The following is a 114,991-nucleotide window of genomic DNA, read 5'->3' as shown; positions in this document are numbered from 1 at the left end:
TCCGTCGCCTGCACGACGAGCGAAGTCACCCGCGGAACGCCAGCGTCCAGAACCTCCCCGTCGAGAAACGTTCGGAACGTCCGCATGCTCGTGGGTGTTCCGGTAATCACCAGAATCTCCTCGGAGTCGTGCGAATTGAGTAACCGGCAGTACTGTTGAGTGAGCACGTCGCGCAACGCCCCGGTGGCGAACGGAACCGTGACGAGAGTCCCGTCAAACGAATGTGACTCAGACACCGGTATCGGCCCCTTGAGTTATTTCCCACCGGAAACTGTCAATCCGAATCGGGTGCATGGCCTGAGGGTTGCACACCAACAACACATAAATACCACTGTTCGAATCTATCCATTCTAGACCTGCCCGGAACACTAGCTCTCGGAGTTACAAGACCGTCGAGCCGTTTACTAACGAGTAGAACGTCACAAAGAATTTATCACTGGTGATCAAACCTTCCCTGACTTAGATGGTTTCCCTCACACGCCGCCGCCTCCTCCACGTAGCAACAGTGACTATCGGTGGACTGGCGGGTTGTAGCCAGTTCACCGGCGGTGAAGCCTCATCCACGCGCTCCGTCTCCAACGACGGAGTAACTATTCCCGAATCTGACACCGCGACCGACCCACCGATGGTTCGCCGCCGGGCCGCCGTGCCACCGATTCGACTCACCGACCTGGATAGTGAGCCTACCGAAACACCGCAATGGGAGTCTGCCCCCCGACTCAACCAGTACGAAGTCATCGATTCCCAGTCACGTGCTCGACGGCTTACTGTCGCTGACGGTGTAGGCGGCGATGAACTCTCGTCGTTCATCTCCGCGACGAACTTCGACAGCGAGACCCTGTACTTAGAGACCCAGCAGGTTAAAGAGTGCTTCCGATTACAGCTTTGTTACGTCTCGTGGCAATCGAAGAAAATCCAGACCGACTACACCCGGACGCTTCGACCGTACGACGAATCGTGTACCGCCGACGGTCACGTCTTCGAATCCCGCCTCGTCCGACTTCCCGTCGCACTCGACGCAAAGTCGATCAACTCCTACGGGTCGAGCATTGGCGGAAGCGGACGCTGTAACCGCAGTGGCTCCGCCCGCTCTGAGGGAGCAAGCGGAAGTAGCGATTCGACGACAACGCCTACCACTACTGCGGAGGGTGAGCAGTAATGCGCGGTAGCTCCTCGACGCGTCGTGGTTTTCTGGCGGTCGCCGGTGCGACACTAGCCGCAGGCTGTAGTGAGTTTAACCCACTCGATAGCAGTTCTAGCGAATCTGTCTACAGTCACGAGTTGCCGGATGTCACCGACGACGGTGAATCCGAACCGGTCGTCACCGAGGCGATTCCGGTCGCTATCGAGCAGTCCAAACTGGACGAAGCGACACAGCGCGTGAACGAGCTCCTGGAGACACTTCCAATGCCACTCGGGCCGGAGAGCATCCCGAATGGCTACATCAGACACCGACTTCTCGATGCCGCCAGCGAAGCAACGGCACACGTCGAGGACGCTTGGACGACTCAGACTCGTTTTGCTGCGTTTCAGTCGCTCCGTGAAGCGCGTGCCAGCGCTCGGTATGCCGCGGCCGGCTGGGGATTCGTCGAGCGTGGCGTAACACGGGCCGACTTGAAGGTGGAACATCAGCAGGCGCTCGACGAAGCCCGTACACTCCGGACAAATCACGAGTACCGTGGGACGGACCCGGTCCGTGCAGCGCTCGTCCACGCTCATATCGAGCGAAACCTCAACCACGTCCTTGACGCCCGGACACCATCTGGACGATCTGAACACGGTTCGTTGTTGGCCGTCGCCGAGTGGGGCGAACACGCAGAGCAGGCGACTGCCCTCACCGCTGACAGCCGCTATCTCTACGACCAATTCACGGCCTCGCTTCCGGCTGACGCCGGGACTATCCGCGAGACGCTCGCGACTGCAGCCGAGCGCCTCGCCCAAGACCTTCGGAACCGCCGCAAAGCCTTACCGCCGGAACCGACTGAGGACGACCACGACATCGCGTGGTGGCTTCAGTATCGGCTCCGCGACGATGCAGCGAGGAGTGTGGATGCGGTCGCTGACGCGATTGGTCCGGCTAGTGCGGTGTTAACCGCGACTGCAGGATTCACCGACTTTCTCGCGTATGAGCGCATTCGGGATCGAATCGAGAGCGGCGAGCAGTTCGGCGTTCAGAATGCGGCGGACGTTCGGACGGTGCGCTCGCAGGCCATCGAAGCGATTCGGACGGCACTTGAGGAGAGTCCACGACCGGAACTTATCCGACCGATTCTCGCAGATGCGGCGACTCGCGTCGCCTACGCCGACGAACGTCTCGCTCGTTACCAGGGAGAGGTTCGCCTCGCACAACTTGAGGACTCTGTTCGTGGATATATTACCGCGACTGTCCGCGCTCGGAGTACGTCGTCCGCGTGTCGTCGCGTCCTCGATGCACTCGAACGCTGAGGGCGAGGTTTTGACGTAGGAACTGGCGACTCTCCGGAACTTGTGGGTTAGGATCTCGGTTGTTGCTGTTTTTGAGAGAAGTCTCAGTATGTCGGCCAGTACTAGTGTATTGTCGAAAATCATTAACCAGATATCTTGTCATTGGCGATGTATCCTCTATGGTCGGATGCGTTTCTCTACAGCATTATCTCCGGCACTTCTAGAAATATACTGACTATTATTGGCCGAACAGAAGCTATATACTACCCTGACCAGCACCACGAAATACCGCCGAATCGCGGTCACTCGACCGCGGAACAATACGCTACGTCGCCGACTGAGTAGTCCTAACTCTGCCGATCTAGATATTGGTCCGCGGTTGGACAGCCGACACGGCTACATTCAGGTGAGAAGCCAACCCTATGAACGAACCAACCCCAGACCCGACAGGCGAAGTATCGGCCGAATCTCTAAGTGATGACTCCCACTCTGCGTCCCAACGGAGACACCGTTTCAAAGCAATCATCACCCGCACCTCTCCGCGAGTGACGACCCTTGCAATGGGACTTGCATTCTTTCTCGTCGCTGTCGGCCCTGCCACAGCACAGAGCCAAGTCGGTGATGTGTACTGCAATACTGGCGTCGCAACAGGTATCGATCTCGTGTTCAGCGCAGTTGCCGGACTTGGACTCCCAGCAACGGGCTACTACACCGGGAAGGCTGGCCTCTCGTACATGCGTGCGGGAGGCAATCCCGAGAAACAGAACGAGGCGAAAGAAAAACTCGTCATGTCCGGCATCGGCTTCGGTATCGTCGTGCTTGCCCTCGTTTCGCCCGAACTTATCGACAAGATTGGTAGTCAGATGGGCTTTGGCTTCTCGGACTGCGTAAAGCCATTCTAACCCACCTGAATCGATACTGAATCCCTGTAGTCCTCAAACGAATGTCTGTCCGCTACGCGATACCCGCCGTGCTTGCCCTGCTTCTCGTGAGCAGTAGCACCATCGGTATCGCAGGAACCGTGCAGACCGCACCATCAGCTAACTCCGACTCGGCAGTCCCTGACGATGGGCCCGACTACGGCGTGAACAACAGCACGTTCCATCGTCTTTGGTCGGAGGACACCGACAACGGGAATCTCTCCGCCGACGATTTCGGGGATGCAAACGTCGGTTCTCGGAGCGAGTTCACTCGACGGCTAGCCCAGTCGACAGACATCCCATTCACTCGCCCACCACAGGCAGTTGATGATTGGAACCGCGGTGACTTCGACGATTACACACCCGGCAATCAGCGTTCGTCAGTCCATCCGGAGGGAGCATCCCTCACGGATGGCGTGTACATCAAAGATGCCTACGTCAGCATCTTCGCTATCCAACCGTCGACAATCCTTCATCGGGAGAACGAGACGACACGGTATATTTCGCCGGACGGCGAGATTCGCGCAGTTAGCGATTACCGAGTCGCCGTTCCGCAAAGTGATCGAAACGGGTCAGAGCGTGACCGCTGGTCAATCGACCAAACCCAGATCGAGTCCATCAAGCTCACAGCAGACGGACAACCGCTCGGTACTGGTCGCGGCCACCAAGCGACGCTCCAATACACCGACCTCTCAGGGTCGCCGGAACTGACTGTCACGGCCACTATCTCGGTGCAACTCCGCCACGTTACACTCGATTGTCCGAGTTGGAACCAAACAGGTGACGGTTGTGGTGGCGGGTGGACGCACGACGTTGAAACCCTCGAAGCGTCGAAAACAGTGTCGACCTCTCAGAACGTCTCTGTCGCCCAACTCACTCAAGCTACGGGCAATCGTGTTCAGTTTGAAACCGACGAGAACCGAACCGGCGCGGTCGTCCATCCGAATACTGAGTGGGCGACGATTACGGTCAGCGACGATGTTCGCGCCCGGAGCAACTGGCGGTTCTACACGGCCGGACGCGCCGGATGGCAGACGATGGTCACGCGGACTGCAACCAACACGTCGCGTGCTGAATCCTCGGTGCGCCCCGTCCAGGTTCACGCATTCCCGAGCCAGCAGACACCGTCCGTTCCGACTGACCCAACCGACGATGGGAAACGCCCACTCGTCATCGAAGAAGCGTGGGGCACAGAACGGACAGGACCGTCGCTCTCGCCGAATATCGACCTCGAATCGGCCGACTCATACGTGAACGCAGACTCGGTCGCGCTGAGTTCCACGACCTTGGACGAGCGCGACTTCCGCGAGGTCACAGTCCACGGTATCGTTCGAGGCCAATCACGAACAGTCTCACTCGCCGAGCAACAGACCGTCCGCGAGACGAATCTTACCGTAACCGTCACCGAAGCCAATGCGACCCATGCAGTTGTTCAGGCGAGAGTGACGGAGAACTCGACCGGAGATGCCGTTACGACTGGCCGTGTCCACATCAGGAATCAGACGACCGCCCTGAATAGTAGTGGAATCGGGGTTGTGACCCTCTCGAATCCGGAGTCCGTCGTTCGCGGGAAGTACATCCCAACAGCGTGGTGGCAGGCCGAGAAACCGTATGCGGAATCGACTGATATTACAACGCTTCCTGCAGACTTTCCGGACGCTCAATCGCTCATCCAACTCGTCGTCGTGACGATACTCTGGTTCCTCCCTGTTGCTGTCCTGCTCTTCGGCTTCGACTACATGTCTGGCGGCGCATTGCTCGGACTCTCAAACAGAACATGACTAACGACACGAATACACCGAAACACGAGAGACGAATTGACCGTCGAGCACTCCTTAGCGGGGTTAGTGGTGCCCTCGTTGCACTTGCAGGATGTACCAATCAACCCTCTCCAGACGACACATCGAACAATAGCTCCAACCCAACGACCGAGTCACCTGCATCACAGTCTGCTGTATTCGCAGATGTCAAAGTCGATGGGGGACAACTCGTAACTGCGCTTGATAGCGATATATCTGCTGACTGGGTACGCCTCTTTGGACCAAATGGTGGCCTCTTTGCGGAGTCAAGAGTATCGCCGGATGCGAAGCAGACGTATCTCGACCTCGTTGGCGAGACTACTGAGAGCTATATCCCCGGAACACACCGACTTGTCGCTGCCAAGGACGATGAAATACTTGGAGAAGTGACTGTCGACCTTACTCCTCGTGTAGCACTTACCGACTTCCGATGGGCGAAAAAGCACCCCGAGATGGACTGGGACAAGTCTGCAAACAACTGGGAGGAACACGCTACGTTCCGACTGGAGAACACGGGAAACGGGCCAGCAATACTCAAACAGACTCGATGGCAAAACGCTCCGTTTGTCCTCCGGACAGATGAGAATGAGCAGATGTTCGACCATTCGATAGTTCTCCCACCCGAAGAGACGACTACCGTCTACTCGACACCACCAGTCTACGAAACTAGTGGAGGGCTAGTCGGGGCCTCTGCCATTGAATGCGAGACAATCGACACAAAAACACTCCAATTGACTACCGTCATTCAGCCGGGTTCCAATCCAACATACTCGGAGACAATTGAGTACGGGGGAGAGAAGGGTGCTTGTGAACTCAACATCCTCGATAGCGAGACGACTAATCAAACCCAGACGACGAACGGGAGCGATACCTGAATATGGGATGGCTAGAAAACGAGATTGAGAATGCCATCACGGACGTTCTCACCGACGTAAGGGAGGGACTGCTTGGACTCGCAGAGGATCTCTTCCAAGCCCTCCTGCAGCCGATAATCGGCGTTCCTGCTCCTGAATCCGATTCTCGGTACATCGTCGTGAATGCTCCGTCGAACGATCCTTGGAACTCGATTTACCAAGATTTCTACCTCCCGTATATCCTCCCATTAGCGATTATGCTGTTGCTCGTCGCGCTTGCCTTCATTGGGCTTCGTGCAGGTTCGATTAGCGAATATCGCCGCAAGCGACTCCTTCGACGGATTGGCATTGTATTTCTTGGGTCGTTCATTTGGTTTCCGCTCGTCTCGATTCCACTCCAGTTCGTGAACGCGGTTGGGATGACGCTCGCTCCAATTGAGCAGATGTCCTCCGGGTTTGGTCAGTTGACAAAAGCTGGACTTGGCGGTTTAATCGCTGTGTTAGTAATCGCCTTTGTCGAGAACATATTACTTCTCTTGGCCGCATTCGTTTACGGCCTCCGCTGGCTCGGGATAATCGTTCTGACGCCGCTAATGCCATTACTCGGTGTTCTGTGGGCGGTAGACGTGTGGCCCCTTAGCTCCATATCCAATACTGCTCGCCGAACCGCAAGCATCTATCCCGGTCTTATCATCGCTGGAGTTCCAGCAGCAGCTCTATTCCGCCTCGGCTGGCAGACCGATCCAGCTAGTGGGTTGAGTGCGTTGTTCGCGTTGATTCTCGGTCTTTCGCTTATCCCCGCAGCCTGCATTGCGAGTATTCTGACGGTCTATTGGAGTGCCCCAACACTCCAACGGATCGCTCATTCAGGCACACAGACGACTGCAAGAGGTGCGCCGAAAGCGAAGACTGCCGCGAAGAAGGGGACTAGCAAATCGGTTCGCGGTGCCCGCAACGTCCACCGTGGGTACGCTCAGAATGCACACGGTCCGGTTACGAAGGGTGGACAGACGCAACTCGGGAGCGGCGACTCGAACACCTACAAACTCGGCTCGTCCGCTCAGTCCGCGAAAGCACACGCTGGCCGCTATAACGACCTCCGAAAGTCGGAGTCTGGCCGGATGCGTGACCAAGCGAAAGCCGACGTAACACAAGCAACACAGACCGCGAAGGCGCGGTCGAAGCAGGCGTTCCGGAAGACGAAGCACAAGGTGTCACGGTGGTAATTTCTCATGAGTACCAAAACTGACGACTACGAGTATAGTGCACGACGAATCCATCAGTCGCTCGGCGGGACGACCGCGTTCTTCCGTGGCTACACCATCGGCGAACTCATGCTGTTTATCGGCGTGGCATTCATCACGCTCATCGGCGCAGCACTCGTCCCAGCCACCCTCACTATACCACTCCTCGGACTTGGTATCACCCTCAGTCTTCTCCTCGGGTTACTCCACAAGGTAAAGCCTTCCCACCTCTGGCTGACCGAATGGCTGGCCGCACGCCTTGGCTGGGCAGTCAAGAACAAAGAGTACACCCACGGCGAAGACAACAGCGACGTCCGCTACTTGACCCGCGTCGGTCAAGTCTTCCCGCACGCTATCGAGCGGTCGGACGGCGCGCTCGTCGGCGCGATGAAAGTCGAACCAGCGAACATGGCGCTTGAAGACGACGAGGCCTGGGCGAAAGCCGTTGAGTCCCTCTCCGAGTTCGTCAACGCGTCTCTCGACTTCCCCGTGAAGTTCTACATCACGAGCAGAGAGATCGACCAAGACGATGCCGTCCGCGAACACCAGCAGCGTCTCGGTGACGCCGACGTTCGTTCTCGGCCGGTCCTCAAACGACTGCTTGAGGAGTACATCACCACCAACACCAACCAGAACGGCGATATCGACTCCGAGAGCACGACCATCCGCGAGTACTACATCATCACGGCCGTCCGTGATGCCGACGTCGAACAACTCGACGAGACCGGCGATAGCGTCCTTGCCTACCTCGCTGATGTCCCTATTCTGGGACGTGTATTCGGCGGGGTCCAGTCTGACGGTCTCTCCGAGGCCGAACGCGACCGCCTGAAAGAAGACCAGTTGGAATCGCGTCTCGGCCAGATTCGTCGGGGTGGGTCGTCGCTCTACCGCTGTTCGGTGAGTCCGGTCGACGCCTACGACCTTGCTCGCGTGACGAAAGAATACTGGACGGGCCATACCGAGGAGTACGACGATATCGCTAACGCCATCGGGACGTTCCCGGTTGTCGCACACGGTCTCAGCGACAACGTGCCGTCGAATCCCTCACCGGACAGCGTCATCGATGCAATGGACGACCGCAAGGACATCGACGCTACCGAATCGGACACCGAGACGAACATTGCCTCTGACGACCGTCTCGATGATACCTCAACGATGCATCAGTCGGTCATCGCGCCGTCGGCTGTTGACTGGGAGACGACCTATGCGGTTCTCAACGACGAGACGTACGTCCGAACGTTCTGGATTGAGCAATTTCCCGAGAAGCCTGCCAATGGGATGTTTGAGCGTCTCCTGTTGGAGACGGACCTCCAGACAGACGTCAGTATTCACCTCGACCCGTTCGACACGCAATCGGCCGAGGACATGATGGCCGACTGGATTTCGGACTTGAAGGTCAACCAGTACGATGCGAACAGCCTCAAAGCCGAGGACTTACAGGAGGATATCGACCGCGGGAAGTTCATGCGCTCGCTCGTCCGCGCGAACAAAGCGTCGTTCTACCGGGGTGGCGTCTTCATCCGCTTGTCTGCTGAGAGCAAGCAGGAACTCGACAATCAGACGAAGCGCCTCCGCTCGATTGTCAAGGATGCGCCCGCGAATTGTACGCTCAAGGTGGCGAATCGCTGGCAGGAGAAGGGACTTGCGACGGTGTCGCCGCTCGGTGCGAACGAACTTGGATGCGACCGGATGTCCACAATGACCAATCAGGCCATCGGCGCGATGTTCCCGTTCTCCTCGAATTATCTGATGATGGACGAGGGCGTCGAGTACGGCTACCACGGCCACAACGGCTCTCCCGTCCAAATCAACCCGTGGGATCTCGAAACTGGCCACAGCGAACTCGTTGTTGGGATGCCCGGCGCTGGCAAAACGTTCGGCGACATCATGCGCCACCTGCGACTGATGAAGCGCCAGCAAGAGACGATGCTCGTGATGATCGATCCCGTTGGTGGGTTCAAGGGACTCGCCGACGCGCTCAACGCGAAGACGATTACGGTGGGTGGCGACACACGACTGAATCCGCTGGAGATTCGAGAGACGCCACAGGAGGTCCTCGAATCTGCCGACGGCATCTCGCCATTGTCTGCGAAGAAGGACGAGGTGTACGCCGTGCTTGAGAACTTCTTGACCGCTCGCGATATCGACCTCGGGACTGAAACGGGCGTCCTCTCGTACGTCATCGACGAGGCTTACCGGCAAGCCGGTGTCGTCGAGGGTGACGTTTCGACGCACACGCCCGAGAACTCGCCGACGATGACGGACGTCCACCGGATTCTCGCAGACATCGCGGCGAACCCCGACGAACACAACATCGCCACCTCTGAGTCTGCCCGCGAGCGCGCCGCTCAGTACGCCGACGAACTTGCGATTGCACTCCAACCATTCCAAGAGGGCGGAGCATACGAGAATCTCTCACACCGCTCAGAGGTCGACATTCTCGAAGGTGACAATAAAGTGGTCTACATCGACCTCGGCCAAATCGAGGGGACGGCGTCGGGTATCAACCGCCAGACGTTCCTGATGCAATTACTCCTCACGACGGTCTACCAGCAGGCGAAAAAGACCGACCAGAACGTCGAACTCGCTATCGACGAGGCTCACTACCTCTTCGAGGATCAGGCGAATCTCGATTTCCTCGAAACAGCGTTCCGCCATCAGCGCCACGCTGGCCTCCGGATGGTCTTACTGTCACAGACGATCCAAGAGTTCTACGAGGCTGAGCAAGCCGAGAAAATTCTCGGGATGTGTCCGATCAAGGTCTTCCATAAACTGCCGGAGTTGGACGATGAAATAGCTGAGAAGATCGGTTTGACTCGTGAGCAACGCAAGTACGTCCGGAATGCCGACGCTGGTAAGGACGACCTCGGGTACAGTCAGGCGCTCGTCCACGTCGAAGAACACGGTACATATCCGCTCCACATCGTTGCTGACGAGTTCGAAAAGCGCGTCATCGACTACGAACCCGACGACCGCGAGTTTATCCAGCAGGCGATCTCCGCCGACCCCGAGGAGTTCGTAGCGTTTGAGGAGTTCGTTGAGAATGAAGCCCGGCGGAACGCGCTCACCAATCGCTTCGGCGTCCGTGAGCAAGACGCGAGACGGATTCTCGAAGACGGATTTTCACAGCAAGAAGTTATCGACGCCGTTCTCACTGCATCACTCAATAATGGCGTAGCCGATTCGACTGCTCGTGCGGACGGGAGTGGGATACCGACAGAACAGGACCCAGCAGAGACCTCCACGGAGAACACTAACAATGTCTAAATTCACCCGCATCATCGGCGGTTCACCGCAGTACAGCGCGACCCAACTCCCCCTTGACGAAGCGTTCGTCCAGCAGGCCGAGGACACATCCGGTAGCCTGCTCCGTATTCGACCATTCAAAGAAAACGAGGACATCCTCGGCGCGACCGGTCTCCTCCGGTCAGTCCACGACATGACTACGAACTTCCGGGGGAAGAACACGAGCGACCACCACTCGTTCGAGCTGTGGTTTGACGAAGGCAAAATCAAGTTCTACGTGCACGCCGCGACCGAGGCAGCCGCCGACAAGTTCCGTCGTCGCGTCGGTAACAACTATGCCAACAGCGAGGTCTTTCGCGTCGAAGACGGCGTCACGTTTCCCGTGATTAAGTCCGACGAGTACATCGCTGGTGCCCGACTGGGGCTGAAGAAGATTCCCTACTATCCGATTCGCCACCACAACAGCGAGGAGTTCGAGACGGACCCCTATGGCGAGATTACGAGCGAGATGCTTTCGCTCGACGACAGCAAAGTCGTCGTGCAAGTCGTCTTCCGGCCAGCGAAGCAGTCGTGGACTGACGGCGACCGATTCAAACACAACAGCGTCGAGGAACTCGCCGAAGCCCATCGAAATGGGACCTCAGTTGGCTGGCTCAATCCACGAACTCGTCCAGCCAACGAGACGGACAAGCAGATCGCCAAAACTGTCGCACAACAGCGCGGCAAACAGGCATTCCATGCTAACATCCGAATTCTCGCTGTCTCTGCGGAGCAAAGTGAGGCTGAGGCGCGTGCCCGTGGGGTCGCGGGGATGTTCAAGAAACTCTACTGGGGCGTCACCGAGCAAAGCTTTGAGGATACGCCAATCTGGCATCGCAAAGAAGCAAAACGAGCGACCAATCTCCACCAGCATGTCGAGCAGATGGTTGGGCGTGACTGGAGTGACCAGCGGATGATTCTGACTATTGATGAACTCGCTGGTGTCGCCCATATCCCGAGTGGCGATATCGAGACGCCGAACATCGATTGGCGACACACCCAGCGTGGCGACCGGGTTCCCGCCGACGCAGGGCAACACGACCGCCAAGCAACGAGCGCCGAAGACGACGACCTCAGTTCCAACAGAGGAAATCATGGTGTTTGATCGAATCTTCGGCAGTGACGACTCCTCGGAGTCGTCCGACGCTACCTCTGAATCCGAGAAACCAGAAGCAGACGACACGGAGGCCGACTCAACACCCGACGCCCAATCGCTCCTCGGTGAACCGTACGACATCTCTGAGGAGGACACGACCTACGTCGGCGGGAAGGCCGTTAGTACTGCCACAGCCGAGGAGGGTCTCGTTGCAGGTCCGTACGTCCGGGAGATGATTGAGGCAAGTGCTGAGGGCGCGTTTGACCAGCTGTGGATTGGGTACGACGAGGACGTCCAGCGGGGGTTCCGTGAAGCACCGCTTCGCTTCGACTCGCTGTTCCGGCATATCTGGATTCAGGGCGTGACGGGCTACGGGAAATCCACCGAGATGAACAACATCTCGGTCCAGTTGGCGTACGCTGGCCACGGCTTCGTCTACTTCGACCCGAAAGGCCGCGACTCCCGTGAACTCCTGCGGAAACTCCCTGCTCATCGCCTTGACGATGTGATTTGGATTGAACCCGGCTCGTCCAAGCACGATAAGACGGTCGGGCTGAATTTCCTCGAAGTTCCCGAGTGCGAGACGCCGGAGGAATACGAGAACGAGATCGAGAGCCGGATCGAGAATCTGAAGGCGATTTTCGATACCGACGAGTACTGGGGTATCAACATGGAGTCGATCACCGAGTCGATGGGTCGAGCGATGATGCAGTCCGAGAAGCCATTCTCGGTGATTGATCTGTATTTCACGCTGTTGAACGCCGAGCGCCGCGAGGAATTCGCGGCGAACGTTGAGGACCCCTACGTGCGTGAATTCTGCATCGAAATCGCGAAGATGGAGGACGAGACGGTGCGACCAATCCTGAAGCGGATTAAATCGTGGGTCGAGAACTCGGTTATCCGGCGGATTATCGCCCACCGTGAGAGTACCATCGATTTCCGCAATATCATCGACAACGACCGCATCGTCATCGTTCGCACGCCTGTCGAGAACACGGACATTAAGAAGATGATCACGCTCGGGGTGATGCGGAATCTCTGGAGTGCGATTCAACGCCGCTCGTACGAACTTGACCGCGACCCATCCCCCTACTTTGTGCTTGTTGACGAGTTCGACGAGATCGCTAGCGACAACCTCGACATCGAGTCGATGCTCGCTCGCGCTCGCTCGATGCGTCTCTCCGTGACGCTGGCGTCCCAGTATCCATCGCAGTTCGAAGAAGAGACGCTCGAAGCAGTGCAGAATAACTGCGACAATCTCATCGCGTTCTCAGTGAACAGCGTGGACGACGCTCGTCTGTTGATGAAGCGGTTCCGTGATTACACGGCCGAGGACCTCATATCGACTGACCAGTACAAAGCATGGACGAAACTCCCTCTCAGCGGTGGTCGCTACTCCGAACCAGTTCTGCTCAATTCGTTCGCGCCATACCCACCGCTTCGGTCGCCAGAAGCGGTTGACGACATCATCGAGGAGAGCCTCGAACGCTATGGGACGGACCCGTTGACTGACGCCGAAATTATGCAGAACCTCATCTATAGCGACTCGAATGAAGCGGCGAATCCGACGCGGATACTGGACAAGACGATGGCGGAGGCGATTCGCGCAGTCCAGATTCGAGCGGGTGTCCGCACAGAAAACGGCTGGGTGGACGTCACCGTCGTGGACGACGAACTCGCGGTTCGCCTCGACAATCAGGACGCCGATATCGAATATGCGCCCGAGGACTTGCCCGACGTACGAGATGCCTCTGGACTAATGGAAGTCGAGTTGCAGGACGACGATATCGTAGTCCGCCTCACTGAGGACGGCGAGACAATGGTCGAACCGGAGACTGGATCCGTTCGATCTGCGGGCGGTGAAACTCACGATGCAGTCCTTGTCGATACTGAGGAAGCGCTTACTGAGCGCGGGTTTAGTGTCGAGGTTGTCGAACAGGACGGGAGTGAACAACCCGACGCCGTCGCAACCCATCCGGACCACGACGCCGTATTCAACATCGAAGCTGAGACCACAACACCGGATCGCCCCGTGAAGGTCTTGCAGAACCTCAAGCGCGCCCACGAAGCAGACCGGATTCCAATTTTTGTCGTTCGACCGGGTGACTCGGAGACGAAGTGGGCGTCACGGGTTGAGAACATTCTCTCACCGCCACTTCGTGAGCGCGCAGACGGTACCGAGCAGTTCTACAACTGCGACGAGGTCGTGACGTTCGGCGGTGGCGCGACAGCACATGGTGGCGTAACTGCAGTCCGACCACGCACCTCCGACACGAACCGGACAGTCTGGACTCGTGATGGTGACGAGCGCGTACTCTCTGACGGCGAGACGGAGTTTGCTCATATGTCCGACGAAGGGACACTCTCGAAAGACATGGTTCCGGCTTACTACAGTCATGACCGAGAAACCGGGCAGTACACCGTCCACAAACCCGGCGCAACACAGACATACGACTCGAAAGACGAGTTCGAGGCGGAGTGGACGCCAATCAAGCGACCATTCATCCCGAGTGACGAACTGCCGGAGGCGGAGATTCCCCGAGATAGCTACGTTGTTCTGATTCTGCCAGCAGACGGCAATCCAACGGTCTTCCAGCAAGGGGAGACGTATGCGCTCTCGGAGAATCCTGACGAACTATGGCCAGACACTTCAACTGAAGATTCGGAGCAGTCTGAGAACTCCGCTCAGAGTGAAGAAACCTCCTCCCCTGAGGACATTGATTCCCAACCACCTGCTGAGTCGGTGGAAATCGATCCGAGTGAGGACGGTGTTGAAGCGTTCACAGCAATGTATGTTCGGCAAGTGGACGAGGCCAGGGTTCCACAGGATGACCTGTTTCAAGCGTATTCTAATTGGACGGACCAGCACGATATCGATGGGACGAACAAGGGATGGTTCACTCGGAAGCTTCGAAACGTCATTGAATTCGATACTGATCGGTCGCGAGTGGACGGTGAGCGTGTGCAGTTCTACGTTGGAATCACGCTGACACAAGAGGCCGAGACACTACTCGGTCAATGAAATCAACCAAATACATGATACAACCAGCGGGTGGCTTAGCCACCTCCCTCATTCGACAGAAGCTAGCCGACGAAATACTGCAATACAAGCCTCAAAGCGAGCAGACTCGGCCTTTTACGCTCCCTGTCCATGCAGACTGGACGGCCAAGGATGTTGCATGGACACGACTGTCCACGAAAAATCGCATGACGGGGGCGCTGTCCATGCAAATACCCGGCCAAAGACCAACTAATATAGAACGGGTTGCACCCGTTGGACAGGGTAACCGTCAGCCTGCTCGTCGAGAACTGTTTTGTCATTATCGTGATAGTGGGTGTGTGATGTTCCAAGAGAATTATACAAGGAGGGATGAGTATGGATTCTGAGTCACTAGTTGAGGTATTGGTGCTTCCGGATGAGTTGTGTGAGCGCGAGCAGTGGGTGTGCTGGAAGGAGGAGCAACGGGATGGGAAGGCGACGAAGATTCCAGTAACCCCTGGGTCGGGTGGGTTCGCGTCCTCAACGGATTCGGAGACATGGACGGACTTCGAAACCGCGTTTGACTACGTTGAATCGGGGAATGCTGATGGCGTCGGGTTCGTTTTTACTGACGATGATCCGATTGTGGGAGTGGACCTCGACGACTGCCGGGATCCCGAAACGGGAGATGCCGACGATGCGGCACACGACATCATCGAGCGTCTCGACTCGTATACAGAGGTTTCACCATCCGGAACTGGCTACCACGTGCTGATTAAAGGCGACCTCCCTGAGGGCCGGAATCGGCGTGGGAGTTTCGAGTTGTACGATACGGCGCGGTTTTTCACCGTCACCGGCGACCGTGTCGAGGAGACACCGACGCGGGTTGCACGGCGGCAGGACGCGCTCACGGCCGTCCACCGTGAATACGTCCAAGACACCATCGACAGTTCGGAGGCCGAACCTGACCAGCGTGAGCGCGCTGACGAGGACTCTACGACTAATGGACCGAGTAAGGTTGACGTTGACCTCAAGGACGAGGAGTTACTGGAGAAGGCGATGAATGCGTCGAATGGCGCAAAGTTCGAGCGTCTCTGGAACGGGAATACGGGTGGGTACGATAGTCAGTCGGAAGCTGATATGGCACTCTGTAATCTACTGGCGTTCTGGACTGGTGGCGACCAAACGAGGATGGACGATCTATTTCGCCAGTCGGGATTACTTCGTGAGAAATGGGATGAAGTCCACTACGCCGACGGTTCAACATACGGGGAGAAGACGATTGAGCGAGCAGTACAGAATACCTCAGCGTTCTACGACCCAGAACCGAGAGAGGAACAGACTCGGGACTCGGCCTCGACTAGGGACTCCTCGGTAGATAGTAGCCGTGGCGAATTGGACCGTAGTCGGGCGTATCTTACTGAGAAGAATCGGCTGTTGGCCGACCGTGTCGAGGAGCTAGAGACGCTTCTCGAATGGAAGAACGAGCGCACCGACGAACTTGAAGCAGATGTTGAGCGGCTCACGACTGAACTTGCGGAACGTGAGCAAGCGACGGATCAGACTCACGAGGAGCGTGTTGGTAGTGGGAGCTCAGACGAGGAGGAGTCACAGTCGGAGTCTGTCTGGGGGCGGACGAAGCGGTTGTTCGGAAACGACCCTGACTCGTAGGTGTTCGTAGAGGGTCGTCAGTCTGGTAAGCCACGGACGCAGACTGCAAGCGGTTAGATGCGAGGTGGAATACGGAGTCTGTCGCCGACCTCGTACAGATATCCTTTCAATAACAGTTGTTCGACAAGCTCACGGGCGTCGGCACGGTTGATTCCTTGCTCACTGAGGTACGTGACGGCGTCTGCGTGTGAGATACGCTCCTCATCTGCCGTGGTCTCGATATACGTGTCGAGGTGGTCGAGCACAGCCTGCTCGCTTGTGCTCAGGGGCCTCCGTGAACTCGGCATCATTCGATATATCGGACGCCATCAAATAGACCAGTGGGGTCCGACCGAACCTTCGGTTTGGACTCGTTGCCTCGGTAGTTAGTAGAAAGATTGCGTCGTCGACTATCGACCAACGAATCGTCGGTAGAATGTTGTCTGAACCCCGTACGCTAGGTAACTAGCCACTCCGAGCGCCAAGACAAGCGGAATAAGAGGCCAAATGAACGACGAACTAAACCCGAATGGAGACACTCCGACTGCATTGAATGCAACCATCCCGAGAGTCAACAGTAGGCTGAACGCGAGAAGAGATACAATCAGGAGACCGACAAACTCTGCAGATCGATCCCCGCCACGTTCCGTGTCGGTTAGCATGTAGCCGGCAATTGCACCGAGACACACGGCCGTGACGATCCCCGGGCCACCACTAAGACTGTAGCTGGTCTGCGTCGCAGCGAGATATCCACCGTACGCGATGAAACCGATGAAGCCAACCAGCAGTCCAGCAAATGCCCCTTTGACTGCGCCTAGAAGTCGAGGTCGGTGACGGCGGTACCACGCGGTCTCGACTCGATAGGCAAGCAGGTACGACCCGACGAAAACGGAGATTGCTGTCAGGGTCGGAAGGACGAAATATGGCATCGAAAACAGCCAATCTCCAAGGAGCCACTGGAACGCCATTGTTGGGACGATGGCGAGCGCCCAACCAGCAAGAAGCGATCCGACGAAGATAACGCGGTTTCGATGTGCTGAGGCTGATGTTGAAGCTCGGTTGCTCGTCACCCAGCGGTATCCGCCGATGCCGCCGACGAGGAGACCCAGCGGAGCTGCGAATTGAATCGACGTTACCCAGTTTGGTGGCAAGAAGGCATCCGTCGTTGCACGGTAATAGTTTCGGAGGAGACGGCCGAGTGTATCAAGAACGAAAGTCTGGATTAAGCCCCATTGAAGGGCAGTGACGAGTGCCTGCTTTTGGGTGGAAGGAGCGTCTTGGGAGGGCATATCTGAGGGTTCTCCCCTGGTTGATTAGAAAGTGTTGATGGAGTACCTATAAATACTGAACAAGCCTTCGTTCGATACCATCGGATGAATGCGGAGAACTTTCTGACGCAACTCCACACGACGTGTGCTGACGCCATTACGGAGTATCGAACTCAATTCCCGGATCACCCACCATTGTCCGAGCATCTCCAGTACGACAGTGATAGCCCTCTTGCGAGTGAGACTGGTCTCCATCGGTGCTTTCGAGAACTCACCTATATCTACGACGATCTCTTTGCTGTGGACTCAACATCATATCGCGACCAGTGGCGCGACCATCTCGTCTATGATGTATCCCGGCAAGAGCATCTGCGGCTCATGAGTAGTGACCCACCGACGTCACTCATGTTGGGGTGGATTGGGGCGCGATATGCTGCTCGCACAGGCCACATCGGTATTAGTACCGGCCGACTCCCTGTGCCGAGAGCGTACTCCGTACTCGCCTCCGAACTCCTCCATGCCTACCAGCATTGCTTTGACTCCCCAACTTGGCACCATCCCTACCTCCAGGAAGGAATGGATCGAGCCGTCTCGGTTCGAGCGCTCACCCAACTCGCTCAAGAACTGGACGACGATGACAATGCAGTTGCCCATGCTGCAATGAGACAGCGAGCGAATGCACTCCTTGCAGGAGTGCTTGCGCATGGCACCCGCCACGGCGGCATTACGCCAGCAGCTATCCGTGACCTTGGCGTCACCACCGACGAACTTTCAGCCCTCCAAGCAACACTCCCATGGCGAGCACTTGGCCATGTTCAACCACGCTACCGATGGAAGGACACCGCATTCCTTCCCGACTACGACCTCTATGGCTCTCTCCTCCTCGTTAGTGAGACTATGGACGTCCCCGATACCTACAGCCGTGCATTCTGGGGTGACCACCCCTGGGACAAGCTTATCGGGGATATTCAATCCATCAAACCCCGCTGGTTGTGGCAGTACATTCACTCGACCTCAAACGAGTAGCCACTAGACTTCCATTGTTATGGCTCCTACTCCCCGAAGCGGCCTCTTGTTTAGCCTGCCGTCGTCTGAAACGCGTCGCGCTGGACGACGAGCGTCGTCCAGTATACGTCACCTTGGTACTGAACCAGATACGGGCCACTCAGATCACCCTCGCCGTCTTCGTCGAGTCTGTGAGCCTGTTCGTGGCCGCGAAACTGATTGGCGAGCGCCACAAGCGCATCAGACGGCGTCTCGTCGGGGCCGACAATGTACTGCCCCTCTGTAATCGCCGTCTCGACGATGTCCTGCTGGGCTTCCGGAAGCTCCCCGAGTGCGAACACTAACCGCTCACGCATTTGTCGGCCGTAATCGGCGGCCGTCGCCACCTGTTTGGCAGTGTACCGATAGGTGTTCAGGGTCGTGTCGTAGGCGTCGTCGACGATCCATTCGGCTTCGGTACCGTCGTCCCAGGTGATGTACGAGTACTCTGACTCCGGGACGAGGACAGATTGCTCGCGTTCGGCGTCCGTATAGAGGAATGTTGTCCCGATACCGACCGGATCACCATCCGCGAGCCCGTGAGCGGCAAACTCATTCTGGTCGACCTCGGGGAGATCAGCGAACTGAATGGCTTCCGACTCAGTTACTGAGTCTGTGACGATATCCACTTTCACGGAGTACCTCGTGGCAGGGGTTTCCTCGATTATGTCATAGGACAATTCGTAGACGCCCTCTTGGTAGGCGATATGTTGTTGTTCGGGGAGTGGTGGACGTGTCCCCTTGGTTGTCGCGCCGCCGTCAAGAATCGAATCAAACAGTTGGGCAGTCGCGTCGTCGCCTTCGGCAGGGCGGACTGTATAGAGTACCTTTGTCGGGAGTTCTGCGTCAGTAATCGTCGTTAGTTCAAGTCGCGCTGTGGAGGCTTCCGCGACGGCGTTGCTCCTACTGAATCCGCCGGAACTAGTGCAGCCAGCGACGATTGCGGGAAGAGACGTGGCGGCGGTCGCGAGGAGGGCGCGGCGGCGCATAGTCGTGATTCCTCGGAGATGCTGGAAAAACTTTGTGTCGGCCGCACCGAGAAGCGTGTAGCGCGCGTCAGCATGTCTGGGCGGGTTGGCGACGTACTGGACACGCAACTTCAAGAAGCATCTCGTCACGGTGTGGAGTGATCCAAACACTCTTTACTGTTTCGCTGTAAACTGTAATCAAGAAGCGCTATGTCACGTACCTCGAACCAGGCCGGTGGCGACGTTGTCCGGGACTTCCTCTTGGTCGCGGACCTCCTCGAAGAGCCACAGTTAGCCCAACTGTACGCGTATCTCGCTCATGAAGGCGAGGCCACTGTCCAGAACATGATGGACGACCTTGAACTCGCACAGGGCACCGCATACAGCTACGTTAATCGACTTGTCGACGCTGGCGTCATCGAAGTCACTCACGACGAGCAGCCCCAGCGGTACGCCGCCTGCGAAATCGACCTGACCGTGACGACAGCCGCTGGCGACCGCGAGTACACAATCACGCCGGCGCTGATCGACGCCGTCGGCCGCCGAGAGACGGACGCCGACATCGACACCTACATCGACCGCCACGGTGTCGCTGGGCTTGCGACGGCGCTCACCTATGCGGTTGCTAGAGAGCGGGGCGAGGTGACCCACCGGCTGATGGCCGAGGACCTCGACATCTCGCCGCTGGCCGCCGAGATCATCCTCCAGGCGCTCCGATCCGTCGTTCACGAGCACTACGATATCGAAGCGTCGGGAGCATCACTCGACGAGTTGGATATTGACGACGGCGACGCAGTTGACGATACGTGAGCACGCTCCATATCGCCGACACTGGCCTGTTCGTCGCGATGGGCCAGCCATCGAACAGTCGGTACCAGGCTGTCCGCCGGTTCGCCCGCCGCAACGACGTCACCTACGTCCTGCCCGAACGCGTGTACGAGGAGTTGACCGTCGACGACTCCGACGTCGAAACGCCGCCCGTCAACGCGGCAATCAAGGAAGAGTGGGCGACGGTTGCGCCGCCGCTCAAGTTCTCAGAGCCAATCGTCTCACGGGTGATGGATGGCGTCCAGCGGTACATCGCGAACGCCGACGACCGCCCAGCAGACGAGGTCGAGCGGGCTGATCCTGCCCTTGCCGCGTTGGCAGCCAAGCACCTCAGTAGTGGGGTAGCGACCGAGGTGTACATCTACACGACCGACACCCTCGCCGGCGAGGGGGCCGAGGCCGTGCTCGCGAGTGAGGGCTACGAGGACTCGGTAACGTTCGTGAACGGCTTCCGGTTCATTGAGGATCTTCGGACGGGCGACCGTTGACAGGCCAGCGTTCCTCGATACGAGGTTCATGATACTCGAAAGCCCCGACGAGACAGATTTAGATTACGAGCACCTCCATGGACATCAAGGAACAGTCGTTGAGATCATCTCAGACGATGCAGGAACTGTAACTGGTAATCAACGGGAGGGGCATCCTTTCCGAGTTGAAATCGCTAATAGTAACACCATTGACGTCCGCCGCCGGGATTTTCGGCCAGTTTGATTGGCCATCGTATGGAGACACCTCTGTAGTCCAAGGTCACTAAATACTAAGTTAACGTACTGAATACATCTCGGCATTACGATGCTCTCGCTTCCTCCGCTTGTCGATAATGCCAACAGGACAGTAGAAGACGCTTACAAGCGGATTATTCCCCAGATCGAGGAGGGCCGTATCGCAACTGGATACTTTTATCTCTCAGGATTCGACCTCTACCGGGAAGACCTTGAGAAACTGGCTGATCCCGACGATCTTGGCCACGCTCCGCTTCGGATCTTGATGGGTCGTCAGACGAATAGGGGAACTGCTGACGAAATCGGTGAGGGGCAGAATCTCAAAGAGGAACTCAAAAGAGAAGTGAGAGAAAGCATCTCGGAGCTGAATAACGCTCAGATCGGGCGACTAGACCGGCTACGAGACTTCATCGCCGAAGGCGAGGTGAGCGTCCGTGTGCGAAATCCTGAAAACGGTTACTTCCACGCAAAGGGTGCATCATTTCGAGCGCCACTCGAAGATAACGAAGATTGGGGACAAGACGAGGAGGAAGACACCCGCCCATGCGCTACCGTTGTTGGCTCCTCGAACTTCACCAAGAGCGGCCACCAGAACAATATCGAACTGAACCTCACGAGTCAGGATCGACACAAGGCCAAAGCGTTTGAGGAGTGGTACGACAACCAGTGGGCCAACGCTGAGGAGTTCAGTGAGGAGATTATCCGAATCATCGAGAACAGCGAGGAGTACCAGGACTGGAAGGAACAGCAGGAGGACGAGTCCGACAAGGAAACGTCATCCGAGAAGTTGGGGACTTATTTGGAACCGTTCGAGCTCTACAAGTTGCTCGCCTACGACGAACTGAGTGGGAACGTCAACATCCGTGACAGCCCACTGTACTACTTCCAGAAGCTCGGGTACGAGAGTGCAAAGGAAAAGCTCTCACAGTTCAACGGGTGCATCGTCTCCGACTCGGTCGGTCTGGGGAAATCATTTATTGGCGGTGAACTTCTCCACGACTACCGCCAACGTGGCGACCATTGTCTCCTCATAGTCCCGGCCAACCTGACTGATCAGTGGGAAGACCTACTCGAGAACGACACTGACGAAGACGGCAATCCATACTTCGGGTTAGAGGTGGACGGCACGCACCTTGACGTGATAAGTATCAGTAAGTTCCAAAATCTCTCCTACGACGAGGTCCAGGACCTCAAAGATGAGTTCGATGTCCTGCTTATCGACGAGGCTCACCGGTTTCGGAACTACGGGAAGTGGCGACCGAACCCGGGCCACGATGACGACTACAAGGGGACGCGACGACACGCGAATCTGAGGCAGCTCCGCGGAAAGACGATGATCATGCTGACCGCGACCCCGATCAATAACAGTGCCACCGACCTGAAAAACCTCATCAGCTTGTTCACCAGCCCGGAGGAACTTCGGAACAAGGCATCACTCGACTTCGATGCGTTCGACGAATACATCGAACTCTCGGAGACGCGAAAACGCATCGCGGCCGGGAAAGAGGAGGTTGGCGACGACGAACAGCAGGAAATTACTGAACAGCTCCAGCGACACTCCTCTGAGATATCGAATATCCTGAACGAAGTGATGGTTCTTCGGACGCGCAAGCACGTCAAAGACCAGATTCAGGACAGCGAAGACTTCGAGATGAGCTTCAAGCCGCCGAAACTCAACAAGCAACAGTACTCTCTGCCGGCGGCCTACCAGCCAGTATATCGGATGCTCCCCGACGTGATGGACGCCCTCCACCTTCCCCACATCACAGTCAAAAACCCGAAAGCGGGGAGCACGCTGAAAGCCCTCTACAAGCTGAACCTCCTCAAACGGCTTGAGTCATCAACGTACGCGTTCGTCCAGTCGATCGAGACGCTGCATCAGAGTGAACGCCAGCTTCTCGGCCTTCTTGGTGAACTCCCCGAAAACGAAAACATCGATATGCTCCGAACTGTTCAGAAGGGAGAGGACTCTGAACTCGGTGACTTTGTCGAAGGAGCGGACGCTGCTGAAGATCTCGAACAAACACTCGAAGAATTCGGTTTCGATACCACCGCTATTCAATCGGAAGAAGGAACTGATACCGAGGGAGATGAACTGGTAGACGCCACCATCGGCGAGGTGAAGACGTACATCAGGGAGGACCTCACCCTTCTCTCGTATTTCCTCTCGCAGTTCATCGGTGATGTCGCCCGTGATGCGGGTGATGTGAGCGATTATGCGGTCTCCACGCGCCAATGGCTCGCTGAACACGACGCTGGTGTCCTCCCAGATATTCCTGAAGAAGAGATGAATCCGATTCTCTACCCGAATAGTGATCTGAGCGAAGTCGACCCCGCCACACGCGACTTTTACGAGGCCGTCTTTTCACTCCGCGAGTTCCGCGACCCGAAGATCGACCGGCTTGCAGATGTCCTCACTGATCACGACCAGAAAGTGCTCATCTTCACTCAGTATCGGGCAACTGCAGACTACGTCTATCGAACCCTCTGTGACAACGCGGACTCACCACTCACCGAGGCGAATAGTGCCGTCGTCAAGGGTGGCGACGAGAATAAACAGGACATCATTCAACGCTTTGCCCCCGAGGCGTCAGGCTACCAGCAAACGCTTGCCGAGTCGGGGGATTCAGAGCTACAGTACGTAGTGGCCACTGACACGCTGAGTGAAGGGGTTAATCTTCAGGACGTTCATGTGGTGGTCAATTATGACCTGCCGTGGAACCCGATGAGGATTGTCCAGCGTGTCGGGCGAGTCGACCGGATTGGGAGTACCGCTGAGAAACACGTCCACAACTTCTACCCGGACGGCGACATTGAGGCGGCGATCAAGCTCCTGAAACGCCTGCAGGCAAAGATCAACGATATCGCGCTCATCGTCGGAAAGGAGAACAACATCCTCGATCCGAACGAAGACCAGATTCTCGAAAAGACAGGTGTAGACACGGAGAAGACAATCGGGGAATTACAGGTGGACGAGATCGAAGACTCCCTCCAAAAGTCCCGTGAAATTGACGACGTGAATGAACTCGACGACACGAGCAAGAATCCGCTCCTCCGCAATGCGGGGAGCAATGAACACGCTGCGTTCGAACGGTACCTTCTGAAGCGAGAACTAAACGAGGACTACGACCTGACCGCGGAAGACTTCGAGTACGCTGAGGACTTCTTCGATGACCCGCCCGAAGAACGGGAGTTCCTCTACACGAATGTAACTGACCACGATGCCGGTCCTCGTCCGGGCGTGTTCGCCCTTGCCCACCTCTGGTTCGACGATGATGACCACGAGTCCCCGCTTGGTCGCGTCCGTCGTGCTTTCTACTACAAGCCCTTCGCCGACGAGGTCAAAGAGCGGCCCGTGAGCACGCTCAACATCGACCCTTCAGTTGACGGCGAACCGATTACCGGAAATCCAGATACGGTGTTATCGAATCGCGGTGAAATTCAAGCAGTGCTTGACGAGCGTCTTGAGGTGATTCGAGAAGGCCAAGTTGAGGGTGCTTTCAAACAGGGAGAGGCCTTCTCGAAGGAACAGGAGACGATCCTCGATTTCATCAGTCACTACGTTCAGCCGAATCACGGTGATGAGCCGGCTCCTGTCGAAGAGTTCGAAACAATAGGAGAATGGGCTAACGGCATCGAAGAGCGGCTACAGGAGGTAAAGCTGGCGAACACAGATGAAGACCGAATTCTACGGGAGATCTTTCGCCAGAACGAGCAGTACGACTCCTTCCCAGAGTGGCCGACCGTGGAGTTCCTCAGTCAGCTTGAGGAGTTCTTAGAAGAGAACGTCGAAGCCTCTACTGAATATCAGACAAAACTGATGGGAGAGAGTGATGTACAAGCGAAGCTCGTATGCTGGGGGGTTGTCGGACAGTGATTCGGGAGCTACGGTAGGGGCCCCTTCTGATCCAGCAGATCATATTTCTCCAAGACCAGATCGAAGTACATCTCGTCCATCAGCTTCGGATTCTCAACGCGATGGAAGTCGTCGAGGACAAACTTCACGTCACGACGTTTCAGGCCATACGCGTGGAATGCGGCCGCGTCGATTTCAGCCTGTAATTCTCTGCGTTCTTGATCTTCTACCGCTGCCTCGATTCCGCCGAGTCGCTCACGCATTTCTTTGAATTCTTCTCCGTAACAGTTCAACCGGGCAGCTCGTTCAGCGATATAATAGAACCAGTCATCTCCGTCGGTGAGGCGTGGTAGCTGGGATTCCAATAGCTCGCGCTTGACGATGTGCGTCTCGACTTTGGTTCGCATCAGGAAATCGAACGCAATGCTGTTCAGGAGTCCCGTTGCCGCGAAGAGTTCTTGATCCGTAAATCGCCGGACGTAGGGTGACCGAAGTGGGGACTCTGTGAGGTGTTCCTCTTCAGGCTCAATAGCGAACGGCTTGAACGTGTTAATGGTGTGGAGACAGATGACGTCCTTCGGAAGTACCGTCGCTATGATCGTCCGCTCGTCCCGAGATCGAGAAACGTCTCGAATGCCGATTCGGTATTCAGTGCAATCGAGCAGGACATCTTCTTCCTCAAGTCCGTGACCACGGTGTTCTTCGAGTAGTTTATCTACGAATTGAACTTGAGACTTGCTCGTCTCTGAACCTCCAAAGGCGTCATAGATTGCCCGTTTGAGATTACCCCTGTTGAATTTCTTTTCTCGAACACGGTACTGAGCACTATTCGGTGGATCGTACATCTCACGACTCCAGTACTGCGGTCCATCTAACGCTTCTGTGTGGGTATTATCGTACTGGAACTGGTGGATATTTTTGCCGCCATAGACGGGATAGTCGGCCTCCTCCGGCGATGTCAGGAGCCTATCCTTATCAGTCGATTCAACGAACTCCTTAGTGAGCATATCAACTGTCCAAGCCTCCTCTAAATCTTCACCCAAGGAAGGCTGCTCAACTACCTTCTCCAAGACGCTTACTTCGATCTGCGAGGTGATGGATGGGAAGATTCCCCCTTCTGGAGAATAACTGACGAGTACATCGCGCGGAATGTTGACTGCCTCATCTTCGATCCTGTAGACTATATCCATGTCACGTTGGTTGAATATCCCCCGAAGAGCTGATGTCTTCCCCCCATATTCGAACGTCAGAATCGCGAACCGGTATCTATCGTCGATGGCCTCAAAGATACCCTTGTTCTCGAACCCGATGAGATTCTCCACGTCCGTATGGTCCAGCAGATGCATTCGGAGGTCTTTCCCCATTACTCCCCCGAAGATAGTACCGGGGAGGAGCAGACTCACCTTCACGCCGTCTCTGGAAAGTCTGAAGACCCGCTCAAGAAAAAGAGCCGAAAGTTCGTTCTTTGTCGGCATCGTTCGACCGCCCACCACCGGAGATTGGAGCTTATAGACATCTCCCTGCGTAAAGAAATCTGCCTGAGTTTCCATCGATTCCTTGTAGTCCTCCCATTCCCACGCAACTTTGGGGTTTGAGAGAAGGTCTTCCATCACACCATCCTTTTCCTCCGACGGATAGGTACGGAACTGCTCATCGTAGCGGATAAAGAAGTCGTCGCGATTCGCGTAGAGCATGTCCCACGGTGGGTTCCCGATGAACACGTCGAATCCGCCTTTCTCGAAGACGTCGGCGAACTCCAACGGCCAGTGGAAGGGAGACCACTCCCGGATTTCCTTGATCGTTATGTCGTCAAAGCCAGCGTCTTGGAATTCTCGCCGAAGAATTTCGTCAAATTTGTCCCGATGTTCCTCTATTCTGTCTTCTGCTTCTTTCCGCCATTCTTGTGCTTCAACACTGGTCTCCGCTTTCTTATGCTTCTTGATGGCCTCTTTCACGTCCTCAAAACGAGTTTTCACCTCCCAAGAATCGAGATCGCTGTCTCCGTCTTCGTTACTCTCAATGTCCGTATCGAGTTGACCGATTAGGCTGTTCCCCTGCCGTACGTTGAAATCGATATTGGGGAGCGGCTCCACCTCGCTCGGTTCGTCCTCGATATCAGCGACCATCGACAACCAGAGCCTGAGCTTGCAGATCTCAACAGCACCTTCGTCGATATCGACTCCGTACAAATTGTTGAGGATAGCCGTTCGCTTTGCGTAGAGTGCTGATGAGCCTTTTCCAGACTCGATTTCCTCTATCTCTTCTCGTGTTCTGGATTCTAGCTCCCAGCCTTGTCCCTCTGATTCGAGCCGCTGGAAATACTCAATGCATTGCATCAACTGAGTGGTTCGCTATTGGCTGTTTTCGACTTAATCTACGAATACTGGTAAAATACGAGCTGCTTCTTACACTCTATTCAACAAGTGGATTGACCAGTTCAGTCGAAAGTCACGCTCATATCCATCATTTTCATATGAGTAAAGCAACTTGCAGGTGGTATGACTCTCCAGCAGATTACTGCATCCGATATCGCGGGCTGGGACTCTTTACAGGATATCGCGAACTCCTTTGAAAAACGCGGGCTCAAACCACGCCCGAAACTAGGGGGCGATAACGAACTCGTAGTCCAGCTTGATGATGACGAATTCATCGTCATTGTCAATGCTGGTCCCGGTGAGACTGCCACGGACTTCAAACCGGAAAATCGCTCACGGCACACCAACCTCGTTGCCACCAACGATTTCGAGACTTTCACCTTCATTACGCGAGTCCGAAGCTGGGAGGGGCAGCAGCACGGTCGAATTAAGCATCAAAAGATTTCGTTCTCGAAGGAGCAGTTCACGCGGGACAGCGGAGAAAAGAACACTATTCTCCAGAAACTGAACTCGATCGAGTACGGCTCCTCCGCTGCGATATACGATACGCTCTACGACACACAACAGGTTGTCAAGGAGTTCTATGAACAGTTCGAAGAACTCCGGACAGATCTCATTCAAGAGGTCACGGGCATTCCCGACGATCGGGGTGATGCGAAGCAACGATATGTGCAGGTCATCCTTGACCGGATGATTTTCCTCTACTTCATCCAAGAAAAGCGCCTCCTTGATCGGAACCCGAACTACCTTCACGAACAGCCGAATGAAGTCGTTGACGAGGGTGGTGACCACTACGAAGAGTTCTACGAACCGCTCTTCTTCGAATACCTAGCAGAAGACAAGCAAAACCCTGACTTCGGTAGTCTTCCGTACCTGAACGGTGGCTTGTTCGCAAGGAATCCCGTCGAAGAAGAGTTCGAGGACGCGAAGTTAGGTGGCCCTGCTGAGGAAACGAACGAGCTCTTCGACGATATCCTCGACTTCCTCTCCGACTGGAATTGGAACGTTGACGAACGACTCGACATCGTTGATCCCAAGAACCTCTCCCCGGCGATCTTGGGCCACATCTTTGAGCAAACGGTCAATCAGAAGGAGATGGGGGCGTACTACACACCGGAAGAGATCACGGGGTTCATGGCCCGCCGGACGATCCATCCGTATCTGCTCGATCAGCTCAACGAGACTGTGGACGCAGACTACGACGAGATCGACAATGTGTTCGGATTCCCCGTGCCCGAAGCAGATACTAGCACAGAAGCTGTTGCCGATGGCGGAACCATAACTCAGCAAGTTCCAACGGAAAAGGTCCAGACCAGCCATGTGGAGACTCTCTACCACGATATTCTGAAGGAAGCGCACATTCTCGATCCTGCCGTAGGAAGTGGCGCCTTCCTGCTCGCCGCACAGGAGGTGCTGATGGACCTATACATGCAATGCATTGAGTATTTCCAGCAACTCGAATCAGAGGGACAAGGCTGGGAGCTGGAGAGTCGTAGTCGCGAGGAATTAGAAAGTATCGAGGGTAGGCATGGTGGGGAGTCGCTATACGCAAAACGCTCGATTATTCTGGATAACCTCTACGGGGTGGATATCGACGAGGGCGCTGTGGAGATCTGTAAACTTCGTTTGTGGCTCTCGATGGTTGCGGATATCGAAGACGAGCCAGGGGAGGTCGAACCGCTCCCGAATATTGATTTCAACATTCGGCAGGGGAACAGTCTTATTGGATTTACAGACCTCATCGAAACCGTCAACGAAGAGGGTGATACCTCACTCACAAATTATGGAATCGGTGAAGAAACACCGGTTAGTGAGTATTACGAGGACGTAATCCACGCTCAGCGGAAACACAAAAGGGCAAATTCCTCAAAAGAAGCAACCAACGCCCGTCGTCAGGCAGAGTCACTCATCACCAGCTACAGTCAGAATCTGGACAACAAGGTGCTAGATGAGTTCCACAGTGCCAGCGCTGAAATCACTCTGGATCAAGTTCAAGAATTCTATCCCTTTCATTGGATTCTCGAATTCGCGCTAGTCTACGACCAGGGAGGTTTTGATCTCATTATCGGGAATCCTCCTTGGGACCAGCTTCGAGCAAGTCGCGACGATTACTTCGTCAAGTTTGATGAGCAGTTCCGGTCCCGGATGCCTTCGAACAAGGACGAGATGCAGAAACAGCTGCTAGAAGACGAGGAGATTTCCGAGGGATGGGAGGAGTATCAAGAGCAGATAGAGAAGCAAATGCGGTACTTCACTGATGGATCGGAATACACTCTCCAGAAGCCGGTTATAGACGGCCGCAAGGATCCGAACGAAAACAACCTTGCTGCTCTCTTCTTTGAGAGACTATTTGACCTCGTGAGCAAACAAGGGTACGTAGCGCAAGTTCTCCCTGGAGTTATCTTCAGTGGGTCCTTCTCAAAGGATCTCAGATTAAAATTACTTGATGACGCAGAGATCAAGACGTTAGTGGGCTTCGAAAATCATGGAATCTTTGAGGAGATCGACAATCGATACCAATTCGCCATTCTCTCTTTCAAGAACAGTGGTAAAACGGACCAGATAGAGGGTGTATTTGATCAGCGTGATGTTTCTGTCCTCCGCCATTTTGATGAGATGGCAATTACTATTCCTCGAGAAGTGCTTTCGCAATATTCACTGAAAGCACGGATATTCCCTAATATCACTCATCCTGAGGAAGTGGGTATTTTGAAGAGTATTGTCTCACACCCACCGTTGGGAGAAGAGATTGAAGAGAAGTGGAACGTCACTCCCCACCGTGAACTGGATCGATCACGGGCGTCTGACCGTTTCGTCGAAGAGGAAAATGAAGGTGATTACCCTGTGTACGGTGGAGCAAACATTCACCAGTTCCAGCACGACAACACGTTCGATTCGAGTCTTGATTCCCCTTCACTATGGAGTGTCGATGAAGATCGGCCGGACCTGAGCGCTAAATACCGTGTTCGGGAACGGGCGTACAACGGTGGAACGCCGAAAAAGGACATATACGAAGCGTTTGGTGGACCAAAGACCAGCAAATCACAGAAGGGATTCGTCAACGATCTTCTTCAGGAACACCGTGGACAGGACCTTTGTATGGATGATCTCCTTCCAGACTTCACGGGATACCGAATTATCTACCGGGATATCGCCCGACCTACCGACGAACGGACAATGATTTCGACTGTGTTACCTAAAGGAATTGTTTGTGTTCACACACTCCAGACATTTTCGCCATATGAAGTCAATCCGGAGCAGGAAGACCTCTCAGAGTATCCCCTCCGTTCAATCTATGAACGTGCCTACGATGATGAGGAACTGTTCGTCATCACCGGTCTACTGAACAGCATTCCGTTCGATTACCTAATGCGGACGAAGGTCGATTCACACATTGTCCGGTTTAAACTGGAAGAATCGCAGGTCCCACGTCTCACAGAGGGCGACAACTGGTTCCACTATATTTCAGACCGGGCGGCCCGGCTCAACTGCTACGGTGAGGAGTTCGAGGAGATGCGGGAGCGGCTCGGCGGAATTGAACCCGCTAAAGAGGAATCAGAGCGTCGGCGACTTCAGGCCGAAATTGATGCAGCTTCTTTCCACGCCTACGGACTCGATAGGGGGGAAATGCAGTTCGTTCTTGATGACTTTCATCGGGTGTCGAATCCTCGAATTATGACGGAAGCCTACATCGAGAAGGTCGCTGAGAAATACACTCATCTTGGAGACGTAGGGCCAATGGAGTAACTTCTGAGTTAGCACTACGCCTGGTTCTTGAATGTTAGTCCATTCAAGCTTACTGATGAATGCTGTCCAGCGCTCGCCGGGTCATCGCTCCATCGACATTCAGATATTGACGTGCAGTCGTGATGTCCTCCCAACCGAACATTGCTCGAAGTGCAGGAAGGTCTAAGCCCCTTCCCGCATGGTACGACGCTGCTGTGGCACGCAGTCCGTGTAATGAGGTTGCGTCGTTGGACAGTTCTGGAGACAGTTCAAGGGCCGTTTCCAGACGTCGCTGTAAGGTCGAGAACGAGTATGGCCAACCGCCATGTTCGTCAAGTAGTAATTCGATCGCGATTCGGACTCGATACGAAAAATGGTACGGCACTGTTCGAGACGCGGCCTCTGTTTTCGGGAGCCAATAGCTATCCGCAAAACTTTGGAAGTCCTTCTTGGGATTGTGGTCCATTCGTTGTTTCACCGCTTGCCGACAGTAGCCACAGATACCGCCGTCACGTCCCTTTGTACAATCTTCTTGTTTGGGAATTTGAATCATCTGACGCTCTAGGTCAATCCACGATGTAGACAGGTGCGTCGTTTCTCCTGGCCGAAGTCCCAGGCGTCCCCCGAGGAGGATAGCGGCTCGTGTCTCAAGACGTCTTTGCGTATCTGATATCCGCCCAGCTCCTTCTAACAATAGTTCAAACTCGCGTTCGCTAAGAGCCCTTTCTCGTGTTGCTTCCATACCTGTCTCTGTCTGTCGATACAAAGATAATCCGTATCTTATCCGAGTGTCAAGAGTCATAAAACAACATACCTCTCCCTGAGTTCAAGCAGTTTCGGGCATACAAATACATGGGGATGAAATCCAGCAAATCGAACAGGGGCAGGTAACCCTCCTGAGCGAAGGAAAACTGACCACAGATGATTCTGGATTTGAGGCCGTGTGTGAAGCACTTGACGGGCGAGTCGAGGTGCATGGCCCAATAAAGAAGATCGTCGTCGTAAGCCTGGAGGACGAGCCCGACGTTGTCGAATGTAGTGGCATATTTCAATTCCTTCTGGACCTATGAGACTCTACAGGATCGACGAATCGAGCTCCTGCTGGATATTCTGACGACGCTTGGATTCGATTCGTTTGAGGACGAGTTCGGGATTGAATCCGATCAAGATGAAGTACGCCAAGAAATTCGAGAGAAGACTGACCAAAAGTTTGAGAAACGTCTGTCTGTCCGCTCTCTCTAATCTCTCTGAGAAGACACGGTTTTGGGAGCAATAGTAGAAGTTCTCATTCTTGAGTCCGCCAGGAGGTCAGCTATGTAAACGGGCGACAAGGCCGGTTGAGTGGGTGTCCTTCGTTACGGCCCGCCCCGCTCGCCGCTTACCGGCTTCCGGTGAGCAAGCTCACCGACGTCTCGTTCGCTTCGCTCACGAGACCGCCGCGTCGCTCGCGACCGACCATTCCGGGCATGCGGGCGCTCTCCACACCGCGAGCGCCCGGTCCGGGCTAAAGTGAATCTGGTCTCGACGCCAGCGGGTATCCGCCGGGGGTTGCGCGCCGTGGGTGCTCACCCCGCGACGCATACTCCGCTGGACGCTCGCGGCGGCCGAGACGGCGCGCGGCGCTGGATGCATCCTCTCCCAAAGTGCGCTCTCGCTCGCGCCCCAAGGGGGCGCGCGAAGGCGCGAGCGAGAGCGCAGATGAGTCTGTTGGTTGTGGGTGTCGAGGAAATCCGCGATGTAGGAGCATCGCGGTGTCGGGCGCGTGAGCGCCTTCGGAGCTACGCTAACTCCAATGTCTAGTAACAACGCAAGCGGCAAGGTCGTTTCGGTCGATGAACAGGCACTCAAACAGGCGGACGAGCAAGCAGTCGATGCGGATGGCTTCGAGGTGGTCGAGGAGACGCCCGAACTCAGAGCGACAGTCGAACAGGAGGTCCAAGCGAAGGTGGATGCCAACCACCCAGATGGAATCAAGGAGACGAACAACGAACGGATTCAGGGTGCGACCCTCGAACAGGAGGAGCGCATTCGAGCGCGGGAAGCAGAACTAGAGCGCATCAGTATCAGAGCTAAAGTCAGTCGGCAGGATGGTCGGGCAGAGCGAGCGCGAGACATCGCGGCGAAACGGAGCAAAGAGCGGCGTCGAGAGTTCCAGAAGCGGGCGGCAAGCGTGACCCCCATGGCAGACCCGGAGCGGCCGGACCCACGCGAGGAGCTATCCCAAGACGAGCTAGCAAGCGTGAACGAGCAGACACAGCGGTTGAGCGAGAAGTTGGATGGGTGGACGAGAGCGGCGATTAGTCGGCGATTGGCCGAGCGCGTGGTCGAAGGGGCAGGCATGATGAGTGCGGTCGTCGGCGTCCACGAAGAATTGCAGACGGCCCCGGGACACGTGATTCCAATCGGCAAGCTCGAAGACGTGAATCGCAAGGAGGTGAGCATCTCCGGGCGTGTCGACACATTGTGGGAGCCATCGCATCCAAGTATAGCGCAAGTCGGACTCATCGAAGACGAAAGCGGACGAACCCGAGTCACGGTCTGGAAAAACTCGCAAGCGCCGTGGATGGAGGAAGGCGAGCAAGTGTGCATCCGCGGGGCGGCCCGGAACTGGTACGAAGGACGTGTCTCCCTCGCCGTGACCGGGTGGACGACCATCCAGTTCCCTGAGCGCGGTCGTTGGTGGGAATAGCCCGAGTACGCCCCCCTTTTTTGCTGGTGTGGTGCGGTCACCGCCACCTCCCACCACCTCCACGGTCCGGGCCGCTCACGACCCACGGGCCGTTCGCGGCCGGGCTTTCGCCACAGCAGTCAGACTTGGTTCCCCACCACGACGTGTTTATTCTGCCCTCAATTGGTGAGGGCCTCTTCGAGAGACCGGTTCACGGAGTCCCTCGTGAGTATCATGGCAACGAGCGAGATTTACGAGACGGCGTTCGACGAGGACGTACAGAACGATACAACGAATCAATGCCCGGAGTGTGACGGACGGGTCGCCACGAACGTCGCAGAGACCGTCTGTGAGAAGTGTGGACTCGTTCTTGAGGACGAACGTATCGACCACGGGCCGGAGTGGCGGTCGTTCAGTGACGACGAGCAGAACCGAGAGCGTACAGGTGCGCCGCTGACGGCGACGCGCCACGACCGCGGCCTCTCGACGGAAATCGGGCGTGGGACCGACGCAAACGGAAATCAGCTCTCCGGGCGAAAGCGACGGCAACTCGGTCGACTCCGTCGGGAGCAGTCCCGCGGGCGATTCCAGTCGAAGGCCGAGCGCAACCTCGCACACGGCCTTGGGGAGGTCCGCCGAATCAGTAGTGGGCTCGACCTCACCGAGACGATTCGTGACCAAGCATGCCAACTCTTCCGGAGCGCCCAGAACGAAGACCTCCTTCGGGGCCACTCAATCGAAGCGATGGCGGCGGCAAGCGTCCACGGCGCATGTCGATGTAACGGCCTCTCGCGAACACTCGAGGAGATCACCGAGCCAGCGCGCGTTGAGCAGGCCCGAGTGAGGACTGCGTATCAGACGTTGAATACGGAACTCGGCCTTCCAGCCCAACCGGTGAGGCCGAGTGGATTCATTCCCCAGTTAGCCTCCGAGCTTGATATCCCTGAACAGATTCGGCATCGTGCCCGGCAGTTAGCAGACCAAGCAGAATCAGCAGGTGCCGTTTCAGGCGTTGATCCGACAGGATTCGCCGCCGCATGTATATACAAAGCGGGATGTGACGCAGGCCGCTTGATGGTCCAATCAGAAGTTGCATGGGCCGCGAATGTCTCGACGGTGACCATCCGCACTCATCGAGATACATTGGACGAACTCGCTGTATGAAGGCGCGTGTTCCCCTCATTCGTAGTTCTGGCTCTGTTGAAATACTTCTGGTGCCACAGTAGCTGACGTGAGTAGTTCGTAGTGCGTAGATACCGTTGTGAGTCTTACTAGATACGGTAGACATTCTCGGACTGTGCAAGATACAAGGCGAGAATGTGGTACGAACGGGGGTTAGTCTGAGGGAGAGTGAGTGGTAAGTACAAGCCGGGCACGTATCAACTAAAATTCTCAGATTGGCACACAGTCACCGCAGTAGACAGACTTAAGCCGAACGCGGAAATGTTGCTAATCATGCCTATTCGAAATACGGCATGTCCGTGTTGCGGTAAAGAAGCCATAGTAAATGTCCCCGATCAGGATACGGTAATTCAAAAGGTCAAGTGTGGAAATAGATCGGGACGCGATACGCAAGCAGCCTGTCAGAATTGTGATGAGCAATTTAGCGCATACTACGGATGACAATCTTAATTATTGTTTGATTTGATTCAACCTATATATAAGCACAGTTATTGGCTGGTTCTGGATTTATTCGGAGAAGGTAACGAAGTTCTTATGCTACATTCACTCTCTTCAGCACGCTGTTCCTGACAGTCTCTGATCAGATTGGCTCCCGACGTGAAACATCGTTCCTCTATATTGCGCACAGGCAATTTTATTCTATCAGGAGTAGAGAATTCAAAAAGGCTGTAGTTTTCAATAGGTGTTGACCCGGGGCTATCGCTTAAATACGAAGACGAGGCAGTACTCCATTACTTGATGACTCAGCGGGACTCAGACCACGAAGAACTTCGGCCACTCGGCGAAGCAACGCATATCCCCGACGACAAACTCTCCAATAGTAGTGACGAGGAGTTGAGCCAACAGCGACTAGATGCAGTCGCTACAAGATATCCAAACGAGACGACAGCAACGGAGAGCGAGTGTTCTTCCTGTGGAGCAACTATTCCTTCGAGTCGAACCAAATGTCGGTTCTGTCTGGTGAACCACCTCAATAGCTCTGACGTGGAACAGTCTACGTCAGACACTGAGTGGACACTGCTTCACGTTGTTCATTTCGTCGTGGAAGCATCGACGTTCGACAGCGCCGTCGCAAAAGGTACTGCAGCCGCGGGCCTCCTTGTGAAGACCGACAGAGACTCCGCGGTCAACGACTGCCAACCAATCTCCGAGTTCGACGAAAAGCCTGCATCACAACTTGCCAGCAAATGGCCTTCGCTTCCCGAAGCAGTACGGATTACGTCCAACTCAGGGAGACAGCTACTCAAGACTGCCCGTGAACTGACGGAGTGGCAGGACACAACGCAGTCACGTCACAACGGCGAACATGCGACGTTCCTCTACGACGAAAGCGGACGTGGCGTTCGCGACAAAAATCGTCTTATGGCGCTTCTTGAGGACGCAGACAACATGTGGCTAGTCCCCGCGATTGTACTCCAGCAATCTATCGAGGAGACCACAACTGACAGCCACCAACGCGAGCGACCAACTAGGAGGCACCTCGAGTGTCGTGAGTGCGACCGTGGTACGAGGCACCGATTCCTCAACTTCGAGACCGTTCCAGACGATGAGTGGAGTGGTCACCCGATGTGGGAGTGTCACGTCTGCGGAATGCCTCGATACGGGCCAGAATCCAAAGTGGGCAAGTAGGCGAGATGGTAATCTTAGCAGTAGTTAGTAGTACGGTTTCTTTGTTCAATTTGTAGTCCGTAACTGTCTCAGTAGTTTTGCTCAATACATGGTGAACCGTTAGTGTTGCGCAAATTATATTTTTGGGGGGCATATATTGCGGATATGTCCCTCACTAGCAGTCAAGTAGACGAGATTGAACACTGGACGGGGAGACTCTTGGCGATTGCTGGCGTCCTGATACTTATTGAAGCTGCCAGCGGTGCCATTAGTGAGAGTTTACGGGAGGTTCCGTTTGCATGGCTTCTCACGTCAATTCCGTTCGGAATCGGCTTTGTCTTACTCCCGCTTGTGCTGCTTAGGTCGTATCAGTACCTCTCGGACCGTACACCGACATCGGCTGTCGTCGGGGTTGCCCTCGTGGCGGCACTTCCGGTTGGGACCGTCGTCATAGTAGCGTGGGCTGTCGCGGCTGACGCCAGTGGTATCGTCCCCGACGTAACCGTCCTGCCGGTCAGAATCGATACTGTCTTCTTCACGCTCTTGGCCGTCTTCGCGGGTGGCATTGCGACGTTCGGACTCTCTTTGCTTCGGTACGACCGAACCCGACTGCTCGGTGGGGCGTTACTGATGTTTGGATCGGCCTGGAGCCTCCCGCTGGTCGTCGTGGGACTATCGGGAGTGTATCCAGGGTGGCTTTCGCCTCTTTTCGTCGCCTCAGTGGCAACAACAATGATAGCAATCGGCTACTGCTTCCCACTAGTCGAACCCGAGAGTCAATGAGAACAGACGTTGTGCTGTACTTATCCGCTAAATTTTGCACGCCGTTTGTGACAAATTCTATAGACAGATCAGTCGTTTTATACGTCGCTTCCCTAAATCGAGCGTCGATTGCATAGGCGATTCTGAGTAAAGAAATTATGCTACCCTCTACTGTTAACCAACGAACGAGCACGAATTTCAGCGTTTGTTGGTTAACTCCAGTCCAATCCACAACTCCTTCCTGATTGGACGATGGCCGCCTGTGTTTTTTCTGCGCCGGCGATGAGTGCCGGCGCACCAAGCAGTAGCGTAGAATAGAGTCGTGTGCGTCGGCAGACCGAAGTGAGAACCAATGCATATGGTCATTTACTCGCTGGTAGAGGCATCGACACGAGACGAAGCACTCGCAACTGGAAAGACGGTATTCGACCAACTTGTCGGGGCTAACCCACACGCAGATGTGGTGTTTGACTATTACGTGACGTTCGACGAGTCGGGCACGTCAGTCGCAGGTAAAGCCCGGTGGGGTGACCTGCCAGTAGTAGCTCCCGTCAAGTCCGACGATGGGCAAGAACTGTTGGAGCGTGGGTGGGAGGCGACAAAGAGCGAGTTTGAGCGAAATCTTGACCGCGTCCGGGATGCGCTTGAGGAACTGAGCGACGAGGAGATTATGCGTGACGACGGGCTCTCTCGGCATGCGTTCCACCAAGTCGGCGCGTACGAGGGGCCGACTATCTTCCTGTACGACGAACACGGGAGCGGCATTCGGCATCGAGACCACCTCGACCGTATCCTCGAGGAGAGCGAGAATCTCTGGATTGTCCCAGCAGACGTTCACTACTGAGCGCCCGAGCCAGCCAAGGAACATGACGGAGTGGACGGGATTTTAGGCTTAAATTGTATGAGTAAACTAGGAGTAATATATTTCCAGTACAGTAGATATATGTTCGAGCAGAGCGTAGATACGAGTATGTCCGACGACCCCACCCAAAACGACACCCAGAATCACGCGTCGATGACGCGTGGCGAACGAATCCGCGCGGCTGCGCGGACGCTCCAGACACCGCGTACTGCCTCGTGGATCGCCGACGAGACAGACGCGTCGGTGAAAACAGCCCAGAAATATCTCAACCAACTCGTCGAGGACAACGTGCTCCGGAAGATCGAGCAGGGCGACCAGACGCTCTACTGCGTCGACCAACTCATGGCGACCTACCGTGAAGTCGCTGCGCTTCAACGCGAACACGACCGCGAAGCACTCACGACCTCACTCGAATCGATGCGCACCAAAATCAGGGACTGGAAGACCACCTACGATGTCGAGACGCCGGGTGAACTCCGGGCGAGTATCGCCGACCTCGACAACTCCGAGGAGATCGAAGAACGACGGGAGGTTGCCAGCGAGTGGGAGCATCTCAAAGAGCGCATCCCGGTCGTCCGGGCAGCACTCAACGAATACGACTGGGCGAACGAGCGTGACGCCCTCCCTGCCTAATACAGATGGGGCTACCAGGAACGACAAGCAGTTCAGTGTACGAGGGGCTGAAGGACGTCCTGCAACGACACCCGGCCACCACGACGGTTGCCTACAAACCGGATAGCATCGTCAGGCAGTTTCTACAGGCAGAAATCGACCCCAGCCGTGTTGTACCACCAACGGGCCCGGAACCGCCAACACTCGACATCGAGTGGCGGTTCGTCGAGGAAGAACCGTACTATCGCATCCACTACGCTGATTCGAATACAGGGTTCAATTGTGGGTGGCATCGCGACCACGACCATCAGGATCTCGGGCCAGTCCACTTCCAGTACGAACACCCCGTTGCGGACGAACGTGACCACAAGCCTGCCGAATTCGAGAAGACACTTCCACCAGAGATCCTCTGGACAGCACTTGACCGACTGTTTGAGAAGAAAATCCCGACACTAGCCGATGAAGGCTGACACGAAATAGTTTCATCACCGGCGAAGTGACATTCGACGAGTCTGGCACACCAGTCGCTAGCAAAGCCTGCTGGGACGACCCTCCAATTGCAACAACGACGGAATACGATGACAGGTATATCCGGCACGCATCGAGAATAGCCTGCCCGTATCACGGAAAGCAACACGTTCTAAATTGTACCAGCAGACATTCATTACTGAGCGCCGGAGCTAGCCAAGGAATGTGACGGTGTGACCGCAGTGAGTTTTTCACCCCCCTAAGGGGTGCGGGGGAACTCGAAGTAGTCCCTCGAATTGAACCATGAGTGGAACAACTGACTCGAAATCACTCGAACAGACACGGCCAAACCCGAAACAGGATGTCGTCTACGTCGGCTACCGGCGGCGCGGACGTGCTATTGTAGAAAAACAGCCCGGTCAAGAACAGATGACACCAGAGCAGAGTCTGGAACTGGCGAATCACAGTCCCTCGGGCTTCAGCTGGGGATACAGTGGGAGTGGCCCGGCGCAACTTGCGCTTGCGCTCCTACTGGACTACACCGACGATGAAGACGTTGCGCTAGCCCACTACATTGGGTTCAAAACCCGGGTCGTGAGCCAGTTGGACTGCTCTCATCCTGAAGGGTACTGGCGACTCACCGGCACTGACATCGAAAACGCCCTCCGTGAACTGTCCGACGAAGCCGTCGCATCGTCCAACTAAACCCAAGTAATACAGCTACACCATGTCAGAACACAACTCGTCTTCTCGTGCAGCGACCAAATCGAAAGCAACCAATGACGAATCGTCACCGACAGAGCACATCGAGCGGAGCGACGTCGGTGTCTCGCTCACGGTGAAACTCAAGCGAGGGACTGGTACACGAGATGAAGACCAGATCAAGGCGAAGGTGAAGGCGAAAACGCTTGACGACGCCCGTGAAGATATGGACGTACTTCGAGCGTACATTCGTAATCTCGCCGAGGAGGCTCGCCAGATTCAACCGGCGGAATGAGATGAACGCAAACGGATTAAACGAGGGTTCGGGACTCGAATAGAGACGACATCCGGAGCAGTTTTTCAACCCCGAAAGGGTGCGGGGATAGCAGTCCCTGTCCGAGAAACATGGCAACACTCCAAGCAGCAACAACGTCGAACGGCGTCACCGTCACCGATGCACAGGCAGTTCGAGAACTCTGCGAATCATACTGTTTCGGAATGCTCGAATGGGAGGTCAACGACAACGACCGACTCTCAATCTGGGGCTACGACGCATTCGAGATCTATGGGCGTCGAGAAAACGGCCTGCCCGACTACGAAGCAGGGCAGCGGACCCACGAGTTCCTTCGAGCACTCGCAGCGTACGTCGAGGAGGGCGACGAACTCGATATTCAAACGGCCGGATTCACCAAATGTCGGTTCCCGGTACTTGCCGCTCGATACGTTGTCCGGCGTGGCGACGTCCTGCGAGCAGACCTTCGGGCTCTTGAGCCAGTTGAGAACTGAATGCTAGTACTAAACTCGTTTGCAGCGAATGTCGGAGGAGAGGTTTCGTGAGTGACCCAAACACTAATTCACGTTCGGCGTCAACGTTGTCAACAAGGATGTCGCATCAGGTCCGACTCAACGACGACCTCTACGAGCGCATCAAAGCAAACAAGCAGGAGGGAGAGTCGTTTAGCGACGCCATCGAGCGCCTTATCAACGACCGTTCGCTTCGTGACCTTCAGGACATCTTCGATGATGAGCAGGTAGACGAGATGCGGGACGCAATCGAAACAGCAGATGAAGAGGACGTAGCCGAGGTCCGTGAAATCGGCGAACGCTTCGAATGATCGTCGACACGATCTTCGTGCTGGACGTCATCGACGGTGTGGAGGAGGCCATCGAGAAAGAACGAGAACTCGAAGCCGCAGGTGTCCCCCTCGTCATTCCCGCGATGACCCTGCTCGAACTCTACATCGGCGTGGGGAAAGTCACAAACTCGGCACGGGAACGCCAGCAAGTCGAAGCGATTTTCGACATCTACCCGCTCGTGGAGATGTCACCGAGTATCTCCCGTCGTGCTGGTCGACTGCTCGGCGAGCAAATGAACACAGGCGATGGCGATGGACCGGGCATCGGGAAAGGTGATGCCGCAATTGCAGCGACAGCACTCGAACGCGACGAGCCGATTTTGACGGCCGACTCACATTTCGAAACGATCGACGGCGTCGAGGTCGAAACGTATCGATGACGGCGATTGGCTAGCGTTTTCCAAATGTAGTAGCATCCTGGCTGGGCAAACGAAAGTCTCCTCGGGAGCAGAGATGAGGAGACAAGCAGTATTCTCCGTTTTCCAAAGTGGACTCTAAGTAGTCGTGTTGATACAGCAGGGTTATTTTCTGCCCCCGAAGGGTGCGGGGCACTCGACTTCCCGGTGCCTCACGACCAGCATGACAACGCCACTCGCAAACCTAGAAACGACGAGTAGAGTCCGAAAACGAGCACAGTACGAAGCCCTCGAATTCGAACTTCAAAACGGTGATGTGCGCGTGCGGAATGGGAGCTACGCCGACCCGGAGAATCACGAATACACCGTTTGCATCGAGGACGACCTACCGACTGCGTGTACGTGCCCGGCAGACGCGAAATACAGCGAGGCGTGTAAACACCGTGTTGCTGTTGCGCTCCGCCGGCCTATTCTCGACGCCGTCCGCCACCACCAACTCCTCGCCGACGGTGGCGAGACTGTCCAGCCCTCAAACCAAGTGCGCGACCATAAGGAGAACTCAGAAGAACAACCGGAGATAGATGAATCGGACTGTGACTGTGCGGACTTCTCCAGCGATTTCCCGTGCTGGGAGTGCTACCGGACCGGACGACGTGACCTCCCCGAATAGCACTCTGTACCTCAAGACGACCCCTGCTACGTTCTGCCACGCTGCATCGAAGCACAACAACCAGCAATAGATTCCGAATCCTATGACTTCTCCCGAAAACACGAATGACGACGCTTCGCTCGCACGACTAACCATCGCAGTTACGAACACCAACCTTCCAGAAGACGAAGCCGAACAGCAGGCCCTCTGTGAGTCACTCGAAACAGCTGTTGGAACTGTCCCCAACGAGACGCTCAGCGACGCCACGACAGACATCCAGGTGATGCTCGGGGATACGTACACCTCGGTCAGTCCCATCTGTCCAGCGTGCGATAGCGCGCTCACGCTCAACGGTATCCATCTCCGCGAGGGTGCAAATGCGTACGCGGTCGCTCGATGTTCAGCCGACTGTGGCTGGACCGGTGACGGCGTGTACAAACTCGTCGATCTCGATAGAAGTGTCGGCGATCACTACGAAAGCGAGGTCCTCGCTGGAGAGATTCGGCCGGAGCGCCAGCGGTACACCGACCGTGACTGCTAGTCCGGTCGCGCTCTTTCATCCGTACCTCGAAACACGTCTCATGTAGTCTACCGGCTTAGAGTCCAAAAAATTGCTCTCGGTTGTTTTTTCGTCGTCTCCGACAGGAGCGGAGGCGACAACAAGTGAGCAACGTCATAGACGACGAATCGAATGGACTCTCACCAGAACAACGACTTGAGCCGCGAAACATCCGGCTCATCGATCCAAGCATTGCGACGATAGACGACATGGACACGCTCCGTGCCTGTGTCGCCTACGAGAATACTCACCAAAATCGCATCCAAATTCTCCGACGGCTCAAGCGGCGTGCAGAAGAAATTCGCGCGGAATAGTCGTCAGTAGTTGGTGACACAATTGATTCTGCGCCATAAGGGTTGGGATATTAAGCTGTAGTGAAAAGTGACAATAACCTCCAGGGACTAATAATAAATACAAATAAAAGGATCTTTAGTCGCGGGCGGACTCGCCGCCGTCATCCGATACTTACGTCTCATAGACCAATACCGAGTCGTTATGGCGAAAGCAGCTATCGTGATTCTGGCCGGTACCGAATCGCACGCCGACAACGGTCGCGTCGTCAACGGTCTCGAAGCCGCGAAAGAATTCGCCGAGAACGACGGCGATGAACTCGAACTCATCTTCGACGGCGCAGGGACGCAGTGGATTCCCGAACTCGAAGACGAAGACCACGACTACCATGACCTCTACGCGTCGGTCAGCGAGAGCGCATCGGCTTGCGATTACTGCGCCGGTGCGTTCGGCGTCGACGATGCGATTCAGGACGCCGGCGTCGTGACGATAGACGAGCACGAGGGCCACCCCAGCATCCGGTCGCTCGTCGACGACGACTACGAAATCATCACGTTCTGACGGGCCGACCGTTCGGGCGTCTCCGATTTCGCTGTATTTCTGCTGAACCGCACGTACTCACTTCGGTTAGCGGTGACTGTGAGTGTCTATTGCTCGTTACGGGGAGTAGAACGCATCGTGACCGTGGTCGTCCTGCCACGCGAACGCGAACAGCCGTTTCGCGGATACAGCTCCAAGGGACCGTCCGTCCGCTGACTCGCCCGTCGCTTCGTCCCACGTGGTTCCGTCGGCCTCGTACGCCCCGCTCTCGGTCTGTTCGAACTCGTAGTCGGGGTTCCGAAACGCGTAGATTCCGTTCTCGGACGCGAACACGACGACACCAGTTCCACCGACGGTGGTCGTCACGACCCCTCCGTTCTCTCTGACCCATGAGAGTGGAAATCCGACCGCGTCGCCGTCGACGATGTCGGTTTAACGCTGCTCCAGATGATGAAGAACGCCGGACGCAATCTCGCGGGTCGTGTTCTCGAACGCGACCCGGAGCGCGTGGCTATACTCGCGGGTAACGGAGAAACGGTGGCGGGGGACTCGCCTGTGGACGCCACCTCGCCAATCGGGACGTGTCCGTGTCTGTCGTCCTCGACCGCTCTCCGGATGCCTTAGACGGTGCCGTATCGACCCAGTATCGCATTCTCGAGGGGATGAACGTCTCCGTCACCACCTCGGACGCTTCTGACGTGTGTAGCGAGGCGGACACCGTCGTCGATTCGCTCATCGGGTACGGTCTGCAGGGTGCTCCTCGTGGACGGACTCAGGACCTCATCGACCTCTGTAACGATACCGAGACACCTACCGTTTCCCTCGACGTGCCATCGGGACTCGACGCGACGACTGGCGAGCGTCCCGGACTGCTCGTCGAATCGGACGAGATACTCACGCTGGCACTTCCGAAGACCGGCCTTCGCGAAATCGAGAGTCGGCTCTACCTCGGAGATATCAGTATCCCGCGTATCGTGTACGACCGAGTGGGTATCGAGTACGAAACACCGTTCAGAGAGTCCTACTGCGTGGCGGTAGAACGGTAAGCGTTGTCCTCCATCGCACTTCGTAACCTGCGATACGTTACAGCTGTCGACCGTGACTCACGAGGAGATGACGGAGCCTATACCATCACCGCGCGCGACACAGGTGTTATCACCGGCGGTGTCAACGCTGTCGACGCCGTCCTTGGCCTCGACGGTGTGAAGCAGACGTTCGCGACCCACTTCAACGACACCTTCAATCGCGGGCGACTACAGCGCGCGACCCGGTGGCAGGCGTCCCGGCCGCGGTGTTCCGGGACAGACGGACCGACTCGAGGCAACTGACTCGCGAGGAGGAGTGTACCCCTCCTCCTTTCGGGGAGTAATCTATTCTGAGTGTGAGACCGCACGACCGAATTCGGTATCACTCCTCCCGACGAGTGACTTCTTCACGGGGGAGTCGGAGCGATAGCGATGGAGCGACGTTCTCGCGAGGAAAGGGCGGACGGCGCTGGGAACTAACTATCCCGTGCGGGCACGTCGCCGAGGGCCGCGAGACTGTCCATGTTACTGGCTGTAAAGAACACGGCTCCGTCGACCAGTATCGGCGGTACGATCACGTTGGGGGACCGGTCGAACGCGTGGTGCCAGCGCATCTCTCCCGAGTCGCGATCGAGCGCGCTGATCGTCTTCTTGCCGGGTGAGTATTCGGGGTCGTCGATCGGGAACACGACCGTTTCGGTTCCGACACAGATTCCCGGGTCGTACACCGGAGCGTCGCGGCGCCATCGTTCCGTTCCGGTTTCGCTGTCGACTGCGACGGCACCGGACGCGCTAGTGACGAACACGGTACCGTCGTCGGCCGCAACCGTGTGAGCGATTGCATCTTCGCCCTCGCCGAACGAGTGGAGTTCGCGGTGGCGGTCGCCGGTTTCCCTGTCGTAGGCGACGAGCGTTCGGTCGTCGGCGACGAACACCCCTTCTTGGGTCGCGACGGGCGCGGCGGACTCGGGTCCGGAGGTGAGTTCGCTCCGCCAGCGCTCCGCGCCGTCCTCCAGCGAGAGGGCAACGAGGGACGGCGCTCCATCGACGTTTCCTACCGCGAACACGCGCCCGTCGTACACTGCAGGCGCATGGACGAGTGGGCGTATCGTGTCGGTTTCCCAGCGTTTCTTCCCGTTCGCTGCTCCGAACGCCTCGATACCGCTTTCGGACGCGACCAGTACGGTCCCGGTGGCTTCGTCTGCGACGAGCAGTTCCGATAATTCGAGACCGTTCGTCGTTTCGGTCCAGATTCGCTCGCCCGTTTCGGGATCGAGCGCGACGAGTTCCGTGTCGTATGCCACGATACATCTCTCGTCGACGACGACAGTCCCGTTGGCCCCGCTGGCGTCGAGGGTGGTTCGCCACTGTTCGGTGCCGTCCTGTGCGTCGAGTGCGATTGCACTCCCGTCGTGGCTGGGGTCGAAGTTCGTCGTGTACACTGTTCCGTCGGAAACCGCAGGCTGCCAGCGTGTGAAGGTCTCCGACGTCCATGCCAGGTTCCCCTGCGATGGAGCGGATACGTCTGTTGCGAACGTGTTCGCCGCGTCGGCTCCGTACTGTGTCCACGCTCCCGTGGGAACGTCCGGCAGGGGGGTGTCCGAGTCTGACGACGGGAGCATCGACAGACACCCCGAGAGTGTACTTGCGCCGACGGCCGCTGTCGACAGGAACGTTCTCCGCTTCATATCCGAGATTAGAATGTTAATTTCATAACTCTTTCTTCCGAGATGACGGTCGTCCGGCGACCTGAGCCGTCGCCGCATCGGGTTGTTCACCAAGAAATAGTGCGGGCGGCCACTGTCCGTTACCGATATGCCGGTCGTGGTTACAGCTGGTTGATCGCTCCGCGAGAGTACGCCCCGATGAACCACATGCACGCGTACGCCGAATTTTCGACGAACTCGTCCCAGTCGTCTCGGTTGTTGGGGCCGTTGTTCACGATCGTCTCGTAGACCTGATCGGAGTAGTTCGTCGAATCACTTGCTATTGTCTTGCAAGCCTCTTTCATCGAACCATCCCACTGCGGGCTGCTCGCTCCCCGCTCGAACTCTTCGACGAGGTCCTTCGAGGTATCGTTGGCGTTGTCCCAGTTGTCCTCTATGAACGACTTGTACGCGTGATGAATCGTACCCTGTCTGCCCTCTGCGCTGCCGACCCCTGCAGCACTCGCGAAGGCCGCAGTACCGCCAATCGTCTTCAACACGCTTCGCCTCGAGGTCCTGTAGTTCCGAATAGCCGCTAATTTCCACGTCAGTTAGACATGTTTTTACAGTAACGAAAAAAGATACCCGTATGAACGACGCGTCACGGTTTGCCCTGTCCGTACTTATCGGTGCCCTCGCCTTTGTGTACACAATCGTAACTACTGGAACACTACTATTTTCTATCGGGGTGGGAGTCATAATCATAAATGGGTCTATCGTAATATTGCGCCCAGAGGTTTGGAATTGGCTACTTTACGGAGGAACAGCCAGAAACGAAGGCCAATTTGTCATCACTACTATGACATCTGTCTTCCTGATACTCGAATTCACTAACAATAGCGCTGAGTTCGGAACAATACACATCCTCACAGTAGTCGTCGCCCTCACCGTCGGCGTCTCATCAGGACTACACAACCAACAACACAAAGAGTAAGCCCAAGACTATCTCCAACGAACACGCCGAACACCAATCTCATACCCCACCAATTAATCCATCCCCTCCTCTGTATTCAGCACGGAGCGTCCGTGTATTTCCGGAATTCTTCCCTGGAAGGGCTGGTACAAGCATGCCTAAATAGCGGCAAAACACCAACTCTAATGGCGATGACACGCCGGGAAGTTGCGAATTGTTAAGGGTTTAGAGTATGATTCAGCAGACGATGACTCGTCTTCTCCGCGGAAGTATCATTCTCCTGTTGGCGGGACTCTGTTTTAGCGGACTATTTTTAGCGGGGGCGCTACCAGGCACTTCCGATACGTCGACCCCACAAGACCGTCCAGTGTTCATCAATTTTACTAATAGCGCGGATACGAGCCACACGCTCGAACTTTGGGTCGGTGAAGGGACAGAGATCAATGACATCCAAGTACATCGCAGTACTGGTGGTGACTACAACACGACCGAGGGGACTGCTGGTATCAGTTCGAGTCATCCCGGCGACTATCACACGGTGATGTCCCTTTCGTTTCCTAGTGAGGTCCAACTCTACGGACGGTACACGTTGGACCCCGGTACGACACGCACTTGGACGATGGCCGAGCCGTACGGCCAGACCGTCTTCGTAATCGTCGTCTACACTGACGACCACGTCAAGATCTGGAAGAGTGTCTCCTGTGACAACGGCCTCCTCTACGGTTTCAAAACCGAAGTAACGTCCTACGGAGCGCCCGGCGCGTACACCTGCCTGTAGACTATGTATTCACGACGAACACTCGTTGCATCCGGCCTCGCGCTCTTGGGTGCGGGCTGTAGTTCACTTCCATTCGGGGGTTCGAGGGATGAACAGGACCTCTGTGAGTACGGGGCCGTCGCTGAACCCTTCGACCCCGTGACGGACCTTCTGCCCACGTACAACCGATTTCAGCGGACACTCGCTCACCGAGCAAGTCGCCATGGGAGTACGACTGCTTCCTACGGGCCTCGCCCACTCAAACAGGCCTCGTACGTGGAGTTCGATAACTCGTATTACTACGTCGAACTTGCCAACAGCTACACCGCTGAACTACCGGCACTCGTACTCAGCGTCACGTGGAACCCCCGTCAAACGCCATCACCGAACGCTACGGTGTTATCGTTCCCGGACCTCCCCGAATCCGACCAATTAGCATTGCGGTCCACCGTCTACGGCGGTCTCTACAAACCCCAAGTCTATCCGGAGACGATACTCGATTTTTCCGCGTCTCCAGTTCCATACCGGGACGGGACCGCTGAGTCAACGTTTGTGGACGAGGGCGAGTTGTGGGTTCGCTGGGAGGGGAGGGCCTACGAGGTGACGGCCCACCGAACAACCACGATGGAGAAACTCGTACACGAATACACTGCTGAACGGGTGGCAGAAAGTGCCGAGTCATTCCGTGAGTTGATTGCCGACCGCCACATCATCCGAATTGAGCCCCCCACACCCGAAGAGCAAGCCATTCTGGACGCGGCGGTGACCGACGGCTATCACGAAACAACCCAGTCTCCTTCCCGCGCATGGCACCGGCTCCTGGAGCGACTTCGGGAGACCGCCTTTCCTGAAGCCCACTACACGTGGTACGTCGACTACGACGGGGAGTGGTATACCCTCTCTCTCAGTTCGGACGAGTCGTGCACGAATTAAGGTGGCTCGGAACTCTACACCGTCGTCACTCTGGTACAATGATTGGCTGATAAGTGCTTGCAGAAGGCGTCTGTAGTCTTGCCTTTCACCGTACACGGGGAACTCCTCGGCGTCGTCCCACGGCATTACCAGCCCCTACTCCTCGTCCCTGTGGGCGTGCTTTCCGTGCAGCTCGGAGTAGTCACCGAGGTCCGCAGTCGTCCACAAGAGCGTGGCCGCATCGTGTTCGGTGACCGCGTCCATAAGCAGGTTCCGCACCTGTTGCTCGCTAGTCGATTCCGGTTGCAGTACGATTCTGTCGTCGATACTGGTGCCTGCGTTCATGATTCGAGGTCGGATTCCACGGTTCCGCCTACGGAATCCCCCGGTTCATCTGAGGGAACGAACGCGCTAAGAGGTTCGTAAAACAAGACCTGCAGTGTAGTGGAAACACGGTTTAAGCGGTCTTAGAATCAAGTACAACTACACCGACCATGCCATTTCACTGACCACGAGTAGAACGACCGCACGGACGCCAACAGGACAGACGAACGCACTACTCCTATCCGGGTCCGAAGGCCGCGATATCGGCTCCTACTGTGGCCAGTGCGTCGGCGGGGTTCGGGTCGCTGTCGGCCAGATGCGTGTACTCGTGTTCCGGGATGCTCGCCAATGCGGTCCTGACGGCCTCGCTATAGGCTTCGACGCCCGGTTCCGTCGGGTCGTCGCCGCCCCAGACGTCTCGGATGACCGTCATCGAATCGATACGCACCTCCAGTCTCCGTGGCTCGTAGCGAGCCAGCAGTTCGGAGAGGCCGAGCCGGAGGGCGACGTACTCGGCGGTGTTGTTGCCCGTCCGGGAGCCGACGGGGCGGCCGAGACGAGCGAGTTCGTCCTCCGTTGCGTCCATGATGACCGCGCCCGCACCTGCGGGACCGGGATTGCCCCGCGAGCTACCGTCGACGTAGAGGACGAAGGTGTCGCTCGTCGACTCGGCGACGGGTGGCTGGGTGACCCCCGACGCCAGCAGGTCTTCGAGCGCCTGACGCAACTCGTCCGAGGTGGTCGCGGGGTCGAAGAGACCGCCGTAGCCGGGGACGGCGTCGTCGATGGCGTCGGTAGCGGCCGCCATCTCGTAACCGACGCCCGCGAGTACCTCGTCGACGAGCGCAGCGAGCGGCGAGAGGTGTTCGGCCGGAAGCGGGTCGTCGGTCACGCCACGTCCTCCTTCGGAATTCGGTTCCGCGTTCTCACACCGTCGCTCGCGGCTGTCCTCTTTGGCTGGTCGCACCACTGCATACGGGTCCTCGGTGGTCGAGCGGCATAATCCCTTCAGGTGGTACCGGTGGCCGGTCGTTTCGAATCGGTCGGTCCCGCGGGGTCCTCAGCGGCTGATACACGGGCAGATCTATGGCATTCGGTCTGGCTGTCGTCAGCGACGGTTCGGGTCTCCGACGTCGTTGTTCGAGTCTTCGCCGACCGTCTCTTGGACCTTCTCGATGCCTCGTTTGGCCTTCTCTTCGCTCACGCTGGTTCGCTTGCTGACCTGCTTCGCTATCTTGTCCTCGTGACCCTCGACGAGTCCGAGTAGCCGCCGGAGCTTCTGCATCAGGCCCATTATCTCTGCGTTTCGCCCGGGTACCCGAAAATGTGGTGGCCGTCGGTCAACGGAACGGTTGCACAGTCTACAGCGGTGCTAATGCAAGTCGAGTCACGGGACGAGTCTGACGCACTGCAACGTCTCAGATGTGAACTCGACGAACCGGGACCCTTTCGACGTAAACTGACTGAGAACTGCCGGACGTACTCTGAGACTCGTTGCACGACGACTAGCCCCGCGCTTGGCGACGACCGCGGGACAGTTCAGCGCTCGCTTTCGACTACCTTCGCAGCGGTCAGGACGGGGTCCCACGTCGTATTGAACGGCGGTGCGTACGCGAGATCGTAGTTTGAGAGTTCGTCGACGGTGATGCCTTCGGTCACTGCACCGACGAGCGCGTGGCTTCGGTAGACGGCACCCTCACCGTACTCGGAGACGAGACTGCCGCCGAGTACGCGACCGGACGGCCGATCGACGGTGAGCGTTACTTGCACGGTCCCACCTTCGGGATAGTAGCCAGCGCGAGATTTCGCCTCGATGGTCTCGGTCATCGGTTCGAAGCCGACCGCACGGGCCTCCTCGTGATTCAGAACCCCGGTCCGAGCGGCCTCCATCTCGAACGCCTTGACTGCCGCTGTCCCTGCGGTACCGCCGCCCTCCGTCGGTTCTCCTGCGACAGTCTGTCCGATTGCCCGGCCGTGGCGGTTGGCGGTCAACGCCAAGGGCACGTACGCTGGCTCGCCCGTGACGACGTGTTCGGTCTCCGCACAGTCGCCTGCCGCGTACACGTCCGGGAGGTTCGTCTCTCGGTACGTGTCGGTCGCGATGGCCCCCGTTTCGCCTAATTGAACGCCCGCGTCCTCGGCGAGGGCTGTTCGCGGGCGGACGCCGGTCCCGACGAGTACCATTTCGACAGGGACGCGTACGTCGTCGGTGACGACCGCTTCGACCCTGTCGTCGCCCGCGAGCGTCTCTACTTCCGCCCCGAGGTAGACCGCAACGTCTCGGTCGGCGAGGTGGTCGAGGACAGTCTCACTCGTGGCCTCGCTGAACTGCTTCAGAATACGGTCGCCGCGCTGGAAGAGGTGGACCTCGAATCCGTTGGCCGCGAGCGCTTCCGCCATCTCGATACCGATGTATCCACCACCGACGATGCCGACAGGTCCGGTACACGTTTCGAGGAACTGGCACGCAGGTCCCCTGTCGGGTTGCTGCAGATTGCCGTCGGCACGCGCCCGCCCCACGTAGTCACGGAGGTCTTTCCCGTCTGACATCGACCCGAGCGTGTAGACGCCCGTGTGGTCTACCCCGTCGATCGGCGGCGTTATTGCCTCTGCGCCCGTCGCAACGAGTAGGTGATCGTACTCCTGTCTCACCGCTCCATCGTCACTCCGTGCTGTGACGACCCGCTTCGAGGGGTCGATATCGACGACTTCGTGTCCGGTTCGGAGATCGATATCCCGTTCCTGACGGAACTCCTCGGGCGTGACCGAGACGAGATCTTCGAGGGAGTCGATCTCACCTTTGATATAATACGGGAGTCCGCAGGCGCCGTACGAAACCCACTCCCCCTGTTCGAAGACGACGACGTCGAGATCCGGGTCGTCCCGTTTCGCTTTACTGGCCGCTGACATTCCGGCGGCATCGCCGCCGACGACGACGAACGTTGGCACAGAACATGAATCGGGCGGCCGAATCATAAAGATGGGTCGGGCGTGCAGTTCGACTTCACACGGACCGGCGCGCGTCACCGCGATGAACCATTCACGTAGCAGGACGCTCGTGGAGTGAACGCATTTTACACCTCGCGAACATATTTTCAGGAGATTCCGGCGCGGACGGATACCGACAGCTTTCACCGCGCTCCGACTGTCTTACTCCACGTTCGACAGAGCTTCTGTCACAGCCTTCCGTGGTATATGTCTGTATCTAGTGGATGTGGCGAGCGTCTATAACAGGCGCCCGTTACAGACATCTGTTACAGATATGAGTGGCGGATTTCAATGACGATGTTCCGTGACAGTGTTCTATACCAGGTGACCTGCGCCAACTCAGTGTACACTCACCGAATACAGCACTGTGTTACAGCCTTCCGTGGTATATGTCTGTATTTACTGCATGTGGCGAGCGTCTATAACAGACGTCCGTTACAGGTGTCTGTTACAGAATTGAGTACCGAATTCCAATGACGATGTTCCGTGACAGTGTTCTCTACCAGACGACGTGCGTCAGTTTAGTGGACACTCACCGAATACAGAACTGTGTCACAGACTTCTGTAATAGGTGCCTGTAATAGATGTCTGTACTAGATGGTTTTAATTCCGTGAGGGCTACTACAATCGCCATACGTGGCGGGTTACAGAGGTCTATTACAGATGTATATGACAGAAAAGTATTACAGATATCTGCCCCGGTCGTCTGACACAGATTTATAGTACAGTGGGAGAAATCCGGCGGCATATGATAACGACTGTAATCTACTCCGAGTCGGGCGGGACGTACAAGACGACGATGACGGCTAACCTCGCCGTCGCGTTGGAGCGAATGGGTCAAAATACCCTCGTGATAGATCTCGACCCCCAAGAGGGGAACCTGACGAGTCTGTTCGACGCTGGCGAACACCGAAGCGAACGGGATGCGGACAATCTTGTCAAGCACATCCTCGACATGCCGGACGGTGACTTCGACGACTTGATCGAGACGACGGCCGAAGGCGTCGATATCGTCCCGAGCCACGACATGCTCGGGGACTTCACCTCGAATCTGGAGCAGAAGATATCCTACGAAACCGGCATGCAGAACATGAGTCGCGACGAGTACCCCCGGTTCGAACTCCTCCACGAGTTACTCTGGGAGAAACAGGAACTCCATCAGGAGTACGACGCGGTTCTCATCGACCCCAACGCGCGGGCGGAAGACCTGCTCTACAACGCGATTTTCGCACTGCGGACGCTCGTCGCGCCCGTCAAGCCCGCCGGAAAAGGCAACCTGAGTCTGGAAGGACTCGAAGAACTCGTCGGCAACATGGAGACCCAACTGGACATCGAAATCGGGCTCTCCTGCGTCGTCCCCTCGGGCGTCGGCCAAACGAACGCTCACCGCCAGTACCAGCAGCAGTTCGAGGACACGGAGGCGTTCGCCACGCCAGTTACCATCGGGAACCGGGAGAGCCTCATGGACGCGATGTGGGAGGCGAGGGGGTCGGCGTTCAAAGTCGTCGAAGAGCGTTGGAAGACCTTCGAGCGAGACGGCGAGATGGTGAGTGAACCGAGCCAACGGCGAGTACGCGATAGAGAGATCGAGACGCTGGAGAGACTGTACGAACTCGCCCGATTCGTCGCAGTGGACACGTTCGACACCGACGTCGATCCGGTGTTAGAACTCGACATTCAGGAGTTCGAGAACCGAACCATCGACCTCCGAGAGGACGAGGAAACGGAGGCGACCGCATGAGCAACTTCAAATCCGGCTCCGGAAACCTCGATTTCGGCGGTGACGACGACGAGAACGGCGACGAAGACGACACCACTGCGGAAACGGCAGAGACACGTGAAGAGGAAGACGGCGAGTCCAAATCGACTCCGACCGAACAGTCCGCGTCGACATCGTCGGGCAGGTCCTCGACAACGTCGCCGAGTGGAACGTCGTCGGAGAGCGAGGACAGGTCCGAGCAATCGACGACCGGGCGAGTTTCAGCGCGGGAGTCCGGTGAGTCTGCTGCCTCCGCGGACGAGTATCCGTACTTCGTCCGGCGGAGTAACGTCGGCGACGAACGGGACACGCGTCTCGAGATCCACGTCCGGGACAAGGTCGCCGACCGGGAGGCGGAGTTCCGGGGTGAACTCGCCGACCTGCTCGGAACGAGCGAAGTCTCGAAGACGGACGCACGGGAGTTCGCGCTTCTCGCGGCGTTCCAGAACCCCGAGCGCATCGCCGAGTTGATGGAAGACGAGGGATTCGGCACCCTCGAGTGACCCCCGGAGAGGGGAGGGCCAATGGGACGAGAGCCAGCGCCTCGAACAGTACCGCTCTCTCCCCCGACCGACGCCGAAGCAGTCAGATGCTGGCGGGTCTGAGACTGCCACCGGCGACGATGAAGAACGCGAAGGTTCTCTCGACCCACCGACGGCGCACCACCGCCAGAACTCCGTCGTCACGATAGGAGAACCGCCGTGACGGACGCGGTGACATCAGTACAGTCGTCCGCGAACCTGTTCGTGACAAGAGTTTCGTGACGAGCGTGTCCAGTTCCGTCCACATGACCGGAGAGACACTCGACCTCCGCGACGTGCCGCCGCCGGAACGCCACCCCGAAGGTTTTCGACGCGTTCGACGAACTCGACAGCGGTGAGGCCCTCACGCTCGTCAACGACCACGACCCGAAACCGCTGTACTACCAGATGCAGACCGAAGTCGAGTCGTTCGACGCGGACGAATACGTCGTCGATAAGATCGGACCCGACCAGTTCATCGCCACGCTGCGCAAAGAGTGACAGCGGCCCGATGCGGCGACACGACGCCGTCTGCGACCCTCACGGACAGAATCCGATTTCTATTTCGGCCGTACCCGTGACGTAGTGGAGTCGTCCGACGTACCTCCGTACGTCTGTGCCGACCTGCGCGATACCGAATGTGTCTGCAGGCCTGACCACATCGAGAGACGTGCCGTAGAACGACTCACTCGGCTCGACGACGGCGAGCGCCGTCACCAGCAGGTCGAAAGTGTCGAGAGAATCACCGTCGGCCAGTCGCTCCCGCTGCATTCGGTCGGTGTTCTATGCACTGTAGGGTGCGTTCTGCGGTCGGCTGTCGGTCACTCGTGGTGGATTTCGAGGTACGTCGTGTACTCCTTTCTGAGGAGACCGCTCCGGTTCGTCTCGATTCCCAGAAGTTCGTGACCAGTCTGTGCCGCCAGTTGAGGGTACTCCTGTTTCGCCCGCTTGTCCGTACTTTGAATTCGCAGTATCGCACCGTCTTCGAGGTCCTCCAGTGCGCGCTGGACGCGAGCAATTCCGCTCGCACAGCCGCGTCCCCGATTGTCGACAGTCGTGTCGGGTTCGACGTCCGGACCCGTCTCGGGGACTTCGGACTCAGTCATCGGCTTCGCCCTCCGCCGAACCGCCCGACGGTCGTCCGTTCCCGAGGTCTTCGAGTTCGCAGACGCCGTCGATAGGCGAGCAGGCCCGCCACATCGGGCAGAGCTCGAAGATGACGACCAGTAGACCGATGCACCCGATCTTGGCGAGGACGGCAAGCCCCACAGGATTGCCGAGGTAGTTCCCCACGGAGAACTCGTGTCGGGGGCGGCGTGGCGCGATGGAACGAATAGATCAGCCAGCGAAACTCAACTCCGGGTCGCGGTCGATAGCTCCTGCTCGGCTCTGGAGAACAATATGTTGTTCTCTCGATGGACGTGCATGTGGGTGTCTCGTTCGAGTTCTTCGAGACGGGCGAGCATGTTGCGGTAACTCGGACAGGCGTCGTCCGGGACCGCGTATCCGTCGGTCAACGCCTCGATCTGCTCGAGACGTGCCGCGGTCTCCTCGTGGTCGTCCTCGAAGTCATCTATCTCCTCCCGGAGCGTCGCCGCTTCCGACTCTGTGAGTGGCTCGCCGCGGTCGAGTTTCTCGACGAGCAAAAACGCCTCGTCTTCCTCCTCGGAGATGTGCGTCTGCATCGCCTCGGCGAGGTCGGAGAACTCCTCCCCGACTCGCTGCAGTTCCGGGTGATTCTCCCCGTGGACGCTCACGACCTTCCGAACGAGGTCCTCCAGTGCTGGAAGCTCCTCGCGGAGATACTCGTGGTGTTCGGAGACGATGTAGTCGACGAGGTCCGACATCGTTTCCCAGTCCTGTTTGCCGTCGCTGTCCTTCACTGCCGCCAGTTCGTCACGAACCGCGGACAGTTCGAGTCCCGATCCTGCACACGCGGTTTCGAGGGAGGCGTCTCCCCCACAACAGAAATCGATGTCGAAGGACTCGAAAACGCGGGCGAACTCCGGGTTCTCCTCGACGAGGTCGGCGAGACTCCGTTCCGCATCAATTGTTGTCGTAGTCATTCGAATCACCTCTCCTGTACTCGTACTGTTCTCTCGGGGTGACATAGGAATTCACCCGAACAACTCCGAGGCCGTCACGTCTCCCTCCGAATCCGTAGCTGGGACATCCGGACCCGAACGTTCAAAACGGCGCTTTCGTGGTCTCGGATGTCGAGGAGTCGTTCTCGATAACGTCCGCCTTCCCGATTAGGACTCTGAACTCGCCGGGTTCTTGCTGCCGGTACTCCCATCGGAACTCGCTCCCGGTTTCCGCTTCGAACTGGTGATAGAGCGGTTTCGGGTCGTGGTCGTTCACCAAGACGAACGCCTCACCCGACTGAAGTTGCTCGTACGCCTCGAAAATCTGTTGGTGGCGCTGGGCGGGCGGCAGGTCCCGAACGTCCAGTTCCTCCGTCACGTCCATCGACTCGTCGGTTGACTGCGACGGAGCTTCGTCGTCGGTACTCGACTGGCCTCCTTTCGTGATACGGACGCGACAGCGGCCCGGCTCTTTGTCTCGGACCTCCCACGAGAACGACTGTCCGTATCGCTGTCGGAACTCCCGGTGGAGCGGACGGGGTTCGTGCGGGGCGGTTATCTCCATCGCGTTGCCGTCTTCGAGGTTCCCGTACCGGTGATGAATCGTCGGATGTCGCTCCTGTTTTGGGATTTCACGAACGTCGAATTTCGCCTGTACCTCGTCGTCGTCTTCCACCTCACCTTCGTCGGTCTTGCGTATCTCGACCGTCCACTCTTGGGAGTCGCGGTTCGTGTACTCCCACTCGAAGATGTCGCCGCGGGTAGAGCGAAGTTCGTGGTAGAGCGGCTTCGGGTCGTGGTCGTTCACCAGGACGAACCCTTCTTCCGGGTCGAGTAGCTCGAAGGTTTCGAGGAGTACCGAGTGGCGCTTTCGCGGCGGCATCTCCCGCACGTCGAACTCGGTCAGGGCAGTTCCTCCCCCAGCGCGCTCCGATTTACTCACGCGAATCTCCCATACCTCCGGTCCTGCATTCTCGTACTGCCAATCTAGCGTCTCGCCACGTTTGATTTGGTACTGGTACAGTGCCGCCTCGACATCGTGGTGGGCCACGATAGTCACCGTCTCACCGGTGGGGATGTCCCGCAGGTCCTCCCGGATTTGCTCACGGCACTCGTCGGCCGTCCGCTCGCGAACGTCGATTTCGGATACCATCGTCTCTACTGAGGAGGTCGAACCGTCCGCCAATAGGTTCTCTCCCGAATGAATTCGGCCGATAGTCCAAGTGACTCAGCAGCTATTTATCACGGCAGAAAGGAGGCTGCTTGGAAGGATGGCGCAGATTCGTACCAGCCAGCGGGAGGCTGACAGAGAGGATTAGCCTTCGGACATGTCCGTTACTGCCATTCCGATTCCATATGTCAGTGAGACTAACGCGACACCGAACATGAGAAGCCACAAGATAAGGATGAGGTTAAACGGAACAGTCCTCACTCCCTCGGGGAGGACGCGCTTTACTGCGATCTTATCTGTAACGATCGGGTGGTAGACCAACTGTGCGACCATCATAACGAGTCCGGTGGTGGCACCGAAGGCAATGGTCCACCAACTCCCGCCATCGTAGGGGGTCTGTCGGAGGACACTGACATAGTCGATCATGAGCGTAACCCCGATGAAGTACAGGAGACAGATGGTAATAGAGACTACAGAATAATCCAGTATCAGAAAATGCGAGCATAGGCCGAGACATATCCCGACAATCCCACCAACGAGTGCTGCTCGCTTCGTTGGCGGATTTCGAGTTGCCTTCTTGGATGCTGAAGACGGAGTGGAGTGGTTTGATCGATCGGGTTCCATCTGATACTCACCAGCTATTGTCGCGGAAATAGGTTCGGGAGATACCGTTCAATATGCAGAAAAATAAATGTGATTGAGATAAAAGAACCGATCTTCTATAGCGTCACGAAAGACTACATCTCTCGAACGACTACATCTTGGGAGGATTAACTATTAAGCCCCCGGTCGGCCTTCCTGTCTACTAGATATCTTGACCCAGTACCAACCCACTCACACTCTCATCGTGAGCTATCCGATAGAGGGTACACCACGTCATGAGGAGGTACTATTTGCGGTCATCCAAGCAGCGTCGTCCTTCGCGGACCGAATCGTCCTATCGATCGAGACGGGAACAGTAGCCGACGACTACCCGTCAATTATCCAGGAGTTGGACGACACCTTCTCGCAAACCGGTGGCAGTGATGCTGTACGGTATGACGCTCACGTGTCTGAGAGGTCACTAGAAGTGATCAAATCACTTCTGGAGATGTCTGGGGGTGCCCGCATCTTTGGTATACGGAAAATTGAACTCGTACGCGACTCCGAACCGTGTCTTCGGTATGTTCCCGAACACGAAGCTTTCACGATGAATGGCGATTCGTCCGATGAAATCATTGATGCAGTCCAAAACGCGATTGACGTCGAACCGGCAGTGGTTCTCCCGAATCACCTACTGGTGGAATGGGAAGTCACCGGTACGGAATATAGTATTTCTCCACCATCTCTCTGTGTTGGGAACGTCTGCTATGGCCTCTCTCGACTCGCATCGGTCGAACCGCGTCCGGAGCAGTTGGAAATCGACCTACGATGGTACGAGTCAGAACAAGGCCAACTCGGGCAGGCAATTAGTTGGGCTGCTTCAAAGATCGGTTTGACACGACCAGACACGCTCCGCTTTGAATCGACAGCGGAACTCTCCGACGCTGTAGAGATACTGCAAACAGTAACAGCAGGAACCGGGAAAGACGTACTCTAACTGGAATCCCTTCTCGGATACGATGCTCACGGTCTGCGTGGACGAAGACGACTTCCCCGCGGCGGCCGAGAGTCAGGTTCAATCATGGGTGCGGACCGCGACGACGATTCGCCTCGACAAGTACCGGAACCACGGGTTGGTGGACATCATCCGGGGGCGCGTTGAGGCGGGGCTGCTGCATGGCGCGGCCGCGGCAACGCGCCCGATGAACGGTAGGCCTGAAGACAATTGAAGAGTTAAAGGATGAACTGCAGGAGAAAAGAATCAACAGAATAGCCTAGGAATTTCCGAGACGTGTCTATTGATAATCGCACATGGGTTATAAGTAGTAAACCTGTGACGACTGATTGATGGCAACAGCAGAGAAAACGCAAGAGACCGCTGGAAGGGATATCGAGGACTATATGCTGAAAGGTGAGGAGGTGTCATACTCCTTCAAACACCGTCCGACCGGGCTTATCCCGTGGCTGAAATCCCTGTTCGGATACGGTGAGAGTCACTGGTACGTGACGAACGACCGGCTACTCAAACACGACAAGATCGCCGGTGGATTCGGATTTCGAGAAGTCCCCCTCGAGAACATCACGTCTGTCGAGTACGGTCGGAAAATAGACCTCCAGACGCTGGCCCTCGGAATCGTGACCGCCCCGATCCTCATTGGAGTCCTAATTATACTCCTTGCCATATTCCGTCGACCGCAGGTTCTCGAACTACACATTTCGGGTGGGAAAAACCTCTCCGTCGAAATCTCGAAGGGGACCGACATCAAGGAGATCCTCTGGTACTTGCCTACTCAGCGGAAGATCGACTCCGAGAAACTCCGGTCATAGACACACTCAGCGAAGATTTCGCGGTCTCATCCTCAGCGACTCTCGTAGAGGAATTTCAGGTTCCTCACCAAAGCCTTGCTGCTGGCATAAAGGGGTATGTAGGCGGGAAATATAGAAAATTGAGATGATTAACGGGCTTACGGAGTAAGTCGGAGCCGGGGATGGCTATAAAGTCTGCTGATGACTACAGGATCCCTCATTAATTTATACTATAGAACCAGACGAACACCGTACAAGAAGGTCAGAGACCAAAATAGACCTGTGAGGATAGGTAATGGAAGATCCACCGGTAAACGATATCCAAGGAAATGTAGATATCCCTCTTGTTGGCTCTCCTTTACTTCTGAGTTTGCAGAATAAATACCGAGAATACAGCTATGGTCACTCAGATTTTCTTCTAAGGTCAGAATTGTTTCTTTCCACCAAGTGATCGTCCTGTACGCCTTTATGTTTATGTATGCCCACGTCATGGAAAAGAAAGTCCCAAAAACACCAAAAACTAAAACGAATATCGGATCCAAATCACTTAATGTTAAAGCGCTCGCCAGCGTTGCTTGAAGAAAAATGGCAATGGAGTTTCTCGTCCAATACATTTCCCGTTGTCTTTGAAAGATATCGACCGCACAGGTGTATATCTCGGTCTCAAGCTCTTGTGCAGTCTCAATGTCCCCCGCTCTTCCATCTTCGGAGGCCATAACAGCTATACTATCAATGTAGATTTACTAAACTCTCAGCATCCCTCTCCTCCCCTAGAATACCAATACTTAGCACGGTTATTCGCATAGCAAAACTTGATTTGTGCGACTGCTACTCCCGTCCTATAATTTTGTTCAACTATCGTTGTTCTCCCATTAATTCACCTCAACCCCGACAGCAAGATACTTCCAACCTTTATTCGTGAATTTGTAACATCCCTCTTGGGCGTATTCAACGAGGCCGTTCACAAGGAGTGCAGCAACTCGCTTATTGGCGTAATTCCGTGTACATCATGCATTGATAACAATCTCTGTAGGAGAGAAGATTAGATCACTATCCGCGAGCGTCTCACTGTAGCGATGTGGCGCGGGGGAGATACTGACCGCGAAAACGCCCCGATGGGTCCAGCACCGAGACAGCGTCCGCCCTCGCGGCAACTCACACACCCGGAGAGCAGACAGTATGTCAACGGAACCGACCACTACTAAGAGTGTCGAACCGAGTGAAAAGAAGTCGCCGACCGGCGACCCGTGGCGCTACCGCTGCCCCAACGTCCACTTCTCGTGGGTGGGGTTAGCCACCTCGGACGAGTACAAGTGCAAGACTTGCAGGCTACGCTTCCCCGAAGAAGAACTCCTCGACCTCCGCGAGGCGAGCGCCGACCCATGATTACCGACGCCCGTGCGCTCCGCCTGATCTTCGTCCTGTCGGAACTACATCACCGTGACGGCGAACTTGAACACTTGTCGAGTTACCTCAAGCCAATTCGGATGAGCCTCTCTGACGAGAACGCGCTCATCACCAGCCCCTTGAGGTCGGGCAAGACCACGCTCGCCCAGTACAACGTCGGCCAGCTCAAAGCACCACGCTCGACGTCCGGACCGGCTACGTCAACTGCATTTCGGACCGGCGCAATGCACGCCCTGCTTCGGGACGCCGGAATCGGTCGGGACATGTTGCTCACGTCCGCCTCGACCAGTCGGTACCTCGCTCGACTCCCATACCTCGACGAAGTGGACGTGCTGGCCGACCGCGACCCTCCTCGTGTCGCTCTACGAGTAGCCGAACATTACGATGCTCACGGTCTGCGTGGACGAAGACGACTTCCTCGCGACGCGGAAAGCCGTGTACAATCATGGATACGGACCGCGACGAAGATTCGCCTCGCCAAGTACCAGTACGGCGAACGCGTGGACATCATTCGCGGCCGCGTCGAGGCGGGCCTCCAGCATGGTGGGGCTGATGACGCGATGATGCACTGCATTGCGGACCTCGCGGCCGGGGACGCGCGCTTTGGTATCGCGTTGCCAGTATTTGGTAAGTCCGCTGATTGTGTTGCTGGCCCTCCTCCCAACGGTGTACGCAGTCTGACTCGTCAAGAAGGTCAAGCGACAGTACGATATCCTGGATGGGATGCAAACAGGTGCTGGCTACGCGGGCAGACCGTGACGGTTGGGCTACTCGTGGTAGGGTTCTTCGCCGCGGTCTGGGTAACGCAAGGATTGTTGGCGTTTCCGTGGTTTGAGGGTGGGATGAATACGTTGTCGCACTTCGTTGGGCTTCTTGCGGGAATCGGGCAATCCAAACTAGTGATAAATAACCGAAAGAACTAGTAGGTGGAATATTTTATTACTGATATGGCCATCACCGCTACGGCAGACGATACATGCCTCAAGATTGACCTTCCGAGTGATCGGGAATACGAACGTCCTGAGGACGCTGAGCTAGACGGGGCACTCGTCGAGGCTGTTCACCGAGCAGAGGATGCAGAGAACGAGTTCCTCGCTCAGTTACTCCGGAAGGAACTGAAGTCTCACTATTACGAAACTCGGTGAAGCGTCGATCTCGAAGTCTGATTCTCATATTTAATCCGCTAGATTTTTATTAGTAAGGAGATACTACCGCTCTCCATGTCGGCAAGTGAGCAGGATGCCAAAGAGGAAGTCAAAGACATCATCCTTGACCATCGAGGGTCAGACGACCAAATCTCGTCCCGAGAGATAAACGACCAGATCGGAGTCGACGATATCGGTTCGTTTCCGAATACCCGAGCGATCATCCGAGAACTCGTTCTCGAAGACAACATCCCGATTGCTTCTGGAGGAAACGGCTACTATGTAATTGAGACCGAGGACGAATTGAAAGAGTACATCGACAGTCTCGAAAGTCGAATGCTCAGTATCGCCGACCGGAAATACGGGATTCGTCGAGCGGCACAGGACTGGGATGGGAGATCAAGTCTTCTGAGGATGCGGACATCTTGTAGGCTACTCCCATAGGCTTGGGTAAATTGACGCTGGCCGAAGTCGGCGAGGAGTACGCCGACCTAGAGCAGGACCTCTTGGAGGTCGCGGCGCTGATGTGCAACCTGCCGGAGGTTGAGAACGAGTGAGACACGTACACTAACCGTCCGCGCCGCCGCGTGAGATTCCCCAAATCGCCGCGAGATCACCGTGGTCACCATCAGTGTAGTCCTCATAGAGACCGGCCGAGACGCCCTGAATGACCGTCTGTTGGAGGTGTTTTTAGGCGTTGTCGTTCGAGACAGGTGCGAGAAATATCTGAGTTTGGTCGGTCATGTCGAGAGCATCACGTAGAAGGCAGAAAAATCGTCCGAAGCGTCGGACCCTCAACCAGAGTATTTATACTGGTTCTTTGTTGGAGATTCAATGATGGTAGACGATAGTGAACCCGATGGCGAAGTAGACTGGGTTCAGAAATTTAAAAAGAGACAAGCTAAACCCACGCACGAGGAGTGGTACGTTCAATTCCGGGACGATACGTATACCGACGTTATAAGCAACGAACAAGTCCAATATAAAAACCATCTCGTCCACGTTCGCTGGACCGAGGGATACGAAGACGAAAAGACGGTGCGGGTGGTCTGTAATCGGACACTCGACCCTACCGAAGGGGAATTGGTATCGGTGGAAGAACTTGAGAGGGAGGATCTCAGTCGGATGTGCGCTAACTGCGGTGATACATTACGGAGTAAACTGAGCGAACAACCAACTTCTGAATAGTAGAAATCCTACTCTCCACGGCTACAACGCCTTCAAACGCGATATTTACTTTCTGCTCACCGACTACGCCGACCTTTCGAACCACGGCCTCGACGACGCGCTTGACGAGCTGTACGCCTTGGGCGTAAGTTAGTCAAGCATCTGGTGTTCGTCATCAACGGGGTGGACGTGCTGGCCGACCGCGACCTCCTCGTAGAGCGACACGAGGAGCCGAACATCACGACGCGGCCGACGACGTAACGGCGATATCTGTAATCGTTAGAACGGTACGAATTGGTCGAGTAGGTCGGGCGGAAGCGGGGGATGTTTTCCTGGTACTGTAGGCCATAGGAGTCTATTGCTTGGATTTCTTGAGTCCTGTACTAATAAGACGAATATGCGGATTCTGGAGGACGATAGGCCCATCGGGTTAGAGCCTTCACAGCACCATCTTTCTGTTCGTAGTATTCCGACCGAAATGGTTTCTCCTCAGAATCGGAGAACCATTTAGCTTGGAATACACCTCCCTCTTTCTGGAATTCTACAATAAACGTCTCAGTTTCTCGCTCCCATTCGTATACGATCTCATCCTCAGTGAACGTCTGACAGGTATACTGTGAAACAGTTTGATCACCAATCGTCGAGAGATCTAACTCATCCAGCACATCTAATTGAAATCTAGAATATATGTGTGTTGCAGGAGGTTTGAGTTTTTGTGGCACTGTCTAGTTTTCCTCTTCAGCTGGCGTGCGTTCATCGAGTGCTTGGTGCGGTCGCTGGAAATTATAGTAATGGACGAACGACGCAAGCCACTGGCGGACGCTCCGCCGACTGCCCACCCACGACGCATGGAAGCGGTCGATCCGCATTTTGAGGGTATGAAACCACTTTTCGATCTGGTTTCGGTCGGTGTAGTCGAGCCGACCGCTCAATCCTAATCGAGGGAGGGCAGTCAGATAGCCAAAGCCATCAACTAGAAACACAGCCTGTGAACAGTCGTGTTTCTGGGTGAGGCCGTGGAGGAACGCAGCCGCCGGATCGGTGCCTCGTCGTCCAAACAAGGCAACATCGAGCAGCACCTTCGTGTCGAGGTCAATTGCAGCGTACACCCAAGACCACTCGCCGTTAATCCGGACAGCGGTCTCGTCGACCGCGACCCGCGTCGGCGTCGCCGACGGCGGGTCGCCAACGCTGTCAGCCAGCCGATGTACCCAGTTCCAAACCGCTCCATGCGTCCGTTCAACGCCGAGAAGTCCAAGAATTGCTGCTGTTTCTCTGAGCGAACAGCCAGCAGCGTGGAGACGGACGGCGACGCCCGTCAGGGCGTTCGCCGTCCGCTCCCGCTGCCAACATTCAAGAGTAGCCGTATCTAACGTCTCTTTGAGCAGGTTTGCGGCTTGCATGGACACAACCGCTACAACCTGCTCACTTCTCAAACCACGCTAACTAGACGGTGCCGAACAGTCGATTTAGTGATCAATTTTGGTGTCGGCCTCGTGTTGGGCTACGCGCTCTTCCGGTCGTTTCTTCCAGCCTTTCTTGTCGCAGGAATCGTGTACATTTCCTCGTCAGCAATCATCTCCAAGTCCCTGATTGACCTTGGCTGGATTGCTAACGATGAGGCTGGTCCCTTACTCGGTACACTCGTCTACGAAGACCTTGTCATCGCAATTTACCTCGTTATCGTTTCCGCACTTCTCCTCGGTGGTGGCGATGTAACTGAGGCGATTCAGTCAATGGGAATCGCAGTGGGATTCATCGTCGCGCTAGTTCTTGTCGTTTACTTCGGTACTCCGTTTTTCCAATGGATCCTCGACGCGGACTCCAACGAATTTGTTGTTCTCCGCGCCGTCGGGATTACTGTCGTGATTGCCGGCGCGGCTCTTGCGCTTGGAGTGAGCGAAGCGGTTGCCGCGTTCTTCGTCGGAATGGCGTTTTCTTCAACCGATCACGTTCAACAGCTTGAACAGCTCCTTGAGCCGATTCGCGACGTCTTTGCCGCAGTGTTCTTCTTCTGGATCGGGTTAGTAACCAATCCGCTACTGTTCGGCGATGTAATTATACTCATTCTCGGTGCCGTTCTCGTGACAACACCGACAAAGCTCCTCAGTGGCTATTTGGGAGGCCGAATCTACGAGTTAGATGCACGTTGTTCGACACGAGTAGGCCTTGGAATGACCACACGCGGAGAATTCTCACTCATTATAGCCACGTTAGCTCTTTCAGGTGCAACGCTAGCTGATGATGTATCCTAGATGATATATGCCTTTACCGTTGGTTATGTGCTCGTTATGAGTGTTGTCGGGACAACGCTGATGCAATACTCGGACGTGATGGAGTCGATTATCGTTCCTCGCATAAAGTAGTGAAACGTGGACAACTTGCCGACGATTGAGATTCAAGCCTGTAACACTAAAGGACGTTTCGCAGTACTGTCTAATAGATTTCAATTAAACGTGGTGGAACCGGAGTCAGTTGGAAATCAACGTTTTCGAGACACCTACCAGCGGAATTGACAGAGAATCCAATCTTGTACCGGTTATTTCTCGATTAACCCCGCACCGGAATCACATTATCATACTACTTATAAACGCTGTCGAGATTGCTCGTCGTTCTTGACTACTCCACTAATCTAAGCCCACTTGTTGCAGGAGACAATCGACATTCCCCCGAATTGTTGCTCTGTTCAGTGCCGCAATTACGGTCGTTCGATATCGACCATGTCTTCTACCAACCAACCTCGACCCTGGCCGGGGCTGTTCAGAAAACCCTGAACGTTTCTTGCCAGGAGTTCATCGCCGGCCGTTCGTTAATCGTGAGCACGGTACTTCACGTCGCTATCCAACCGCCAAACCATTGTGGCATCCCCCATTAGTGGAAAACACAGTTGTCAATCCCTCTGGGAAGCGGATATTGACCTGATTCAGCTCTGGAGTAGCATGCAGGCCATAGAGCCGAGATTGACGAGGGTGCCTCGGTGTTCATCAGGTTCGCCGTTCGCCACGCTCGCCGACGAGGTCCTCTCAGATGTCGGCTAAAAAGTAGCGACCACTAGTGACGCTATCAACGACGCTGTCCCCGCCTCCGGCGGTCGACCGTCAGTGGGAGAACCCAAGGGTTAGTCGTGGTGAGTGGCCAGAAACGGACCTGACTGGCGACGCTGGACCGCTCACGAAGACCTACGGTCATCCAGCACGACTTAGAATCGTCGAGACGGCGCTCGCCCATCCCGACCAGGCTTTCAACGTCCGTGAACTCGCCACTGAGTCCGACCTCGCTGTCTTGGATGCTCCCGCACTCTGGACGCGGGCAAGCGTATTCTCCGCAGCTGGAAGCGAATCCACAGCTTCCATTTCGGGTCGCTCGCCTCAAGAAGGGAACAGTCTGCTTGAGACAAGAGAGCATCCGTTTCTATAGTCCCGTCCAATGCCGTCAGTGAAACCATAGTTCGGTGTAGCCACTTGGTCAGGCGTCAACGCCAGCGCTTGCCGAGAATTGCACACGTCTTGCGAACCCCCGTGTACACAAATATACGACTTAGAATGAACGACCGACGCGACCGGCGGGCGGTGATTTTTCACTCAGGCGACCGTCGGCCCACTCGTGGAGACCCATCGAATCCCACCGAAGAGCGGGAGTGCGTTCGCGGTCAACGCCGGGGAGACGTTCGAGGTCGTCACGCCGGAATCGCGACAGGTCGCCGACCTCGTGGCGTTCGTCCGCGACGACCCCGCGGAGAGGTTCGCCCAGTCGTACACCCGCGACTGCAACGGCAAGCTCCGCATCTCGACCGGAGACGCGCTCTACACGACGGCGGGCGAGAAGTTGCTTACCATCACCGAAGACGACTGCGGCGTCCACGACATCATGTTCGGCCCCTGCACCGACTGGATGCTCACCGACCGCCCGACCAGCGAAGGGTATCAGAACGAACCCGGCGGCTGTCGGGAAAACCTCTCGCTAGCGCTCGACGCCTACGGCCTCGACACATCGGTCCCCGATACGATGAACCTCTTCCAGCACTCGACGGTCACCGATCAAGTGTATTTCGACGTGCGCGAGAGTCCCGCCGAGGCTGGCGACGCGGTGACGTTCCGAGCAGAGCGGGACGCGATAGTCGCGGTCTCGGCGTGTTCGGCGAAGGGCGTCGCCAGCGGAACCACGCTCACGCCCATCGACCTGCGAACCCCCGACGGAACCGTGGTCGACCTCGCTTCCGTCCACGACGACCGGCCGTAAGCCATCGTCCTCGCGGCCCGGTTCGACGGGCCGGGAGTTTGATTCAGTCGCCGACTCTAGTACGGTTGTGAGCAGTCTCCAGACGAAATCTCAGATCGAGTCCGCCATCGACGACGGACTCGCGGAGTGGAAGACCCGACGCTACCGCGCGTTTCACGAGACGATGACCGACGAGGAGATGCCGTATCCCTGCTACTTCGCGGTCGACGCCCACCAAGAAGGCGACCTCCGGTACCTGTTCGCGCCCGCCGCGACCACGGAGGCCGGGAAGGAAACGGTTGCCGACGGACTCGCAGACTACCTCGACGAAGCGCCGGACATCGCCGACGTCACCGCGCTGGCCATCTTTTTCGAACCGCAGGAGGAAGAGCACTCGGTCGCGGAGTACCGAGACGAGGTTTGGGAGCTTCTCGCGTACCTCCACCGTCACGACCCGGAGCCGTGGCCCGAGGACGTACCGAGCGACCCCACCGACACCAGATGGGAGTTCTGTTACGCTGGCGAACCGATGTTCGTGGTGGCCCGCACGCCGGCCTACGAGCGGCGTCACAGCAGGTACACGCCCCACGGTCTCGAACTCACGGTGCAGCCGAGGTGGGTGTTCGACGGACTCGGGGGTGACACCGAGGCGGGTCAACGCGCCCGCCGAATCATCCGCGAGCAACTCGCCGACTACGACGACGTTCCTCGACACCCGGACATCGGCGACTACGGCGACCCGGACGTCCACGAGTGGGAGCAGTACGTGCTTCCGGACTCGAACGACGAGCGGTTTGACGAATTTCCCGTCTCCGACTGGACCGCCTGACGCGAACTGCGGCCCCACCGCTCTTCGACCATGGATCCAGCGGTTGCTTCAGTCCCCGAGTCCGGCGCTCGCGGGTTCGCCGACTTGGGGCCGGGTCACGTCGCGGTCGGTCTCCTCGCCCTCGATGTCGTATGGGTACTCGCCGGTGACACACCCAATGCAGAGTACGTAACAGAGAAATCATAGGCGAGAACCTGTCTCGATAAACAGAACAGGTTAGTACTTATCGCTAAGGCTCTCGCCTGTACTCGTCCCCGAGGTGGCCACTACCGACGCTATCTCCAACTCCAGCAGTCTCTTCGCCCCTCGGTAGGAGAACCCAAGGGTTAGTCGCGGTGAGTGACCAGAAACGGATATGACTGGTGACGCTGGCCCGCTAACGAAGACCTACGGCCATCCAGCACGACTTAGAATCGTCGAGACGGCGCTAGCCCATCCCGACCAAGCTTTCAACGTCCGCGAACTCGCCACTGAGTCCGACCTCGACGAGTCAACCGTCCATCAACACAAAGACTTCCTCGTTGATCTCGGCATCCTCGACCGCGTGTCCCTCGGCCGCATCGACGGCTACCAGCTAGCTGACTCGGGGCTTGCTCGGGTCGGTCAAGAATGGCGAGACCTCCATCACGATCGACTCAACGCCCTCGAAAACGACACCGAAACCGCCATCGAGGACTTCTACGGCATCGCAGAATCATAAATAGATTCGGGGGAATTCGGTGAGGGTTTTCACTAACTGCTGTCAAATTCCATATTTCATGCATTAATAGTATTACAGTAGGTGAGTATACTCCGTGTGCAATGCAATCGAAACTAGCCACACTCGGACGGAACCACCCAAAAGTAATGAGTACCATATTCACAGCGTTCCTTCTGATAGCGCAATTCCTGCTAACCACCGATATCAGCCCACTAGCGGATACGCACCCCGGCCCCTAAATCAAATCAGACGCTGAAATTTCGTCGCTCCAGTACCGCTCTTCGTCGTAATCAACAGGTATGATGTCCCCTTCCAGTATTTTGTCGAGTTCTGACTTAGAGAGGTCGAACGTGTCAAGTTTGCCGCTTACTAAATAGCGAGTCTTTGAGTCGATACGTAATTTTATAGCAGAACCAAGTCCATGGCTCGGTGATACGAACGTAGAAACCTCCGATTTGAATATGCCATCTTCAACTTCCAAGATACGGAGATAAAGTGGAACCCCGCTTTGTGAGTTGCAGAGTGAGAGTGTGGCGTTGCCGATGGTGAGCCAGTTGGTGCCGGAGAGGAGGTGGGTTTGGAGGACGGTAGTGCTGGTGTGGAGGGTGTGGCCTGCGGCGAGGAGGCGGGCGAGTTGGGTGCCGGCGCGTGTGGCGACGGTGTCGGCAACGTCGGAGAGCGTGATGATTCCGCCGAGGCTTCCGGCCTCGACGAGCTGGAGGCCTTGCTCGTAGGAGTCGCACGCGTTCAAGAGGAACGCTTTCACCGAGACACTCGAAAGCACCTCTGTGTCAAGGTGGTCGTCTGGACAAACAATACCGTTGTCGGTGACGTGGCCGATGTAGTGGAGGAAGTCCGCATCCTGTTCGAGCAATGCCCGTAACTCCCCCGTTTCAACATCGGTGTGGACGGTGATATCGAACTGGTGTCGTTCGTTCAATTGGTAGTACTCTGAGACAGCGCGTTCGGCCTGCATCGCGGAATCGTTGCAGACGACGTGAATCTGGATTGGTGACGGGTCTGGGTCAACGTCGAGACTGCGGTGGAGTGACCCAGACGTGAGTTTGTTCACGCCAACCGGTACCCCATCTCCGACCCATGCCCGACCAACCGAGTCGAACGACACCGGCTCCGGCGTCACAAACCTACTCGACACACCCTCTGACCCTGACCCCGAACCAGCGTTGGAGTCGGTGCGTTGGAAGTCCGTAATCACGTCCGGTGTCGGCGTCGCTGATCCCGACTGGTCAGGAGTCGTCCGGACAACGGCTAACTCGTTAGCGAGAAACGGCATCGCGTCGAGACTCGATATAGACGGATCGACATCGACGGTTAACGGCCACGCCGGAATCACATCCGCGACCGCGTCATACGGCACGTCGAGATACTGTTCAAGCCGCGCTGCCAGCGGCAGTTCGTAGAGCCAGCCAACATCCACGTCCAGTCGCTCCTCCAGTCGGTGGCGTTCATGCAGCGCAATCTGGTAGTAGCCTTCCGTCCGCACCACACAATCCAATACGAACACCTGTCGGAGGACACGCCCAACCCGCCGCTCATACCCGATATCTCCCGCTAAATCATACGTGAACCCATTCTCTGTCACCAGTTGTGGGTGGGTGCCCGGCACGACCTCCGCGCCGAGATAGTACGCCAGCGATACCGCCGGATACACGTACTCATACTCGGGAGGCATCTCCACCCGAACCCCCGTTTCTGGCCGCTCGATGCCGTCCGGCACTGCAAACACGTCCCCCGTCTCGATCAATGGCGGGTGCCCACGCAACGTCGGAAACGACCGCTCCGGCGATGTCGTCTTCAACGCCGACCCCAACAACGACACCGCCCGCATCATAGCCTCCGGACGCTCTGGCGTCGTAATCGTTCCCGCTGGCTGGTCATGCAACGACCGCACCCCAACCTGTACAGCAACCACCCCGTCAAACCGAACCACCACCCGTGAATCCTCTCGCGTAACTACCAGCGGACACCCAACCCGCAGATAGAGCTTCGTCGGCGCACTATTGATTTCGAGTGTCCGCGCTCCCTCAACCCGAAGCCGTCCATCCGACGGGTCAAACGTCTCCGCCAACCCATCCTCGCCATGTAGGTAGATACTCGTCAACTCCGGCACCACCACCCGACTCGTCGATATCTCGACTGCATTCCCAACCGGAAACCGGAACACGTCCGGCGAGACTGACACCGGCTTCACTGGCGACGCCGTCCACAGATCAAACTGTGCGCTCTCAATCGGATCGACAACTCGAACGCCCGGCCTGTCGTCCAACGCCGTCACCGTCGGCGCCATACCTACAACGACACCCACTTCGTCGTAATCTCCTCATCGGGAAGGTGCCACCGTTGCTCGACACACTCTTGCTGTGACCGCAACTCGATATGTGCATCGAACAGTCCGACATCAAGCAGTTCACTGGCGCGCGTGCTGTCACCTCGGAGCTGACAGTACAACGTCCCATTCACAAGCCCGACGTACTTCGAGACCGCCTGCACAAACCGCCGCACACCACGCCCATCCGCCCAGTCACTAAACTGGCCGAGCGATTGCACCCCAACACGAAGATCGTTATCCGCTAACTCGAACTCGTCACTTAAGTCGGTGATCGCGTCGAGAACAGCCTCCCGTAGCGTCGCGAGGTCGTCCGCACTACCAGCACGTCCTGCCGATGCAGTACTCCGCGCTTGCTCGCCGGTTACCACGCGAACCGAGTCCATAGCTGGCGAGATACCTGCAGGCAGCAGTTGGCCGGGAGTTGACAGCTGATACGGCGACACCAACACCTGCTTGCACGTCTGATTTCCGAGCGACAGCGACAACTGTTCGGCAAACCCCGCTGAGTCCACTGTCCCCGTGACAAGAATACTGCACCCTGTCTGCTTCAATTCCTCAAGACGCTGTGCAAACACTCGCGCAGTTTCCTCACCACCCCCACGAAACAACCGGCAGCTACCACGGGTTAGTTTCATACTACGGAATCCAAACTCTATAACTTAATCTTATATATTCTATTTGTCGAATACGCTCGAAGTACTCTCCAACTCGGGTGCGTTGAGAACAGTTTACTGGTTCATCGTGGCACCACTCCCCCTCTTCGATGTGTTTGATACATTCCAACCCCACTCAAGTGGCGAGATTCTATGGGCGCCTTTCCCCAATTCGGGTATCTACGACCGATTCCGTCTTGGTATGAGAGTTGCTGTTCTCGCTCTCGAAGTCGCGTGGTGGACGTACGATAACTCGACTACCGAAAGTCTGTACCGGGTTGGTTACTCATTGGTGTCGCCACAGAGCGTGTTGCAGAGCCTGTTGTGGACGTGGACGATACCGTGGTGTAAGCTAGTGCGGGCACGATTGGAGGACGGAATAATGCCGATCAGTCCGATGAGAAGACCGCTCCCGGTGAGTATTAGGTTGCGGTGGCGGTCGAAGAGGCATCCGGGGGAGCAGTAGACGGTTACTCGCGAGACGTCCCTATCCATGGGCTTGATTCCGGAAACGTCTGAGGGACCATACTTAGCGCGAACAAGATAGGTCCCCGTCTTCGAGATGTTCATGATCACAGTATACTGGGCGACGTCAGTCGGTTGCAATCCATTGTCATAGCTGTAGATGACGTTGCCGTCTTCAATCCCGTCAACTCCTTTCTCCCGTTTCGACCTGCCGTCACACTCCTCAGTCTCACTGCGCCCGATTGGCCGGACCCCAATCGAATTATCGTTCTTGATACAGTCGTCTGGGCCGAGTAGATACAGCATCGTGGGTGAATCGCCAGCATGCCAGACGCCAAGGAGACCCGACATCGTCTGGTTCGAGTGGTTTACGACGCAAATCGTCAATGTCTGCTCGGTGTCTGCGTCGATCTGCCGCTCGTCGGGAAGCACACGTACGGTGATGTCCGCTGGCGTCGTTGGTGTATCATTCTGTACGGCCGTACCGTCTGCTGTCGGACGCTTACACGACGAGTACAGTTCCGGCGTGGCTTGTGACTGGCCCATCTGTGGCGTAGCTGTCCCAGAGATTACTACCACGAGAAAAATAGCCGTCAGTGCCTTGTATCGAGCCATATGTTACCATTCCCCAAACTAGACCGTCACCCTAAGCTCTATAAAATCTAACTACTACTGAGGGTGACTACCCCATCAAGCTAACCAATAGAGTGAATTCAACGACCTCTGCATTGGTTGGTGATGGGCGACATCGTCCGAGTCTACCCCAAGACTTTGCAAAAGGAGACCATTTCTACTCGCCCCCTCCATATCTCTGATTCTTCACCGCCGACCAGATACAATCCTTGCGCCCAACCTGTACGAACGACATGCCGTAATGGGCGTGTCATAGAATGATTCACAGTCGAACAACGGACCATTCAGGGGAAACTAGAAAATGACTTACAGATTGAACGAATACTCGAATGTCATGCGCGCTACAATAAAGAAACGCGTGTTCAGTGAGCCGGACGGCCGTCCCGTGTCGCTCGTCTATTTTGGTCTAGCACTCGTCTTGCTGAGCCAGTACGTATATCTCGCATGGATCCTCACTAGTGAGGATTCAAGCTTGTTTCTACTCATACTGGGGGTCGGATTCACGCTGCAGGGCATCGCCGAATCACGGCCGGAGAGCCAGCGACAGACAGCCGGTGTACTTCGTCTCACGGCGATACTTGTGTACCTGTGTAGCCTCATCGCTACCGTCTTCCTTCCCGGGTTCTTACTCGGATGACCGTCAGAATTGCCCTCGTAATAATTTTCTCTTCCCTGAATAGCACAACTGCGATAAAAGAATCCTCCTCGTGTACGTTCCCCGACCACAAACGCTGTTGGCGGTAGCCCTCCCAGCTCACCCCGTCCGTGTCTACCGCTGGACACCGCTGGAACTGATAGACGTACGAGTAAGCGTACGATGTCACCGCCACGAGGAGCCACCCACAGGGGTGGTCTACACGTCGTGACGGATCCAGTTCGGGGCCGACCGTGCTAGTTTAGGCTAGAGATACGTCCCTCTCGGGTCGTGTTTGGGTCCGACCACCCCGTTATCCGGACACCTCGTCTTCCGGGGCGCGGCGGCTCGGCAGGCAAGTAGGACTCGGGAAAGTCGATGTCGAGCGAGATGGCGTTCCCCACGAACAACTGCGTGAGTACGGTTTTGCCCTCGTCAGTGAGGTCGCACGTAAACCCGCGTGCGTCGTCCGGGTGGTCAGTCTTGGTAACGAGGCCTCGCTCGACTAGCTCATTGAGGCAGGGGGAGAATTGGCCGTCCTCGGTGTTAGTCTGGCCGAGCGCTTCTAATTCTCGATGCAGTTCCTCTCGCCTCGACCGACCGTGGTACTCTCCCAGGCCGTCGTTTAGTCCATCACCTCGCTTGCCGCTAATCTTAATCAAAACATTCATTTATACTGTCTAAATAGAGTGGGGTAATGGTGTCTCAGGAAGCTGATACTGGACTTTCGGACACCAACCGGGAGACGTTCGTCAGAGAACTTCAGGAACTGAAGGAATACGGTTCGTCTCTCCTCGTCGTTGGCGACGTTCCCGACGCGGCGGCGGTGAAAGCCTGTCACTGGATGCTCGGTGATGAGACGGTACAGGACCGGCGTCGGCTCTTCGTCTCGACGTCTCCGGACTTACCGGATATCAGTGAACGACTCTCCACCTCACCCGACCGATTACACCCTGAGACCACCAAACTCGTCACGTGGACAGCTAAATCACGGAGTGCCACCACGGCCTCGCCAGTTCGGCCTCCGCAACTACCGTACGAAGGGGTTGACCCGAGTCACGTCGAGAGTGACAAACTCGCAGAACTCGGCATCGCTATCTCCCGAGAGATTGAGGCGTTCGAGGAGATTGCTGGCGAGCTTTCCCCCTCGGAACTTCGTGTCTGCTTCGACTCTCTCACGGCACTGTCAGCGGAGTACGACCAGCAGAAAGTCCTTCAGTTTCTTCACATCCTGATTGGCCGCATTCAGAGCGTCCGGGGGATGGCGCACTTCCACTTCCCGGTCGAATACGACTCGAAGCACGTCAAGCAGTTCGCTCCCCTCTTCGACGCGACGGTCGAACTCCAAATCGCGGACGGTCAGCCAGAACAGCGGTGGCATCTTCGTGAAGCAGATATTACGTCTGGATGGCTTACTCCGCCCGGCTCGTAGGAAGACAACTGCAATCCCCGCACTTGTCGTTCGTTTATGTTTGGAGGCTTTTGTTTAAGAACCCGATAGTTTTTTGCTACTACTCTGAGAGACGCCTACTGTAATGAACAGTCTGGGTAGCGAACGAGTCGAGTCAACCAGCGAGGATTCGGTTGGTACACTCTCCTTTGATGCCGATTCGGACGGTACCGGTATCACTATCATCGACTCGATCGAACGACAGCGGTACTCGGTTCAAACCTCTTGCCCAGTCACTCCGACACCAGTCGGTGCAGACAACTTTCTCTTTCCTGCGGACAAGGGCATCTCCATTACCACGGGAACGCTCACTCTGCCAACGGTCGTCCCGGTCTACGTACGTGATCAGACGGGTGAGATGCTTGCCGAGGCAGAGCACTTCGCCTACGAGGAGTTCGGGGCTGGAGTCTACAGTATCGAACTCGGTGCACCGATCAAACTCTATCTCCGAGTAAACGATCCGTTCACAGTTGCATCAGATACGGAACGTACTCGACTCGAGTTCGCCGAGGAGACGGAGATACTGTTGGGTGCCCGATCTCATCACGAGAAGCCCGCGGCGACCGTCACCACGACGTCCGACCCGGAAGACATGATGGCGGCCATCTCCACGTTCGGGTCTGCCCTAAAGACAACGAGTTGCGAACGGTCGTACCCGTCACTTCGCGGCCATCCGCCGACTATCGAACTCGGTGAGTCTCTCGATATCCCTGCGGGCCTGGAAGTTCCCGACACCGGAATTCGAATTGAGATTCCAGCGACGCATCAGGCTATCTATGTCGCTGCTCCACTCGCGTACTACCTCGGAGCCAAAGTGGTTGAAGGTGATAGCCCGTGTATCGTTACTGAGACGGGGTTCGAGCACTCGCTTGAGACGACCCGTGGATTCGAGAGAGAAGTCGAACGCGTACTCAAACAAACGTTCTTCCTCGACTGTATCACGCGGACAGAGGGATACTACGAGGTCGATCTGCACGAACGTCGAGCTATCGAATCGAAGGTTGATCTCGACTTTACGGGAAATTCGAGGCGAAAGCCTCGTCCTTTAGGGCGGGGATGAAGCCGACAAACCCTCTACAACCGACATTATCAAGTAGTCCGGCGTCGTATCGTGCGGTAAGACAACTCGCGTAAACTCTCAATCGGAAGACTCGGGGTCGCTTCCCACTGGTACGGACGGTTCCATGCCCACCACCGGCAAACCCGGTGGGGAGTACGTGGTTCGGATTCGTTCGCCGTCCTCACAGTACCCCTACCCGTCACTGGAGACGGTCGGCAACGACCGCGCACACGAGGGGGCGACAGCATACCAAAACACGCCCCGTTCGCGGTTGCACTCCGCCCGCCATGGTGGAGTATGGTCGATGGCACGACCCGTGTCCGCCCACGTTCCAACCGTGGGTGGTTGCCCGGTATTCGGACGCCTCGGTTTAGGCGGTATTGGGTGTGGCACAAGCGGATACCGCGTCCATATCGGACGCCGAATACCCCATACCCTCGCTTGAGGGCCGACGTGTAGCGCACGAACCCGGTACTCACCACGCGGGGTGAGGAAGTTGTCTTCGGGGTAGCGTTAGACGGCCCGACGCCCCACGAAGGAATCCTCGCGCTTTAGCGCGGGGAGGATGTCAATTGCTGCTGTAACGTTCATTCTATTCGTTCGCGGGACGAGCGGGGTGTATCTTATCCTTGGGGGTGGCGGTGGTGGTATCCTCCTCGGATACGTCCTTCTCTGACAGTTCTGGGATGCGAAAAACACCAGCATTCACCGACAGGGCCACAGTCTTCAACTATCAGTACCGTGAACCGTGAGCTACTGAATCGACTTCGGAGTGCCGTACGGGTCAATTCGCCATAGGTGGGAGTGCTGAGCTTCAGACAATGGTAACTATGAAAACCTACAGGGCAGTGTTCGCGGTCGTAATCGTCGCATGTTTGATCGTCGTCGCGAGCGCCTACGTGGCCGGATCTTCGGGAGATAACGGATTCGAAGGGAGGTCATAGACAGAGGTACTCGATGGATCTGAGCAGGTCGTCCCCGACCGTGACAACGGCACCGTCATCGGGATGGACTCAAACTCGTGGCTCGGTGCCGAAGGCGATGGTCCCCGGGGACGTGCCGAACTCGTCGCGTACGGGTCGAATGGCAGTATCCTCTACTACAACGATACCCACACCCGGTACTGGGACGTCGACCCCGTCTCCGGGACAAGAGCAACAGTTGAGGCTGCATACGCAGACCACATTAAGGGAAAGAACTGTCCGACTGCCGGAAAGTGGAACTACACCAAGTATGGCGTGAGCGAGGAGAGATGGAACGAGTACTACGCTCACCACAAGGAGGCGAACGCCTGCACACAGAATGGCGTCGAACGAGTCAACCTCACCACCGGTGAAGTCACGCCAATTTGGTCGCAGAAGACTCCCGGTAAAGAAGCAACTCGGTATCACGACATCGACCGAATCAATCAGTCGCACTTCGTTGTCGCTGACATCTATCTGGACCGTATCTTCATCGTCAACCAGACGAGCGGAGAAACCGTCTGGATGTGGAACGCGTCCAATACGTTCAACGCGAGCAAAACAGGTGGTCCGTTCCCCGATGACTGGACACACATCAACGACGTCGAACTCGTGAACGACGGGGAGCAGATCATGGTTAGCGTCCGGAACAACGACCGTGTCGCCTTCATCGACCGCGATACGGGACGGATCAACGAGAGTTGGACGCTCGGCGAGGAGGACAACTACGAAATACTCAATGAGCAACACAACCCGGACTACATTCCCAGAGAAAACGGCGGCCCCGCTGTCTTAGTTGCCGATTCGGAGAACAACCGAGTCGTCGAGTATCAGCGACGGAATGGAGAGTGGGAACAGACGTGGACATGGCAGGGCGCACGGTTACAGTGGGTCCGCGATGCCGACCGCCTGCCGAACGGTCACACCCTAATATCCGACTCGAACGGCAACCGCGTCTTCGAGGTGAACAAGCAGGGCGAGATAGTCTGGAGCACGCATGTGGGGTTCCCGTACGAAGCTGAACGGCTCGGTACGGGCGACGAGAGCACCGGCGGACCGAGTGCGGTACGGGCGAACCTTGACTCCCGCACCGGCGGACTCGCCGACCAGTTCTGGATCGGCGTCAAGGACGTGCTTCCAGGGAAGTACCTGAACGGACTGATGTACATCACCCCGATCTGGTTGGGTGTCAGTCAGTTATTTGCCCTCCTAATAGCAGCCATAACGGGTATCGGGTGGGCGATACTGGAACTCAAGTGGAGACGATAACTCTCACATCGATGTTTTGGAACGGGCGAAGTCTCGGAATCACGGAGATGCTTCAAGCGTACCGAGAGGGACCGATAGTGGTCTTCTTCGCGTTGACTACCCAACTGGCCGATGTCTGGTTCATCTTTCTCCTTGGCGGGACCCTCTACGTCGCCGGAGAGGAGATGCCCCGATTGGGAATCGATCGGCGACGGGGGCTGTTCGTGCTCGCGCTCGCCCTCACGTACGTCGCCCTCATCGGTGTCCTCAAAAACATCTTCGTGCTTCCCCGTCCCCCGGGCGCCGCTGAACCGCCTGAAATCGCATGGATTCCGTCCGTAATCGAACCAATATTCCACAGCACGGCGACTGCCTACGGACCGGGATTCCCGAGCGGTCATGCACTCGGGAGCACGATGGTTTGGGGCGGACTGGCCCTCGTGCTTAACTGGGGGTCATACCGCACACGACTGAGCATCGCTGGAGCCGTCGTTGCGCTTGTATCCTTCTCACGACTCGCACTCGGCGTTCACTATTTGGTCGACATCGTCGTCGGCGCTGCGATCGGTGTGGTCGTACTCTGGGTTCTCTACCGACTGGCCGACAACGGTGTTGATCCCGGAAGGGTTCTCCTCGTGGCGGTCGTAATTGGTGTAGTCGGGCTGCTTCTCGGAGTTACGTTTGACAGTGTGACAGCGGTCGGCGGTGCGGTCGGCGGATGGCTGGTCTGGCGCGGCATCGCCGATTCGACGCCAGCACATCCTACCAATCGCCAAGAAGTGGTCACCGGATTTCTCGTTCTCGGAGTGACAGCTGCCGTCTTCGGCGTGATCTATGCGCTGGAGCCTCCCCTCGTAGTGACGTTCGTCGGCGCAGCAACTGCCGCCGGGGGCGCCGTCGGTGCGCCGCTTCTCGGCGAGCGGATAGTCTAACCTCCGCGCGTTTTTGATTTCACATCTCGGTCAGACCTGACTGGTGCCGAACATTCGGGCGACCACGATGAGGAAGGCGATTCTGTCGGTTACCGGTACGCCTCGAAGTCCTCACCGAATAGCAGGAAGTAGACGGTGCCAATTCCGCCGATCACAGTGGCAATGGTGAACGCGATCTCCGGGCTGACGAACTCCCACAGATACCCGCCCAGCGCTGCACTCGGGATGACGATTGTATTCCGGAGCAGATAGTACGCCCCTGTCACTCGTCCTCCGGCGCCCTGTTCGGCGGGTCCGACAATCAGTGCCTTATGAGAGGGTAACCCTGCAAACCGGAGTCCGGAGAACGCGAACACGAGAATCAATACGAGTGAGCTCGCAGGGACGTTTATCAACAGGATCGGGAAGATAGCGTAGACTGCGAACCCGAGTGCGACGACAGGTTTGAGCCCCACGTACTCGGCTACCTTGGCTGCTGGAGCCATCACGAGAAGTGCGACGAGCATCTCCACGCCAAGCAGATACCCGAAGAACGCCTCCGGCGAGAGGTCGATGCCGTAGGTGAGTCCGCCAAGTGAGAGGGAGGTCTCGAAGCCGATTTGGAGGAACTGAGTGACGACGAGGACGAAGAACACGTAGACCATTCCGTTAGCGAATCGAACGAGCGTGTCGCCAACGAGGAGTGGCCGGAGTTCATCCGGCATATCTCGTAGGTCCTGCCGAATCTGGTCGATACCTTCGAAGGAGTCACCAATGGTATCGGAACTGGCGTCGTAGAGGATATGCTGGACGATCGTTCCGAGTGCTCCAAAGATGACTGCCACCCCGAGGACGTACTGGAAGCTGACGGTGAACTCGGGGTGGAAGCCGATGAGGACCGCCGCCAGCACAGGACCGATCAGGAACGCCGTCCGTCGGAACGTTTCCGTGCTCGCGAATCCCGACGCCAACTGCGAGGGGTCGGTGGCCTGTTTGACGACGGCGAAGGAGGCACCGAGGCCGAACGATTTCCACGCCTGCGCGAGGAGGAGGCCGACGAAAATCCAAATCCAGGGTTCGATTGTGATGCTGGCAATCGCTATTGTTCCGATGTTCGGTGCGAGTAACCAGAAGGCGAATCCGAGCGTCGAGAGGAGTCCGAAGACGGTGAGCGCGTACCGTGAGCCGATGCGGTCTGACACTGCGCCGCCGGGATAGGGATAAACCGCAGAGATAATGTTACCGACGGTTCCGAACAGTCCGACGACGAACCCGGACGCACCCAGAGAGACAATGTACTCAGGGAGAAACCGGCTGGTCATCTGAAAGCCCAAGCTAAATGCGAACATCGCCAGCGAGAGTACCAACACGTCCCGCTGAAGTGCGAAAAACTGCCGGAACGCATCAATTGGTCCTGCCGCCTCTGCCTGTTCCTGCGCCATGTTCAGACGTGTGTAGGTTTGACTTAAACTGTTATCGGAGAATGGTCTGGTAGCAGTCTCATGGCGGTTCAAGAGACGTGGGGAACTACGATACGTCCTAGCCGAATACGCGAACGAAATACTCGACTTACATTGGATTCTTCACTATGCTTGCGACAGTGAGCTCATCACCAATGCTGAGATCGTCAAAAGCGTCTTCACCGTCCACTGGATGAGCAGTAACGCGCTCGCAGGCGGCGAACTTGTGGGCGAGGGTTCGTGCCTGTACCGGCGACTTGAATCGTCGTATACCGGATGAAGAAAAGATACTACAGGAGATTAAGGAGTATCCCCCGCGACGGAAATCTCTATAGATCTTTCTCCCAAGAATACGATGAGAGTCTAATTACAGTCAAAGTCAAACTTCCAATAGCCTCGGTGATGGTCTACTGCTACCAGTTTGAAGTGAGATGGGAGACGATCAACCATTTCGTCCAGAAGCGAAGTCGCTCTATCCGGGGATAGGTGAGATGGAGAAAGCTCTCGACATTGCGGCTGGTTCCAGACGGTCGCCTCGTTGCTGGCCGTCGCGTTTGGTGTGGTCAAGATAAGAATGAGCGCCGGGCTTGCTCAGTAATTCGGCTGCTCAAATTGAAGTAGAGTATTCGGGACGGATGACCCCCGAGTGAGTTAGGCTTCCTCGCGCCCCTAATTTATATGTTATATTTGTGTTACGACCAAAGGGAATTTTGTAGCGCACATTCGGCGATGTTCTTTCCGTATTTCGCTGTTCGATCTATGCTATCAAGGACGCGAGTAACGACGAATGCTTCTTTCGGCGTTCGGTCTACTAGAGCCTCGTCTATGACAGATACGTCCTCGGTAACTCGGTTACAGAAGTTGAGAGTAGAATGGATTTCCCCGGCAGAGTAATCGTTGATCACAGCATCTGTGGAGTCTTCGACGATTTGTCGAGAGTCGGACCCAAGGGACCGGACCTCTGACCGTAGTTCTTCGTCGATCTCGCCATCATAGCGACTCGCCACATTCGCAATTTTGACGGCGTGATCCGCTACCCGTTCGAGCTGACGAGCCGTGAAATAATACGCAAACAACTCCCGTCGGGAGAGCCCGAGTTGATTTAGCTCGTCGAAATCCTTGAGAGAGCGGTTGAAGTGACGGGTGATTAGCTGGAAGACACGGTCCGCTTCGTCATCCCGCCGTGAAATATACTCTACTTCAGTAGCGTCTCCAGCGAAGGCGGCAATAGCTGCCTCGTGCATCGACAGTGTGTTGAATCGGAGCTGGATAACTGACTGGCGGATCGAGACTTCACTCGCATCCAATAGCCCTTGAACGGTTATCTGAGACTCTGATTCCTCAGCAACTTCGATACCAGTGAGTTCTCGTGAGAGAGAAATAACCGCTTGCCGTTGTTTCCTCGCAAAGATATCTTCTGGATACAGAGTAATTTTATCGAAACCCGCAGTGTAAGCAGCCTGGAACATCCGCTTAGCTGTCGATACTTCTGAATCCGTCAGGACAATCTCGACGTTCGAAAGTTCACTCTGGTCCTTCTCATTCCGTCGAATGGTGAGTGATCCATCAAGATGCGGATAGAGATACAATAAGTCACCCGCTTCGATGTCGTGTTCGTCTGCCCAGTCGACGGGCATCGAGACCGTATACGTGCCACCACCGACTTTTTGGACCTTTCGTGCTTCCATATCAGTGAATCAAGTCCGAACCATTTCCGGCTAGGTAGGCGGTCTTTACGGCAATGTTAGCCTCGTGGCTAATCTCTTGTTCGAGACATCGCCGTTTAGTCCCCTCACTACTGCCGACAATCTCCGAGCTTGAGACTGTCTCTGCCACGCTGAGAGACATTAAACTGCGGTGCAGTTGGCGTAACCCGAGTGGTTCAAGCTCTCGAACGTCACCTCTGAATTCACCGAGAGATCGCTGGTGTATTGGGCGTGACACAGCTATTATCCGAATTTGCCGGTAATGTAGTCCTCAACACGCTGGCTGTCGGGATTCTCGAAGATCTTCTGTGTATCGCCGAACTCGGCGAGTTCACCACCGGTGAGGAAGACAGCCGTCTTATCGGAGATTCGAGCGGCCTGTTGCATGTTGTGGGTGACGATGGCGACCGTGTATTCCTCGGCGAGTTCCTCAATGAGGTCTTCGATTTTCGAGGTGGCTATCGGGTCCAGCGCAGATGCCGGTTCGTCCATGAGGAGGACGTCGGGATCGACTGCAATCGCCCGAGCAATACAGAGACGTTGTTGTTGGCCACCGGAGAGGTCGAGTGCGCTTTTATCGAGTTGGTCTTTGACTTCGTCCCAGAGCGCTGCACGCTTGAGCGCCTGTTCGACCCGTTCGTCCATGTCGTCCGTGATACCTTGAATTCGGAGGCCGTAGGCGACGTTATCGTAAATACTCTTCGGGAACGGATTTGGATGCTGGAAGACCATTCCAATCCGACGTCGCAGTGCGACGGGGTCAATATCCTCCTCGTACACGTCGGTCCCATTGAAGAGTAGTTTACCGTCGATTGTTGCAGCCTCGACAAGGTCGTTCATCCGATTGATACATCGGAGGAACGTCGATTTCCCGCAACCAGATGGCCCGATGATTGCGGTCACTTGTCGGTTCGGTATTTGGAGGTCGATACTCTGAAGTGCCTGTACATCTCCGTAATGGACGCTCAGATTCCGAGACTCGATAACCGCTTCATCTGAGTCCGGTGTCGGTCGGGTTTCTCGTTCGGAAGTCGAATCCTCTACGTCTGTCGATATCGTCGGAGTCGTGTCGGTATCACTCATTGTAGTTTCCTCAGTTGTCACTTTCGTATCGGTTTCGAATTACGATTGCAGCGGTATTCATCACCAGCATCAGGGTAAGCAGCACCACGGCAGTTGCTGGAACCACGCCATGTCTAAACGCTGCACTAACGTTACTGCGAGCGGCGAAGATTTGCAGTGGGAGTGCCGTCGCGGACGAGAATATGCCCTCTGGCGGTGAGTACTTCGTCGTTGCGACGGCGATGATGACTAGTGGTGCTGTCTCGCCGATAGCCCGAGCAAGTGCGAGAATCGTCCCGGTGAGTATCCCCGGAACTGCTTCCGGAAGTACGACGTTCCGGAGCGTCTGCCACCGACTGGCGCCCATGCCGTAGGAGGCTTGACGTAGCGAATCCGGAACCGATCGGAGCGCTTCCTGTGCGGACACGACGACAATCGGCAGGATGAGCAAGCCGAGTGTCCCTGCCGCAGAGATGACGACACCGGTACCAAATCCGAGCGTGTTCCTGAACAGCGCCAGTCCCAGAATCCCGTAGACGACCGAGGGGACACCAGCAAGATTCGAGATGTTCACTTCGAGAAGTGCTGCGAGTCGCCCGCTCCAACCAGTACTCGCTGCGTACTCTTCGAGGTAAACCGCAGCGCCGACACCAACTGGGAACGCTAAGAGCGCCATGAAACCCACGATGATGATCGAGCCGACGATTTGCGGATAGACTCCTGCTTGACCGGCATCGAGTCCGTTCCACGAAGTCAACAGGAGCGTGGGCGTCACGTAACTCTCGAGTCCCTCGATTCCGAGTTGGCGTTCAAGGACTGCCCCCACGACGATTCCACCGATGACGACGAAGGGACCGAGGACACCAATTCGCCCCTCAGGGTCCGTTGCGACAGTTTCGCCGACGACGTAAACAGTCGGGAGGACCAACGCCGAGGAGAGAACGATCCAGAACGACGGGTCGATGCCGAGCGCGATTCCACCGACAGCGACGAGAAGGGATGTCACGATTACGGCCCCGGCAGCGTAGAGACCACGCTGACGAGACCAGCGACGCGACACGACGACTCCCATAATCACGGCGACTGGGACGGTGACCACGCCGAAGTACGTGATCCATCGCGCGAGGATGTCGACAAGCGGACGAATCGTTCCGTAGAAGAGGTTTGCGACCCCGAAACCGACGAGTATCGAGACGGGAATCGCAGGCCCGATGTAGCTGTTATCGTCCGTGGTCCGACCGTAGAGTGCTACTAGAATCGGGGGAACACCGCCAAAGAGCGCGTAGACGAAGATGTCGTACGGGCTTAGTGCTTCAGCCACCACGTACGAAACGCAACTCACGGTGAGACCGCCGAGGATGACTGCGAACGCTCTCGCATTCGCGGCCCGCACTGCCGGACGACGGCGTGCGTAAAGGGTGAACGCGGCGGTCGGTGTGACGAGCGTCCCGAAGTAGAGGAGGTACCACCGGACAGATGCCGTCAAGGGTCTGAACGCGTCGAACGCGATGTATCCGAACAGTACGAGTAGCGATACGATACCGAGTAGCGTCGCACCGACCAGTCCCGCCTCGAAGAGCCGCCCTTTCAGGTGTTCGAAACGTAGACGGGAGGTCTGGCGCAACTGACTCGCCGTGTCTTCTTCGGCCGCCATTATTCGTACACCTCCCTGAAGTGTCGTCGGACTAGCTCGGCGAGGACGTTCATCCCCAGCGTGATGACGAACAGCGTCATGGCGATGGCAAACATCGCCTCGTACGTCGCTCCGGGCGTCTGGTCGGCTCCCGCAATCTGGACGATCGCGGCAGTCATCGTCTGACTGGACTCGGCTAAGTTACGGAGTACGTTCGGGAAGTAGGGCATTTGTGGACTCATGCCCATCGCCATCGTTACGGCCATCGTTTCACCGATCGCTCGCGAGAGCGCGAGGACGTACGATGCGACGACTCCGGAGGTTGCTGCGGGAACGACTACTTTCGTCGAGACGTCGAACTTAGTCGAACCGAGACCGTAAGCGGCCTCCCGAAGACTATCCGGAACCGAACTGAGAGCGTCCTCACTAATCGAGGAGACCATCGGGATTATCATGATCCCGACGACGATACTTGCAGATAGCGCGTTGAACGTGCGTAGCGACGGCATGATGAACGTGAACTCCGGTACGACTGGGAGTCCGGGCGGAAGTACCCGAACTGAAAGCGGAAGCACGCTGTCTACCAGCGGTGTGATGTACACGAGTGCCATATAGCCGTAGATTACCGTCGGAACGCCAGCGAGAATCTCGAGCGCCGGTTTGAGGATTGATCGCGCTCGCTCGCTCGCGTACTCACTTAGATATATCGCGGCAGCCAGACCAACTGGCAGTGCGATCAATGCGGAAAAGAACGTCACGATGAGTGTTCCGCTGACGAGCGGAAGTACCCCGTACGACTGGCTAATAATCGGACTCCACTTCGTGCCGGTAAAGAACTCGATCGGTGAGACGTTCGCCCAGAACGTAAACGCCTTCCCAGAAAGCGAGAGAACGATTCCGACCGTTACGAGAATCGTCAAAATCCCACACCCCGCTATCAATGCCCTATACAGTTGCTCCTTCCGGACAACAAACTCATTCCGTTGTAATGAATTGGTGTCCGGTTGCATTTCGTTACTCATTTTGAGATGGTGTATTGGTCGGTTATTCCGTTACAGACGACCGATCGCCTATCACCTGCTGAACTCGTATTCACCGGCGATCGCAGCTTCGAGGTTGTTCAGGTTATCTTCGACCATCTGCTTGCTACTCGGGACGTAGCCGATTTCGTTGGCGATGTAGTCCTCGTCGGCCTCGTTGATGTAGAACCGGATGAACTCCTGCAGGTGGTTCTTCTGCTGGAGTTTGTTCATGTTAGCGTAGAAGAACAGTGGTCGAGCCAGCGGGTAGTTCCCGCTCTGCGCAGCTTTGAGACTCGGTTCAACGGGCTCGCTCCCGCCTTCGCTGACACTAAGCGCTTTCACCGTGTCAGGGTTGTTTGTGTAGTAGGCGAACGGGAGATACCCCATCGCATATTTGCTTCCTGCAACCCCTTGCGCGATGAGGTCGTCTTCTTCGGTACCTTCGAAGTCCCCGCGGATCTTGCCCTCCTCGCCGACGACGGCTTCGGTGAAGTAGTCGAAGGTGCCGGAAGTAGTCGCAGCGCCGTAGAGGTCGAGCGGCTCGTCCGGCCAATCGGAGTTGACGTCCGACCAGGTCTTGGGTGCCGTATCCGGCGACCAAATCGTTTGTAGCTCTTTGAGGCTTATCGAGTCGATGAAGTCGGCCTCATTGTTGACGACGATGGTGAGGGCGTCCTGCGCGATGAAGAACTCCACGGGCTCGAAACCGTTGTCCCGACACTGCTGTACCTCTTTATCTGCGATGGGACGACTCGAGTTGTTAATGTCGCTATCGCCGGGGATGAAGACGTTCTTGAAACCACCGGAGCTCCCGTCTCGAGTCAGGTTGAAACCGACCTCCGAGTGATCCTGTTGAAACTGTCGACTAACCTCTTGGGCAATCGGGTAAACGGTACTGCTCCCCGAAATTCGGATATCCCCAGATAGGGCTTCTGATTCACTAGTACCGTTGTTTCCATTACTGTCGGTCGTCGTTCCGTTTGTATCGCTGCCTCTTGTACATCCAGCGACACCTACAGTTCCGACAGTACTAGCAGTAAGAAGGAATTTCCGTCGTGATACATTGCCGGAGAAATTCCCCGAGTTTTGTGCCATCACTTGAGCCAAGACTGAGGACAAATATATCTCTTAGTATGACCCCTATATCTTTTCCCGTTTGACTATATTACTCTATATATCACTATATACTCCCGAAGGGCCTGTATGGGACTCTTGCGACTAACCATACAATGGTGTCTGTCGTAGACTAATCCCCTTCGACAAATCGACTCTTCAGGACGATAAAGGATGCTGTGAGGACCGGAGTGCGTGTTCAGCGGTAAAAACTTCACATCGAAATCTGCGGTCGTTCGGTTATTTGGAGAAAAACGTCGGATACAGTTATCGGCTGAACTCGTACTCACCGGCGATCGCAGCTTCGAGGTTGTTCAGGTTATCTTCGACCATCTGCTTGCTGCTCGGGACGTAGCCGATCTCGTTGGCGATGTAGTCCTCGTCGGCCTCGTTGACGTAGAACCGGACGAATTCCTGTAGATGGTTCTTCTGCTGGAGTTTGTTCATGTTGGCGTAGAAGAACAGCGGTCGGGCTAGCGGGTAATTCCCGCTCTGTGCAGCTTTGAGGCTCGGTTCGACCGGCTTGCTCCCGCCTTCGCTGACACTGAGTGCTTTCACCGAGTCGGGATTGTTCGTATAGTAGGCGAACGGGAGGTAGCCCATCGCGTACTTATTGCCCTGCACGCCCTGCGCGATTAGGTCGTCTTCCTCAGTACCTTCGAAGTCCCCGCGGATCTTGCCCTCCTTGCCGACGACCGCTTCTGTGAAGTAGTCGAAGGTGCCGGAGGTGGTCGCAGCGCCGTAGAGGTCGAGCGGCTCGTTCGGCCAGTCGGAGTTGACGTCCGACCACATCTTCGGGGCAGTATCCGGCGACCAGATTGTCTTGAGGTCTTCGAGGCTTATCGAGTCGATGAAGTCGGCCTCGTTGTTGACGATGATAGTGAGCGCGTCCTGCGCGATGAAGAACTCCACGGGCTCAAAACCGTTGTCCCGACACTGCTGTACCTCTTTGTCTGCGATGGGACGACTCGAGTTATTGATGTCGCTATCGCCGGGGATGAAGACGTTCTTGAACCCACCGGAGCTCCCGTCCCGAGTCAGGTTGAAACCGACCTCCGAGTGATCCTGCTGGAATTGACGACTAACCTCCTGGGCCACCGGGTAAACCGTACTACTACCGGAGATGCGGATATCGCCGGACAAAGTCTGCGACTCGGTGGTTTTGTCGTTCCCGTCAGTGCTCCCATCATTGCCTTCGTTACCCCCATTGTTGCTCTCGCTGCCAGACGAGTCCGACGTGTCGCTATTACCGGTACATCCAGCGAGGCCAGCGACCCCAGCCACTCCAGACGTGAGCAGGAATTTCCGACGCGATACGACATCTGAGAACTGCTCCGAATCTTGTGCCATCAACTGGAACAGGGTGGATAGTAAATAAGCGTCTTTATATGAGTTGTACGAGGGCCTATAGTCTTGGTTATACCGGTATACTAAGAATGACGGATATATAGTCGTATATTGTGGTCCGAGTATAATACGCTCTGAGCGAAAACAGAAGTAAATCGCCGAAACGACTCTTGCAATCGCTACTGGCGACAAATCTCTGGATAACTGGCCTTGTTTAAGCCCTTGCTGACAAATATGACTGGTGAGTAGCTGAAGAAAATGGATGCTCTGTCGATGTCACGATTCCTTCGGTTCGTTGAACGGGCTATGATGCTGGCTCGCCGTGCTGCACTACGATTCTCGACACGCTATTCATGGAAGCGGTTCACGCTCCACCAACATGTCGTCCTGCATGGTTGCTCTCCACGGCACTGAAAAAAGCGCTCCACTCAAATAATCCAACAAAGTTGTCCAATTCCCTTCGGCAATATAGTGGTACAATGAGCAATTAGCAGCAGCTATTTATGAAACAACCAGTTTTCCAGTCAAGTCACCCAATGAGTGAACGTCCTCTCACGACCGACGATTGGTCCGGCTCCACGGACGATTACGCCAACACTACGAGAGATCCGGTAAAATCAGTCTCGGCACAACCGACTCTAGACCTGCGTCTAACCATCGTGAAATACCACGAGCAACCAGATCGGGGAACGATACATCCGCCGGAGTTGACCGGAAGTAATCGGATGGAGACCTGGTTGACCGCAAATATGTCTGCGTTTGTTGCACTCTCGGAGTGGCAGTAGGTGAAATCGCAGTATCCTTGGCCTTGTTGATGACGGTCAGTAACCTACAGCGTCAAAACCCCGACTATAGTGGTCAATCTCATTCAGTTGTACCTTGTCAGTCCTAATGGATGTTCAATTCTGTTGAGGGCAGTTAGAGTTGGGCGTACAACTCCGGATGGATAAGACATTACTCACTGTATTCGAAGTCACTTGAACTATGAGCGCCCTCAAGTGACGCAAGTCGTGTCGCGATTTGTTCACGGAAGGCAAGACCTCCAAGAACCGTTACCGTAAGAATCACTTGTCCAACTGCCTCAAATGGCATATCGTATTTCGACGGGGTCATATCTAAAGAAGATACTGGTAGCTCCGCCTCCATTTTGTCCCAATCTGCGATGTACACTAAAAACTATCGTCCAGTTTCAGTCTAGAAAATTTGCGTGGGATTGCGGGAAGTCAAATAGTAAATGGTAGGAGTAAACGATACTATATATCGGTACGTTCGGTTCTGTTCGTTATGTCTGGGTACGGCAAGGAACTAATCCCTCATAGCAATGCTCTTTTTATTCACCAAGTGACTACCCGGTGATGGCTCAAACAACGGAGTCGACGCGGGGCAAATCCACCGCGTTCACGACCGACGTGGAACTGACGAATCTCGTGGTCATCGCGGGGCTCACGGCGGTACTGTTCGCAGGGGCATTAGCAATCGGTGAGGGTCTGGGCGAGATTCCTCCGGACATCGACTGGAAGGCGTTCTTCGTCGTATACACGGTCATCGCGTTCGTCCCATGGGGGACGCCGACCATCGCGGCGGCTGTCGGCGCAACCCTCGCAGAAGGTATCCTCGACTTCTTCGAGGGCATCGAACCGGACGAACCGTTCGGCTGGACCGGCTACGTTGTCGGCTTCACGGTCGCGGGATACTTCATGAAAGACCCGAGTAACAAGGTGAAGCTCACCATTGGTGCCGTGCTCGGCGCGTTCATACAGTTTGCCATCGAGGGGCTGAGTCTAATCCTTGTCTCGGGCGACGCGATGTCCGTGTATCTGACGGCACTCGCCGGCAACACGGTCACCCACGGTATTATCCTCGGTGCGATTCCGCTCATCCCCGTCGTCTCCGCGCTTCAGGGTCGCATGAAGCGCATGATGGCACCCGCCGCACAGCAATCCAACTGACGCGATAGCAGTTTTCTGTACCATGAATCCGACAAACCGAGCGAACGGGGGAATAGATGCTTAGCGTAGATTCGTTCACGTTCACGTACCCGACGCAGGACGACCCTGCATTGTCGGACCTGACGGTCCAGGTCGACGAGGGTGAGGTACTCGGTGTCGTCGGGCCGGTCGAAGCCGGGAAGACGACCCTGGCGATGAGTCTCGCCAGTTTCGCACCCCAAAACACCGGGGGGACGACCAGTGGTGACATCTCTGTCGCCGGACGCGACCCACGCGAGGCCGACGACAACAAGGTCGCAATGGTGTTCGAGGACTACGCCGCCCAACTCACCCAGGTTCGGGTCATCGACGAAGTCATCGCACCGCTGGTGAACCGCGGCATTCCGCGCGACGAGGCGACCGAGCATGCGCGTGACCTGCTCGAACGGGTCCGCATGGCCGACACCGAAGACAAGTTCACCTGGGAACTCTCTGGCGGCCAACAGCAGCGGCTGGCCATCGCTGCCGCACTCGCCATCGACCCCGAGGTAATGATATTCGACACCGCACGGGACATGCTTGATCCTGAGGGCCGCGACGATGTCGGGAACCTCGTCGCGTCGCTTGCCGGTGAGAAGACGCTCGTTGTCACAGAAAATGACCCTGACGCGCTGGTCGGCATTGCCGACAAACTGCTCGTCCTCAACGACGGTCAGCGCGTCGCATTCGGCCCTGCTGACGACCTCCTTCGAGACCAGGAACTCTTCGAGCGGATCGGGGTCGCTCCACCGGTCTGCTGTGAGATTGCGAACGATGTCGGGTTAGCTGGGAACCCGCTGACGCCGGGCGAGTTCCTCGACGCGTCTGAGCGTCATCGCACCGCTAATTCACGAGGATCGGATGTAACGGTGCAAGCACCGGATGGGGGCATCCCTAAAGCAGCGGACTTCGGCGAACCGCTCGTCCGCGTCGAAGGTGCCAGGTACGAGTACGGTACCGACGAGGTGGCAGTGGATGAAGTGGACTTCACCGTCCACGAGGGGGAGGTTCATGCGGTCATCGGTGGCAACGGTGCCGGGAAGACGACGTTCAGCAAACTTCTCGCTGGCCTGTTCGAGCCGACGGCAGGGACGGTGTCCGTTGACGGCGACTCGACTGAGGGCCGTACTGCGCGCAACGTTGCAGAAACGGTCGGCATCGCCCTCCAGAACCCCGACGAACAACTCTCCGAACAGACCGTCGAAGCGGAACTCCGTTTTCCGCTCGAAAAGCGCCAGTACGAAAAAACCGGGCTGCTGGGCCTCTCGAAGCGTGAACGTTACGACAAGGAATTCATCGATTCCCGCGTGGAGGACGTGCGTCGCCTTGTCGGGTTAGACGAGGAGCAACTCGACGAGGACCCCATGTTCTTGCCACGCGGCCAGCGGCGGCAGGTGAACATGGCGAGCGCGTTGATGCCCGACCCGGACGTGCTGGTTCTCGACGAACCAGTTGCCGGTGTAGACGCCACAGCTCATCGCCACGTCGAGCAGACGATCTCCCGATTGACTGACCAAGGGAAAGGAGTCGTCGTCATCGACCACGATATGGACTTCGTCTGTGAGGTGGCCGATACGATCACGGTTCTTGATGATGGGTCTATCGCGATGCAGGGACCGACGAAAGAAGTGTTCGACCGCGATAACTGGGAGTGGCTGACAAGTCGGCATCTGCTTCCGCCTCGTCCCGCCCGGCTCGCACGGCAGGTCGGTATCGAGGCGTTAACCGCCGATGAATTCGTCGAACAATTTGCTTCGCGCGTGGAGGTGTCAGGATGAAGCGGCGCGTGCCGGTCGTCTACAACGACCGCGATACGTGGCTCCACCGCCGTGACCCGCGGGCGAAACTCGGCGTGTTCGTGGCGATGCTCCTGTATATGTACGTTGCACCGACCTGGGAGTGGATGGTGGTGTCGGTCGGCATCGGCCTCGGGATGGTCGCACTCGCTCGCGTTCCCCCCAAGTGGATCGGCGCGCTCTTGGCTCTGCAACTGGTGAACGTGCTCGGAATCCTGGCGTTTCCGGCCATCCAGCGCATGGTAGCCGGCGGCACGGCCTTCGGTGGCAACTTCGACTTTGGACTCAAACTCGCACTGTCCTGGCAGTCCGCACTCCTCGTCAGCGCCAGCCTCTTCACCACGATGGAACTCACCGAGATTACCGACGGCCTGCGGAAGCTCAGCGTTCCTGAACTCCTCTGCTTCACGTTAGAGTACGTCTTCCTGCTATTCTACGTCACCATCAGTGATCTCTTCCGTATAATGGACGGCATGAAGGTCAAAGGCCTTGAGATCGAGACGCGGAACCCACTCAAGTTCGCCAAGAACGTGCCGAGTTTGGCAGTCCCGATGTTCATGACGGTCCTCCAACGGTCGAACACGATGATGTCGGTGCTGACGATGCGCGGGTACTCGTTCTCGAACGAGGGACGGGAGCTCCGCCACGACCTGCAATTCGACGGTGGAGACACTATGCTCGTGGTGGCGGCAGTAGCGGTTCTCACTGTCACCGGAGCTGTCAACTTCGGCTTGCTGACCGTCCCGTTTTTGCCAGCATCTGGAGCGTGACCATGACGAATACAGAACCAACTACACGACAGCCGGAAAACGATTCGCGTACGTACGTCAATCCGAGCACTGCTGAAGGATGGAGCCGACTTGGCCTGTTTTTCGGCATGGGATTTTTCGCCATTGGTAATCTCCTTGAGATGGTCGCAGTCGTTTGGGGTGGAACCGTCATGATCGCTGGCGCATTCACCCTCAATACTGCTGGGAAACTCGCCCACTACTGGAGCCTCTCAATCCCCCGTGCCGAACAGGTGAAACTTTCCGCGTCGTGGATACTCCTCGCCCTGACTGTGGTCGGCTTGCTACTGAACTATAGCTACGCCCGTTACGGACCCGGTGAGGCATCGTTCTTCTGGTCGTTCGCAGTCGCGGGACTCGGGTTCGGACTACTTCATATGGCCGCACAGTCGAAGTACCTGCCAGTAACCGAGAAAACGGCTGACGAATGATACAGGAAACGGTGTCGGATACGACTGTTATTTCGGGTCACCAGACGGGGAACACCCATCTTTTTACGCCAAAGGGCTACTTCCAAATATGACTGAGTTGGCCACGTCGAGGGGTGCTGAAGAAACTGAGACAAGCAATCACGCCGTTGTCGCACTAGTTATGTACGGTGCGGTCTTCTGGGGCTGGCTCAAATTGGACGACGTATTACGTTCAGTAGTAGGTGGTGGTGTCAATTTGTGGTTGTGGGGTTTCGGGGTTCCGATTTTGTGGGGCCTTCTGCTGATCTGCCTCCTAAAGCGATGGACGTGGGCGTGGATGAGCACGCTCTTGTTCGGTGCCGTGACGATGATGATGTTTTTGTTCCTTGGTAAGCAAATTCCAGCAACTGTGATGGGCGGGACGACGGTGTACTTTCTTCTGAAGGCCGGTCACTATGGTGTCGGGAAGCAGCATCCAGAATGAGATAGACAGCACACGTCTACATATGCAGAGGTGACTGCTGCATCTATTCTCTGAGTCGGTCACGGCACAGCTGACAAGATTTGGATAGGTCGCCTGCATTCGTGGAAGAAACACCGTGCGAATCGGTCAGTGGCTCGTCTGGCGAGACACTTGATTGGTAGACACAGCATCGGACTCGGTATCGACGGTGCAGTCAACTGTCAGCAGTATCCTCACCCGTCTGTTCCAGTAGCTCAACCATCTCTCGGGTGTTGTCACGAATGTCCTGACTCATAACGAAGGTAGTCACCATATACAAGACAGTGATTCCGAGGGCGATGGTTCCGAGAGGGGCCATGAATACCAGAAGATGAGTCTAATCATATAGAATTTGGTAATAGAAATTATAGGGCGCAAGCCAGCCACGCATCGAGCAGACCTCTTCGACGCGACCTCCGTGCAGCATCACTATGATGAACTCAACGCCAGTTCAGTCCCGATTATCTGCTCTCTATCTGACGTTCAGAACACCTCGTCGATGTCGTAGGTGAGACAGCCAATAGCGAGTTCACGGAACTACCTCCACGAGCGTCGGGGGCGGACGAATGTGCCGTATTTCTGTTTGAGATGAGAGTTCACCGTCTCGCTCTGACTACGTTACCCGTAGCGGTCGGCGTCGAGCCGAGAGTTCCACGCCTCGTGGAGCGGCGAAAAGTATCGATGCTTGATCACCGGACGAACATCCCGTCACGGGCTGACGCGCGAATTTTCTGGTCGTCGTCACGTGTAGATCGATAATCGCGTTTGACTTCTCGAATCCAATCGAGACGCACGTCTGGTCGGCTGTCTCTCTCGAAACAGCCAGAGAAGACGGATGAAAGCGTTACAGATAGGACCTTACGTCGCTTCATAACGGACCCACTCCCCGACTGAGTGATGGATGTTCGAGTCAGTTTGATACTCTCGAATATCACTTCCTGGACTTTCCCCGTCGATATCTCGTATTCCGCTGAGACCGCTACGTTCATCTCTCCTCCCCGACGAATCTTACATCGATTTTGCCCTTATTGATATGGATGTTATGTTCTGGACTGATCCCTTTATTCTCTTTCGGGGCTGTATTCCACGCGCTCTGTGGCACGTCAAAGGTTTTCTGAAGGTTCACACCTTCTCCACTTGTCTCGAGTTTGTGGATGTACGTCGTAGGGTCCGAAATAACAATCACCAGGTATTCGCCATTTAAAATGGTCCCCTCGCCCTCAAATACTAGTGTTCCTTCATCCGACCCTCTATTGACCGTTAGCGAGATCTCGACCGGATTCTCGCAATCGTTATAAATCTCTACTCCATGCGAATTATCGGCTGTTTTTGACTTCTCACCCAAAACGACCTCGGTAAAGGGCGCTTGACCGGGGTATGAGCGAGCAAATTCACTTATACGTTTTTTGACTGGTATTCCACTCGTTTTTGTCACCGTAAACTCTGATTTCTCTTCTGTTCCTACTACCGAAGTACAGCCAGCAAACGGGACAGTTAATGCAAGACCGCTAAGTCGGAGTACCTGACGGCGTCTCATATTTCAAGATTTGTGGAGAATATCAAAATCCCTGTGGAAGGTCAAATACTCTTCTAATGGCTTCTTCGTTCACAAAATACTTTGTCTGTACTAACGATTAGCGATTCTCGTAGTCGGCCTCCACCTCATGCCACATTCGCGCACTGGCCTTGTTTAGACGTGATGCAGATCGCCATTACGGTCTTTGCAGAAAAAAACGAGATTGGATAGAGAGACACTCTCGGCCTAATTCTATTCACCCTCCAGAGCCACCGATCGACGTATTCACATCGTCTAAACACGGCCCACGCACGGTATTTACCAAGGCAACTAAAATCTATCACCGATTGAGGCTTTCAACAGCCCGGATAAATAGGTTTCTTCCGGATCAATGGAAAGCAAAGCTCGAAGAAGGACTCAATACCGAGGATACCGACATTCGTTTGAACTAGCGGTATCGGTTCTCAGAAACTATTCGATAGCGACAACGGCGTCGACGGTTACTGCGGCACCGCCGAGTAATTCGCAAACACCGACAGTCGTGCGTGCCGGATACGTCTCATCGAAGTACTGCTCGTAGGTGTCGTTCACCTGTTCGTACGCGTCCATCTCGGCGAGATACAGAGTGAGTTGGAGAACGTCGTTCATCTCTCTACTGTGGCGTTCCAGTTGCGATTCAAGATTCTGTAAGCACCGTTCCAGCTGTCGGGTAGGCGGCTCATCGCTCATAACTCGATCTCCATCTTCTGGGAGTTGTCCCTCAATAAAGAGGAGGTCTGACTCACCAGTTTTCTTCCCGTATCCGGCAATGAACTCCGTTCCGTCACGCTGTTTTCGGCTGGTCATACTGGCCCGAGCTAACTGTGCGTCGCCCCGTGAGTTTGATTCCATATCTGAGTTTAGTATTTACTAAACTATAGTCCTTTCCACTTTTCCCAGATAGTGGGGTTATACCCTTATGTTCTTTCTCTATATGCTAACTAGCCCTCTCATCCGAAACCGTTAATTGAGTCTCTATTCAAATCAAAACCGATGGCACAAGCTACGGACCGACTTCGGCGGTATCTCGATGATGAACTCGGGGAGTGTCGCAACGAGGATGTCGAGCGCCGCCTCGACGAACTCAGCACTCTCGAAGCCGCAATCGGGACAGCGCAAGTGGATGCTGAACTCGATGTGCTCTCGGCACTCTCCAACGACACGAGGTATACACTCGTCCGCGTCCTCGTCGCTGCGCGGGAGGAACTCTGCGTCTGTGAACTGAATGCGGTCGTCGACGTGACCGAAAGCGGCCTCAGCCACGCGCTCTCGAAGCTCGTCGATGCAGGACTAGCTGAGAGCCGAAAGGACGGCCGATGGAAGAAGTACCGTGCAACGAACCGGGCTGTCGCGCTTGTCACCGTCCTCGAGGGGAGCGTGAACGCCGATGAGTAACGCCGACGCCCACGATCACGGCCCGAACTGCGACTGTGAGAGCTGTGGCGACCCGCGGTCAATGGACTTCCTCGATAAGTACCTCACCGTCTGGATTCTCGGTGCGATGGTCGTCGGTGTGGGACTCGGATTCGTCGCCCCGTCGGTGACCCAACCCATTCAGGACTTCCACCTCGTCGAAATCGGGCTCATCGCGATGATGTATCCGCCGCTGGCGAAGGCCGATTACTCGCAACTTCGCGCGGTATTCAGTAACTGGCGCGTCCTCGGGTTGAGCCTCGTTCAGAACTGGTTGATTGGGCCGACGCTTATGTTCGGGCTCGCCGTGGTCTTCTTCAGCGGACTGGTTCCCGGCCTGCCCGCTCGCCCCGAGTTCTTCCTCGGCCTCGTGTTCATCGGGATGGCCCGCTGTATCGCCATGGTGCTCGTTTGGAACGAACTTGCAGAGGGATCGACTGAGTACGTTACCGGGCTGGTCGCGTTCAACAGCCTCTTCCAGATCATCACGTATGGGGTGTACGTCTGGTTCTTTGGGCTGTTCCTCCCGCCACTACTCGGGATGGAGACACTCGTCGCGGGCATCCAGACGTTCAACGTGACGCCGATGCAGGTGTTCCAAGCGATCGTTGTCTTCCTCGGCATCCCGTTCGTCGGCGGGTTCCTCACGCGATATATCGGCACGCGAACTAAGGGCGAGGAGTGGTACGACGAGACGTTGGTCCCGAAGATCGACCCGCTTACGCTCGTCGCGCTCCTCTTTACGGTCATCGTGATGTTCGCCACGCAGGGCGAGAACATCGTCGCCTCGCCGGGTGACGTGCTCCTGATCGCCGTTCCGTTGACGATCTACTTCGTCGTGATGTTCCTCGTGAGCTTCGGGATGGGCAAGGGCATCGGCGCGGACTACTCGACGACGACGGCCATCGGGTTCACCGCCGCCTCGAACAACTTCGAACTCGCAATCGCGGTCGCCGTTGCGGTGTTCGGCGTCGGCTCCGGCGTCGCGTTCACGACCGTCGTCGGCCCGCTCATCGAAGTACCCGTCCTGCTTGCGCTGGTCAACGTCGCACTGTACTTCCAGCGAAAGTTCGACTGGAGTAGCGACGGAGCAGCGAATCTTGACGTAACCGCACGCGAAACGACGACTGACGACTAATTCAAACCATGTCCATAGATACTGACGCAACCGACCCGATTCGCATCGCCTTCATGTGTGTCCAGAACGCCGGGCGCTCCCAGATGTCCACCGCGTTCGCCGAGCGCGAGCGGGATCGCCGGGGACTCGGCGACGACGTCGAGATTCTGACCGGCGGCACCCATCCAGCCGACCACGTCCACGATGAAGTCATTGAGGTAATGGACGAAGTAGGGTTCGACCTCTCCGATCGAACACCGCGAGAGATCTCCTTGGAAGAGTTGCAGTCTTGCGACTACGTTGCCACGATGGGCTGTTCGACCCTTGACGTTGGCGAGGTGGGAGAAGATGTAGATATCCACGACTGGGCTCTGGACGATCCTGATGGAGAGGATCTTGACCGAGTGCGTGAGATTCGTAATGAAATTGAACAGCGTGTCACTGCTCTGTTCGACGAGTTCAGCGATGCACCCTGAACGGAGACACCGCTGACAGAACTGCTGTCTCTATCTACTATATTGATCAATCCACAGAGAGTCCACTTCTCGGTGCAGAATCGGAAATTCGTATTCTACCCAGAGACCGATTCGGTGAAACACCAAATCAGTAGGGCTGCGTATCTTGTAGCCCAATTCGAAGTGGGTTAGCGGTACGCGTCGAACTCCTTGCCAAAAAGTAGGAAGTAGCCAGTTCCGACGAGACCAATGACAGAGGCGACCGTGAAGGCGATCTCGGGACTGACGAAATCCCAGAGATAGCCACCGAGGACAGCACTGGGGATAACCACCGTGTTCCGGAGCAGGTAGTATGTGCCCGTAACGCGGCCGCCGGTATCCTGCTCAGCGGGCCCGACGATTAGTGCCTTATGCGAGGGCAGGCCAGCGAAACGGAGTCCCGAGAACGCAAACACAAGGATCAACGCAAGTGCACTCTCCGGGGTGTTGATGAGCACAATCGGGAAAATAGCGTAGACAGCGAACCCAAGTGCGACGACGGGCTTGAGTCCCACATACTCGGCTGCCTTGGCGGCGGAAGCCATCACGAGCAGTGCGACTAGCATCTCGACGCCCAGCAGGTAGCCGAAGAATGCCTCGGGTGAAAGATCGAGCGCGTACGTAAACCCGCCGACACCTACAGTCGTTTCGAGGCCCACGCTAAGGAACCGAGTGATTACGAGGACGAAGAATACGTAGACCATGCCGTTGGCGAACCGGACGAGGGTCGCCGACGAGTAGCGGACGGAGTTCTTCGGGCATGTCCCGGAGGTCCCGCCGGATCTGGTCGAGACCCTCGAAGGAGTCCCCGATGGTGTCTGAACTGGAGTCGTAGAGGATGTGCTGCACGATGGTACCGACGGCCCCGAATACGACCGCGACCCCGAGAACGTATTGGAAGCTGACGGTGAAGTCGGGGTGGAAGCCGATGAGGACGGCGGCCAGCACCGGACCGATCAGGAACGCGGTCCGGCGGAAGGTCTCGGTGCTGGCGAAGCCCGCGGCCAGCCGCGACGGGTCGGTCGCTTGCTTGACGACCGCGAAGGTCGCGCCGAGACCGAACGACTTCCACGCTTGTGCGAGGAACAGTCCGACGAGGATCCAGATCCAAGGCTGGATAGCAACGCCCGCGAGTTCGATCGTCCCGATGGTGGGTGCAAGCAACCAGAACCCGAAACCTGCTGTCGAGAGCAGACCGAAGATAGTGAGCGCGTACCGCGACCCAATGCGGTCGGATACCGCCCCGCCAGGGTACGGGTAGACGGCCGAGATGATGTTCCCGACCGTTCCAAACAGTCCGACGACGAAGCCAGACGCACCGAGTGCGACGATGTACTCGGGCAGGTACCGGCTGGTCATCTGGAAGCCCAGACTGAACGCGAACATCGCCAACGAGAGCACCAGTACGTCCCGTTCGAGCGCGAAGAACTGACGGAACGTATCCAGGGGTGTCGTCTCTTCCGCTTCGACCGAGACTCGTTCTTGACTCATTGGTACTGATTCAATAGTTACTCGTTCGACAGCCCGATTCGATCAAAGAAATCTTCGACGAGACGCCGGGTCTCGTCACGCTGAGCCCGAACTCCCTCAATATCGTCTATACCGACTGACCCGTGGACTTCGACGTCGGCTTCCTTTGCAGCGTCTCGAGCCTCAAGATCATCCGTAAGAAGGACAGCGTTTCGATTGATTGCGAGGTAGAAGCGGAGCAGTTCGCGTTCGCAGACTGATTATCCGTCGGCAACTCCGTTATGCTGCTGATGGATTTCTCTCAAATCCAGTATCACGACTCCGTCGGTTATTCAGTGGTCTGTCGGTCTTTCTCTCGGCAGGTGGCGACGAACTCTTCTACGACAGATTTGAATTCCTCGATATCCACTTTCGAGGCAAACGTTTTGAAGTTCACAGCCGTTGCTCCTTGAGGAATTCCCCGAAGTGTCTGGAAGTTTCTCTCGTATTCGTGGTAGTCCTCCGCGGCCCACGGCACTGCATCGAGGTCCGAATCGTGGTCCATCGGCATCCTCGCGGGCCAGACTTGCACTTCCCTGTTGATACTCGCAGTGAAAACACTGGGATCTCCGTGATAGTCCCCCAAGTGTGCATCAACCTTGCATTGGAAGTTGGCGTTCTTGGCCTCGCCTATAGTGACATCGTCTCCGATTTCTCTCGCAAACTCGTAGAGTTCCTTGAAGGAATTAGCCGTTCTACTAGAGATTTCACCAGTGTCCTGTTTGAGATCGAGATCAGTTAGCAACTCTTCCTCCGACTCAACGTATTCGGGGCCCGTTCGAGACATCAGTCTAACTTGAAATCCGCCCTATCCTTAAGTACCTACTCTATTATGATTCCCAGCCAGTAGTTCTTCTCTCCTGTGTTCAAATCCCATCGTCTCCTTGTTGACCGAAGATGCAGAGCTACCGGGCGAGCCGTCGCTCGGTGACTCGGATGGTCCGGCCACAGACGAGGTGGCCGGATAACGGAGTGGCCGGACTCAACCATACCCCGAGAGGGACGTATCTCTAGCCCAGACTAGCTCGGTCGGCACCGAACTGGATCCGTCACGACGTGTAGACCACCCTCAACGGTGGATCCTCGTGGCGGTGACACCGTACGCTTACTCGTACGTCTCTCAGTTCCAGCGGTAGATACGGAGGGGGTGGGCTGGGAGAGTGACCGCCAACAGCGTCTGTGGCCGGGGCGGAACGTCCCCGAGGAGGGTTGTACTGGTGTATGGTGCTGTTCTCGGGGAGTCTGTTGAAATCCTCGGCAAATGAGGGGCCAACGTGCTGAATACAGCGGATGTGAGGAGGACTATGGCTGGACGGTTGACGAACAAATCCTCCTGAGTAATCAACGAGATTCCATCATCGACTACGCATGCAACTCACTAGGGCTTCGTGTTGTCGCAGTACAGTAGCTTTGAGATTTATAGTGAATACAACTAGTGAAGTGGTTGGGGCTACCTAGCGGAAGCCGGGAGCGGAATCGACAGCCGGTAAATAAAGATGGCGCAAGTTAAGGGAAAAGAGTCGGAGATCGAGTTCAGGCGGTTCGCGGTTGCAGACTGATTGCTCAGGGTTTCTCGGCTTGCATCAGCTTCTCGGCAACGACATCGGGCAGGTAGACGTCGTCTCGGTAGGCCTCGACGCCAGCGTCGAACGCCGTTTGCGAGATGCCACACTGCTCGAACGTCTCAATGACGAACCGCGTCCCCCACTTGGTCGCGACATCTCTTTCCTTGGCTGTCTCAACGAGTTTCTTATCGTTGGTCACCAGCACATCTGAGTGCCGTTCGGCCAGCGCTAGACACGTCTTGTCGGCCTCGCTGAGCGCTCCGGGAACGCCGGTCTCGGGGAGCTCAGTCATTGACTGGACCGTCAGCCATTCCGGGGTGCTGTCAACGTCGCGACCCGGTAGGAACTCGGCCGTCTAGATGCGTTCCGGTACTCGAAGTTTGTTCTCCGGTGAGTAGAACGCCAGCGAATCGAACCAGCCAGCGCTGTAGAAGGAGCTGAGAATCACGTTGTCCAGTACGAACGGCATGCTCACTCGGAGTCGAAGACCTCCGTTCCCTCGAACAACTCACTCGGGTCGTCAGGACCGTACCGCGGCCGGATGCCGTGGTCGGCCAACAACTCCTCGAACTCCTCAACGCGGACGTCCGCGAGTTCTGCGCCACGGCTCACCGAGATGTCCAACTTCTCGTAGGCGAGGACCGCGCCTTCGTGCTTGACCCCTTCGCCGATGGCGTCGATGGATCGCTCCGGCGGGTATACACCGGGATCCTCACCGCTAGCTTCAGCCAGACAGTAGTCCGCAAAGGCGATGTCCAAGAGCATATCGTCGGTCACGCGGTTCTGCTCGCCCCCACCGATGAGGACGACGCGACTCATGAGGGCGTGCCAGCAGACAAACAGGCTGTCGGTGTCGGTCGAGCGGTCGAGACGCCGCTCCAGTTCATGCTGCACGTCAAGGACCTTATCGAAGTACAGCCCGAGAATCAACGCCTCACGCTCCTGGTTCCGGCCCTCAAGGAGTTGCTCTAGTGCTTGCTCGCGCATCTCGGTCAGGGGCCGCTCGACGATGCCCATCAACTTGCCGAGGACCTTCGCCCCGCCTAAATCGCCGATCAACCACGCAGCCCGGTTCACGAAGGACTGCTTGTCCCCGTCGCCGAAACCATAGGTCTCGCCGACCTCCTCTGGGGACATTCGGAAGCGTTCTTTAGCTGGCTTGTCCACGACCTCCTTGGCTGTCGCGACGAAGCTCGGGAGGTCAAAGACGTCGGCGGCACTCTCAAGAAGGGAGAGAACGGACCGATACTCAGTCGAGAGTCGCTCGAACGGTCCCTGACCGGACTCGAAGTTCTTCTCGGTTGCCGCCATACGGATCTCTACGATAAATAGTGCGCCCGTCCGTTAAGTCTCTAATGGTGATTGTGACCTCCCGTGAAGATTTCACTCCGGATAGGCGTGGTTTACCCCTCTAGTACCCTCCTTCATTTGTCGAACAATGGTTGTGGTTGCTCGAGCAGCGATGTTCTCATTCGCTTCGCTTACGAGAAGCGGTGAGATGAACGCGTTCGTCTCACCGAGCGAACACGGAGCAGTGGGTGGGGAGGCAGGCGATGGGTGAGTTCATATTAGATCGTCTTTCCGCAACTCTATATAAGAGCGGGTGATCTCGCTCTTATGTAGAACTGCGGAACGCCCCCATAACAAGGCAGTCGATGATGATATCGACGGATGCGCCGGCAAGGTTTAGCGACCGAATAAGGCCGAACGTGTGAGCGGCCTGTTCCAAGCCCTGCTTGGACAGGCCGCGGAACTTCCGCAGCCACGGTTGAACAAGCGAAAAGAGGCACTCAGCCTGGTTAATGTGGACGCCGTCGGGGGATACGTATCTCTCTTTGTGTACGACTGTTCGGTGGTCACGCTCCATCTCTCTGTAGGCTTGGAGTCCGTCTGTCCAAACCTCTCCTAGTGGCTGGGAGAGGTCTTCAGCCTCCTGAATCACTGGTTCCAGATCACCGCTGAAGTCGATGCCGAGCTGGCCGCGGATCACGCGAAGCGAGTCGCGGCACGCCGCGACGAGCGTCAGCTGATCACCGTGGCGGCCCCGCCAGCGTGAGCGGCCAGTTTGGGACGAACCGCCGCGAGAACGACTGCTTCGCGGCGGCTCTTGTCCCTTGTAGCCCGAGCAGACTGTGCCAGATTCGTCGACTTGCGTCGGTCCAGCGATGGTCTGGTCGAGGAGGCCCCAGACGACGGGGAAGCCGCGATGGATCGCGGCTTCCGCCTCCCGAATCGCCGTGTGAACGGTTTTGTAGGCTCGCCCGAGGAAGGGCGCGATCTGGTTGATACTGAGCAATGTATCGGCGTAGAGCGTGAATGCGAGAAGTACCTCGCCGCAGGTGAGGTGCTTCTCATGAAATGGCGTTCCGTAGGTGTAGACCGGCTTGAAGTTGCAGTCACGGCACCACACGCGGTCGAGATGCGACCACGTTTGAACGGAGCTGTGCCCGCACCGTGGACAGGACGTATTCTCCCAGAATTCCTTGAGTCGCCGCTCGATGGCCGCATCGAGCGGCTCGGTGTCGATCTCGACGATGCCCAACTCGATCAGCTCTCGAAACATCGCGCCGAACGCCGGCTGAGCAGAAGACATACTCCCAGATTATGGCTGGCTCAGTGTAACTACAGGGTCTTTCCGTAGTTCTACATAAGAGCGTCGAGGATTAACCAACACAGAACCGTATCTCTTTCTGGTGTTGGTTAACGGAGTGGCAGCGAGCAGTTTGTATACATCTGAGAGGCCAACGTGATTCTCATGCCCAGTACAGACGCACTCAACGATGCATCAACCGACCACGAACGGTTTGAAGCGGAACTCGTCGCACAGAATCAAGATACCGCCCGCGTCGCAGTAGCGGATATTGACCACGGGAGGGCCCCATTCCCTCGTCAATGACCTGGTCGACGACGATGTCGTCATTCCTATCCCCAACGAACGGGTTCTTGTCCACGAACCAAGCGACAAAGCATTCCACGAACCAAGCGACAAAGCATTCGACTCAGTTCTCCAACTCGCGGTCTTTCATCGAGGCTAGACTGCTGCTCGCGACACCGACGCGAGAGGACAGTGATGCAACATACGCTCTTTGGCTGTGCCTTCTGCGACGCCCCGCCTGGCACCGAGACTGGCGAGGCGCATACCTGGGGCCAGGACGAGCGGGTCACCCACCCGATCTGCGTCGGCTGTGCCATTTAGACGGAGCCGGATCCCGATGAGCGCGATCACCACGCCTGCGACAGCTGTGGCCTCGTCGTCGACACGAGCGCGGCGCTGACGCGGTTCCGAGTGGAACTCGGCCACCTAGAAGGCCCACTCCAACTCTGCGCCCGGTGTAGTCCCGGTGGGCCAGCTACCTACTGGACGCGCGACCTCGAGGAGCATCTCGTGGACGGGTGACGCTTGGCCGAGTGAGGCTCACATCGTACACACGAAAACGGCTAAGTGCGTCTCACAATGTACACATCATGAGCACCGATAAGAAGCGCGTGCAGTTTCGGGCCCCCACCGGCTCATCGATCGGGCCGACGCACTTGCCGCAGTCCTCGGGGAAGACCGAACAGACGTCCTCGTGACCGCGCTTCGCGAGTACATCCACGACCTCGCCGAAGACGCTCGCCAAATCCAGCCAGCAGATCCACACGAAGAGTAATTCTGTTGTCTGTTGCACAGAGCTGTGTAACCATAGGATATACGAAGTGTGCGGTGAGAAGGAACTCAAGATCATTCTCGCACTTGACCCAGGAGATTCCATCTCCGGCGTCGCGCGGAAGATCGACGAAAACCGGGAGACGATTCGGAGCGTCGTGAATCGCCTCGAGGAGGCGGGATACGTCGCGTACGACGATGGGCTCCATCTCGTCGATCAGACGCTCCGAGACGCCGGTCTCGAGTTCCTGACGCCGTCAGCAAACATCTCGCCGCCATCCATAACGGAGGCGTACGTCCTCCCGCAGTTCGCGGGAATGGAGTATGCATACACTGGCATCGATGCGGTCTACGTCTGGACCGGCGGTGGCTACCATGTCGCTCGCGACCCAGAGGACTATCCGCTGTTCATCGCCGTCCACGAGCCCGACCTCGATGTCTGGACGGCGTTCTTCGATCGATTCGGAATCCCGACTGCGGAAGAACGCCTGCCCGCTGACGACTTCGATGGTTCGATACAGGTGGTCCTCGAGCCGGAGGCACAGATCGAGGCCGAGATGGTCGACGGACGGCCCGTTATTTCTCTCCAAGAAACCGTAGCGTTCGCAAACGAGCACTACGCGCACTTCCAGTCAGCACTCGACATGCTTGGCCGCATGTACGACAGCGTCGACACTGACGCGAACTACCGTCCAAACTTACTTGGAGTTATGACAAGAAATTTCTTCGACCAGGAGTGGCCTAGCCGCGGTTTATTATCGCCTTGAGAAAGCGGAGGCAAACAAAAATGAGCGACTCGTCGAATCAGACGATCTCACACCGGAGCAGCGTCTCGAACCGCCAAATCCCCGACTCATCAACGCTGGTATCGCGACGATTCACGACATGGCGACGTTCCGAGCCTGCGTCGCCTACGAGAACGCGAATTAGCAGCGCATCCAGATCCTCCGTCGACTTGAACAGCGGGCCAGCGAAATCCGCACACAGGACGACTAACGGTACATTCGGGGATGTCTGTCGGAGCCTTAGTAGATGAAGGATCGAATGATTGACCCACCGTATTAGGGATTAGAATATTATAGTTCAGACTATTATAGTCTGGTTCCTAACTTCGGAGCACATATGTATCTCCCGCCACGACCTGGAGGTATGGACCAGTTCGTCAATCGTATCGATGAACTCGATCGGTTGCAGACCCTCTATGAGAGTGACGCTGCAGAACTCGCAATTATCTATGGGCGCCGCCAGATCGGCAAAAGCGAACTCGTCCGCCAATCGATTGCTGATCGCGACGATGCCGTGTACTATCAGGCAGTCCAAGGAACAGCGACGACACAGCTCAGGCGATTTGTCGAGGCAGCAGCGTCGACCTATCCAGACATCACGGCCGTCAAAGAGGAGTGGGAACCGCTCTTAACGTACCTTACCGACAGAGACGCCGTCATCGTCATCGACGAATTTCCGTACCTCATCGAATCGAACGAGGGACTTCCCTCGGTCATTCAACATCTGTGGGATACAGCTATCGACGAGAGTCAGGCGACGCTCGTACTCACAGGCTCTGCAATCGGCATGATCCATACCCACGTCCTCGATGGCGGTGCGCCACTCTACGGACGGGTATCCCAGACACCGAATGGCCGCCTCGAACTCACCCAGCTGCCGTTTCGCTCCATCCAAGAGTTTGTGCCGACGTACGATCCCGAAGAACGGGTGTTCGTCTATGGCGTCTTCGGCGGCACACCCCGATATCTCAGCCCGCTCGATCCATCACAGAGCCTCGGAGAGAACATCACGCGGCTGCTGTGCGACCCGGATGGCCCACTCCACGACGAGCCCGAAACCGTCCTCCAGATGGAGCTCAACGAGGTGAACACGTATTTTTCGGTTCTGGAGTCGATGGCCAGCGGGAACCGCAGTCGAAACGAGATCGCTCAGGGGGCCGGCATCGAGAGCACCAACACGTCGTACTACTTCGACCGGCTGGAAACCCTCCAGATCATCGAGAAACATCATCCGGCACTCGCCGATCCGGCGCGCAGCAAGCGGACTCGATACAGGATTCGAGATCCCGTATTCCGGTTTTACTTCCGGTATCTCTACGGCCGCGGGGGACAGTACGAACTCTACGGCGAGAACGCCTACGCGGATCTCATCGAACCGGAATTGCCCGACTTCGTCAGCGAAACGTTCGAATCGCTCTGTCACCAGGCCGTGCCGGCGCTCTATGCAGACTACCAGCTCACACAGGTACCAAGCCAGTGGTGGTACAAAGGCCAGGAAGTAGATGTCGTCGCACCAACTGATGAGTCAACGCTGATCGCTGGCGAAGCGAAATTTACCAACACCCCCCTCGGCTATGACGTGCTCGCGGACCTCGAAGACGACGTGGAGCAAATCGATTGGACACCCACCGGAGGTGGTGAGCAGACGTATGAATTCGCCTTGTTCAGCCGCTCTGGGTTCAAACGCTCCGTCGAGGAAGCTGCAGACGAGCGTGATGATCTCCGGCTATTCGATCTCTCCGATATCGTTGCCATTCTCGAGAGTGGAACCACCGATTAACGTCGGAGGGTAACAGCTGGGGATAGTTTTTCTCCCCCAGGAGGGGGTGCGGGGCGAGTTCCCGCGTTGATTCATTATGGCACTCACTGCGAGTACGACCAGCAACGCAGCTAGCGAAATTGCAGCTGCTCGGCAGGCTGACCACGTGGCGTTCCTCCATCGAGTTCCGTTCGCATATGACGCGCGCCGACTCGGCTTTCTTACAGGCTTTCGCGAGGACTGTACCTACCAACAGCAGCAGTTCAAAGCGTTAGAGTTGCCTGTCGGAATGCTCGATAACGATTTTCGAAATCCAGACCTTGATCGGTACGTCGAATGCTTTTTCGAGTACGAACCGCAGGTCGGCGTGATCGGTGACGCCTACGACGTTGACGAGGTCGATGAATACGTTACTGCCGCGCACGAAATCCAAGGAAGCTACCCCGGTGCAGATCTCGTGATCGTTCCGAAGTGCCGTGCCGCGATTCGCGCGGTCCCCGATGACCTCGTTGTCGGGTACTCGCGAGGCTACGCTGATCGACTCGCCCACGAATTCTCTGACCCTGTGGATTGGCGTGGCCGTCGCGTCCATATTCTCGGTGGGAGCCCACCCAAGCAACTCAGCGTGATCGACCAGCTTACTCGCCCGACGCTGACGGGCGACCCACCGGCCGATATCGTCGGCCTCGACTGGAACGGTGTCCACCGCGGGGCGCAGTTCGGCGAGTTCTGGACGCCAGACGGGTGGGACGACAGCGGTCGCGACGCCGATCATGTAACTGTTCGCAAGACCGTGCGCCACGGCCTTGCTCGGGTTCGTGAGTTCTGGCAGGCGCAGGGCGTCTGGCCCGAGGCGACACCCCCGGAGGACGAGCCCGAAATCGCGTATCAGGGTCCGTCACCGGGCGATATCGAGAGTGCGGCGTGTACCGAGTGTGGCACAAACGTGTGGACGACCGAGCGCGGTCCCTACGTCGCAGAGTACGACACGGGGGACATCTGTGGCTACTGCAGCTACGACTGCTACTTCTCGCACCGGCACCGGAATCACCTCGAAGAACTTGCTGGTGAGCAGAGCGTCTACCTCCCACCGGCCTGACGCCACGAGTGTTTTTTTGCGCCCCGAGGGGTGCGACGCGTCCTAATCTGACGCAGTCGCCGTGAACACGATTTACTGAAATCATGGCTACGACCAGTGATTCGTCGGTCTCGTTCGAGGAGACCGATGCCCGACGTGATGAGATGCACAGTACCATCGAAGCGTGGATCGACGACCTCGTTGACCACGTTGACGATGCGCAGGAAAGCGAGGAGTTCCAAGAATGGTTGGACGTCCAGAGTCGGTTCCACGGCTACTCGTATCGGAACACACTCCTGATTAAGCGCCAGTATCCTGAGGCGACGAAGGTCGCAGGCTACAACACGTGGCGGAATAAGTTCGACCGGCACGTTCAGGAAGGCGAACAGGCCATCTGGATCTGGGCCCCAATCATCACCAAGCAGTGCCCGGAATGCGAGAATTCGCCCAACTACCACGAACAAAGTGACTGTGAATACGACGAGACATCGCCAGACGAGTGGGCGAAAGGGCTTGTCGGCTTCAAGCCAACTGCAGTCTTCGATGTGTCCCAGACCGAAGGTGAACCGCTTCCCGAGTTGGAGACCGAGGCGGTTGGCGACGCCGACGACATTGTACCTGCACTCAAGGATGCGGCCGCTGATATCGGCGTGACAGTTCGTGTTGTCGATACAGACGCGTGGGAGCATGGCGACGCAAAGGGCGTCTGCAGATATCGGAGTAAGCGTAATCTCCAACCAGTCGTCGAGGCGAAAGCCCGCTCGAATCAGGCCGACCTCGCCGTGACGCTCATCCATGAGTATACCCATGCGATCCTCCATGCAGACGTTACTGACGAGACTGAGCGGGCGAAACGTGAGGTCGAAGCAGAAGCTGTCGCGTACATCGTTGGTCGGTACTGCGGTCTTGACACTAGTGGGTCGGCGTTCTACCTCGCTGCATGGCGGGACGATGACTCGGGAGTAGTTCAGGAGCGCCTCGGTCGAATCAGTTCGACCGCTCAGGAAATCATCACGGCCATCAAGGATTGAACTTTACTGATTCTGTATTAACCAACAAAACTATGGATTGGCGGTTCGAGTTGGTTAAGATAAGAGCGGCCGATGTCCTACGAACCACCGACCCCACCGTCAAGCCTCCCAACGGATCTGGTCAACACGCTCAACGAGTACACTCCGGAGCGACTACATGACGTTGCAACGTACGCCGAAGAACTGGCCGAACACAAAGAACGTGAGGCGCGTCTCCAGGAAGAGGGGGACCGAGACAAGGTGGAGGAACGACCAGATGACTTACCGGACGATGTCCCCGCAAAAGCGACGATCACAATTAAGGAAATAAATGACAACCGCTACTACTACTGGCAGTGGCGAGATGGGGACAAAATAAGGTCTCAATACAAAGGTCCTGTCACTCCAGACGAGTAGAGCTACTTGTCGGCTAAGACGTGTTGATATATCGCTATAGTATTGACACCACAGATCTACGCCAGAGACTAGTTGTACCATCAGAGAACGACTTCCAGGGTTCTACGTGCTTACACTAGTATTGCCAATAGAACATCGAAATGGGGGATAAAGAAACGACGAACTATTCTGTACGGTCGACGTGTTCTCGGATAGAATCGTGGACGCCGACAAGGTCAATAACGTCGGATAGTGCGTCAACGACGACGGAGAGGTCTTGGGCGAGGTCGTGTTCACGATATTGACCTCCATCCAGTCCCTCGTTTTTCTTCTCGACGCTGACCAGGCCAAGCATTGCGAGGTCGTCCATTTGGTCGCGCATCCAGCGACTAGTGAACGAGTCGTCTTTCGCACGTTCGGAGAGGAGTTTGTACCGCTCGTAATGCTTGCGTGATCGGATCGGCGTTTCGCCTTCCGCGTGAAGTGTTGCGAGCGCGTAAAGCGCGATCTGTTCGTTCTCACTAAGGTCCATTATACCGCGGTGGACTTCCTCTCGTTCGAGCATCTTCCGGCCTTCTTTGACGTGTTTCTCGGTGACCGTATCAGGGTGGTCGTTGTTAGAACCTTGTTCGCGTTCCTCTCGAGCCTTATCTCCAGCTTTAAGTAGTAGATCGAGGGCTTTGCGAGCGTCGCCAGATTCCTGTGCCCCATATGCTGCACAGAGTGGGATAACGTCATCAGAGAGAGCTCCGTCTTGGAAGGCGACTTCGTGACGTTGATTGAGAACATCTTGGAGTTCATTCGCATCGTAGGTCGAGAACGAGATCTGCCGTTCACAGAGTGATGATCGGACTTTTGGAGAGAGTGAATCACGGAAGGTGAGGTCGTTGCTGATGCCAATGACGGCGATGCGGGCAGTCTCGATGTTGTCGTTTTCGCGAGCGCGGGAGAGTTGGTAGAGGATGGAGTCGTCGTTGAGGTGGTCTACTTCGTCGAGGACGATAATGTGGAGGCCACCGCGTTTGTCGAGTTCCTCCCAGAGCATGTCGTACACTTGGGACCGGGGATAGCCAGACTCGCTGATTTGTTCGTCGGCGGAACGGTAGTTGTTGACGAGCTCGACGCCGACGCGGTAGGAGGTGTTGAGTCCGTCGCAGTTGAGGAACTCGGTGTGGATTGAGACGTCGTGTCTGTCAGCATCGCTGGTAAGGCGGTCAAGAAGGAATTTAGTGCTGGCAGTTTTCCCGACACCGGCCTTACCGTAGAGGAAGATATTATCGGGTTGTTCACCGTTGATCGCGGGAAGGAGTGCAGCGTGGTACTCTTCAAGTTCGCTATCGCGGCCAACAAGGGTGTCAGGGGTGTAGTCGTCCAGTAACGCTTCACGGTTTTCGTATGGAAACGCTTGTGGACTAAATTCGTACGCGGTCATGAGCCGGTCGTTGCTGAGTACGTCTTACTCGGGAAGTATAAAATCATCGGACCACCCTTTCCAATGCTTCCAGTGCTACTCGTTCTTTAAATCACCCCCACACCCCACTGTTCCAGTGCTATCCCAAAAAGGTAAACCATCAAAATAACTGCCCTATTATAACCGATGGTTTTATTATAGGATGTGTTAAACGATACCCGTACTAGAACTCATCCAAATATAGAGAGCTTTCTTTGGCAGGTGATTGTACAAATCACGCCCGCTATCTTGTTCTTCCAGCAAAAAGCACTGGAACGCTGGGGTGTGGGTGTTCGCAAATGGACTACGGCACTAATCGACTCCTACGAAAGCACTGGAACGACGGGGTCTCCCCCTCATCACACGCGTAGCAAAACGAGACTGCGGGTTCTCCCCATCGACCATCTTCTTGCCATCCCCGGATAACAGAGAAAGCACTGGAACTATCGGGTGTCTCTCCGAACGAGTTCACAATTCGACGAATAGCACTGGAACAGCGGGGTATCCCTCGAATGAGCTAGTCTCTGATGATAGCACTGGAACAGTGGAGTAGTCTTGACCTCCGTTCTTGTTACTGAGAAGGACAAAGCACTGGAACAGCGGGGTGGTTCTCGACTCTACGTATCATCGCTCCATAGGCAGAGCACTGGAACAAGGGGGTCTGTATTCTTCACCGGCCGAATTCCGTAGACTAGCCTTGACGCTGCTTCTAACCCTGCCCTGACGGACAAAATCTTTCTTGATTACCATCGAAGAGCCATAGAATTGGTTCTCTGAATAACCGAATGACGTTGTTGCAGTGAGGGATGATATATTCCGTTAATCCGTGTTTCCTATCTTTGGAGAACGCGAAATCGATTTCTATGTTTTCTCGTCTTCGATATCGACGCCACGATCTTCGAGAATGACTTTAGCGAGTTCCTCGGGATTGTTCTTCGCCACTTGTATCGCGGCATCCTGAATCTCCCGTCCGGTCTCATTCCGGACGCCATGTTCACGAAGAAACGGCTTCGCCTCGAAATCGACCGCGTCCTCGAACTCTGTCACCGTCTCGTCGCGGACGTACCAGCTCTCTCGGAGGTCATCGGAGAAAGGGAACGCAGGCTCTACACGGGGGTCAGTCTTCTCTTCCGCCTCATTCTTCTCTTGTCCCTCTTCTTCCTCCTTTTCTTTGTCTTGACGACTATCGTCTCGCTCGGATGTCGCGTCCGTGTCTGCTGTCGCGTCCCTCTCGTCCGGTTCTGTTTCGTCGTCGGTGGCCGATTCACCGAGGTCGAAGCCGGTCATTGATAGATGCCTCCCCGCTCGATGATCTCTGCCAATGCCTCGAAGTGCTGGATTTGACTACACTCGGGGTCGTAAGTCGTCACTGGCTTACGCTCCTCGTAGGCATCGCCGAACGCGGCAGAGTGCCGAATCGGTATCTTCGGCGGATCTATCTCGCCTTCGTCGATTGCCGCCCACTCGTCTGCGGTGACTCGCGCAAACGGTGGGATATGGTTGTCGAGTACTTCGCCGACGTCTACGTCCTCGGGGAGCGTGCCAGTATCAGGGTCGACACCGTCGCGGCCAGCGAGCAGATAGGCGGCGAACTGCTCTTGGGTATTCATTGCCTCAAGGAGTCGGCGGTCTTTCGTCTGCTGGTCGATACGCGCCCGGAGGTCGTTAGGCACGACCGCCAAAATCTCGAAATCGATGTGCTGGCGGATTTCACCAACCAACTTCGTTGCAGTCTCGCGCATTCCATTCAAGGCCTCCGGAACTGGCTTCAAGGGCAGGATGGCGTTCGGCGCTGCAACGACTGCGTTGTTCACCAGTTTGTTCCGACTACCTGGAATATCGAACAAGATATATTCGTATTCGTCACTGAGCAGTGGATCGACGAGATCCTGTTTAAGCCGCATATCGCTCGCCATCACACTGTCACGGGCAAGGTCCTCGGTCACCGTTTCGAGATTCACGCTCGGGATGAAGTCGAACCCATAGCCGGGTTGCTTGATGATGTCCCCTGGGTTAGCGTCTTCGAGGAGGACATCGCCGAGGTCGAGGGTATCCTCGTCTTCGCGCGTGTAGTATCCGAGTCCGGTCGAAAGATGACCGGCCGGATCGAGGTCGGCGACAAGTACATCGTGGTTCCGTAGTTCGCCGAGGACACCGCCGAGAGTGTTTGCGAAAATGCTCTTTCCGAAGCCACCTTTGAGCATCGGGAGGCAGACTGCGCGTGGTTCACGTTCGGGGGAAATCTCCGTTTCTGACATTGTGTTTCACCATGAGGGAATTGTGGGAACTTCACGAACTGTACGAACTTTACGATTCGTACAATTCGTAGAGTTCGGGGGATTGCGAAGTTCGCTGTCGGTCAACTCAACTCAACCAGGGATAATAAAAGTTCTCGAGAAGCTCACGAACTTTACGAACTGTACGAATCTTAGGAGGTTTGAACCTTGTACGAACTGTGAGAATCCTAAAGTTCGCACGGATCTCTATTACTTGTTGGTCTGTAACTCGTAAAGTTCGTACGAACTCCTCGACTCGTACAGTTTCTACGATTCGTACAATTCGATATACCTCAGAAGATGGTTCACTTTCAATAT

111 protein-coding genes and 8 pseudogenes (1 of these 119 cut by a window edge) are annotated in these 114,991 nt (G+C 56.3%); 74 read left to right on the top strand and 45 right to left on the bottom strand.

What is annotated here, in order from left to right; all coding sequences use genetic code 11:
• Positions 1–86, bottom strand: partial view of a PD-(D/E)XK nuclease family protein gene (locus M0R89_RS23135; protein ID WP_438267707.1) — the 5' end (the start) only. Its footprint begins 1,840 nt before the window's first position; 86 of the gene's 1,926 nt are visible here — the first part of the coding sequence; it begins with the start codon at positions 84–86; the stop codon falls past the left edge of the window.
• A gap of 377 nt (positions 87–463) precedes the next feature.
• On the opposite strand from M0R89_RS23135, the gene M0R89_RS23130 reads away from it, so the two are divergent.
• The 10 genes from M0R89_RS23130 (at position 464) to M0R89_RS23085 (ending at position 16,273) form a co-directional block, all read left to right on the top strand.
• The gene (locus tag M0R89_RS23130; protein WP_248653165.1) at positions 464–1,159 is read left to right on the top strand and encodes a hypothetical protein; all 696 of its coding nucleotides are present in this window, start codon (positions 464–466) and stop codon (positions 1,157–1,159) included.
• Entirely contained in the window at positions 1,159–2,445 is a 1,287-nt protein-coding gene (locus tag M0R89_RS23125; protein ID WP_248653164.1) for a hypothetical protein, read from the top strand. The genes M0R89_RS23130 and M0R89_RS23125 overlap by 1 nt, the downstream gene beginning before the upstream one ends.
• Positions 2,446–2,846: 401 nt before the next feature.
• Positions 2,847–3,326 (top strand): pilin, encoded by a 480-nt coding sequence (locus M0R89_RS23120; protein WP_438267703.1) that lies wholly within the window; start codon positions 2,847–2,849, stop codon positions 3,324–3,326.
• A 41-nt stretch (positions 3,327–3,367) separates the two neighbouring features.
• A complete protein-coding gene (locus M0R89_RS23115; protein WP_248653162.1) occupies positions 3,368–5,125 on the top strand; it encodes a DUF8186 domain-containing protein in 1,758 nt (585 codons plus the stop codon).
• Entirely contained in the window at positions 5,122–6,018 is an 897-nt protein-coding gene (locus M0R89_RS23110) for a hypothetical protein (protein WP_248653161.1), read from the top strand. Before M0R89_RS23115 ends, M0R89_RS23110 begins: the two co-directional genes overlap by 4 nt.
• Before the next feature lie 2 nt (positions 6,019–6,020).
• Positions 6,021–7,223, top strand: a complete 1,203-nt coding sequence (locus tag M0R89_RS23105) for a TrbL/VirB6 family protein (RefSeq protein WP_248653160.1) — start codon at positions 6,021–6,023, stop codon at positions 7,221–7,223.
• A 6-nt stretch (positions 7,224–7,229) separates the two neighbouring features.
• Positions 7,230–10,508 (top strand): VirB4 family type IV secretion system protein, encoded by a 3,279-nt coding sequence (locus tag M0R89_RS23100; protein WP_248653159.1) that lies wholly within the window; start codon positions 7,230–7,232, stop codon positions 10,506–10,508.
• On the top strand, positions 10,501–11,631 hold the full coding sequence (locus M0R89_RS23095; protein ID WP_248653158.1) for a DUF8128 domain-containing protein: 1,131 nt from the start codon (positions 10,501–10,503) through the stop codon (positions 11,629–11,631). Before M0R89_RS23100 ends, M0R89_RS23095 begins: the two co-directional genes overlap by 8 nt.
• The gene (locus M0R89_RS23090) at positions 11,621–14,644 is read left to right on the top strand and encodes an ATP-binding protein (RefSeq protein WP_248653266.1); all 3,024 of its coding nucleotides are present in this window, start codon (positions 11,621–11,623) and stop codon (positions 14,642–14,644) included. The genes M0R89_RS23095 and M0R89_RS23090 overlap by 11 nt, the downstream gene beginning before the upstream one ends.
• 354 nt (positions 14,645–14,998) lie before the next feature.
• A complete protein-coding gene (locus tag M0R89_RS23085) occupies positions 14,999–16,273 on the top strand; it encodes a phage NrS-1 polymerase family protein (RefSeq protein ID WP_248653157.1) in 1,275 nt (424 codons plus the stop codon).
• A gap of 53 nt (positions 16,274–16,326) precedes the next feature.
• Here the strand turns inward: M0R89_RS23085 and M0R89_RS23080 are convergent, their stop codons facing one another.
• Both M0R89_RS23080 and M0R89_RS23075 read right to left on the bottom strand, forming a co-directional pair.
• Positions 16,327–16,518: a hypothetical protein gene (locus M0R89_RS23080; protein WP_248653156.1), complete on the bottom strand. Its 192-nt coding sequence runs from the start codon at positions 16,516–16,518 to the stop codon at positions 16,327–16,329.
• Positions 16,519–16,662: 144 nt separating this feature from the next.
• On the bottom strand, positions 16,663–17,541 hold the full coding sequence (locus M0R89_RS23075) for a hypothetical protein (RefSeq protein ID WP_248653155.1): 879 nt from the start codon (positions 17,539–17,541) through the stop codon (positions 16,663–16,665).
• Positions 17,542–18,096: 555 nt separating this feature from the next.
• Here M0R89_RS23075 and M0R89_RS23070 point away from each other — a divergent pair.
• Complete coding sequence (locus tag M0R89_RS23070; protein WP_248653154.1) at positions 18,097–18,546, top strand: hypothetical protein; 450 nt, start codon at positions 18,097–18,099, stop codon at positions 18,544–18,546.
• Positions 18,547–18,596: 50 nt separating this feature from the next.
• Here the strand turns inward: M0R89_RS23070 and M0R89_RS23065 are convergent, their stop codons facing one another.
• On the bottom strand, positions 18,597–19,553 hold the full coding sequence (locus M0R89_RS23065) for a hypothetical protein (RefSeq protein ID WP_248653153.1): 957 nt from the start codon (positions 19,551–19,553) through the stop codon (positions 18,597–18,599).
• Between the two features lie 189 nt (positions 19,554–19,742).
• Between M0R89_RS23065 and M0R89_RS23060 the strand changes: the two genes are divergently transcribed.
• From M0R89_RS23060 to M0R89_RS23050, 4 genes are all read left to right on the top strand, one after another.
• Positions 19,743–20,342 carry a DUF7437 domain-containing protein gene (locus tag M0R89_RS23060; RefSeq protein ID WP_248653152.1) on the top strand — a complete coding sequence of 200 codons (600 nt, stop codon included), beginning with the start codon at positions 19,743–19,745 and terminating at the stop codon, positions 20,340–20,342.
• Positions 20,339–20,848: a PIN domain-containing protein gene (locus M0R89_RS23055; RefSeq protein WP_248653151.1), complete on the top strand. Its 510-nt coding sequence runs from the start codon at positions 20,339–20,341 to the stop codon at positions 20,846–20,848. Before M0R89_RS23060 ends, M0R89_RS23055 begins: the two co-directional genes overlap by 4 nt.
• A gap of 28 nt (positions 20,849–20,876) precedes the next feature.
• Complete coding sequence (locus M0R89_RS23670) at positions 20,877–21,071, top strand: DUF8139 family protein (protein WP_465260990.1); 195 nt, start codon at positions 20,877–20,879, stop codon at positions 21,069–21,071.
• Positions 21,072–21,152: 81 nt separating this feature from the next.
• Positions 21,153–24,959, top strand: coding sequence for a helicase-related protein (locus tag M0R89_RS23050; RefSeq protein ID WP_248653150.1), 3,807 nt, complete (start codon positions 21,153–21,155; stop codon positions 24,957–24,959).
• An 8-nt stretch (positions 24,960–24,967) separates the two neighbouring features.
• Here M0R89_RS23050 and M0R89_RS23045 read toward each other — a convergent pair whose 3' ends face one another.
• On the bottom strand, positions 24,968–27,274 hold the full coding sequence (locus tag M0R89_RS23045) for an Eco57I restriction-modification methylase domain-containing protein (protein WP_248653149.1): 2,307 nt from the start codon (positions 27,272–27,274) through the stop codon (positions 24,968–24,970).
• Positions 27,275–27,436: 162 nt separating this feature from the next.
• Between M0R89_RS23045 and M0R89_RS23040 the strand changes: the two genes are divergently transcribed.
• A complete protein-coding gene (locus M0R89_RS23040; protein WP_248653148.1) occupies positions 27,437–31,060 on the top strand; it encodes an Eco57I restriction-modification methylase domain-containing protein in 3,624 nt (1,207 codons plus the stop codon).
• Positions 31,061–31,109: 49 nt separating this feature from the next.
• On the opposite strand, the gene M0R89_RS23035 is transcribed toward M0R89_RS23040, so the two are convergent.
• Positions 31,110–31,781 (bottom strand): tyrosine-type recombinase/integrase, encoded by a 672-nt coding sequence (locus tag M0R89_RS23035; protein ID WP_248653147.1) that lies wholly within the window; start codon positions 31,779–31,781, stop codon positions 31,110–31,112.
• 1,050 nt (positions 31,782–32,831) lie between these two features.
• Here M0R89_RS23035 and M0R89_RS23030 point away from each other — a divergent pair.
• The 16 genes from M0R89_RS23030 to M0R89_RS22955 all read left to right on the top strand — a co-directional run bounded on the left by M0R89_RS23030 (position 32,832) and on the right by M0R89_RS22955 (position 43,455).
• Entirely contained in the window at positions 32,832–33,728 is an 897-nt protein-coding gene (locus M0R89_RS23030; protein ID WP_248653146.1) for a DNA-binding protein, read from the top strand.
• A gap of 213 nt (positions 33,729–33,941) precedes the next feature.
• The gene (locus M0R89_RS23025) at positions 33,942–34,871 is read left to right on the top strand and encodes a transcription initiation factor IIB (RefSeq protein ID WP_248653145.1); all 930 of its coding nucleotides are present in this window, start codon (positions 33,942–33,944) and stop codon (positions 34,869–34,871) included.
• Positions 34,872–35,627: 756 nt separating this feature from the next.
• Entirely contained in the window at positions 35,628–36,518 is an 891-nt protein-coding gene (locus tag M0R89_RS23020) for a biosurfactant protein 1 (protein WP_248653144.1), read from the top strand.
• A 144-nt stretch (positions 36,519–36,662) separates the two neighbouring features.
• A complete protein-coding gene (locus M0R89_RS23015; RefSeq protein WP_248653143.1) occupies positions 36,663–37,280 on the top strand; it encodes a hypothetical protein in 618 nt (205 codons plus the stop codon).
• Between the two features lie 331 nt (positions 37,281–37,611).
• Complete coding sequence (locus M0R89_RS23010) at positions 37,612–38,103, top strand: DUF7995 family protein (protein WP_248653142.1); 492 nt, start codon at positions 37,612–37,614, stop codon at positions 38,101–38,103.
• A 126-nt stretch (positions 38,104–38,229) separates the two neighbouring features.
• Positions 38,230–38,754, top strand: coding sequence for a DUF7342 family protein (locus M0R89_RS23005; protein ID WP_248653141.1), 525 nt, complete (start codon positions 38,230–38,232; stop codon positions 38,752–38,754).
• 35 nt (positions 38,755–38,789) lie between these two features.
• Entirely contained in the window at positions 38,790–39,203 is a 414-nt protein-coding gene (locus tag M0R89_RS23000) for a hypothetical protein (RefSeq protein WP_248653140.1), read from the top strand.
• Between the two features lie 301 nt (positions 39,204–39,504).
• A complete protein-coding gene (locus tag M0R89_RS22995) occupies positions 39,505–39,906 on the top strand; it encodes a DUF6166 domain-containing protein (protein ID WP_248653263.1) in 402 nt (133 codons plus the stop codon).
• 22 nt (positions 39,907–39,928) lie between these two features.
• Complete coding sequence (locus tag M0R89_RS22990; protein WP_248653262.1) at positions 39,929–40,198, top strand: DUF7389 domain-containing protein; 270 nt, start codon at positions 39,929–39,931, stop codon at positions 40,196–40,198.
• A gap of 110 nt (positions 40,199–40,308) precedes the next feature.
• Positions 40,309–40,689 (top strand): RNA-dependent RNA polymerase family protein, encoded by a 381-nt coding sequence (locus M0R89_RS22985; protein ID WP_248653261.1) that lies wholly within the window; start codon positions 40,309–40,311, stop codon positions 40,687–40,689.
• Between the two features lie 98 nt (positions 40,690–40,787).
• Positions 40,788–41,018 (top strand): DUF7557 family protein, encoded by a 231-nt coding sequence (locus M0R89_RS22980; protein WP_248653260.1) that lies wholly within the window; start codon positions 40,788–40,790, stop codon positions 41,016–41,018.
• Positions 41,015–41,419 carry a PIN domain-containing protein gene (locus M0R89_RS22975; RefSeq protein ID WP_248653259.1) on the top strand — a complete coding sequence of 135 codons (405 nt, stop codon included), beginning with the start codon at positions 41,015–41,017 and terminating at the stop codon, positions 41,417–41,419. Before M0R89_RS22980 ends, M0R89_RS22975 begins: the two co-directional genes overlap by 4 nt.
• Positions 41,420–41,618: 199 nt before the next feature.
• Positions 41,619–42,065, top strand: a complete 447-nt coding sequence (locus M0R89_RS22970; protein ID WP_248653258.1) for an SWIM zinc finger family protein — start codon at positions 41,619–41,621, stop codon at positions 42,063–42,065.
• A gap of 82 nt (positions 42,066–42,147) precedes the next feature.
• Positions 42,148–42,585, top strand: coding sequence for a hypothetical protein (locus M0R89_RS22965; RefSeq protein WP_248653257.1), 438 nt, complete (start codon positions 42,148–42,150; stop codon positions 42,583–42,585).
• A 122-nt stretch (positions 42,586–42,707) separates the two neighbouring features.
• A complete protein-coding gene (locus M0R89_RS22960; protein WP_248653256.1) occupies positions 42,708–42,917 on the top strand; it encodes a DUF8129 domain-containing protein in 210 nt (69 codons plus the stop codon).
• A gap of 181 nt (positions 42,918–43,098) precedes the next feature.
• Positions 43,099–43,455: a hypothetical protein gene (locus M0R89_RS22955; protein ID WP_248653255.1), complete on the top strand. Its 357-nt coding sequence runs from the start codon at positions 43,099–43,101 to the stop codon at positions 43,453–43,455.
• A 96-nt stretch (positions 43,456–43,551) separates the two neighbouring features.
• Here M0R89_RS22955 and M0R89_RS22950 read toward each other — a convergent pair whose 3' ends face one another.
• A complete protein-coding gene (locus M0R89_RS22950; RefSeq protein WP_248653254.1) occupies positions 43,552–43,800 on the bottom strand; it encodes a DUF3179 domain-containing (seleno)protein in 249 nt (82 codons plus the stop codon).
• 215 nt (positions 43,801–44,015) lie between these two features.
• Between M0R89_RS22950 and M0R89_RS22945 the strand changes: the two genes are divergently transcribed.
• Positions 44,016–44,480 (top strand): NAD(P)H-hydrate epimerase, encoded by a 465-nt coding sequence (locus M0R89_RS22945; protein WP_368408911.1) that lies wholly within the window; start codon positions 44,016–44,018, stop codon positions 44,478–44,480.
• 455 nt (positions 44,481–44,935) lie between these two features.
• On the opposite strand, the gene M0R89_RS22940 is transcribed toward M0R89_RS22945, so the two are convergent.
• Together M0R89_RS22940 and M0R89_RS22935 are read right to left on the bottom strand one after the other, a co-directional pair.
• Entirely contained in the window at positions 44,936–46,225 is a 1,290-nt protein-coding gene (locus tag M0R89_RS22940; protein WP_248653252.1) for an outer membrane protein assembly factor BamB family protein, read from the bottom strand.
• A gap of 62 nt (positions 46,226–46,287) precedes the next feature.
• Positions 46,288–46,665, bottom strand: coding sequence for a hypothetical protein (locus M0R89_RS22935; protein ID WP_248653251.1), 378 nt, complete (start codon positions 46,663–46,665; stop codon positions 46,288–46,290).
• Between the two features lie 89 nt (positions 46,666–46,754).
• On the opposite strand from M0R89_RS22935, the gene M0R89_RS22930 reads away from it, so the two are divergent.
• From M0R89_RS22930 to M0R89_RS22920, 3 genes are all read left to right on the top strand, one after another.
• On the top strand, positions 46,755–47,099 hold the full coding sequence (locus M0R89_RS22930; RefSeq protein ID WP_248653250.1) for a hypothetical protein: 345 nt from the start codon (positions 46,755–46,757) through the stop codon (positions 47,097–47,099).
• Positions 47,100–47,697: 598 nt separating this feature from the next.
• Positions 47,698–47,856, top strand: coding sequence for a hypothetical protein (locus tag M0R89_RS22925; RefSeq protein WP_163523562.1), 159 nt, complete (start codon positions 47,698–47,700; stop codon positions 47,854–47,856).
• A 255-nt stretch (positions 47,857–48,111) separates the two neighbouring features.
• On the top strand, positions 48,112–48,768 hold the full coding sequence (locus M0R89_RS22920; protein WP_248653249.1) for a hypothetical protein: 657 nt from the start codon (positions 48,112–48,114) through the stop codon (positions 48,766–48,768).
• Between the two features lie 135 nt (positions 48,769–48,903).
• Here the strand turns inward: M0R89_RS22920 and M0R89_RS22915 are convergent, their stop codons facing one another.
• The 4 genes from M0R89_RS22915 to M0R89_RS22900 all read right to left on the bottom strand — a co-directional run bounded on the left by M0R89_RS22915 (position 48,904) and on the right by M0R89_RS22900 (position 52,047).
• Positions 48,904–49,092, bottom strand: coding sequence for a hypothetical protein (locus M0R89_RS22915; RefSeq protein ID WP_248653248.1), 189 nt, complete (start codon positions 49,090–49,092; stop codon positions 48,904–48,906).
• A gap of 217 nt (positions 49,093–49,309) precedes the next feature.
• Complete coding sequence (locus tag M0R89_RS22910) at positions 49,310–49,963, bottom strand: ribonuclease HI family protein (RefSeq protein ID WP_248653247.1); 654 nt, start codon at positions 49,961–49,963, stop codon at positions 49,310–49,312.
• 216 nt (positions 49,964–50,179) lie between these two features.
• Positions 50,180–50,365: a hypothetical protein gene (locus M0R89_RS22905; RefSeq protein ID WP_248653246.1), complete on the bottom strand. Its 186-nt coding sequence runs from the start codon at positions 50,363–50,365 to the stop codon at positions 50,180–50,182.
• 245 nt (positions 50,366–50,610) lie between these two features.
• Entirely contained in the window at positions 50,611–52,047 is a 1,437-nt protein-coding gene (locus M0R89_RS22900) for an FAD-dependent oxidoreductase (protein WP_248653245.1), read from the bottom strand.
• Positions 52,048–52,807: 760 nt separating this feature from the next.
• On the opposite strand from M0R89_RS22900, the gene M0R89_RS22895 reads away from it, so the two are divergent.
• Together M0R89_RS22895 and M0R89_RS22890 are read left to right on the top strand one after the other, a co-directional pair.
• A complete protein-coding gene (locus M0R89_RS22895) occupies positions 52,808–53,800 on the top strand; it encodes a ParA family protein (RefSeq protein ID WP_248653244.1) in 993 nt (330 codons plus the stop codon).
• The gene (locus M0R89_RS22890; RefSeq protein WP_248653243.1) at positions 53,797–54,321 is read left to right on the top strand and encodes a DUF7970 domain-containing protein; all 525 of its coding nucleotides are present in this window, start codon (positions 53,797–53,799) and stop codon (positions 54,319–54,321) included. The genes M0R89_RS22895 and M0R89_RS22890 overlap by 4 nt, the downstream gene beginning before the upstream one ends.
• An 82-nt stretch (positions 54,322–54,403) precedes the next feature.
• Here M0R89_RS22890 and M0R89_RS23365 read toward each other — a convergent pair whose 3' ends face one another.
• The gene (locus M0R89_RS23365; RefSeq protein ID WP_256478586.1) at positions 54,404–54,538 is read right to left on the bottom strand and encodes a hypothetical protein; all 135 of its coding nucleotides are present in this window, start codon (positions 54,536–54,538) and stop codon (positions 54,404–54,406) included.
• Positions 54,539–54,605: 67 nt separating this feature from the next.
• Here M0R89_RS23365 and M0R89_RS22885 point away from each other — a divergent pair.
• Positions 54,606–54,840: pseudogene (locus M0R89_RS22885) on the top strand (DUF2249 domain-containing protein).
• Between the two features lie 39 nt (positions 54,841–54,879).
• Here M0R89_RS22885 and M0R89_RS22880 read toward each other — a convergent pair.
• From M0R89_RS22880 to M0R89_RS22855, 6 genes are all read right to left on the bottom strand, one after another.
• Positions 54,880–55,110, bottom strand: a complete 231-nt coding sequence (locus M0R89_RS22880; protein WP_248653242.1) for a hypothetical protein — start codon at positions 55,108–55,110, stop codon at positions 54,880–54,882.
• Positions 55,111–55,160: 50 nt separating this feature from the next.
• Positions 55,161–55,445 carry a sulfurtransferase TusA family protein gene (locus tag M0R89_RS22875; protein WP_248653241.1) on the bottom strand — a complete coding sequence of 95 codons (285 nt, stop codon included), beginning with the start codon at positions 55,443–55,445 and terminating at the stop codon, positions 55,161–55,163.
• Entirely contained in the window at positions 55,438–55,632 is a 195-nt protein-coding gene (locus M0R89_RS22870) for a hypothetical protein (RefSeq protein WP_438267706.1), read from the bottom strand. Before M0R89_RS22870 ends, M0R89_RS22875 begins: the two co-directional genes overlap by 8 nt.
• A gap of 59 nt (positions 55,633–55,691) precedes the next feature.
• Positions 55,692–56,405, bottom strand: coding sequence for an iron-sulfur cluster repair di-iron protein (gene ric, locus M0R89_RS22865; protein ID WP_248653240.1), 714 nt, complete (start codon positions 56,403–56,405; stop codon positions 55,692–55,694).
• Positions 56,406–56,526: 121 nt separating this feature from the next.
• Entirely contained in the window at positions 56,527–57,576 is a 1,050-nt protein-coding gene (locus M0R89_RS22860; protein ID WP_248653239.1) for a DUF2249 domain-containing protein, read from the bottom strand.
• 162 nt (positions 57,577–57,738) lie between these two features.
• Positions 57,739–58,218 (bottom strand): hypothetical protein, encoded by a 480-nt coding sequence (locus tag M0R89_RS22855; RefSeq protein WP_248653238.1) that lies wholly within the window; start codon positions 58,216–58,218, stop codon positions 57,739–57,741.
• A gap of 223 nt (positions 58,219–58,441) precedes the next feature.
• On the opposite strand from M0R89_RS22855, the gene M0R89_RS22850 reads away from it, so the two are divergent.
• The 3 genes from M0R89_RS22850 (at position 58,442) to M0R89_RS22840 (ending at position 60,003) form a co-directional block, all read left to right on the top strand.
• On the top strand, positions 58,442–59,173 hold the full coding sequence (locus tag M0R89_RS22850; RefSeq protein ID WP_248653237.1) for a hypothetical protein: 732 nt from the start codon (positions 58,442–58,444) through the stop codon (positions 59,171–59,173).
• A 37-nt stretch (positions 59,174–59,210) separates the two neighbouring features.
• The gene (locus M0R89_RS22845) at positions 59,211–59,405 is read left to right on the top strand and encodes a hypothetical protein (protein ID WP_248653236.1); all 195 of its coding nucleotides are present in this window, start codon (positions 59,211–59,213) and stop codon (positions 59,403–59,405) included.
• A 118-nt stretch (positions 59,406–59,523) separates the two neighbouring features.
• On the top strand, positions 59,524–60,003 hold the full coding sequence (locus M0R89_RS22840; protein ID WP_248653235.1) for a hypothetical protein: 480 nt from the start codon (positions 59,524–59,526) through the stop codon (positions 60,001–60,003).
• Positions 60,004–60,212: 209 nt separating this feature from the next.
• On the opposite strand, the gene M0R89_RS22835 is transcribed toward M0R89_RS22840, so the two are convergent.
• Positions 60,213–60,698, bottom strand: coding sequence for a RipA family octameric membrane protein (locus M0R89_RS22835; protein ID WP_248653234.1), 486 nt, complete (start codon positions 60,696–60,698; stop codon positions 60,213–60,215).
• Positions 60,699–61,161: 463 nt separating this feature from the next.
• Here M0R89_RS22835 and M0R89_RS22830 point away from each other — a divergent pair, with 463 nt between their 5' ends.
• The 5 genes from M0R89_RS22830 to M0R89_RS22810 all read left to right on the top strand — a co-directional run bounded on the left by M0R89_RS22830 (position 61,162) and on the right by M0R89_RS22810 (position 63,722).
• On the top strand, positions 61,162–61,368 hold the full coding sequence (locus M0R89_RS22830; RefSeq protein ID WP_248653233.1) for a hypothetical protein: 207 nt from the start codon (positions 61,162–61,164) through the stop codon (positions 61,366–61,368).
• The gene (locus M0R89_RS22825; protein ID WP_248653232.1) at positions 61,365–62,312 is read left to right on the top strand and encodes a Cdc6/Cdc18 family protein; all 948 of its coding nucleotides are present in this window, start codon (positions 61,365–61,367) and stop codon (positions 62,310–62,312) included. Before M0R89_RS22830 ends, M0R89_RS22825 begins: the two co-directional genes overlap by 4 nt.
• A 24-nt stretch (positions 62,313–62,336) precedes the next feature.
• Positions 62,337–62,534 (top strand): hypothetical protein, encoded by a 198-nt coding sequence (locus tag M0R89_RS22820; protein ID WP_248653231.1) that lies wholly within the window; start codon positions 62,337–62,339, stop codon positions 62,532–62,534.
• A gap of 75 nt (positions 62,535–62,609) precedes the next feature.
• On the top strand, positions 62,610–62,978 hold the full coding sequence (locus M0R89_RS22815; RefSeq protein ID WP_248653230.1) for a hypothetical protein: 369 nt from the start codon (positions 62,610–62,612) through the stop codon (positions 62,976–62,978).
• A gap of 390 nt (positions 62,979–63,368) precedes the next feature.
• Complete coding sequence (locus M0R89_RS22810) at positions 63,369–63,722, top strand: hypothetical protein (protein WP_248653229.1); 354 nt, start codon at positions 63,369–63,371, stop codon at positions 63,720–63,722.
• A 704-nt stretch (positions 63,723–64,426) separates the two neighbouring features.
• Here M0R89_RS22810 and M0R89_RS22805 read toward each other — a convergent pair.
• A complete protein-coding gene (locus tag M0R89_RS22805; RefSeq protein WP_248653228.1) occupies positions 64,427–65,104 on the bottom strand; it encodes an IS6 family transposase in 678 nt (225 codons plus the stop codon).
• Positions 65,105–65,161: 57 nt separating this feature from the next.
• Here M0R89_RS22805 and M0R89_RS22800 point away from each other — a divergent pair.
• The 4 genes and pseudogenes from M0R89_RS22800 to M0R89_RS22785 form a co-directional block, all read left to right on the top strand.
• Positions 65,162–66,067 (top strand): annotated as a pseudogene (locus tag M0R89_RS22800) (cation:proton antiporter); the annotation flags it as partial.
• Between the two features lie 1,237 nt (positions 66,068–67,304).
• Positions 67,305–67,940: a DUF1989 domain-containing protein gene (locus M0R89_RS22795; protein WP_248653227.1), complete on the top strand. Its 636-nt coding sequence runs from the start codon at positions 67,305–67,307 to the stop codon at positions 67,938–67,940.
• Between the two features lie 67 nt (positions 67,941–68,007).
• The gene (locus M0R89_RS22790; protein WP_248653226.1) at positions 68,008–68,748 is read left to right on the top strand and encodes a YqcI/YcgG family protein; all 741 of its coding nucleotides are present in this window, start codon (positions 68,008–68,010) and stop codon (positions 68,746–68,748) included.
• Positions 68,749–69,103: 355 nt separating this feature from the next.
• Positions 69,104–69,448, top strand: a complete 345-nt coding sequence (locus M0R89_RS22785; RefSeq protein ID WP_248653225.1) for a winged helix-turn-helix domain-containing protein — start codon at positions 69,104–69,106, stop codon at positions 69,446–69,448.
• Between the two features lie 235 nt (positions 69,449–69,683).
• Here M0R89_RS22785 and M0R89_RS22780 read toward each other — a convergent pair whose 3' ends face one another.
• The 3 genes from M0R89_RS22780 to M0R89_RS22770 form a co-directional block, all read right to left on the bottom strand.
• Positions 69,684–71,756 (bottom strand): hypothetical protein, encoded by a 2,073-nt coding sequence (locus M0R89_RS22780; RefSeq protein WP_248653224.1) that lies wholly within the window; start codon positions 71,754–71,756, stop codon positions 69,684–69,686.
• A gap of 2 nt (positions 71,757–71,758) precedes the next feature.
• Positions 71,759–72,433: a DUF7504 family protein gene (locus M0R89_RS22775; protein ID WP_248653223.1), complete on the bottom strand. Its 675-nt coding sequence runs from the start codon at positions 72,431–72,433 to the stop codon at positions 71,759–71,761.
• Positions 72,434–72,733: 300 nt separating this feature from the next.
• Entirely contained in the window at positions 72,734–73,531 is a 798-nt protein-coding gene (locus M0R89_RS22770; RefSeq protein WP_248653222.1) for a hypothetical protein, read from the bottom strand.
• A 352-nt stretch (positions 73,532–73,883) separates the two neighbouring features.
• On the opposite strand from M0R89_RS22770, the gene M0R89_RS22765 reads away from it, so the two are divergent.
• Positions 73,884–74,186, top strand: coding sequence for a DUF8011 family protein (locus M0R89_RS22765; protein ID WP_248653221.1), 303 nt, complete (start codon positions 73,884–73,886; stop codon positions 74,184–74,186).
• A gap of 254 nt (positions 74,187–74,440) precedes the next feature.
• Here the strand turns inward: M0R89_RS22765 and M0R89_RS23515 are convergent, their stop codons facing one another.
• Positions 74,441–74,854, bottom strand: coding sequence for a winged helix DNA-binding protein (locus M0R89_RS23515; RefSeq protein WP_368408910.1), 414 nt, complete (start codon positions 74,852–74,854; stop codon positions 74,441–74,443).
• Positions 74,855–74,880: 26 nt separating this feature from the next.
• Between M0R89_RS23515 and M0R89_RS22760 the strand changes: the two genes are divergently transcribed.
• From M0R89_RS22760 to M0R89_RS22745, 4 genes are all read left to right on the top strand, one after another.
• Complete coding sequence (locus tag M0R89_RS22760; protein WP_248653220.1) at positions 74,881–75,615, top strand: DUF7504 family protein; 735 nt, start codon at positions 74,881–74,883, stop codon at positions 75,613–75,615.
• A 103-nt stretch (positions 75,616–75,718) separates the two neighbouring features.
• Positions 75,719–76,693 (top strand): hypothetical protein, encoded by a 975-nt coding sequence (locus tag M0R89_RS22755; RefSeq protein ID WP_248653219.1) that lies wholly within the window; start codon positions 75,719–75,721, stop codon positions 76,691–76,693.
• A 1,007-nt stretch (positions 76,694–77,700) separates the two neighbouring features.
• Positions 77,701–78,924 (top strand): arylsulfotransferase family protein, encoded by a 1,224-nt coding sequence (locus M0R89_RS22750; protein ID WP_248653218.1) that lies wholly within the window; start codon positions 77,701–77,703, stop codon positions 78,922–78,924.
• Positions 78,912–79,835, top strand: a complete 924-nt coding sequence (locus tag M0R89_RS22745) for a phosphatase PAP2 family protein (protein ID WP_248653217.1) — start codon at positions 78,912–78,914, stop codon at positions 79,833–79,835. Before M0R89_RS22750 ends, M0R89_RS22745 begins: the two co-directional genes overlap by 13 nt.
• An 89-nt stretch (positions 79,836–79,924) precedes the next feature.
• On the opposite strand, the gene M0R89_RS22740 is transcribed toward M0R89_RS22745, so the two are convergent.
• From M0R89_RS22740 to M0R89_RS22710, 7 genes are all read right to left on the bottom strand, one after another.
• Positions 79,925–81,256, bottom strand: a complete 1,332-nt coding sequence (locus M0R89_RS22740) for an MFS transporter (RefSeq protein WP_248653216.1) — start codon at positions 81,254–81,256, stop codon at positions 79,925–79,927.
• Positions 81,257–81,966: 710 nt separating this feature from the next.
• Positions 81,967–82,962 carry a phosphate uptake regulator PhoU gene (locus tag M0R89_RS22735; RefSeq protein ID WP_248653215.1) on the bottom strand — a complete coding sequence of 332 codons (996 nt, stop codon included), beginning with the start codon at positions 82,960–82,962 and terminating at the stop codon, positions 81,967–81,969.
• Between the two features lie 261 nt (positions 82,963–83,223).
• A complete protein-coding gene (pstB, locus tag M0R89_RS22730) occupies positions 83,224–84,063 on the bottom strand; it encodes a phosphate ABC transporter ATP-binding protein PstB (protein ID WP_248653214.1) in 840 nt (279 codons plus the stop codon).
• 10 nt (positions 84,064–84,073) lie between these two features.
• Complete coding sequence (gene pstA, locus M0R89_RS22725) at positions 84,074–85,696, bottom strand: phosphate ABC transporter permease PstA (protein ID WP_248653213.1); 1,623 nt, start codon at positions 85,694–85,696, stop codon at positions 84,074–84,076.
• The gene (gene pstC, locus M0R89_RS22720; protein WP_379793599.1) at positions 85,696–86,685 is read right to left on the bottom strand and encodes a phosphate ABC transporter permease subunit PstC; all 990 of its coding nucleotides are present in this window, start codon (positions 86,683–86,685) and stop codon (positions 85,696–85,698) included. Before pstC ends, pstA begins: the two co-directional genes overlap by 1 nt.
• A gap of 63 nt (positions 86,686–86,748) precedes the next feature.
• Positions 86,749–87,792: a PstS family phosphate ABC transporter substrate-binding protein gene (locus tag M0R89_RS22715; RefSeq protein ID WP_248653211.1), complete on the bottom strand. Its 1,044-nt coding sequence runs from the start codon at positions 87,790–87,792 to the stop codon at positions 86,749–86,751.
• Positions 87,793–88,077: 285 nt separating this feature from the next.
• Positions 88,078–89,160: a PstS family phosphate ABC transporter substrate-binding protein gene (locus M0R89_RS22710; RefSeq protein ID WP_248653210.1), complete on the bottom strand. Its 1,083-nt coding sequence runs from the start codon at positions 89,158–89,160 to the stop codon at positions 88,078–88,080.
• Between the two features lie 255 nt (positions 89,161–89,415).
• On the opposite strand from M0R89_RS22710, the pseudogene M0R89_RS22705 reads away from it, so the two are divergent.
• Both M0R89_RS22705 and M0R89_RS23600 read left to right on the top strand, forming a co-directional pair.
• A pseudogene (locus M0R89_RS22705) lies at positions 89,416–89,547 on the top strand (IS5/IS1182 family transposase); the annotation flags it as partial.
• Positions 89,548–89,660: 113 nt separating this feature from the next.
• Positions 89,661–89,942 carry a DUF7511 domain-containing protein gene (locus tag M0R89_RS23600; protein ID WP_438267705.1) on the top strand — a complete coding sequence of 94 codons (282 nt, stop codon included), beginning with the start codon at positions 89,661–89,663 and terminating at the stop codon, positions 89,940–89,942.
• A 169-nt stretch (positions 89,943–90,111) separates the two neighbouring features.
• Here the strand turns inward: M0R89_RS23600 and M0R89_RS22700 are convergent, their stop codons facing one another.
• Entirely contained in the window at positions 90,112–90,327 is a 216-nt protein-coding gene (locus tag M0R89_RS22700) for a hypothetical protein (RefSeq protein ID WP_248653209.1), read from the bottom strand.
• A gap of 185 nt (positions 90,328–90,512) precedes the next feature.
• Here M0R89_RS22700 and M0R89_RS22695 point away from each other — a divergent pair, with 185 nt between their 5' ends.
• From M0R89_RS22695 to M0R89_RS22675, 5 genes are all read left to right on the top strand, one after another.
• A complete protein-coding gene (locus M0R89_RS22695) occupies positions 90,513–91,106 on the top strand; it encodes a hypothetical protein (RefSeq protein ID WP_248653208.1) in 594 nt (197 codons plus the stop codon).
• 56 nt (positions 91,107–91,162) lie between these two features.
• On the top strand, positions 91,163–92,902 hold the full coding sequence (locus tag M0R89_RS22690; RefSeq protein ID WP_248653207.1) for an ABC transporter ATP-binding protein: 1,740 nt from the start codon (positions 91,163–91,165) through the stop codon (positions 92,900–92,902).
• Complete coding sequence (locus M0R89_RS22685; protein WP_248653206.1) at positions 92,899–93,690, top strand: energy-coupling factor transporter transmembrane component T family protein; 792 nt, start codon at positions 92,899–92,901, stop codon at positions 93,688–93,690. The genes M0R89_RS22690 and M0R89_RS22685 overlap by 4 nt, the downstream gene beginning before the upstream one ends.
• Before the next feature lie 2 nt (positions 93,691–93,692).
• Entirely contained in the window at positions 93,693–94,139 is a 447-nt protein-coding gene (locus M0R89_RS22680) for a hypothetical protein (protein WP_248653205.1), read from the top strand.
• A gap of 88 nt (positions 94,140–94,227) precedes the next feature.
• Positions 94,228–94,602 carry a hypothetical protein gene (locus M0R89_RS22675; RefSeq protein WP_248653204.1) on the top strand — a complete coding sequence of 125 codons (375 nt, stop codon included), beginning with the start codon at positions 94,228–94,230 and terminating at the stop codon, positions 94,600–94,602.
• Positions 94,603–95,157: 555 nt separating this feature from the next.
• On the opposite strand, the pseudogene M0R89_RS22670 reads toward M0R89_RS22675, so the two are convergent.
• The 3 genes and pseudogenes from M0R89_RS22670 to M0R89_RS22660 form a co-directional block, all read right to left on the bottom strand.
• A pseudogene (locus M0R89_RS22670) lies at positions 95,158–95,360 on the bottom strand (IS5/IS1182 family transposase); the annotation flags it as partial.
• A gap of 245 nt (positions 95,361–95,605) precedes the next feature.
• Positions 95,606–96,157, bottom strand: coding sequence for a hypothetical protein (locus tag M0R89_RS22665; protein ID WP_248653203.1), 552 nt, complete (start codon positions 96,155–96,157; stop codon positions 95,606–95,608).
• 450 nt (positions 96,158–96,607) lie between these two features.
• Positions 96,608–97,027: a RidA family protein gene (locus tag M0R89_RS22660; RefSeq protein ID WP_248653202.1), complete on the bottom strand. Its 420-nt coding sequence runs from the start codon at positions 97,025–97,027 to the stop codon at positions 96,608–96,610.
• A 141-nt stretch (positions 97,028–97,168) separates the two neighbouring features.
• On the opposite strand from M0R89_RS22660, the gene M0R89_RS22655 reads away from it, so the two are divergent.
• From M0R89_RS22655 to M0R89_RS22645, 3 genes are read left to right on the top strand one after another with little or no spacing between them, the layout of a single operon-like run.
• A complete protein-coding gene (locus tag M0R89_RS22655; protein WP_248653201.1) occupies positions 97,169–97,570 on the top strand; it encodes an ArsR/SmtB family transcription factor in 402 nt (133 codons plus the stop codon).
• On the top strand, positions 97,563–98,726 hold the full coding sequence (gene arsB, locus M0R89_RS22650; RefSeq protein WP_248653200.1) for an ACR3 family arsenite efflux transporter: 1,164 nt from the start codon (positions 97,563–97,565) through the stop codon (positions 98,724–98,726). Before M0R89_RS22655 ends, arsB begins: the two co-directional genes overlap by 8 nt.
• Positions 98,727–98,734: 8 nt before the next feature.
• Positions 98,735–99,181: a low molecular weight phosphatase family protein gene (locus M0R89_RS22645; RefSeq protein ID WP_248653199.1), complete on the top strand. Its 447-nt coding sequence runs from the start codon at positions 98,735–98,737 to the stop codon at positions 99,179–99,181.
• Between the two features lie 167 nt (positions 99,182–99,348).
• Here the strand turns inward: M0R89_RS22645 and M0R89_RS22640 are convergent.
• From M0R89_RS22640 to M0R89_RS22615, 5 genes and pseudogenes are all read right to left on the bottom strand, one after another.
• Positions 99,349–100,690, bottom strand: a pseudogene (locus M0R89_RS22640) (MFS transporter).
• A gap of 307 nt (positions 100,691–100,997) precedes the next feature.
• A complete protein-coding gene (locus M0R89_RS22630; protein ID WP_248653198.1) occupies positions 100,998–101,495 on the bottom strand; it encodes a carbohydrate kinase family protein in 498 nt (165 codons plus the stop codon).
• Positions 101,496–102,271: 776 nt separating this feature from the next.
• Positions 102,272–102,565, bottom strand: coding sequence for a PIN domain-containing protein (locus M0R89_RS22625; RefSeq protein WP_248653197.1), 294 nt, complete (start codon positions 102,563–102,565; stop codon positions 102,272–102,274).
• Positions 102,566–102,744: 179 nt separating this feature from the next.
• On the bottom strand, positions 102,745–103,584 hold the full coding sequence (locus M0R89_RS22620; RefSeq protein WP_248653196.1) for a UPF0175 family protein: 840 nt from the start codon (positions 103,582–103,584) through the stop codon (positions 102,745–102,747).
• Positions 103,585–103,888: 304 nt separating this feature from the next.
• Positions 103,889–104,866: an IS1595 family transposase gene (locus M0R89_RS22615; RefSeq protein ID WP_248652742.1), complete on the bottom strand. Its 978-nt coding sequence runs from the start codon at positions 104,864–104,866 to the stop codon at positions 103,889–103,891.
• 162 nt (positions 104,867–105,028) lie between these two features.
• Here M0R89_RS22615 and M0R89_RS22610 point away from each other — a divergent pair.
• The 8 genes and pseudogenes from M0R89_RS22610 to M0R89_RS22575 all read left to right on the top strand — a co-directional run bounded on the left by M0R89_RS22610 (position 105,029) and on the right by M0R89_RS22575 (position 110,968).
• Positions 105,029–105,308: pseudogene (locus M0R89_RS22610) on the top strand (DUF8069 family protein).
• Positions 105,309–105,343: 35 nt separating this feature from the next.
• Positions 105,344–105,670: pseudogene (locus M0R89_RS22605) on the top strand (DUF7558 family protein).
• 290 nt (positions 105,671–105,960) lie between these two features.
• Entirely contained in the window at positions 105,961–106,686 is a 726-nt protein-coding gene (locus M0R89_RS22600) for a helix-turn-helix domain-containing protein (protein ID WP_248653265.1), read from the top strand.
• Positions 106,687–106,729: 43 nt separating this feature from the next.
• Positions 106,730–106,915: pseudogene (locus M0R89_RS23665) on the top strand (DUF8129 domain-containing protein); the annotation flags it as partial.
• 153 nt (positions 106,916–107,068) lie between these two features.
• Positions 107,069–108,484, top strand: coding sequence for an ATP-binding protein (locus M0R89_RS22590; RefSeq protein ID WP_248653195.1), 1,416 nt, complete (start codon positions 107,069–107,071; stop codon positions 108,482–108,484).
• 76 nt (positions 108,485–108,560) lie between these two features.
• On the top strand, positions 108,561–109,562 hold the full coding sequence (locus M0R89_RS22585) for a DUF6610 family protein (protein WP_248653194.1): 1,002 nt from the start codon (positions 108,561–108,563) through the stop codon (positions 109,560–109,562).
• Between the two features lie 83 nt (positions 109,563–109,645).
• Positions 109,646–110,572: a DUF955 domain-containing protein gene (locus M0R89_RS22580; protein ID WP_248653193.1), complete on the top strand. Its 927-nt coding sequence runs from the start codon at positions 109,646–109,648 to the stop codon at positions 110,570–110,572.
• A gap of 72 nt (positions 110,573–110,644) precedes the next feature.
• Positions 110,645–110,968 carry a DUF6788 family protein gene (locus tag M0R89_RS22575; RefSeq protein ID WP_248653192.1) on the top strand — a complete coding sequence of 108 codons (324 nt, stop codon included), beginning with the start codon at positions 110,645–110,647 and terminating at the stop codon, positions 110,966–110,968.
• 163 nt (positions 110,969–111,131) lie between these two features.
• On the opposite strand, the gene M0R89_RS22570 is transcribed toward M0R89_RS22575, so the two are convergent.
• The 3 genes from M0R89_RS22570 to M0R89_RS22560 form a co-directional block, all read right to left on the bottom strand.
• Positions 111,132–112,379 (bottom strand): orc1/cdc6 family replication initiation protein, encoded by a 1,248-nt coding sequence (locus M0R89_RS22570; RefSeq protein ID WP_248653191.1) that lies wholly within the window; start codon positions 112,377–112,379, stop codon positions 111,132–111,134.
• An 879-nt stretch (positions 112,380–113,258) separates the two neighbouring features.
• A complete protein-coding gene (locus M0R89_RS22565; RefSeq protein WP_248653190.1) occupies positions 113,259–113,684 on the bottom strand; it encodes a DUF7970 domain-containing protein in 426 nt (141 codons plus the stop codon).
• On the bottom strand, positions 113,681–114,655 hold the full coding sequence (locus tag M0R89_RS22560; protein ID WP_248653189.1) for a ParA family protein: 975 nt from the start codon (positions 114,653–114,655) through the stop codon (positions 113,681–113,683). Before M0R89_RS22560 ends, M0R89_RS22565 begins: the two co-directional genes overlap by 4 nt.
• Between the last annotated feature and the right edge of the window lie 336 nt (positions 114,656–114,991).

The organism is Halorussus limi (genome assembly GCF_023238205.1).
In the GTDB taxonomy this organism is placed as follows: Archaea; Halobacteriota; Halobacteria; order Halobacteriales; family Haladaptataceae; genus Halorussus; species Halorussus limi.
The sequence above is the reverse complement of the archived record's forward strand: the minus strand, read 5'-3'. Positions and strand labels throughout refer to the sequence as shown.

Bases quoted from the DNA above. Each gene is read 5' to 3' on its own strand.
- M0R89_RS22990 (WP_248653262.1), top strand. From the start codon at position 39,929: ATGTCAGAACACAACTCGTCTTCTCGTGCAGCGACCAAATCGAAAGCA.
- M0R89_RS22585 (WP_248653194.1), top strand. From the start codon at position 108,561: ATGGCACTCACTGCGAGTACGACCAGCAACGCAGCTAGCGAAATTGCA.
- M0R89_RS22985 (WP_248653261.1), top strand. From the start codon at position 40,309: ATGGCAACACTCCAAGCAGCAACAACGTCGAACGGCGTCACCGTCACC.
- ric (WP_248653240.1), bottom strand. From the start codon at position 56,405: ATGACTACGACAACAATTGATGCGGAACGGAGTCTCGCCGACCTCGTC.
- M0R89_RS23070 (WP_248653154.1), top strand. From the start codon at position 18,097: ATGGATCGAGCCGTCTCGGTTCGAGCGCTCACCCAACTCGCTCAAGAA.
- M0R89_RS22680 (WP_248653205.1), top strand. From the start codon at position 93,693: ATGACGAATACAGAACCAACTACACGACAGCCGGAAAACGATTCGCGT.
- M0R89_RS22860 (WP_248653239.1), bottom strand. From the start codon at position 57,576: ATGGTATCCGAAATCGACGTTCGCGAGCGGACGGCCGACGAGTGCCGT.
- M0R89_RS23600 (WP_438267705.1), top strand. From the start codon at position 89,661: ATGAAACAACCAGTTTTCCAGTCAAGTCACCCAATGAGTGAACGTCCT.
- M0R89_RS22615 (WP_248652742.1), bottom strand. From the start codon at position 104,866: ATGTCTTCTGCTCAGCCGGCGTTCGGCGCGATGTTTCGAGAGCTGATC.
- M0R89_RS22625 (WP_248653197.1), bottom strand. From the start codon at position 102,565: ATGACTGAGCTCCCCGAGACCGGCGTTCCCGGAGCGCTCAGCGAGGCC.
- M0R89_RS22930 (WP_248653250.1), top strand. From the start codon at position 46,755: ATGAACGACGCGTCACGGTTTGCCCTGTCCGTACTTATCGGTGCCCTC.
- M0R89_RS23040 (WP_248653148.1), top strand. From the start codon at position 27,437: ATGACTCTCCAGCAGATTACTGCATCCGATATCGCGGGCTGGGACTCT.
- M0R89_RS22660 (WP_248653202.1), bottom strand. From the start codon at position 97,027: ATGGAATCAAACTCACGGGGCGACGCACAGTTAGCTCGGGCCAGTATG.
- M0R89_RS22655 (WP_248653201.1), top strand. From the start codon at position 97,169: ATGGCACAAGCTACGGACCGACTTCGGCGGTATCTCGATGATGAACTC.
- M0R89_RS22905 (WP_248653246.1), bottom strand. From the start codon at position 50,365: ATGGGCCTGATGCAGAAGCTCCGGCGGCTACTCGGACTCGTCGAGGGT.
- M0R89_RS23060 (WP_248653152.1), top strand. From the start codon at position 19,743: ATGTCACGTACCTCGAACCAGGCCGGTGGCGACGTTGTCCGGGACTTC.
- M0R89_RS23025 (WP_248653145.1), top strand. From the start codon at position 33,942: ATGGCAACGAGCGAGATTTACGAGACGGCGTTCGACGAGGACGTACAG.
- M0R89_RS23010 (WP_248653142.1), top strand. From the start codon at position 37,612: ATGCATATGGTCATTTACTCGCTGGTAGAGGCATCGACACGAGACGAA.
- M0R89_RS22620 (WP_248653196.1), bottom strand. From the start codon at position 103,584: ATGGCGGCAACCGAGAAGAACTTCGAGTCCGGTCAGGGACCGTTCGAG.
- M0R89_RS22580 (WP_248653193.1), top strand. From the start codon at position 109,646: ATGGCTACGACCAGTGATTCGTCGGTCTCGTTCGAGGAGACCGATGCC.
- M0R89_RS22780 (WP_248653224.1), bottom strand. From the start codon at position 71,756: ATGGCGCCGACGGTGACGGCGTTGGACGACAGGCCGGGCGTTCGAGTT.
- M0R89_RS22675 (WP_248653204.1), top strand. From the start codon at position 94,228: ATGACTGAGTTGGCCACGTCGAGGGGTGCTGAAGAAACTGAGACAAGC.
- M0R89_RS22695 (WP_248653208.1), top strand. From the start codon at position 90,513: ATGGCTCAAACAACGGAGTCGACGCGGGGCAAATCCACCGCGTTCACG.
- M0R89_RS23120 (WP_438267703.1), top strand. From the start codon at position 2,847: ATGAACGAACCAACCCCAGACCCGACAGGCGAAGTATCGGCCGAATCT.
- M0R89_RS22685 (WP_248653206.1), top strand. From the start codon at position 92,899: ATGAAGCGGCGCGTGCCGGTCGTCTACAACGACCGCGATACGTGGCTC.
- M0R89_RS22770 (WP_248653222.1), bottom strand. From the start codon at position 73,531: ATGGCTCGATACAAGGCACTGACGGCTATTTTTCTCGTGGTAGTAATC.
- M0R89_RS22895 (WP_248653244.1), top strand. From the start codon at position 52,808: ATGATAACGACTGTAATCTACTCCGAGTCGGGCGGGACGTACAAGACG.
- M0R89_RS23065 (WP_248653153.1), bottom strand. From the start codon at position 19,553: ATGCGCCGCCGCGCCCTCCTCGCGACCGCCGCCACGTCTCTTCCCGCA.
- M0R89_RS22775 (WP_248653223.1), bottom strand. From the start codon at position 72,433: ATGAAACTAACCCGTGGTAGCTGCCGGTTGTTTCGTGGGGGTGGTGAG.
- M0R89_RS22570 (WP_248653191.1), bottom strand. From the start codon at position 112,379: ATGACCGCGTACGAATTTAGTCCACAAGCGTTTCCATACGAAAACCGT.
- M0R89_RS22820 (WP_248653231.1), top strand. From the start codon at position 62,337: ATGGCCATCACCGCTACGGCAGACGATACATGCCTCAAGATTGACCTT.
- M0R89_RS23045 (WP_248653149.1), bottom strand. From the start codon at position 27,274: ATGCAATGCATTGAGTATTTCCAGCGGCTCGAATCAGAGGGACAAGGC.
- M0R89_RS22765 (WP_248653221.1), top strand. From the start codon at position 73,884: ATGCGCGCTACAATAAAGAAACGCGTGTTCAGTGAGCCGGACGGCCGT.
- M0R89_RS22760 (WP_248653220.1), top strand. From the start codon at position 74,881: ATGGTGTCTCAGGAAGCTGATACTGGACTTTCGGACACCAACCGGGAG.
- M0R89_RS22980 (WP_248653260.1), top strand. From the start codon at position 40,788: ATGTCGCATCAGGTCCGACTCAACGACGACCTCTACGAGCGCATCAAA.
- M0R89_RS23075 (WP_248653155.1), bottom strand. From the start codon at position 17,541: ATGCCCTCCCAAGACGCTCCTTCCACCCAAAAGCAGGCACTCGTCACT.
- M0R89_RS22565 (WP_248653190.1), bottom strand. From the start codon at position 113,684: ATGACCGGCTTCGACCTCGGTGAATCGGCCACCGACGACGAAACAGAA.
- M0R89_RS23005 (WP_248653141.1), top strand. From the start codon at position 38,230: ATGTCCGACGACCCCACCCAAAACGACACCCAGAATCACGCGTCGATG.
- M0R89_RS22915 (WP_248653248.1), bottom strand. From the start codon at position 49,092: ATGAACGCAGGCACCAGTATCGACGACAGAATCGTACTGCAACCGGAA.
- M0R89_RS23100 (WP_248653159.1), top strand. From the start codon at position 7,230: ATGAGTACCAAAACTGACGACTACGAGTATAGTGCACGACGAATCCAT.
- M0R89_RS23110 (WP_248653161.1), top strand. From the start codon at position 5,122: ATGACTAACGACACGAATACACCGAAACACGAGAGACGAATTGACCGT.
- M0R89_RS22665 (WP_248653203.1), bottom strand. From the start codon at position 96,157: ATGAGACGCCGTCAGGTACTCCGACTTAGCGGTCTTGCATTAACTGTC.
- M0R89_RS22690 (WP_248653207.1), top strand. From the start codon at position 91,163: ATGCTTAGCGTAGATTCGTTCACGTTCACGTACCCGACGCAGGACGAC.
- M0R89_RS23365 (WP_256478586.1), bottom strand. From the start codon at position 54,538: ATGTCACCGCGTCCGTCACGGCGGTTCTCCTATCGTGACGACGGAGTT.
- M0R89_RS22875 (WP_248653241.1), bottom strand. From the start codon at position 55,445: ATGACTGAGTCCGAAGTCCCCGAGACGGGTCCGGACGTCGAACCCGAC.
- M0R89_RS23125 (WP_248653164.1), top strand. From the start codon at position 1,159: ATGCGCGGTAGCTCCTCGACGCGTCGTGGTTTTCTGGCGGTCGCCGGT.
- M0R89_RS22710 (WP_248653210.1), bottom strand. From the start codon at position 89,160: ATGGCACAAGATTCGGAGCAGTTCTCAGATGTCGTATCGCGTCGGAAA.
- pstA (WP_248653213.1), bottom strand. From the start codon at position 85,696: ATGGCGGCCGAAGAAGACACGGCGAGTCAGTTGCGCCAGACCTCCCGT.
- M0R89_RS23090 (WP_248653266.1), top strand. From the start codon at position 11,621: ATGGTGTTTGATCGAATCTTCGGCAGTGACGACTCCTCGGAGTCGTCC.
- M0R89_RS22735 (WP_248653215.1), bottom strand. From the start codon at position 82,962: ATGGAAGCACGAAAGGTCCAAAAAGTCGGTGGTGGCACGTATACGGTC.
- pstB (WP_248653214.1), bottom strand. From the start codon at position 84,063: ATGAGTGATACCGACACGACTCCGACGATATCGACAGACGTAGAGGAT.
- M0R89_RS23030 (WP_248653146.1), top strand. From the start codon at position 32,832: ATGTCTAGTAACAACGCAAGCGGCAAGGTCGTTTCGGTCGATGAACAG.
- M0R89_RS23020 (WP_248653144.1), top strand. From the start codon at position 35,628: ATGACTCAGCGGGACTCAGACCACGAAGAACTTCGGCCACTCGGCGAA.
- pstC (WP_379793599.1), bottom strand. From the start codon at position 86,685: ATGCAACCGGACACCAATTCATTACAACGGAATGAGTTTGTTGTCCGG.
- M0R89_RS22995 (WP_248653263.1), top strand. From the start codon at position 39,505: ATGAGTGGAACAACTGACTCGAAATCACTCGAACAGACACGGCCAAAC.
- M0R89_RS22755 (WP_248653219.1), top strand. From the start codon at position 75,719: ATGAACAGTCTGGGTAGCGAACGAGTCGAGTCAACCAGCGAGGATTCG.
- M0R89_RS22975 (WP_248653259.1), top strand. From the start codon at position 41,015: ATGATCGTCGACACGATCTTCGTGCTGGACGTCATCGACGGTGTGGAG.
- M0R89_RS22575 (WP_248653192.1), top strand. From the start codon at position 110,645: ATGTCCTACGAACCACCGACCCCACCGTCAAGCCTCCCAACGGATCTG.
- M0R89_RS22940 (WP_248653252.1), bottom strand. From the start codon at position 46,225: ATGCGGCGACGGCTCAGGTCGCCGGACGACCGTCATCTCGGAAGAAAG.
- M0R89_RS23515 (WP_368408910.1), bottom strand. From the start codon at position 74,854: ATGAATGTTTTGATTAAGATTAGCGGCAAGCGAGGTGATGGACTAAAC.
- M0R89_RS22890 (WP_248653243.1), top strand. From the start codon at position 53,797: ATGAGCAACTTCAAATCCGGCTCCGGAAACCTCGATTTCGGCGGTGAC.
- M0R89_RS22855 (WP_248653238.1), bottom strand. From the start codon at position 58,218: ATGGAACCCGATCGATCAAACCACTCCACTCCGTCTTCAGCATCCAAG.
- M0R89_RS22970 (WP_248653258.1), top strand. From the start codon at position 41,619: ATGACAACGCCACTCGCAAACCTAGAAACGACGAGTAGAGTCCGAAAA.
- M0R89_RS22715 (WP_248653211.1), bottom strand. From the start codon at position 87,792: ATGGCACAAAACTCGGGGAATTTCTCCGGCAATGTATCACGACGGAAA.
- M0R89_RS23095 (WP_248653158.1), top strand. From the start codon at position 10,501: ATGTCTAAATTCACCCGCATCATCGGCGGTTCACCGCAGTACAGCGCG.
- M0R89_RS22925 (WP_163523562.1), top strand. From the start codon at position 47,698: ATGGCCGAGCCGTACGGCCAGACCGTCTTCGTAATCGTCGTCTACACT.
- M0R89_RS23085 (WP_248653157.1), top strand. From the start codon at position 14,999: ATGGATTCTGAGTCACTAGTTGAGGTATTGGTGCTTCCGGATGAGTTG.
- M0R89_RS22835 (WP_248653234.1), bottom strand. From the start codon at position 60,698: ATGGCCTCCGAAGATGGAAGAGCGGGGGACATTGAGACTGCACAAGAG.
- M0R89_RS23115 (WP_248653162.1), top strand. From the start codon at position 3,368: ATGTCTGTCCGCTACGCGATACCCGCCGTGCTTGCCCTGCTTCTCGTG.
- M0R89_RS22900 (WP_248653245.1), bottom strand. From the start codon at position 52,047: ATGATTCGGCCGCCCGATTCATGTTCTGTGCCAACGTTCGTCGTCGTC.
- M0R89_RS22740 (WP_248653216.1), bottom strand. From the start codon at position 81,256: ATGGCGCAGGAACAGGCAGAGGCGGCAGGACCAATTGATGCGTTCCGG.
- M0R89_RS22840 (WP_248653235.1), top strand. From the start codon at position 59,524: ATGGCAACAGCAGAGAAAACGCAAGAGACCGCTGGAAGGGATATCGAG.
- M0R89_RS22810 (WP_248653229.1), top strand. From the start codon at position 63,369: ATGATGGTAGACGATAGTGAACCCGATGGCGAAGTAGACTGGGTTCAG.
- M0R89_RS22955 (WP_248653255.1), top strand. From the start codon at position 43,099: ATGGCGAAAGCAGCTATCGTGATTCTGGCCGGTACCGAATCGCACGCC.
- M0R89_RS22830 (WP_248653233.1), top strand. From the start codon at position 61,162: ATGTCAACGGAACCGACCACTACTAAGAGTGTCGAACCGAGTGAAAAG.
- arsB (WP_248653200.1), top strand. From the start codon at position 97,563: ATGAGTAACGCCGACGCCCACGATCACGGCCCGAACTGCGACTGTGAG.
- M0R89_RS22815 (WP_248653230.1), top strand. From the start codon at position 62,610: ATGTCGGCAAGTGAGCAGGATGCCAAAGAGGAAGTCAAAGACATCATC.
- M0R89_RS22590 (WP_248653195.1), top strand. From the start codon at position 107,069: ATGGACCAGTTCGTCAATCGTATCGATGAACTCGATCGGTTGCAGACC.
- M0R89_RS22825 (WP_248653232.1), top strand. From the start codon at position 61,365: ATGATTACCGACGCCCGTGCGCTCCGCCTGATCTTCGTCCTGTCGGAA.
- M0R89_RS22750 (WP_248653218.1), top strand. From the start codon at position 77,701: ATGGACTCAAACTCGTGGCTCGGTGCCGAAGGCGATGGTCCCCGGGGA.
- M0R89_RS23035 (WP_248653147.1), bottom strand. From the start codon at position 31,781: ATGGAAGCAACACGAGAAAGGGCTCTTAGCGAACGCGAGTTTGAACTA.
- M0R89_RS23130 (WP_248653165.1), top strand. From the start codon at position 464: ATGGTTTCCCTCACACGCCGCCGCCTCCTCCACGTAGCAACAGTGACT.
- M0R89_RS22645 (WP_248653199.1), top strand. From the start codon at position 98,735: ATGTCCATAGATACTGACGCAACCGACCCGATTCGCATCGCCTTCATG.
- M0R89_RS23015 (WP_248653143.1), top strand. From the start codon at position 36,663: ATGTCCCTCACTAGCAGTCAAGTAGACGAGATTGAACACTGGACGGGG.
- M0R89_RS22965 (WP_248653257.1), top strand. From the start codon at position 42,148: ATGACTTCTCCCGAAAACACGAATGACGACGCTTCGCTCGCACGACTA.
- M0R89_RS23670 (WP_465260990.1), top strand. From the start codon at position 20,877: ATGATACTCGAAAGCCCCGACGAGACAGATTTAGATTACGAGCACCTC.
- M0R89_RS22630 (WP_248653198.1), bottom strand. From the start codon at position 101,495: ATGTCTCGAACGGGCCCCGAATACGTTGAGTCGGAGGAAGAGTTGCTA.
- M0R89_RS22805 (WP_248653228.1), bottom strand. From the start codon at position 65,104: ATGCAAGCCGCAAACCTGCTCAAAGAGACGTTAGATACGGCTACTCTT.
- M0R89_RS23050 (WP_248653150.1), top strand. From the start codon at position 21,153: ATGCTCTCGCTTCCTCCGCTTGTCGATAATGCCAACAGGACAGTAGAA.
- M0R89_RS22880 (WP_248653242.1), bottom strand. From the start codon at position 55,110: ATGCAGCGGGAGCGACTGGCCGACGGTGATTCTCTCGACACTTTCGAC.
- M0R89_RS23105 (WP_248653160.1), top strand. From the start codon at position 6,021: ATGGGATGGCTAGAAAACGAGATTGAGAATGCCATCACGGACGTTCTC.
- M0R89_RS22785 (WP_248653225.1), top strand. From the start codon at position 69,104: ATGACTGGTGACGCTGGCCCGCTAACGAAGACCTACGGCCATCCAGCA.
- M0R89_RS22560 (WP_248653189.1), bottom strand. From the start codon at position 114,655: ATGTCAGAAACGGAGATTTCCCCCGAACGTGAACCACGCGCAGTCTGC.